At 72.2% G+C, this 114,594-nt stretch carries 100 protein-coding genes and 1 pseudogene (2 of these 101 running past the window's edge); 60 read left to right on the top strand and 41 right to left on the bottom strand.

What is annotated here, in order from left to right; genetic code table 11:
• A protein-coding gene (locus tag AMK22_RS02215; protein ID WP_242433798.1) for a hypothetical protein crosses the window boundary here: on the bottom strand, nt 1-1,319 show its 5' portion. 517 nt of this gene lie to the left of the window's left edge; only the first 1,319 of its 1,836 coding nucleotides appear in the window; it begins with the start codon at nt 1,317-1,319; the stop codon falls past the left edge of the window.
• A 261-nt stretch (nt 1,320-1,580) separates the two neighbouring features.
• On the opposite strand from AMK22_RS02215, the gene AMK22_RS02210 reads away from it, so the two are divergent.
• Together AMK22_RS02210 and AMK22_RS02205 are read left to right on the top strand one after the other, a co-directional pair.
• A complete protein-coding gene (locus AMK22_RS02210; RefSeq protein ID WP_073781450.1) occupies nt 1,581-2,894 on the top strand; it encodes a cytochrome P450 in 1,314 nt (437 codons plus the stop codon).
• Nucleotides 2,891-4,153, top strand: a complete 1,263-nt coding sequence (locus tag AMK22_RS02205; protein WP_073781449.1) for a cytochrome P450 family protein — start codon at nt 2,891-2,893, stop codon at nt 4,151-4,153. Before AMK22_RS02210 ends, AMK22_RS02205 begins: the two co-directional genes overlap by 4 nt.
• 107 nt (nt 4,154-4,260) lie before the next feature.
• Here AMK22_RS02205 and AMK22_RS02200 read toward each other — a convergent pair whose 3' ends face one another.
• From AMK22_RS02200 to xylB, 5 genes are all read right to left on the bottom strand, one after another.
• Entirely contained in the window at nt 4,261-4,806 is a 546-nt protein-coding gene (locus tag AMK22_RS02200; protein ID WP_073781448.1) for a DUF4232 domain-containing protein, read from the bottom strand.
• Nucleotides 4,807-4,966: 160 nt separating this feature from the next.
• Nucleotides 4,967-6,334: a cytochrome P450 gene (locus tag AMK22_RS02195; RefSeq protein WP_073781553.1), complete on the bottom strand. Its 1,368-nt coding sequence runs from the start codon at nt 6,332-6,334 to the stop codon at nt 4,967-4,969.
• A 336-nt stretch (nt 6,335-6,670) separates the two neighbouring features.
• On the bottom strand, nt 6,671-7,516 hold the full coding sequence (locus tag AMK22_RS02190; RefSeq protein WP_073781447.1) for a hypothetical protein: 846 nt from the start codon (nt 7,514-7,516) through the stop codon (nt 6,671-6,673).
• A complete protein-coding gene (locus AMK22_RS02185) occupies nt 7,516-8,793 on the bottom strand; it encodes a VWA domain-containing protein (protein ID WP_073781446.1) in 1,278 nt (425 codons plus the stop codon). Before AMK22_RS02185 ends, AMK22_RS02190 begins: the two co-directional genes overlap by 1 nt.
• Nucleotides 8,794-8,993: 200 nt before the next feature.
• A complete protein-coding gene (gene xylB, locus AMK22_RS02180; protein ID WP_073781445.1) occupies nt 8,994-10,484 on the bottom strand; it encodes a xylulokinase in 1,491 nt (496 codons plus the stop codon).
• A gap of 309 nt (nt 10,485-10,793) precedes the next feature.
• On the opposite strand from xylB, the gene xylA reads away from it, so the two are divergent.
• A complete protein-coding gene (gene xylA / locus AMK22_RS02175; protein WP_073781444.1) occupies nt 10,794-11,966 on the top strand; it encodes a xylose isomerase in 1,173 nt (390 codons plus the stop codon).
• 79 nt (nt 11,967-12,045) lie between these two features.
• On the opposite strand, the gene AMK22_RS02170 is transcribed toward xylA, so the two are convergent.
• From AMK22_RS02170 to AMK22_RS02150, 5 genes and pseudogenes are all read right to left on the bottom strand, one after another.
• A complete protein-coding gene (locus tag AMK22_RS02170; RefSeq protein WP_073781443.1) occupies nt 12,046-13,287 on the bottom strand; it encodes an ROK family protein in 1,242 nt (413 codons plus the stop codon).
• A gap of 293 nt (nt 13,288-13,580) precedes the next feature.
• Nucleotides 13,581-14,222, bottom strand: coding sequence for a DUF305 domain-containing protein (locus tag AMK22_RS02165; protein ID WP_073781442.1), 642 nt, complete (start codon nt 14,220-14,222; stop codon nt 13,581-13,583).
• Nucleotides 14,219-14,371, bottom strand: a pseudogene (locus AMK22_RS02160) (DUF3105 domain-containing protein); the annotation flags it as partial. The pseudogene AMK22_RS02160 and the gene AMK22_RS02165, both read right to left, overlap by 4 nt.
• Nucleotides 14,372-14,534: 163 nt before the next feature.
• Entirely contained in the window at nt 14,535-15,911 is a 1,377-nt protein-coding gene (gene pcaB / locus AMK22_RS02155; protein ID WP_073781441.1) for a 3-carboxy-cis,cis-muconate cycloisomerase, read from the bottom strand.
• 155 nt (nt 15,912-16,066) lie between these two features.
• A complete protein-coding gene (locus tag AMK22_RS02150) occupies nt 16,067-16,345 on the bottom strand; it encodes a VOC family protein (RefSeq protein WP_073781440.1) in 279 nt (92 codons plus the stop codon).
• A 404-nt stretch (nt 16,346-16,749) separates the two neighbouring features.
• On the opposite strand from AMK22_RS02150, the gene AMK22_RS02145 reads away from it, so the two are divergent.
• Together AMK22_RS02145 and AMK22_RS02140 are read left to right on the top strand one after the other, a co-directional pair.
• Entirely contained in the window at nt 16,750-18,414 is a 1,665-nt protein-coding gene (locus tag AMK22_RS02145) for an FUSC family protein (protein WP_391712416.1), read from the top strand.
• Nucleotides 18,411-18,917, top strand: coding sequence for a MarR family winged helix-turn-helix transcriptional regulator (locus AMK22_RS02140; protein WP_073781438.1), 507 nt, complete (start codon nt 18,411-18,413; stop codon nt 18,915-18,917). The genes AMK22_RS02145 and AMK22_RS02140 overlap by 4 nt, the downstream gene beginning before the upstream one ends.
• 101 nt (nt 18,918-19,018) lie before the next feature.
• Here AMK22_RS02140 and AMK22_RS02135 read toward each other — a convergent pair whose 3' ends face one another.
• Nucleotides 19,019-19,774, bottom strand: a complete 756-nt coding sequence (locus tag AMK22_RS02135; RefSeq protein WP_073781552.1) for an IclR family transcriptional regulator — start codon at nt 19,772-19,774, stop codon at nt 19,019-19,021.
• Between the two features lie 808 nt (nt 19,775-20,582).
• Here AMK22_RS02135 and AMK22_RS02130 point away from each other — a divergent pair.
• The 6 genes from AMK22_RS02130 to AMK22_RS02105 all read left to right on the top strand — a co-directional run bounded on the left by AMK22_RS02130 (nt 20,583) and on the right by AMK22_RS02105 (nt 26,783).
• The gene (locus AMK22_RS02130) at nt 20,583-22,208 is read left to right on the top strand and encodes a sensor histidine kinase (RefSeq protein WP_073781437.1); all 1,626 of its coding nucleotides are present in this window, start codon (nt 20,583-20,585) and stop codon (nt 22,206-22,208) included.
• Nucleotides 22,205-22,612 (top strand): roadblock/LC7 domain-containing protein, encoded by a 408-nt coding sequence (locus tag AMK22_RS02125; protein ID WP_073781436.1) that lies wholly within the window; start codon nt 22,205-22,207, stop codon nt 22,610-22,612. Before AMK22_RS02130 ends, AMK22_RS02125 begins: the two co-directional genes overlap by 4 nt.
• Nucleotides 22,609-22,980: a DUF742 domain-containing protein gene (locus AMK22_RS02120; RefSeq protein WP_073781435.1), complete on the top strand. Its 372-nt coding sequence runs from the start codon at nt 22,609-22,611 to the stop codon at nt 22,978-22,980. Before AMK22_RS02125 ends, AMK22_RS02120 begins: the two co-directional genes overlap by 4 nt.
• On the top strand, nt 22,961-23,575 hold the full coding sequence (locus AMK22_RS02115; protein WP_073781434.1) for a GTP-binding protein: 615 nt from the start codon (nt 22,961-22,963) through the stop codon (nt 23,573-23,575). Before AMK22_RS02120 ends, AMK22_RS02115 begins: the two co-directional genes overlap by 20 nt.
• Before the next feature lie 80 nt (nt 23,576-23,655).
• Nucleotides 23,656-25,332: a cytochrome P450 gene (locus AMK22_RS02110; protein ID WP_073781433.1), complete on the top strand. Its 1,677-nt coding sequence runs from the start codon at nt 23,656-23,658 to the stop codon at nt 25,330-25,332.
• 104 nt (nt 25,333-25,436) lie between these two features.
• Entirely contained in the window at nt 25,437-26,783 is a 1,347-nt protein-coding gene (locus AMK22_RS02105; RefSeq protein WP_073781432.1) for a 6-phospho-beta-glucosidase, read from the top strand.
• Nucleotides 26,784-26,863: 80 nt separating this feature from the next.
• Here AMK22_RS02105 and AMK22_RS02100 read toward each other — a convergent pair whose 3' ends face one another.
• The 7 genes from AMK22_RS02100 to AMK22_RS02070 all read right to left on the bottom strand — a co-directional run bounded on the left by AMK22_RS02100 (nt 26,864) and on the right by AMK22_RS02070 (nt 38,496).
• Nucleotides 26,864-28,882: a hypothetical protein gene (locus AMK22_RS02100; protein ID WP_073781431.1), complete on the bottom strand. Its 2,019-nt coding sequence runs from the start codon at nt 28,880-28,882 to the stop codon at nt 26,864-26,866.
• Nucleotides 28,879-30,210, bottom strand: coding sequence for a VWA domain-containing protein (locus AMK22_RS02095; protein ID WP_242433797.1), 1,332 nt, complete (start codon nt 30,208-30,210; stop codon nt 28,879-28,881). The genes AMK22_RS02100 and AMK22_RS02095 overlap by 4 nt, the downstream gene beginning before the upstream one ends.
• Nucleotides 30,207-32,609, bottom strand: a complete 2,403-nt coding sequence (locus tag AMK22_RS02090; protein ID WP_073781430.1) for a DUF5682 family protein — start codon at nt 32,607-32,609, stop codon at nt 30,207-30,209. The genes AMK22_RS02095 and AMK22_RS02090 overlap by 4 nt, the downstream gene beginning before the upstream one ends.
• Nucleotides 32,609-33,748 carry an ATP-binding protein gene (locus AMK22_RS02085; RefSeq protein ID WP_073781429.1) on the bottom strand — a complete coding sequence of 380 codons (1,140 nt, stop codon included), beginning with the start codon at nt 33,746-33,748 and terminating at the stop codon, nt 32,609-32,611. Before AMK22_RS02085 ends, AMK22_RS02090 begins: the two co-directional genes overlap by 1 nt.
• Nucleotides 33,745-37,368, bottom strand: a complete 3,624-nt coding sequence (locus AMK22_RS02080; protein ID WP_073781428.1) for a DUF4132 domain-containing protein — start codon at nt 37,366-37,368, stop codon at nt 33,745-33,747. Before AMK22_RS02080 ends, AMK22_RS02085 begins: the two co-directional genes overlap by 4 nt.
• 235 nt (nt 37,369-37,603) lie before the next feature.
• Nucleotides 37,604-38,044, bottom strand: coding sequence for a hypothetical protein (locus AMK22_RS02075; RefSeq protein ID WP_073781427.1), 441 nt, complete (start codon nt 38,042-38,044; stop codon nt 37,604-37,606).
• Entirely contained in the window at nt 38,038-38,496 is a 459-nt protein-coding gene (locus AMK22_RS02070; protein WP_073781426.1) for an ATP-binding protein, read from the bottom strand. Before AMK22_RS02070 ends, AMK22_RS02075 begins: the two co-directional genes overlap by 7 nt.
• A 205-nt stretch (nt 38,497-38,701) precedes the next feature.
• On the opposite strand from AMK22_RS02070, the gene AMK22_RS02065 reads away from it, so the two are divergent.
• From AMK22_RS02065 to AMK22_RS02050, 4 genes are all read left to right on the top strand, one after another.
• Nucleotides 38,702-39,562, top strand: coding sequence for a helix-turn-helix domain-containing protein (locus AMK22_RS02065; RefSeq protein ID WP_073781425.1), 861 nt, complete (start codon nt 38,702-38,704; stop codon nt 39,560-39,562).
• The gene (locus tag AMK22_RS02060; protein ID WP_073781424.1) at nt 39,562-39,798 is read left to right on the top strand and encodes a DUF397 domain-containing protein; all 237 of its coding nucleotides are present in this window, start codon (nt 39,562-39,564) and stop codon (nt 39,796-39,798) included. Before AMK22_RS02065 ends, AMK22_RS02060 begins: the two co-directional genes overlap by 1 nt.
• A gap of 113 nt (nt 39,799-39,911) precedes the next feature.
• Complete coding sequence (locus tag AMK22_RS02055; protein WP_073781423.1) at nt 39,912-40,721, top strand: SAM-dependent methyltransferase; 810 nt, start codon at nt 39,912-39,914, stop codon at nt 40,719-40,721.
• Between the two features lie 66 nt (nt 40,722-40,787).
• The gene (locus AMK22_RS02050) at nt 40,788-41,237 is read left to right on the top strand and encodes a YchJ family protein (RefSeq protein WP_073781422.1); all 450 of its coding nucleotides are present in this window, start codon (nt 40,788-40,790) and stop codon (nt 41,235-41,237) included.
• A 13-nt stretch (nt 41,238-41,250) separates the two neighbouring features.
• Here AMK22_RS02050 and AMK22_RS02045 read toward each other — a convergent pair whose 3' ends face one another.
• Together AMK22_RS02045 and AMK22_RS02040 are read right to left on the bottom strand one after the other, a co-directional pair.
• The gene (locus AMK22_RS02045) at nt 41,251-41,514 is read right to left on the bottom strand and encodes a hypothetical protein (RefSeq protein WP_073781421.1); all 264 of its coding nucleotides are present in this window, start codon (nt 41,512-41,514) and stop codon (nt 41,251-41,253) included.
• A 146-nt stretch (nt 41,515-41,660) separates the two neighbouring features.
• A complete protein-coding gene (locus tag AMK22_RS02040; RefSeq protein WP_079185864.1) occupies nt 41,661-42,953 on the bottom strand; it encodes a helix-turn-helix domain-containing protein in 1,293 nt (430 codons plus the stop codon).
• Between the two features lie 868 nt (nt 42,954-43,821).
• On the opposite strand from AMK22_RS02040, the gene AMK22_RS02035 reads away from it, so the two are divergent.
• Both AMK22_RS02035 and AMK22_RS02030 read left to right on the top strand, forming a co-directional pair.
• Complete coding sequence (locus AMK22_RS02035) at nt 43,822-44,430, top strand: hypothetical protein (RefSeq protein WP_242433796.1); 609 nt, start codon at nt 43,822-43,824, stop codon at nt 44,428-44,430.
• A 205-nt stretch (nt 44,431-44,635) separates the two neighbouring features.
• Nucleotides 44,636-46,159, top strand: coding sequence for a DUF6801 domain-containing protein (locus tag AMK22_RS02030; protein WP_073781420.1), 1,524 nt, complete (start codon nt 44,636-44,638; stop codon nt 46,157-46,159).
• Nucleotides 46,160-46,292: 133 nt separating this feature from the next.
• Here AMK22_RS02030 and AMK22_RS02025 read toward each other — a convergent pair whose 3' ends face one another.
• Nucleotides 46,293-47,225: a hypothetical protein gene (locus AMK22_RS02025; RefSeq protein ID WP_073781419.1), complete on the bottom strand. Its 933-nt coding sequence runs from the start codon at nt 47,223-47,225 to the stop codon at nt 46,293-46,295.
• A gap of 736 nt (nt 47,226-47,961) precedes the next feature.
• Here AMK22_RS02025 and AMK22_RS02020 point away from each other — a divergent pair.
• The 14 genes from AMK22_RS02020 to AMK22_RS01955 all read left to right on the top strand — a co-directional run bounded on the left by AMK22_RS02020 (nt 47,962) and on the right by AMK22_RS01955 (nt 61,617).
• The gene (locus AMK22_RS02020) at nt 47,962-48,957 is read left to right on the top strand and encodes an ABC transporter ATP-binding protein (protein WP_073781418.1); all 996 of its coding nucleotides are present in this window, start codon (nt 47,962-47,964) and stop codon (nt 48,955-48,957) included.
• A complete protein-coding gene (locus AMK22_RS02015) occupies nt 48,954-49,796 on the top strand; it encodes an MlaE family ABC transporter permease (protein WP_073781417.1) in 843 nt (280 codons plus the stop codon). The genes AMK22_RS02020 and AMK22_RS02015 overlap by 4 nt, the downstream gene beginning before the upstream one ends.
• 6 nt (nt 49,797-49,802) lie before the next feature.
• Nucleotides 49,803-50,606 (top strand): MlaE family ABC transporter permease, encoded by an 804-nt coding sequence (locus tag AMK22_RS02010; RefSeq protein ID WP_073781416.1) that lies wholly within the window; start codon nt 49,803-49,805, stop codon nt 50,604-50,606.
• A complete protein-coding gene (locus AMK22_RS02005; protein ID WP_073781415.1) occupies nt 50,606-51,910 on the top strand; it encodes an MCE family protein in 1,305 nt (434 codons plus the stop codon). Before AMK22_RS02010 ends, AMK22_RS02005 begins: the two co-directional genes overlap by 1 nt.
• Complete coding sequence (locus tag AMK22_RS02000; protein WP_073781414.1) at nt 51,907-52,938, top strand: MCE family protein; 1,032 nt, start codon at nt 51,907-51,909, stop codon at nt 52,936-52,938. The genes AMK22_RS02005 and AMK22_RS02000 overlap by 4 nt, the downstream gene beginning before the upstream one ends.
• On the top strand, nt 52,935-53,954 hold the full coding sequence (locus AMK22_RS01995) for an MCE family protein (protein WP_073781413.1): 1,020 nt from the start codon (nt 52,935-52,937) through the stop codon (nt 53,952-53,954). Before AMK22_RS02000 ends, AMK22_RS01995 begins: the two co-directional genes overlap by 4 nt.
• Nucleotide 53,955: 1 nt before the next feature.
• Entirely contained in the window at nt 53,956-55,098 is a 1,143-nt protein-coding gene (locus AMK22_RS01990) for an MCE family protein (RefSeq protein WP_073781412.1), read from the top strand.
• Nucleotides 55,095-56,399 (top strand): MCE family protein, encoded by a 1,305-nt coding sequence (locus AMK22_RS01985; protein WP_073781411.1) that lies wholly within the window; start codon nt 55,095-55,097, stop codon nt 56,397-56,399. Before AMK22_RS01990 ends, AMK22_RS01985 begins: the two co-directional genes overlap by 4 nt.
• On the top strand, nt 56,396-57,652 hold the full coding sequence (locus tag AMK22_RS01980) for an MCE family protein (protein WP_073781410.1): 1,257 nt from the start codon (nt 56,396-56,398) through the stop codon (nt 57,650-57,652). Before AMK22_RS01985 ends, AMK22_RS01980 begins: the two co-directional genes overlap by 4 nt.
• Entirely contained in the window at nt 57,649-58,167 is a 519-nt protein-coding gene (locus tag AMK22_RS01975) for a hypothetical protein (protein ID WP_073781409.1), read from the top strand. Before AMK22_RS01980 ends, AMK22_RS01975 begins: the two co-directional genes overlap by 4 nt.
• 19 nt (nt 58,168-58,186) lie before the next feature.
• The gene (locus tag AMK22_RS01970) at nt 58,187-58,906 is read left to right on the top strand and encodes a hypothetical protein (RefSeq protein ID WP_242433795.1); all 720 of its coding nucleotides are present in this window, start codon (nt 58,187-58,189) and stop codon (nt 58,904-58,906) included.
• Nucleotides 58,907-58,983: 77 nt separating this feature from the next.
• A complete protein-coding gene (locus tag AMK22_RS01965; RefSeq protein WP_073781408.1) occupies nt 58,984-59,514 on the top strand; it encodes a hypothetical protein in 531 nt (176 codons plus the stop codon).
• 41 nt (nt 59,515-59,555) lie between these two features.
• Nucleotides 59,556-60,392 (top strand): nuclear transport factor 2 family protein, encoded by an 837-nt coding sequence (locus tag AMK22_RS01960; protein WP_073781407.1) that lies wholly within the window; start codon nt 59,556-59,558, stop codon nt 60,390-60,392.
• Between the two features lie 37 nt (nt 60,393-60,429).
• Nucleotides 60,430-61,617 (top strand): lytic transglycosylase domain-containing protein, encoded by a 1,188-nt coding sequence (locus AMK22_RS01955; protein WP_073781406.1) that lies wholly within the window; start codon nt 60,430-60,432, stop codon nt 61,615-61,617.
• Nucleotides 61,618-61,683: 66 nt separating this feature from the next.
• On the opposite strand, the gene AMK22_RS01950 is transcribed toward AMK22_RS01955, so the two are convergent.
• Entirely contained in the window at nt 61,684-62,751 is a 1,068-nt protein-coding gene (locus AMK22_RS01950) for an ATP-dependent DNA ligase (protein WP_073781405.1), read from the bottom strand.
• Nucleotides 62,752-62,848: 97 nt separating this feature from the next.
• On the opposite strand from AMK22_RS01950, the gene ligD reads away from it, so the two are divergent.
• The 3 genes from ligD to AMK22_RS01935 all read left to right on the top strand — a co-directional run bounded on the left by ligD (nt 62,849) and on the right by AMK22_RS01935 (nt 66,546).
• Nucleotides 62,849-63,859 carry a non-homologous end-joining DNA ligase gene (ligD, locus tag AMK22_RS01945; RefSeq protein WP_073781548.1) on the top strand — a complete coding sequence of 337 codons (1,011 nt, stop codon included), beginning with the start codon at nt 62,849-62,851 and terminating at the stop codon, nt 63,857-63,859.
• Complete coding sequence (locus AMK22_RS01940; protein WP_073781404.1) at nt 63,856-64,935, top strand: hypothetical protein; 1,080 nt, start codon at nt 63,856-63,858, stop codon at nt 64,933-64,935. The genes ligD and AMK22_RS01940 overlap by 4 nt, the downstream gene beginning before the upstream one ends.
• Nucleotides 64,936-65,364: 429 nt before the next feature.
• On the top strand, nt 65,365-66,546 hold the full coding sequence (locus AMK22_RS01935; RefSeq protein ID WP_079185863.1) for a multicopper oxidase domain-containing protein: 1,182 nt from the start codon (nt 65,365-65,367) through the stop codon (nt 66,544-66,546).
• A gap of 32 nt (nt 66,547-66,578) precedes the next feature.
• On the opposite strand, the gene AMK22_RS01930 is transcribed toward AMK22_RS01935, so the two are convergent.
• The 3 genes from AMK22_RS01930 to AMK22_RS39910 form a co-directional block, all read right to left on the bottom strand.
• On the bottom strand, nt 66,579-68,849 hold the full coding sequence (locus AMK22_RS01930) for a DEAD/DEAH box helicase (protein ID WP_079185862.1): 2,271 nt from the start codon (nt 68,847-68,849) through the stop codon (nt 66,579-66,581).
• Nucleotides 68,850-69,079: 230 nt separating this feature from the next.
• Entirely contained in the window at nt 69,080-69,265 is a 186-nt protein-coding gene (locus AMK22_RS41965; RefSeq protein WP_338014119.1) for a hypothetical protein, read from the bottom strand.
• A gap of 13 nt (nt 69,266-69,278) precedes the next feature.
• Nucleotides 69,279-69,452, bottom strand: coding sequence for a hypothetical protein (locus tag AMK22_RS39910; protein WP_199883104.1), 174 nt, complete (start codon nt 69,450-69,452; stop codon nt 69,279-69,281).
• 416 nt (nt 69,453-69,868) lie between these two features.
• On the opposite strand from AMK22_RS39910, the gene AMK22_RS01920 reads away from it, so the two are divergent.
• A complete protein-coding gene (locus AMK22_RS01920; protein WP_073781403.1) occupies nt 69,869-70,123 on the top strand; it encodes a WhiB family transcriptional regulator in 255 nt (84 codons plus the stop codon).
• An 82-nt stretch (nt 70,124-70,205) separates the two neighbouring features.
• Nucleotides 70,206-70,712, top strand: coding sequence for a tetratricopeptide repeat protein (locus tag AMK22_RS01915; protein ID WP_073781402.1), 507 nt, complete (start codon nt 70,206-70,208; stop codon nt 70,710-70,712).
• Between the two features lie 97 nt (nt 70,713-70,809).
• Here the strand turns inward: AMK22_RS01915 and AMK22_RS01910 are convergent, their stop codons facing one another.
• From AMK22_RS01910 to AMK22_RS01895, 4 genes are all read right to left on the bottom strand, one after another.
• The gene (locus AMK22_RS01910; protein WP_073781401.1) at nt 70,810-71,784 is read right to left on the bottom strand and encodes an acyl-ACP desaturase; all 975 of its coding nucleotides are present in this window, start codon (nt 71,782-71,784) and stop codon (nt 70,810-70,812) included.
• Between the two features lie 131 nt (nt 71,785-71,915).
• Nucleotides 71,916-74,267 (bottom strand): ATP-binding cassette domain-containing protein, encoded by a 2,352-nt coding sequence (locus tag AMK22_RS01905; protein ID WP_073781400.1) that lies wholly within the window; start codon nt 74,265-74,267, stop codon nt 71,916-71,918.
• A gap of 194 nt (nt 74,268-74,461) precedes the next feature.
• Complete coding sequence (locus tag AMK22_RS01900; RefSeq protein WP_073781399.1) at nt 74,462-74,653, bottom strand: hypothetical protein; 192 nt, start codon at nt 74,651-74,653, stop codon at nt 74,462-74,464.
• Between the two features lie 25 nt (nt 74,654-74,678).
• A complete protein-coding gene (locus AMK22_RS01895) occupies nt 74,679-75,530 on the bottom strand; it encodes a helix-turn-helix domain-containing protein (protein WP_073781398.1) in 852 nt (283 codons plus the stop codon).
• Nucleotides 75,531-75,683: 153 nt separating this feature from the next.
• Here AMK22_RS01895 and AMK22_RS01890 point away from each other — a divergent pair, with 153 nt between their 5' ends.
• Entirely contained in the window at nt 75,684-76,157 is a 474-nt protein-coding gene (locus AMK22_RS01890; RefSeq protein ID WP_242433794.1) for an ATP-binding protein, read from the top strand.
• 132 nt (nt 76,158-76,289) lie between these two features.
• On the opposite strand, the gene AMK22_RS01885 is transcribed toward AMK22_RS01890, so the two are convergent.
• Complete coding sequence (locus tag AMK22_RS01885; protein WP_073781396.1) at nt 76,290-76,703, bottom strand: SsgA family sporulation/cell division regulator; 414 nt, start codon at nt 76,701-76,703, stop codon at nt 76,290-76,292.
• Nucleotides 76,704-76,918: 215 nt separating this feature from the next.
• On the opposite strand from AMK22_RS01885, the gene AMK22_RS01880 reads away from it, so the two are divergent.
• Entirely contained in the window at nt 76,919-78,058 is a 1,140-nt protein-coding gene (locus AMK22_RS01880) for a WD40/YVTN/BNR-like repeat-containing protein (RefSeq protein WP_424862476.1), read from the top strand.
• Between the two features lie 79 nt (nt 78,059-78,137).
• Here the strand turns inward: AMK22_RS01880 and AMK22_RS01875 are convergent, their stop codons facing one another.
• Entirely contained in the window at nt 78,138-78,434 is a 297-nt protein-coding gene (locus AMK22_RS01875; protein ID WP_073781394.1) for a YciI family protein, read from the bottom strand.
• Between the two features lie 74 nt (nt 78,435-78,508).
• On the opposite strand from AMK22_RS01875, the gene AMK22_RS01870 reads away from it, so the two are divergent.
• Nucleotides 78,509-79,186 (top strand): endonuclease V, encoded by a 678-nt coding sequence (locus tag AMK22_RS01870; protein WP_073781393.1) that lies wholly within the window; start codon nt 78,509-78,511, stop codon nt 79,184-79,186.
• A 102-nt stretch (nt 79,187-79,288) separates the two neighbouring features.
• Nucleotides 79,289-79,432 carry a morphogenic membrane protein MmpA gene (gene mmpA, locus AMK22_RS39905; protein WP_199883095.1) on the top strand — a complete coding sequence of 48 codons (144 nt, stop codon included), beginning with the start codon at nt 79,289-79,291 and terminating at the stop codon, nt 79,430-79,432.
• A gap of 30 nt (nt 79,433-79,462) precedes the next feature.
• Here the strand turns inward: mmpA and AMK22_RS01865 are convergent, their stop codons facing one another.
• Nucleotides 79,463-80,485, bottom strand: a complete 1,023-nt coding sequence (locus AMK22_RS01865) for a peptidoglycan-binding protein (protein ID WP_073781392.1) — start codon at nt 80,483-80,485, stop codon at nt 79,463-79,465.
• Nucleotides 80,486-80,742: 257 nt separating this feature from the next.
• On the opposite strand from AMK22_RS01865, the gene AMK22_RS01860 reads away from it, so the two are divergent.
• The 6 genes from AMK22_RS01860 (at nt 80,743) to AMK22_RS01835 (ending at nt 89,357) form a co-directional block, all read left to right on the top strand.
• On the top strand, nt 80,743-81,570 hold the full coding sequence (locus AMK22_RS01860) for a glycoside hydrolase family 25 protein (RefSeq protein ID WP_199883094.1): 828 nt from the start codon (nt 80,743-80,745) through the stop codon (nt 81,568-81,570).
• Between the two features lie 183 nt (nt 81,571-81,753).
• Nucleotides 81,754-82,800 carry a peptidoglycan-binding domain-containing protein gene (locus tag AMK22_RS01855; RefSeq protein WP_073781391.1) on the top strand — a complete coding sequence of 349 codons (1,047 nt, stop codon included), beginning with the start codon at nt 81,754-81,756 and terminating at the stop codon, nt 82,798-82,800.
• Nucleotides 82,801-83,237: 437 nt separating this feature from the next.
• The gene (locus AMK22_RS01850; protein ID WP_073781390.1) at nt 83,238-84,389 is read left to right on the top strand and encodes a CaiB/BaiF CoA transferase family protein; all 1,152 of its coding nucleotides are present in this window, start codon (nt 83,238-83,240) and stop codon (nt 84,387-84,389) included.
• 84 nt (nt 84,390-84,473) lie between these two features.
• Complete coding sequence (locus AMK22_RS01845) at nt 84,474-85,616, top strand: acyl-CoA dehydrogenase family protein (protein ID WP_073781389.1); 1,143 nt, start codon at nt 84,474-84,476, stop codon at nt 85,614-85,616.
• A gap of 80 nt (nt 85,617-85,696) precedes the next feature.
• Nucleotides 85,697-86,911: an acetyl-CoA C-acetyltransferase gene (locus AMK22_RS01840; protein ID WP_073781388.1), complete on the top strand. Its 1,215-nt coding sequence runs from the start codon at nt 85,697-85,699 to the stop codon at nt 86,909-86,911.
• 238 nt (nt 86,912-87,149) lie between these two features.
• Complete coding sequence (locus AMK22_RS01835) at nt 87,150-89,357, top strand: 3-hydroxyacyl-CoA dehydrogenase NAD-binding domain-containing protein (protein WP_073781387.1); 2,208 nt, start codon at nt 87,150-87,152, stop codon at nt 89,355-89,357.
• Nucleotides 89,358-89,393: 36 nt separating this feature from the next.
• Here AMK22_RS01835 and AMK22_RS01830 read toward each other — a convergent pair whose 3' ends face one another.
• Nucleotides 89,394-90,125 (bottom strand): MerR family transcriptional regulator, encoded by a 732-nt coding sequence (locus tag AMK22_RS01830; RefSeq protein ID WP_073781386.1) that lies wholly within the window; start codon nt 90,123-90,125, stop codon nt 89,394-89,396.
• A 183-nt stretch (nt 90,126-90,308) separates the two neighbouring features.
• On the opposite strand from AMK22_RS01830, the gene AMK22_RS01825 reads away from it, so the two are divergent.
• Nucleotides 90,309-90,785, top strand: coding sequence for a macro domain-containing protein (locus AMK22_RS01825; RefSeq protein WP_073781385.1), 477 nt, complete (start codon nt 90,309-90,311; stop codon nt 90,783-90,785).
• 441 nt (nt 90,786-91,226) lie between these two features.
• Entirely contained in the window at nt 91,227-92,168 is a 942-nt protein-coding gene (locus AMK22_RS01820; protein ID WP_073781384.1) for an oxygenase MpaB family protein, read from the top strand.
• A 101-nt stretch (nt 92,169-92,269) separates the two neighbouring features.
• Here the strand turns inward: AMK22_RS01820 and AMK22_RS01815 are convergent, their stop codons facing one another.
• Nucleotides 92,270-93,757, bottom strand: coding sequence for a M1 family metallopeptidase (locus AMK22_RS01815; RefSeq protein WP_073781383.1), 1,488 nt, complete (start codon nt 93,755-93,757; stop codon nt 92,270-92,272).
• Between the two features lie 211 nt (nt 93,758-93,968).
• Here AMK22_RS01815 and AMK22_RS01810 point away from each other — a divergent pair, with 211 nt between their 5' ends.
• A complete protein-coding gene (locus AMK22_RS01810) occupies nt 93,969-95,909 on the top strand; it encodes a Xaa-Pro dipeptidyl-peptidase (RefSeq protein ID WP_079185860.1) in 1,941 nt (646 codons plus the stop codon).
• Nucleotides 95,910-96,192: 283 nt separating this feature from the next.
• Complete coding sequence (locus AMK22_RS01805; protein ID WP_073781382.1) at nt 96,193-97,830, top strand: ABC-F family ATP-binding cassette domain-containing protein; 1,638 nt, start codon at nt 96,193-96,195, stop codon at nt 97,828-97,830.
• A gap of 111 nt (nt 97,831-97,941) precedes the next feature.
• On the opposite strand, the gene AMK22_RS01800 is transcribed toward AMK22_RS01805, so the two are convergent.
• Nucleotides 97,942-100,326, bottom strand: coding sequence for a Tex family protein (locus tag AMK22_RS01800; RefSeq protein ID WP_073781381.1), 2,385 nt, complete (start codon nt 100,324-100,326; stop codon nt 97,942-97,944).
• 297 nt (nt 100,327-100,623) lie between these two features.
• Here AMK22_RS01800 and AMK22_RS01795 point away from each other — a divergent pair, with 297 nt between their 5' ends.
• The gene (locus AMK22_RS01795; protein WP_073781380.1) at nt 100,624-101,586 is read left to right on the top strand and encodes a GlxA family transcriptional regulator; all 963 of its coding nucleotides are present in this window, start codon (nt 100,624-100,626) and stop codon (nt 101,584-101,586) included.
• A 154-nt stretch (nt 101,587-101,740) separates the two neighbouring features.
• Nucleotides 101,741-102,376: a DJ-1/PfpI family protein gene (locus tag AMK22_RS01790; RefSeq protein ID WP_073781379.1), complete on the top strand. Its 636-nt coding sequence runs from the start codon at nt 101,741-101,743 to the stop codon at nt 102,374-102,376.
• A 37-nt stretch (nt 102,377-102,413) separates the two neighbouring features.
• Here AMK22_RS01790 and AMK22_RS01785 read toward each other — a convergent pair whose 3' ends face one another.
• On the bottom strand, nt 102,414-103,226 hold the full coding sequence (locus AMK22_RS01785) for an enoyl-CoA hydratase/isomerase family protein (RefSeq protein WP_073781378.1): 813 nt from the start codon (nt 103,224-103,226) through the stop codon (nt 102,414-102,416).
• An 84-nt stretch (nt 103,227-103,310) separates the two neighbouring features.
• Here AMK22_RS01785 and AMK22_RS01780 point away from each other — a divergent pair, with 84 nt between their 5' ends.
• The gene (locus tag AMK22_RS01780; protein ID WP_242433793.1) at nt 103,311-104,018 is read left to right on the top strand and encodes an HdeD family acid-resistance protein; all 708 of its coding nucleotides are present in this window, start codon (nt 103,311-103,313) and stop codon (nt 104,016-104,018) included.
• Nucleotides 104,019-104,149: 131 nt separating this feature from the next.
• A complete protein-coding gene (locus AMK22_RS01775) occupies nt 104,150-104,605 on the top strand; it encodes an ATP-binding protein (RefSeq protein ID WP_073781377.1) in 456 nt (151 codons plus the stop codon).
• A 103-nt stretch (nt 104,606-104,708) separates the two neighbouring features.
• Here the strand turns inward: AMK22_RS01775 and idi are convergent, their stop codons facing one another.
• From idi to galE, 4 genes are all read right to left on the bottom strand, one after another.
• Entirely contained in the window at nt 104,709-105,302 is a 594-nt protein-coding gene (gene idi / locus AMK22_RS01770) for an isopentenyl-diphosphate Delta-isomerase (RefSeq protein ID WP_073781376.1), read from the bottom strand.
• 146 nt (nt 105,303-105,448) lie between these two features.
• Nucleotides 105,449-106,036 (bottom strand): GNAT family N-acetyltransferase, encoded by a 588-nt coding sequence (locus AMK22_RS01765; RefSeq protein WP_443333262.1) that lies wholly within the window; start codon nt 106,034-106,036, stop codon nt 105,449-105,451.
• A gap of 52 nt (nt 106,037-106,088) precedes the next feature.
• Nucleotides 106,089-107,030 (bottom strand): cation diffusion facilitator family transporter, encoded by a 942-nt coding sequence (locus AMK22_RS01760; RefSeq protein ID WP_073781375.1) that lies wholly within the window; start codon nt 107,028-107,030, stop codon nt 106,089-106,091.
• Between the two features lie 166 nt (nt 107,031-107,196).
• Nucleotides 107,197-108,186: a UDP-glucose 4-epimerase GalE gene (gene galE / locus AMK22_RS01755; RefSeq protein ID WP_073781374.1), complete on the bottom strand. Its 990-nt coding sequence runs from the start codon at nt 108,184-108,186 to the stop codon at nt 107,197-107,199.
• 683 nt (nt 108,187-108,869) lie between these two features.
• Here galE and AMK22_RS01750 point away from each other — a divergent pair.
• From AMK22_RS01750 to AMK22_RS01725, 6 genes are all read left to right on the top strand, one after another.
• Nucleotides 108,870-110,543, top strand: a complete 1,674-nt coding sequence (locus AMK22_RS01750) for a DUF5941 domain-containing protein (protein WP_242433809.1) — start codon at nt 108,870-108,872, stop codon at nt 110,541-110,543.
• A complete protein-coding gene (locus tag AMK22_RS01745) occupies nt 110,540-111,277 on the top strand; it encodes a phosphocholine cytidylyltransferase family protein (protein WP_073781372.1) in 738 nt (245 codons plus the stop codon). The genes AMK22_RS01750 and AMK22_RS01745 overlap by 4 nt, the downstream gene beginning before the upstream one ends.
• Nucleotides 111,265-112,326 (top strand): iron-containing alcohol dehydrogenase family protein, encoded by a 1,062-nt coding sequence (locus AMK22_RS01740; RefSeq protein WP_073781371.1) that lies wholly within the window; start codon nt 111,265-111,267, stop codon nt 112,324-112,326. Before AMK22_RS01745 ends, AMK22_RS01740 begins: the two co-directional genes overlap by 13 nt.
• Nucleotides 112,304-113,083 carry a CDP-alcohol phosphatidyltransferase family protein gene (locus tag AMK22_RS01735; RefSeq protein WP_073781370.1) on the top strand — a complete coding sequence of 260 codons (780 nt, stop codon included), beginning with the start codon at nt 112,304-112,306 and terminating at the stop codon, nt 113,081-113,083. Before AMK22_RS01740 ends, AMK22_RS01735 begins: the two co-directional genes overlap by 23 nt.
• Before the next feature lie 8 nt (nt 113,084-113,091).
• A complete protein-coding gene (locus AMK22_RS01730; protein ID WP_073781369.1) occupies nt 113,092-113,964 on the top strand; it encodes a glycosyltransferase family 2 protein in 873 nt (290 codons plus the stop codon).
• Nucleotides 113,965-114,085: 121 nt separating this feature from the next.
• Nucleotides 114,086-114,594: the 5' portion of an ABC transporter permease gene (locus AMK22_RS01725; protein ID WP_073781368.1), read on the top strand. It continues 421 nt past the right edge of the window; the window shows 509 of its 930 coding nt (coding positions 1-509); its start codon is at nt 114,086-114,088; its stop codon lies off the right edge, out of view.

Genomic DNA, 114,594 nt, shown 5'->3' with positions numbered 1-114,594 from the left:
ACCCACGTCCGTACGTGCAGCGGAACGGTCACCGTCCCCGGCTCGTGGTCCGGCAACGGCAGGGGCTTCAACGAGGCCGGGTGATCGGGCTCCGGCGCTCCCATCATCGAGTAGAACAGCCGGCGCAGCCGGGCCGCGGACTCGCCCGGGACGGACGTGGTGAATTCCGCGGGCCCGGTCAGCGGCCGGTGACCGGCGAGAAGCCCTTCGATCTGGGCGACGAGCGACGTGCCGGGATCGAGCTTCGGAGCCTCCCGCATGAACGTGGAGATCGGCGCGTCCGGATCCAGGGAGTCGAGCGGCGCCGCACCCAGCAGCACCGGGGTGCCGAGCGCGGCCGCGTAGAAGGTCACGGAACCGTGGTCCCCGATCACGGCGTCGGCGGCCAGCAGGGCCTGCCGCCACCCGTTCAGCGGGTCGATCAGCGAGAGGCCGGAACGCCGTGCGCGATCCAGCCAGGAACGGACCTGGCCGGGGCCGTGGCCGTGCCAGATGTTGGGGTGCAGTACGGCGGCGAACCGGTACTCGTCGACGGGGAACTCGGCGGCGACCCGATCCAGCAGCGCCGCGACCACATCACCTCCGTCCCCGCCGTCGCCGAACAACGACTCCGAGTTCCACGTCGAGTTGAGCAGTACGAGCCGCTGGCCCGGCCGCACCCCCAGCGCGCGGCGGAAGCGCTCGCGAAGCGGCCGTGCGGCCAGTATCCGGTCGAAGCAGGGGTCACCGGCGAGGACGGCCGTCGGCGCGGCCTCCGGGCAGGCGAGACGCAGGCGCTCGTACTGCTCGGGATGGGAGAGCACGAGGGCGTCCGCGAGCGGTGTTCCCCCGTGGAGCAGCCATTCCGGCGCGAGGCCGAAGACGGGCGCGGCCCGCCCCGGCCCGTGTCCGGTGTCCGGTGTCCGGTGTCCGGTGTCCGGTGCTGCGAGCCTTTTAGTGTAGCCGACACCGTGCGAGAGGACGGCCAACCGGCCTGAAAATACCTCCAGTTGACCACCGAAGCTGGCGGAGACGGCCAGGTCCACCCGTGTCTCGACCGCCTGCTCCCAGGGAAGGACGGGTACTCCCGTCCCGGCCAGCAGCTCCGCCGTACCGGACATGAACGCCGAGGACCCCGTACAGGTGGCCATCAGTTGGATGCGCAGGTCGTCGTCGAACAGGGGGAGCACGTCGAGCAGCCGGGTCGCGGCGGTCACGTTGTGCACGACGACGAGGACCCGCAGACACTCTCCCCGGGTGACCCATCGTTCCGCCTCGTCCCCCACCGGCACCCGCACCCGCCGGGTCCGCCCGTACTCGATCATCCGCACACCGCTCATCCACTCCGACTCGTCCGCTCCGGGCCGCTCACGCGTCGGGCCACGATAGTCAACCGGTGCGTGCGGTCCGACGGCCGACCGGCGGGCCGTCCGTCCCTTTTCGGTCAGTCATCAGTCAGTATCAGTCTCCAGCGATCGTTCATGTGGTGACAACAGTCGTGATCGACGCCGAAAGGATCACTGAATCTCCCTATAGTGAAGCCGCGTTGATCAGCCGACCACCGCAACGAGCGCAGCCCTCGTCACAGGAGAGTCCGTACGATGACGACGCCCGCATCCGCCGTGCCCGACCGTCCGACCGAGGCCGCGGCGCCCCCCGAAGGCGGCTGTCCGGCGCGCGCCGCTTCGCCGGCCGTCCCGCTCGGCGGGCCCGACTTCCACACCGATCCCCGGGTCCTGTACCGCACCATGCGGAACGAACACGGACCGGTGGTCCCCGTGGAGCTGCCCGGGGGATTCCCCGCCTGGCTGGTCATCGGGTACCGGGAACTCCACCAGGTCACCAGCGACGGCGAGCTGTTCCCGAGGGACGTCGGGCTGTGGAACCAGTGGGGGCGCGTCCCGGACGACTGGCCGCTGTTACCCATGGTCGGCCGGCCGATGCCGTCGGTCTACTTCACGGCCGGGGCCGAGCACCGTCGCCACGCCCTCATGGTCGGACGGGTCCTGGAGGAGGTCGAGCAGTTCCGACTCCGCAGGGACTGCGAGGAGCTGGCCGACCGGATCATCGACGGGTTCTGCCACCGGGGGACGGCGGACCTGATCAGCGAGTTCGCCGTGCCGCTGCCCGTGCTCGTCCTCGCCCGTCTGGTCGGCTTCCCCGACGCCGACGGCCCGCGGATCGCCGAGGTGCTGCGCGACCTCGCGGACGGCGGCCCCGGTGCCCAGGAGGCCCATCTGCGGTTCGGCGAGCACATGCGGCGACTGCTGGAGGCCCGGCGGGCCGTACCCGGACCCGACGTGACGTCCCGGATGCTGGCGTACGGGGGTGATTTCACCGACGAGGAGTACGTGCTCGACCTGATGGCCATCACCGCCGCCGGGCACCTCACCACCGCCGACTGGATCGGCAACTCGCTGCGGCTGATGCTCACCGACGACCAGTTCGCCGTGGCGCTCACCGGCGGACGGCACAGCGTCGCCGAGGCCATGAACGAGGTGTTGTGGGAGGAGTGCCCGACACAGATCCTCGCCGGCCGCTGGGCGTCCCGCGACACCTGGCTGGGCGGCCGGAACATCCGGGCCGGGGACATGGTGCTGCTCGGTCTGGGCGCCGCCAACGCCGATCCGCACATCCGTCAGCACCTCCCGACCGCGGCCGGACCGTCGGGCCGACGCGGCAACAGCGCGCATCTGGCCTTCAGCCACGGCGAATACCGCTGCCCCTTCCCCGCCCAGGAGATCGCGGAGACCATCGCCCGTACCGGCATCGAGGTGCTGCTCGACCGCCTGCCCGACCTGGCGCTGTCCGTCCCGGAGCGGGAACTCGTCCGGCGGCGGTCCGCCTTCCTGCGTGGCATGACCGCGCTGCCCGTCCGGTTCACCGCCGTACGCCCGACAGGAGACCTCGCGTGAGCTGTCCGTACACCACTGCCCATGGAGCCGCTCCGAGCGACGGGACCGTCGTCATCGACCCGATGGTCCAGGACCTCGACGGCGAGACGGCGCGGCTGCGCGCCGCCGGGCCGCTCGCCCGCATCGAGCTGCTCGGGGTGCCGGCCTGGACCGTCACCCGGTACGGCCTGGCACGTCAACTGCTCGTCGATCCGCGCCTGGTGAAGGACATCGACGCCTGGGAGCTCTGGCGCAGCGGAGCCGTCACCCGCGCCTGGCCGCTGATCGGCATGATCGACGCCGGGCGCTCCATGTTCACCGTGGACGGGGCCGAACACCGACGGCTGCGCGCCAAGACCTCCCAGGCACTCACGCCGCGTCGGCTGGAGGAGATACGTCCGCGGATCGAGCGGTTCACCGAGGAACTGCTCGACTCCCTGGCCGAGCACGCCGAACGGAGTGCGGACGGTGTCGTCGATCTCAAGGCCGTGTACGCGCAGCCGTTGCCGATGCGGGTGGTCGGCATGCTGATGGGGGTGGACGAATCGGAGCACCCCATGCTGCTGCGGCGGTACAAGGCGTTCTTCTCCATGCTCACGCCGCACGAGGAACGCCTGGCGCTGCTGGCCGAGTTGGACGAGTTCTACGCCGCCCTCGTGCGGGAGCGGACCGCCCGGCCCACCGACGATCTCACCAGCGCGTTGATCCTCGCCGACGAGGGAGGGGAGCCGCTCACCGAGGAGGAGGTGATCGGCAACCTGAAGGCGATGGTGGCCGCCGGGCACGAGACCACCATCGGGCTGATCCTGAACTCCGTACGCGCGCTGCTCACCCACCCCGACCAGCTGCGAAGGGTCCTCGACGGCGAGATCGCGTGGGAGACGGTGATCGAGGAGTCGCTGCGCTGGGACACCCCGACCACGCACCTCCTGATGCGGTTCGCCACCGAGGACATCCCGGTGGGCGACGTGGTGATCGCGAAGGGCGAGGGCGTGGTCGTCTCGTACCGTGCCGTCGGCCGCGACACCGAGCAGCACGGGCCGGACGCCGACGACTTCGACATCACCCGGCCGACCCCGATCCGTCACATGGCCTTCGGACACGGTCCCCACATCTGTCCGGGGGCGGCACTCTCCCGGGTGGAGGCGGGCATCGCGCTGCCCGCGTTGTTCGCGCGCTTCCCCGGGCTGAGGGCGGCCGTCCCGGACCACGAGATCCGCAAGCTGCCGGTGATGACGCAGAACGACATGGAGGCGTTCCCGGTCCTGCCGCTCGGGTGAAACGGGCCGAGGCGAAGGACGGCACGGGCCGGGAGGCGCGCGGGGCCGCCCCCCCCCGTACGTCGGTCCGTCGCCGTCCGTCGGGCGGGAGGGTCCGCCGCCGTGCGTCAGTCCGTCGCGTCCGCCAGAGCACGGTCGGCCGCGGCGCGCGACCGCTGCCACAGCGTGGTCTCCGGCTCCCACACGTGGATCCCGTCGGGCATGCCCACCAGGGACGCGGAGAACGTGACGCCCCGGTGGGAGGGGTCGGCCGCCACGGACAGGCTCCGGACGACGTGCCCCTCCACGGCCCCCGGATCCGCCGTGCGCATCGCCGCGTACGTCCGCTCGCCCCGGGCGAGCGCGTAGGGACCGCTCTCCGAGGGCGGAACGGGCTGGGCGGAACCGTCCAGGCCCCTGAACGTGACCGTCGGGATCCGGTCCACCACGCAGGTCCGGTCGCCGCGGTTGACGACGTCGATCCGGACGACGTTTCGGCGGCCGCCGGGCTCGGCCCGCACTTCGAGGTCCTTCTCCGGGCAGACGGCCTGCCGGTTCGTGACGCCGTCCGGTGCGGTGGCGGCCGGGGCCGGTGCGGCGGTGGCCGTCGACGCCAGGGCAGCACCGACGGCACCGACGGCGAGGGCGGAGACGAGAGCGGAGCGAAGACGCATGGTGTTTCTCCCGTGGGGTCGGTGGCCTGCGGATACGGCCGGGAGGCCCGGCGGCCTGCGCGGTCGCCAGGGCCAGTGTGGCCGGTGCGGCCCGGCCTCCGCGACAGAACGGGGGCAAATGACCTCGACGGATCCGTGTCGGGGCGGTCCGGGGCGGTTCTCAGCGCGCCCGGACCGTGGCCATCACCTCGCGGTCCGGCTGCAGGGTCAGCGACGGCACGGGGTTGATGACGCCGGGATCCACCTCCAGGTGGAAGCGGCGTGCCAGCACGGCCAGGACCAGCACCGCCTCGACCATCGCGAACCGTGTGCCCAGGCAGACCCGCGGGCCTCCGCCGAACGGGAACCAGGCGTACTCCGCGATGTCGTCACCGCTCTCCGGGTCCCAGCGCTCGGGTCGGAACTCCTCCGGCTCGGGGAACCAGCGCGGGTCGCGGTGGGTGGCCCACTGGCTGGTCCACACCCGGGTGCCCTGCGGAATCGGTATGCCGCCGATCCTCGCCCCCGCCTTGGCGACGCCCGTGACGAGCCAGATCGTCGGGTAGAGACGCAGGGTCTCCTTGACGACCGATCGGGTGTACGGCAGTCGGGCGTAGTCGTCGAACTCCGGCTCCCGGCCGCCGAGCACCCGGTCCAGCTCCTCGGCCAGCGCGGCACGGGCCCGCGGATTGCGGGACAGCAGGTACCAGGCCCACACCAGGGTCGAACTGGTGGTCTCGTGCCCTCCGATGTAGAGCGTGACCGTCTCGTCGCGCACCTCCCGGTCCGTGAGGTGCGCTCCGGTCTCGTCGACCGCCGTCAGCAGTCGGCTGAGCAGGTCGGGACGGTCGCTCCCGCCGTCGCGGTGGCGGGCGACGACCCGGCCCACCTCGGCGTCGATGACCGCGGCGGCCTTCCTGATCCTCGCCCGGCCCGGTGTCGGCACCCAGTCGGGCAGCAGCGCGCCGATCCCGGCGAATTCCCTGCCGATCTCCTGCTGGGCCACGTCCATCGCCCGGCCCATCGCTTCGGCGTCGGCCGCGGTGTCGACACCGAAGATCGTGCGGACCGCGATCCGCTGCGTGAGCGCCGCCATCTCGCGCTTGATGTCGACGCGTTGACCGTCGGTCCAGGCGTCGGCCACTTCCACCGTGCTGCCCGCCATCGTCGCCGCGTACGAACGCACCTGCTTGGGGCGCACGGACGGCTGGACCAGCGAGCGCTTGCGCCGCCAGTCGGCGCCCCGGGCGACCACCACGCCGTTGCCCATCACGGTGCGGAAGGCGATGCCGAGCGCGGGCTGGTCGAAGGAGCGTTCCGTCTCGGTCAGCAGTTCTCCGATGCATGCCGGATCGGCGACGTACAGACTGGAGTTGGGGCCGAACCGCCAGGCGACCACGTCTCCGTGGCCGCGCAGCCGCTCGAAGAAGGCGAGCGGGTTCTTGCTGAACTGCGACAGGTTTCCGAGGAACGGCAGCCCCCTCGGGCCGGGTGCGATCGTGTGGCCTCGTGGTTCGGTGCCGACGGCCGGGCCGGTCTCCGTGGACATGAAGGTCTCCGCTCCCTCGTTCCGCTCCGTGTGACGCACCTCGACCGGTGCGCGACGGCATGGCGTCAGGATTACCGCACGACACGCGCCTCGTCATCTTCCTTGGACGGAAGGGGAGTTGTCGATGCCGAGCCGTGATCCGTGAGCTGTGTGCCGTGGGCGGGGGAGCGGCGCCGGGGCATGGGGAGCGGCGCCGGTACGGGTGCCGCCGGGCGGGAGCGGTTCTCGGTCCCGCCCGGCGGGCCCCGTGCCGGTGATGCCGGGGGTACGGTCCGGTCGGCCCGGACGTGGGACCGCCCGGTGACGCGGCTCGGTTCCCCCCGGTGCGACGTCGCGTCAGATGCCCGGCGGGACCCGGGACGGGCGGCCGGTGCCGCGGGTGAGGGAGTAGCCGAAGACGGCGGCGAGCGCCCCCAGGACACCACCGCCGACGGTCCACAGCCAGCGGTTGGTCCACCAGCCGGAGGCCCAGCCGTCCTCGGGCTCGCTGCCGAGCGAGACCCTGGTCCGTCCATCGTCGTCGGTGGCCGAGGAGTCCGACACCTGCTCGACGGAGGACGCGCCGGGAACCAGCGGTTCGGCCAGCGTGCCGTCCACGTCCGCCGCGCCGCCCCGGTCGACCGAGCGGGCCTCGACCTCGGCCCGGATCGGGAGACCCAGGTCCGCCGAGGGGAGGTCGACGACCGTGAGGCGTACGTAATAGCTGCCCGGCAACGGGTCGTTGGCCCACGGCTCGGACCAGGCGCGAACGGTACGCAGCACGCAGGTCAGCTCGACCGACGACGCGTCGGCCGCCGCCTTCCCGGTCTGGCGGCCGTACATGCACGCCTGGCGGCGTCGCAGCCCGTCGTACACGTCCACCTGCCAGGTCGACGTGCCGTGCCGGGCGGCGCTCTCCGGCAGGGTGATCTTCGCCTTCACCGTGGCCCGCTGCCCGGCGTCGGCGGGGAAGACCCAGTACAGGTAGTCGCCCGTGGACGCCTCGGCGGTGGCGCGCTGGTCCTGCTGGATCGCCGTCGCCGTGCGGAAGGTGGTGCCGGCCTCCGTGGGGCCGGGAGCGCCGTCCGAGGAACTCGGGCTTGGGTCCGCCGACGGGTCGTCGGCCGTGGCGGCCCCCGCCGATGTCAGCAGGGCGAGCCCGGTCAGCAGCGCACCCGCGAGTGCACGAGTCGTACGCCTCATCAGTTGGTCCTCCAGATGGCGATGCGCCAGCGCGAGAGCCAGCCCGTCAGCAGTCCCGCGACCAGTCCGGTGAGGACCAGGACGCCCAGCAGCCACCAGCCGTGGCCGAGACCGAACGCGGCGACGTCGGACGCGTCGTCAGGGGCGTCCACCAGGTCCACGGTCAGCTCGATGGGCATGCCCGGTTCGGTCTTCACCGAGGCCGGAACCGAGAAGGAGTTGCTGACCTGGAGGCACACGGTCTCCGCGGCGGGCTTGTCGTCGCTGTCCGTGTCGTCCTGCTGCGGCTTCGGGTAGCGCAGACCGGAGGAGATCGCGTCGGTTCGGCCGGTGCCGGACTCCGAGCCCCGGACGATCTCCCGCCCGTGCACGGTCACCGCTCTCAGCAGCACGCCGTAGTCGTTGTTCACGGCACGGTCCGCCGAGACACTGACCGAGGCGCGCAGTTCCTGGCCGGGCAGGACGTCCACCCGGTACCAGCGGTGCTCGCCGATCTTCTCGCGGTCGGTGTACAGACCCGCCTTGAGCTGGGGCGCCCCGGAGCAGCTGTCCGCGCCCTCGGTCGCCACCGGAGTGACGACGGGTTCGGCCGCACGGTCCACCAACTGCTTCACGCGGCCGGACAGTTCATCGGTGTGCTGGACGGCGGTGTAGGTGCCGCCGGTGGCCTCGGCGATGCAGGTCAGCTGCTCGCGGATCTTCGCGTTCGGCACCAGGCCCAGGGTGTCGATGACCAGGTGGATGCCGCGTGCCGCGATGTCGCGCGCCACCTCGCACGGGTCCAGCGGACCGCAGGTGTCCTCGCCGTCCGTGATCAGCACGATCCGCCGGGTGGTGTCGCCGCCCTTGAGGTCGTCGGCGGCGCCCAGCAGGGCCGGGCCGATCGGGGTCCAGCCCGTGGGGGCCAGTGTGGCCACCGCGGTCTTCGCCTCGGTGCGGTCCAGCGGGCCGACCGGGTAGAGCTGCCTGGTGTCCTTGCAGCCGACCTTCCGGTCGTCGCCCGGGTAGTTGGCGCCGAGCGTCCGGATGCCGAGCTCGACCTGCTCGGGCACCGCGTCCAGGACCTCGTTGAACGCCTGCTTCGCCGCGGCCATGCGGGACTGGCCGTCGATGTCCCGGGTCCGCATCGAACCGCTGACGTCGAGTACCAGCTCGACCTTGGGGGGAGCCTTGGTTGGGGTTTCGTCGGCCGCGGCGGGGAGTGCCGAACCGAGCCCGGCGGTCAGGGTGGCGAGCAGGATGCCCACCCCGACCGTGAGCCTTCTTCTTATGATCATCGCCGGATACTATTGAAGATTGCTTCGCTTCCCCAAACCGGTGCGGAGGCGGTGGAGGCTCCCTTCTTCTGTGCTTTCGGGGACGAGTGACACGCGGTCAGTGGCCGTGCGACCTGCGGTGAACCGGTGGGTCGCACGCACTCGGCGACGGGTGACCCGTCGTCCGTCACGCGTGGTCCGTGTCCGCGCCGCCGACGGGGCTACGAGGGAAGGGACCCGCCCAGGAGGGGGCGTGCCGCCCGCTCCAGGACCGACTCCACCCGCTCCCAGGTGGCCGAGTCCCGCCGGACGGCGGGCAGTAGGGCCCCGTCGTCCGCGCCCCAGGCGGTTGCGATCGCGACCGGGTCCTCGTCCGTCGCCGCTGCCGCGGCCAGCGCAGCCGCGCCCAGCGCCACCGGTTCGCCCGGGGCGGGCACGATCAACGGCCGCCCGGAGAGCCGTCGTACCGTCTCCACCCACGTGCGCCCCCGGGCGCCGCCGCCGATCAGACGCAGCGGCCGGGCGGCCACCTCGGGGGCGGCCGGGTCGAGGCCGCAGGCCCGCAGGAGTTCGTCCAGGGCGCGCAGCACGGTGACGACCGCGCCCTCGTAGGCGGCCCCGAGGAGTTGGCCGGGGGTGGTGTCGTGCCGGAGTCCGGTGAGCAGACCCGAGGCGGTGGGCAGGTCGGGTGTGCGCTCGCCGTCGAGATAGGGGAGCAGCACCGTCTCGCCGCCCGGCGTCGCGTCCTCACGGTCCAGGCCCAGCAGGACCGCGACCTTGTCGACGGCGAGCGTGCAGTTGAGGGTGCAGGCCAGCGGAAGGTACGTGCCGTCCGTCGCGGCGAACCCCGACAGGGCCTTCGACACCGGCCGCGACCGGGAGGCGGCGAAGACCGTGCCCGAGGTGCCGAGGCTGAGCACCGGGTGGTCCAGCAGCCCGGTGCCGCCGAGGCCGAGACCCACTGCGGCACCCATGTTGTCCCCGGTGCCCGCGGCCACGGCGATCCCGGCGGGCAGACCCAGGGCGTCGGCCGCGTCGGCGGTCAGCGGGCCGATACGTGTCGCTCCGGTCCCGGCCACCTCCGGCAGCAACGCGGCTTCCAGGCCGATCAGTTGGAGAAGTTCAGAGTCGTACGCGCCGGTGGCGGTGGAGTACCAGCCGGTGCCCGAGGCGTCGCCCGGGTCGGTGGCGGCGATCCCCGTGAGGCGCTCGGTGAGGAAGTCATGGGGGAGGCGTACGGCGGCCGTCGCGTCGGCGGTGCGCGGCTCGTTCTCCCGCAGCCAGCGCCATTTCGAGGCGGTGACCGAGGCCACGGGGGCCGAGCCGGTCCGCAGCGCCCAGGCGTCGGGACCGCCCAGTGCCGCCGTGAGTGCGGCGGCCTGCGGGGCGGAGCGGGTGTCGTTCCAGAGCATCGCCGGACGCAGCGGACGCCCCGCCCGGTCGAGGACGACCAGCCCGTGCTGCTGCCCGCACACCGCGATGCCCGTCACGGCGGAGGCGGGCACACCGGACTCCTCCAGCCCCGCGGCTACGGCGTCGCGCAAGGCCCGCCACCACATCTCGGGGTCGCTCTCGCGGGCCCCGGCCTCCCCGAACACCACGTGCGGCGCGCGGCCGACGGCGAGTCGTCGGCCGGTTTCGGCGTCGACGAAGAGAGCCTTGGTCGACTGGGTGGAGCTGTCCACGCCGACGACGACGGCACGCGAATGCACGGCCCGTCTCCTTCCTGCTCCCGCGCGGTGCGCAGGCCGTGCCGCGGGGGCGGTCGATTCGTGCCATGCGGCGAGTGACGCATGCGTCGGACATTTTCGACCGTGAGGAGAACAAAACAAAGGGCCGGGTCCGCGCCGGGCCGTGAACGCCTCGCGTACGCGAGGAGATAGTGAGGGAATGCGACGGGGTTACGGCGCGGGGGCCGCGGGTGCATGATTGGTCATCGGCGTAAACAAATATCCGGGCGGGTCCCGGTATCCGGCCCCGTCCCGGGTCCGGGACCCGACGGCACCGAAGGCGGCCAGACGATGACGACGGAACGCTTCACGCCCACTCCCGCGGACAGGTTCACCTTCGGCCTCTGGACGGTGGGCTGGCAGGGACGTGACCCCTTCGGCGAGGCGACCCGCGCCGCACTCGACCCGGTCGAATCCGTCCGGCGCCTCGCGGAACTCGGCGCGTACGGTGTGACGTTCCACGACGACGATCTCGTTCCGCCCGGTGCGACGGACGGCGAGCGCGAGAGGATCGTGAAGCGGTTCCGGCAGACGCTGGACGCGGTCGGGCTCGTCGTGCCCATGGCGACGACGAACCTCTTCACCCATCCGGTGTTCAAGGACGGCGCGTTCACCGCCAACGACCGGGACGTACGCCGCTACGCGCTGCGCAAGACCCTGCGCAATATCGACCTGGCCGTCGAACTCGGCGCCACCACCTATGTGGCCTGGGGAGGTCGCGAGGGCGCGGAATCCGGCGCGGCCAAGGACGTCCGGGTCGCCCTCGACCGCATGAAGGAAGCCTTCGACCTGCTCGGCGACCACGTGACCGAGCAGGGGTACGACCTGCGATTCGCCATCGAGCCCAAGCCGAACGAACCGCGCGGCGACATCCTGCTGCCGACCGTCGGACACGCCCTCGCCTTCATCGAGCGCCTCGAACGCCCGGAGCTGGTCGGCGTGAACCCGGAGACCGGGCACGAGCAGATGGCCGGGCTGAACTTCCCGCACGGCATCGCGCAGGCCCTCTGGGCGGGCAAGCTCTTCCACATCGACCTGAACGGGCAGTCCGGCATCAAGTACGACCAGGACCTGCGGTTCGGCGCGGGCGACCTGCGTCAGGCGTTCTGGCTCGTCGACCTGCTGGAGACGGCCGGCTACGAAGGCCCGCGGCACTTCGACTTCAAGCCGCCGCGGACCGAGGACCACGAGGGGGTCTGGGCCTCGGCCGCGGGCTGCATGCGCAACTACCTGATCCTCAGGGAACGCGCCGCCGGCTTCCGCGCCGACCCCGCCGTGCGGGAAGCCCTGCGCGCGTCCCGGCTCGACGAACTGGCCCGCCCGACCGCCGCCGACGGGCTGTCCGGGCTGCTGGCCGACCGGTCGGCGTTCGAGGAGTTCGACGTCGACGCGGCGGCGGAACGCGGCATGGCCTTCGAGGCACTGGACCAGCTGGCCATGGACCACCTGCTCGGCGTCCGCTGACCGGCCGTCGCCGCGGGCGGGTCCTGCCCGGCGGTCGCACGGGGCGCGTGCGAGGTGTGCGACGCGCGCGCCGCGACGGTCAGCCGGTGGTCCGGTCCCCGGCGTACGCCACCGGGTCGGCGAGCACCTTCGCCGTCACCCGGGCCGCCGCGCCCCGCGCCGCGTCGCCCGCCACGGATGCGGCGCGCAGCCGCCCGTTCTCCGGGGACCAGAGCCCGGACACCACCCGGGCGGACAGCTCCTCGGCCACGGGCGGGGACAGCCACGGCATCAGACCCCGGTAGATTCCGCCGAGCACCACCGCGTCCGGGTCGAGCAGGTTCACCGCCCCCGACAGCACCCGCCCCAGCATCCGCCCGGCCTCCGTGACCGCGGCCACCGCCCGGCCGTCACCGGCCCGCGCGCGCCGTTCCAGTTCGGCGACCCCGGCTCCGGCGCCGGACTCCTCGATGCCCGCGGCCCGCAGCAGCGCCGCCTGCCCCGCGTACCGTTCCAGACAGCCGCGCGAGCCGCACCGGCACTCCGGGCCCGCCGCGTCCACCACCACGTGCCCGATCTCCCCGGCGAACCCGTGGGCCCCGCGCAGGAGTTCACCGTCGACGACCAGGGCGCCGCCGACGCCGATCTCGCCCGTCACATGAAGGAAACTGCGGACCGTGCCCGGTGAGCCGAACCACAACTCGGCGAGGGCGGCCAGATTGGCCTCGTTCTCCGAGCACACCGGCAGCGCCCCGTGCCCGGGCCGCCGGCCGATGAGCGAGGCGGCGAAGAGTTCCTCGGCCGGGACCCGGTTCCAGCCCAGGTTGGGTGCCTGACGCACCGTGCCGCCGGAGACCAGGCCGGGCAGGGCGAGCGTGGCCCCGACCGGGGACAGCCCTTGCTCGTGCGCCGACTCCAGGGCGCGTGCGGCGATTCCGGCCGCCCGCGCCAGCACCTGTGCGGGGGGCGCGCCGCGGTTGTCCAGGTGCTCGGTGAGGCGTACCCGGTCGGTGCCCGCCAGGTCCACGACGCACACCGACACGTAGTCGATGTTGACCTCCACCCCGAGCCCGGCCGGTCCCGTGCGGGCCACCCCGAGCGCGGTGCCGGGGCGCCCCGCCTGCCCGCTGAACGTCTTGCCGTACTCGGTCAGGAACCCGAGGCCGAGGAGCTGTTCGACGAGCGAGGACACGGCCGCGCGGGTCAGCCCCACCCGGGCGGCGACCCCGGCCCTCGTCGCCTCGCCCTCGTCACGGACGGCCCGCAGCACCAGGCTGAGGTTGCTCCGGCGCACGGTGTCCTGGTCGGCCTTCGGCCCCAGCGGTGCGAGGTTGCGCTTCATATCGGGGCCGAGCCTATGCGATCCCTTGTACGAAAAGTGGCGCCATCCTCGTGCGGCGGGACGGACGATCCGGGTCCGGGACAGAGACGCCCGCGTACGGGCGGACGGGTGCCTCGCGTACGGGGAGACGAGTGGCCCGATGGGGGAGACGGGCGACGTGCGTACGGGAAACGAGTGAACCGCGAGCGTGCGGGAACACCTGATCCGCCGCGCGCACCCCTGCGCGCCCGCACACACCGGCGCGCGCCCGCATGAGCGGCCGGGCGACCGGTGTGTGCGGCGGGATCCGGCGCTCAGGCCGTCGCGCCACGCTCCTTGAGCATGTCCGCCATGAGCCCGATCTCCGACTGCTGGCCCCGGACCATGCCCGCCGCCAGGTTCTTGATCTCCTCGGTGCCGGCCGCGTCGGCCGCCGCCCGCGCCATCTCCGCCCCCGAACGGTGATGTGCCGTCATCAGCTTCAGATACAGCACCTCGGCGTCCCGGGCTTCGGCCTTTTGCAGCGCGTCGAGTTCGGTGTCGGTGGCCATGCCCGGCATCAGCGAACCGTCACCCCTGGGAGTGAAGGTGTGTCCCATCCACGCCATGGGGGGAGCCCCGGACGACTTCGGCCGGCCCCACATCTCCAGCCAGCCGAGCATCATGCCCCGCTGATTGGCCTGGGTGTTGATGATGTCGTACGCGAGCCGGCGCACCTCCACGTCGGACGTCCGGTCCCGCACGATGAACGACATCTCGACCGCCTGCTGATGGTGGACGGACATGTCCCGGGCGAAGCCGACGTCGGCCGACGTCTCCGCGGGCGCGGCCGGTGGCGTGGCGGAGCCCCCGGAGGAGCGTCCGGCGAGCATCAGCGCGACGAGCCCCAACGCCACCAGCAGCACCGCGCCGCCCGCCACCGCCAGGGTGCGCGAGGAACGCGGCGAGGACGTCATCGGGCGACTCCGCCCGTGCACGCGGCGCCCGGCTCCGGGGTCTGCGGCCCCTGCACGTACTTGGTGAAGAACTGTTCCACCCGCGCGTCGGTGGCGCTCTTCACCGTCACCTGTTTGCCCCACGCGCTGAGGACGAGCGGGGCGGCCTGGATCCCGGGTGGGATTTCTCCGCGCGCCGAGTGCCGTATGCGTGCTTCCGGAGCGTCGGTGACCGGGCGCGAGCCGCCCGTGCGCGCCGACGACCGGGTCGTTGGCGCTCCCGTGCGCCGGGGACCGGGCGCACGCCTCCCGCGCGTCGGGGACGGGAGGTGTTCACCCCCGGTCGAGCGCCCGGTCGGTGAGCGGGCCCGCGCAGCCGGTGTACCGGGCGGGTTCCGTCAGCTCGGCCAGGTCGAGACCGGTGAGCTCCGGCTCCTCGTCCAGGACGTCGGCGAGGACATCGGCCAGATCCGTGGTCTCCGCGCGGGCCCGCGCGGCGGCGTTCACCAGTACCTCCCTGGCCCGCTCGCGGCCGATCCGGCCGGCGAACACGGCGGCCAGCCGCTCCGAGACGATCAGTCCGTCGGTGAGCTGGAGGTTCTCCCGCATGGCGTACGGGACGACGCGCAGGCCCTCGGAGAGTTCGGCGGCACCGCGCGCGGCCCCACCGACGAGCCTCAGCAGCTCGCGCAGCGGCTCCCACTCGGCGTGCCAGGCCCCGGCCGGCCGTTCGTCCCCGGCGGCCAGCGATCCGTACAGCGTCGCCGCGAGACCAGGAGCGCGTCGGGCGGCGGCCGCGATCAGCGTGGCCCGCACGGGGTTCGCCTTGTGCGGCATCGTGGACGAGTCGCCGCGGTGTCCCTCGGCCACCTCGCCGATCTCGGTGCGGGACAGGATGAGCACGTCGGCGGCCATTTTGCCGAGGGCGCCCGCGGTGAAGGCGAGCGCGCCCGCCAGATCGGCGACCGGGGTGCGCAGGCTGTGCCACGGCAGCAGCGGTTCGGCCAGACCGAGCTCGCTCGCGAACGCCTGGAGCAGCGGCATGCCGGGACCATGGCCGTCGAGAGCCGCGTCGCTCCCGTCCTCCCACGGTGCGAGGACGTCGAACGCGGCCAGCGTTCCCGCCGCGCCACCGAGTTGTACGGGCAGCGATTCCCTTACGGCCGACAGCCGGTCCCGGGCGTCCAGGATCAGCGCGCGCCATCCCGCCGCCTTCAGCCCGAAGGTGATCGGTACGGCGTGCTGGGTGAGGGTGCGTCCGGCCATCGGGGTGTTGCGGTGCGCGACGGCGAGCCGCGCCACCGCGTCCGCGGCCCGCGCCAGGTCGTCGAGCAGCCCGGCCAGGGCCCGCGCGGCGACGAGCATGGCGGCCGTGTCCAGGATGTCCTGGCTGCTCGCGCCCCGGTGCACGTACGGCCGGGCCTCCGGCTCGACCGCCGCGACCAGATCGGCGATCAGCGGGATGACCGGATTGCCGGCCGCGCGGGCGCGCAGCGCCAGGTCCCGTACGTCGAAACGGTTCGCCTCGGCCGCGGCCGTCACCGCGCGCCCGGCCTCGACGGGCGCGAGCCCGCAGACGGCCTGGGCGCGGGTGAGGGCCGCCTCCGCGTCGAGCATCGCCTGCAGGAAGGCGCCGTCGCCGGTGGCCGCCTCGACGGGGGAGCCGGCCCTTCCGGGGGCCAGCAGTCCGGCATCGTTCTCGTACGTCAACTGAACTCCAGGAAGACCGTTCGTCACCGATGCGGCGCGCCGAAGCCAATCGGACGCCGATGGAGGAGCTTCCATCGGACACCGAGGGAGGAACCGGCGCGCGGCGGTGGTGGCTCGGGACGGGGACCGCCGGACCAGGTTCCGCAGGGTGGTGCTCAGCCCTGGTCGCCCGTCCGGTGGATGCCGAGGACCGCGCCCCGAGGGTCACGGACCACCGCGATCCGCTGCCCCGCCGGAACGCTCGTGGGCGGCATCAGCAGCTCGCCGCCCGCCTCCTGGGCGGTGGCCGCTGCCGTGCCCACGTCCGCCACCGCGAAGTACGACAGCCGGTCGGCCGACAGGTGGGCGGCGAACGCGTCGTCCATGACCACCGGACCGCCGAAGTCCTCACCGGCCGGGCTCCACCGCGGATACTCCTCCGAAGCGGTGTTCACCGCCCGTCCGAGGACCTCCGGACAGAAAGCCGGTGCCGGTTCGGCCTCATGGGTGACGAGTTCGACCCAGCTGGCGCGCCGGGGGGCGTCCAGTCGCTCGAAGCCCGCGAAGGCGCGCCGACTCGGCGGCGGGGACGTCGGAGGAGATCAGCTCGACCCGGCAGGGGCCACGGGGCATCGGTCCGGTCGGCCTTCAGCGCATCCTCCCCGGCCCCGCGCGTCCGGCCCTCTCCCCGGCCCCGCGCAGTCGAACGCCATGACCCTGTCGGAAGGGCGACCATCGGCACCCGGCGTCCGTGCCCGGGCCTGGGAGACGAGCGATGAATATATTTTACGGGTGTAATACCTGGTAAAGTATTTGGGTGAGTAATGCGACCGTCCGATCCGCACGGCCTTCCGTGCGCATGTTCCCGCTGGTGGCGCCGCTGCGCCTCGTCCGCCCGTCGGACATGTGGTTCAAACCGGCGACGAGCGTGGTCTTCGCCTCGGCGGTGCCGAACCTGACGCTGTTCGCCGTCGACCGGCTGGACCTCGTGATGTACACGATGGCCGGTTCGCTCTGCGCCCTGTACGGACACAACCTGCCGTACGCCCGCCGCGCCCGGGCGGTCGCGGGCGTCGTGCTCGCGATGGTCATCGGCATGGCGGTCTCCCTGGTCGCGGCCTCGCTCACCGGGTCCACCGCCGTGCTGATCGCGGTGGGCGCACTGCTCGCGGCCGTGCAGAAGATCCTCTGCGACGCCACCCGTATCGGTCCGCCCGGGCCGGTGATCTTCACCTTCGTCACGTCGGCCGCGCTCTTCGGGCCGCAGCGCCTCGGTCAGGTGCCCGGTCATCTCGCGCTGGTGCTGGCCGCGGGGGTGGTCTCCTGGCTGGTGACGCTCGCGCCCGCGCTGATTCGCAGGGAGGGTCCGGAACGCCGGGCGACCGCCCGTGCCCTCGACGCCGCCGCGGCGTACGCCGACCACCCCGGCCACCGGACCCGGCACGCCGCTGTCGCCGCCGTGCACGGCGCCTGGCAGGCGCTCCTCGCCTCCGGACGCCCCACCTCCGCACGCCGGGCGCTCGAGTGCCTTGTCGTCCATGCCGAGGCCGCCCTCGCAGCGGGACTCCCGGGCGGCCCGGCCGCACCCGCCGCCCCCGGCCCCGACCGGCTCCGCGACTGGGCGCGCCGGACCCGGGGCCGTGGCCCGGTTCCCGTGCCGCCCCCAGCCCCCGGCACGTCCGAGGAACTGTTCGGCATCGACGCCGAGCGGGCCGCCCGCCGCGCCGGAGGGCGCCGCGAGGCCCGGCGCGCCCTGTTGCGCAGGCTCGCCCCGGGCTCCCCGCTGCTGCCCATCGGCGTCCGCGCGCTCGTGGGCTGCGCCCTGGCCGGATACGTCTCCCAGGCGGCCGGCGTCGGCCGCCCGTACTGGGCGATCGTCACCGCCGCCGCCCTCTACCAGGCCAATGTGTCGCTGTCCTGGAACCGCGCACTCCAGCGCACCCTCGGCAATCTGCTGGGCGTCCTCGTGTTCGCGGCCGTCCTGCCGCTCAGCCGGGTGTCGCCCCTCGCCCTGATCGGCTGCTGCCTGTTCTTCAGCTTCGCGGCGGAGGCCCTGATCACCCGCAACTACTGGCTGGGCTCCGTCGCCGTCACGCCGATGGCCCTGCTGGTCATGGAGTTCGGCGGAACGTATCCGGCTGGCGAACTGATCGGCGACCGGGTGCTCGACACCGTGATCGGCGCCGCCATGGGTCTGCTCGGAGCCATGGCGGTGACCAACCGCCGGGCGACCGGGCGCCTGGAGCAGGCCCTGGCCGACACGCACCGGGCCCGGGCCCACGCCGTCCACGCGCTCGCCGCCCCGCAGCCCACCCCCGCCGCACTCGACGCCGCGCGCCGCCGGCTCACCGGATCGCTCGTCGAGCTGCGCGAGGCCGACGACGCGGCGGCCGGCGAGTGGTGGCAGCGCGCCCTGCCCCAGGAGCAGGTCCTCGCGGCCGAGCAGGCGGGACACCGTACGCTCGCGGCTACAGCGACACGGCGGGGGCTGATCGCCCCGGCCCAGGAGAACGGAGCGGTGTGACCGACGACATCGTCGCCTCGGTGGTACGGCAGTGGCAGGCCGTCAACCCGGAGCTGGACACCGGACCCATGGAACTCATCGGCCGCATCAACCGCTGTGCGGCCCTGCTCCAGCAGGCGGAGGACGCCCCGCTGCGCGCCGCCGGACTGACCCGTGCCGAGTTCGACGTGCTCGGTGCCCTGCGCCGTACGGACCATGAGCTGACCCCCGGGGAGCTGGCCAGGGAGACGTTCTCCTCCGGTGCCGCCGTCACCAAGAGGTTGCGTGTCCTTCAGGAACGCGGACTGGTCGACCGGCGCGGCGACGAACGCGACCGCCGCGTCGCCCATGTCCGCCTCACCGAGGAGGGCTGTGCGCTCGTCGACCGGTTGCTGCCGCGGCAGTTGGCGTACGAGCGCTCGGTGCTGTCGGGTCTCGACGAGCAGTCCCGCGCCCGGCTCAGCGCCCAGCTCAGCGAGTTGCTGGTGCAGTTGGAGGGGCGCATCGGCGGCGGCCGACGCTGAAGCCGGGAGCCGGGAGCCGGGAGCCGGGAGCCGGGAGCCGGGAGCCGGGGAGCGGGGGAGAGGGAGTGAGGGCTGAGGGCCCGGTGCCTCGGCCGACGGCGTCAGGTCACGTCCAGCAGTACGACGGACCGGCGCAGTTCCTCGGCCCGGCGCAGCAGGACCCCGTCCTCGCCCCGGTCCGCGGGCCCCGACGCCACCAGCGCGAGCCGGTCCCGCCGACTCGACCCGGCCAGCGGGACGGCCACGGTGTGCAGACCCGGGACCGACTCCCCGCGGCTGACGGCGTATCCACGGGAACGGACGAGGGCGAGTTCCGCGAGCAGCGCGGACCGGGTGGTGAGCGTCGCGGACGTGTATCCCGGCAACTCCTCCCCGGGGTACAGGGCTCGCACCTGTTCCTCCGTCAGCGACGAGAGCAGCAGCTTGCCGCCCGCGGTGGCGTGCGCGGGGCGGGTGCGGCCCAGCTCCAGCGTCGCTCGTACCGGATGCGGCGACTCGCGCCCGTCCATGACGATGATCTGGTCCCCGACCAGTGCCGCGCTCTGCACGGTCTCGCCGGTACGCCGGGCCGCCTCGTCCAGCACGGCCCCGAGCCGTCGTCGGGCCGCCGCGCCGAAACCGGCCGGCAGGCCGAGCCGGACCAGTTCGGGCCCGGCCGCGTAGCCGCGCCCCGAGGAGTCCCGTACCGCGAATCCGCGGCCCTCCAGGGTGCTGAGCACCCGATGGGCGGTCGACCGGCCGACGGAGAGCAGCGCGGCCGCTTCCGAGACGGTCAGCCGGTCGTGGGCGAGGAACAGTTGTATGAGCCGTAGCCCGGTGTCCAGCGATTCGATCGTGTAGCGCCGTGTCCGCTCCATGGCGTCTCCGTTCTCCTGTTCGCTCTGTTCGCTCTGTTCGGCTGTCCCGTGCCGTCCTGTGCCCGGACGCGGACTCCGGTCCGGGCGTGGGTTCGTCGGCGGGTGCGGGTGCGGGTGCGGGTGCGGGTGCGGGTGCGGTGCGGCCGGCGTACCGCCTTCGTGTACGAGGCCGTCGGCGGGTTCGGCTGGCCCGTAGGGGTGAAGTTCACGTTCCACCGGGCGCTCGCGCCGCCCGGGTGCGCCCCGGTCGGGGCCGCGGTCGGTGGTGAGGACCGCGGCGGCCTGCGGGATGTCGGTCCGGCCGCCCTGACGGCCGGTGCCCGACGGGGCCTGAGTCACAGCGCGGCGCACTGTGCCGGGCTTCGCCGTTCGGTCATGAATGCGCATCTTTCGATCAGCTTCGATCGCAAGTGTTCTTGTCCCGGTGAGAAGGACGGCAACGGACGTTCCTGGCCGAATGGTTGAGCTGCCATGGTGCCATGTTCCCTGTCAATCCGGCTTGATTCGCCGGGGTGCGGGATCCGCGCGGTGCGCATCTGTCCTTCTGTGCGGTACGCAGGCCTCTGAAACGCACCGGTTTCGGCTATCCGTCACTCGTTGTGCACGCATGGAGGCGCTGCGTAGGAAAACTCGTGAGTGTATTACCGCGCGAGCGTTCGCGCAGGGGGTTGGGTGAATGTGCTGAGGCGCTGATTCGATCTGACTAAGCTCACGCGCAGCGCAGTCGAGTTGAGATGAATTCGAGTGCTTGTTCTCAACTGTCCGGGCTGGCGCTCATATCTCCCGAATCAATCGCCCGAGGTTCTAGATGGTCCGTGTCGAATCACCACCGACCGAACGGGAAGCACCCGTCGTTCGAGCCGTGTTGCTGCCCGTGGTCCTGTGCGGTGGCGCGACCGCCGCCGCGGCGGTGCTGTTGTCCGGGGCCGCGCGGATACCAGTCGTCTGGTGCGGCGCGCTCGCCACCGTCCTGATCGCCGCGCTCACCGTTCAACTCGCCCGTCGCGCACGCGACATGCGCAACCAGCGCGCGGCATACGAACGGCGCTTCGCCGACCTGGAGCGGCGCATCGCGGCCCATGACGACGAGACCGTACGGATCGGCAGGGAGCTCCTTCCCGCCGCCATCCACCGGCTGCGCGTGGGCAATTCGCCCGAGGAGGTGCTCCGGGACGTCGTCGACGCGGACGAGCGCTACCGCGATCTGCCCGACGCCCAGCGTTCCTTGGTCTACAAGGTGCTGAACATCATCGACAACGAAGAGGCGATGCGCGACTCCGCGCAGCGTGCCTTCGTCAATGTCGCCCGCCGCGTCCAGGCGATCGTCCACCGTCAGGCGAGCGAACTGCGCGAGATGGAGGAGCACCACGGACGCAACCCCGACGTCTTCGACGACCTGCTCCGCATCGACCACGGCACCGCGCTGATCGGCCGTCTCGCCGACTCCATCGCGGTGCTCGGCGGTGCCCGGCCCAGCCGTCAATGGCCCAAGCCCGTACCGCTGTTCAGCGTCCTGCGTGGTGCCATGTCCCGGATCCTGGAGTACCCGCGGGTCGATCTGCACTCCATCGCGAAGGTCGCCATCATCGGCACCGCCGTCGAACCGCTGATCCACGCCTGTGCCGAACTCCTCGACAATGCCACCCGGTACTCGCCGCCGCAGACGCGGGTCCACGTCACCGCCGTCGAGGTGCAGACCGGCATCGCCATCGAGATCGAGGACGGCGGAGTCTCGCTCAGCGAGGAGGCCCGCGCCCGCGCGGAGAACATGCTCGCCAGGGCCCAGGCGGGCTCCAGCATGAACGACCTCGGCGAGTCCCCGCGGCTCGGCATGGCCGTCGTCGGCCGTCTCTCCCGGATGTACGACCTCCAGGTCTCGCTGCGCCAGTCCGCGTACGGCGGTGTCCGGGCGGTCCTCATCGTGCCCCGCGCCATGATCACCACCGGCCCGGCTCCCGGCATCGCCCACGGCATCGGCGCCACCTCGCGGCCCACCAGCGACATCGACCAGGAGGCCATGAAGCACGTCGTACCGGCCCGGCGCAAGCCACGCCCGGTGGCCCAGCGCCCGGCCACCGGCCCGGTCGCGCCCGCCACCCGACCGGCCGTGCCCGCGGCCGCCAGGGAGGACGACGTCCCGGTGGTCACCGAGTGGACCGTCGGCGGCCTCCCGCAACGCCGCAGCCGCGGCCGCGCCCCCCTGGGCTCGCACAACCTTCCCGCGCAGCCCGTCGACCCCGCTCCGGCACAGCGCAACGGCCATGTCAACGGCCACGGTCATGGGCACGGACACGGTCCGGGAGGCGACGGCAACCGGGAACAGCCGCCCGGGCTCTGGCTGGAGGCCTTCACCAACGCCGTCAACGGCGTGCCGCAGGAGCCGAAGACCGACGAAGACTCTGACGACGCCTGGGACAAGGGAGACCTGAAGTGATCCAGCAGCGGGGAAACATGGACTGGATGCTCAAGGAACTGGCCGACGACGTGCCGGACATCCACCAGATCGTGGTGCTGTCCGCCGACGGACTGCGCATCGCCCAGCACGGCGGCGACCCCGATGTCGCCGACCGCCTCGCGGCGGCCTGCGCCGGACTGCAGAGCCTGGCCGCCGCCGTCGCCACCGAGATCCCCTACAGCGACGGCATCATGCGCCTCGTCGTCATCGAGGTCACCGGCGGCTTCTTCTACATGATGGCGGCCGGAACCGGCGCCTACCTCGCGGTCCTGGCCGGTGAGACCGTCGACGCCGGACTCGTCGGGGCGCGGATGCGCGACATGGTCGTCAGGATCGGCGCCCATCTGACGAGCCCCCCTCGCCATGACAGGCAGGGCGGATGAACCCGCCCCGACGAGAACGCAGAACGGCCGATCCGGTGCTGAGCGATCCGGAACGGCTGTACGTGCTCACCGGCGATCCCGACGGAAGCGAGCGCGCCGCGCTCGACCTGGTGACGATGATCGTGGCGATGGCCGAGCCGACGCCGACGGTCCAGCCGGAGCAGGCCGTGATCCTGCGGCTCTGCCAGGCCCCGTTATCCGTCGCCGAGATCTCGGCGTACCTGGCTCTGCCCTTCAGCGTGGTGACGTCGCTCCTCACGGAACTCCTCGTGGCCGACCTCATCGAATCGCGCGCACCCATCGTTCGCGCCACCCTCCCGGACAGGTCCCTTCTCGAAGCGGTGATGCATGGACTTCAGAAGCTCTGACACGATCGCCGGCCCCCGACGCGAGGACGTCCTTCCCACCACGGCCACGGCCGCGGTGAAGGTCGTGATCGTCGGCGGGTTCGGGGTCGGCAAGACGACCATGGTCGGATCCGTCAGCGAGATCCGGCCGCTGACCACCGAAGAGACCATGACCCAGGCCGGGGTCGGCGTGGACGACAACTACGGGGTGGAGAGCAAGACCGCCACCACCGTCGCCATGGACTTCGGGCGGATCTCCATCAGCGAGGAACTGATCCTCTACCTGTTCGGAACCCCCGGCCAGGAACGGTTCTGGTTCCTGTGGAACGGCCTGTTCGAAGGCGCCCTCGGCGCGGTGGTCCTCATCGACACCCGCCGCCTCGAGGTCAGCTTCGACGTCATCGGCCGGCTGGAGGAGCGCGGGGTGCCGTTCGTCGTCGCCGTCAACACCTTCCCCGACGCCCCGAAGCATCCCGTCGAGGCGCTGCGCAGTGCCCTGGACCTGCCCGAAGAGGTCCCGATGATCGACTGCGACGCCCGGCTGCGCGGCTCCAGCCGCGACGTGCTGATGACCCTGATGCGTTACCTGCACAGCCTGGCACTCCCGCTCGCCTGACCGCACCGAAACCCCCGCCACACACCCCCCGCGCGTCCCATCCGTCCGGATTCTCGGGAATCCTGATCCCTGGAGCGATCGTGACAACCCCCTTCCACTACGAGCCCGGAGCGGCCCAGGGGCCGGTTCCGCCCCCCGAGTGCCCGGCCCACGGCCTCGGCATCGGCCCCGGCGGAATCCGTCGGCTCTACGGCCCGGAGGCCGAGCGGGACCCCCATGGGCTGTACGACAAGCTGCGCGCCGAACACGGCACCGTGGCACCCGTGCTGCTGCACGGGGACGTACCCGCCTGGCTGGTCCTCGGACACAGCGAGAACCTGCACATGACCCGTACGCCCTCGCAGTTCTCCCGGGACTCGCGGCGCTGGCGGGCACTGCAGGACGGCACCGTCGCCGCGGACCACCCCCTGGCCCCGATCTTCACCTGGCAGCCGATCTGCGCGTTCGCCGACGGTGCCACCCATGAACGCCAGCGCGGCGCGGTCACCGACAGCATGGCGCGCATCGACACCCGCGGCGTGCGCCGCCACATCAACCGCTACAGCAACCGGCTCGTCAACGAGTTCTGCCAGGAAGGACATGTCGACCTGGTCAGCCGGTTCGCCGAGCGGCTGCCGATGATGGTCATCTGCGCGGTCCTCGGCATGCCCGAGGAGTACAACAACCGGATGGTCCAGGCCGCCCGCGACATGATCCGGGGCACGGCGACCGCCGTCGCGAGCAACGCCTACGTCTCGGACGTGCTGACCCGGCTCGTCAAGCGCCGTCGGCGCGATCCCGCGGACGACTTCGCCACGTGGCTCGTCGAGCACCCCGCCGGGCTGAACGACCAGGAGGTCAGCGAACACCTCCGACTGATCCTCATCGCCTCCTACGAGGCGACCGCCAACCTGATCGCCAACGTGCTGCGCATGGTGCTCACCGACCCCCGCTTCCGGGCCAGGCTGAGCGGCGGTCACATGACGGTGCCCGAGGCGGTCGAGCAGACGCTGTGGGACGAACCACCGTTCACCGCGGTCTTCGGCCGGTGGGCGGTCGGTGACACCGAACTGGGCGGCAAGCGGATCAGGGCGGGTGATGCCCTGATCGTCGGGATCGCGCCCGCCAACGCCGACCCGGTGGTGCGGCCCGACCTCGGCGCCGACATGGTGGGCAACCGGGCCCATCTCGCGTTCAGCGGCGGCCCCCACGAGTGCCCCGGACAGGACATCGGGCGTGCCATCGCCGACGTCGGCGTCGACGCGCTGCTGATGCGGCTTCCCGACCTCGAACTCGCCGTGGACGAGAGCGAGCTGCGGTGGATCGGGAACATCATGAGCCGGCACCTGGTGGAGCTCCCGGCGGACTTCGCCGCCCGCCCGCCCCAGGACGACAAGGAACCGCCGTCCATGGGCAAGCCGCACTCGCAGCGCCAGGACTGGGAGGTGCAGACGACCGTCCGGCACACCGGTCCCACACCCGACCGCGACGATGGCCGGGCGCCGGTGCCCGCACCGGCACCCGCCTCGTCCTCCGGACCCGGCTCCGCGCCTTCCTCCACCCCCGTCCCTTCTTCCGCTCCTGTTCCTTCGTCCGCTCCGGTCCGTTCGTCCGCTCCTGGGACGGGGGTGATGGACGCGACGGCGACGGCCGTCGCCGCGTCCCGGGACGAGCCCGCTCCCACCGGACCGGCGGCCGACCGGATCCCGCAGCAGCGCGGTGAGTCCGCCCCGACGCGGCTGTGGCGTGTCGTCTCGCGGTGGTGGAGCGGCAACTGACCATGTGGGTGCCCGGGAGGGCCGACGGGGGACACGGGGCGCGGCCGTCCCCGGGCAGCGGGCCCGGCCACGGGCCCGCTCCCGTCCCCGTACCATGCGGAAGCGTGAAGCTGACAATTCTGGGCGGCGGCGGTTTCCGGGTTCCACTCGTCTACGGGGCGCTCCTCGCCGATCACGCCGAGGGCCGCGTCTCGGCGGTCACCCTCCACGACACGGACGCCGACCGGCTCGCCGCCGTCGCCCGGGTCCTTCGCGAACAGGCCGCGGACGTCCCCGACGCCCCCGTCGTCACCGCCACCACTGAGCTCGACGACGCCCTCCGGGGCACGGACTTCGTCTTTTCCGCGATCCGCGTCGGCGGACTCGCGGGCCGGGCGGCCGACGAACGCGTCGCCCTCGACGAAGGCGTCCTCGGACAGGAGACGGTCGGCGCGGGCGGCATCGCGTACGGGCTGCGCACCGTTCCCGTCGCCATCGACCTCGCACAACGCATCGCACGGCTCGCACCGGACGCCTGGGTCATCAACTTCACCAACCCGGCCGGACTGGTCACCGAGGCCATGGCCCGCCATCTGGGCGACCGCGTCATCGGCATCTGCGACTCCCCGGTGGGCCTCGGCCGACGTCTGGCCCGGATCCTGGGCGCCGACCCCGACCGGGCCTGGATCGACTACGTCGGCCTCAACCACCTGGGCTGGGTCCGCGGCCTGCGCGTCGACGGGCGCGACGAACTTCCCCGGCTGCTGGCGGATCCCGGACTCCTCGGCTCCTTCGAGGAGGGGAGGCTCTTCGGCGCCGACTGGATCCGGTCGCTGGGCGCCGTCCCCAATGAGTACCTGCACTACTACTACTTCAACCGGGAAGCCGTACGCGCCTACCAGGCCGCCGAGCAGACCCGGGGCGCCTTCCTGCGCGAGCAGCAGGAGGGCTTCTACGCCCGTACGAAGGATCCGGGCACTTCCGCCCTGACGGCATGGAACCGCACCCGCGCCGAACGCGAGGCCACGTACATGTCGGAGAACCGGGAGGCCGCCGGGGCGGGTGACCGCGACGAGAGCGATCTGGACTCCGGCGGGTACGAGAAGGTGGCGCTGGCCCTCATGCGGGCCGTCGCCCGCAACGAACGGACCTCGCTCATCCTCAACGTCCGCAACCGCACGACGCTCTCCGTACTCGACGCGGACGCCGTCATCGAGGTGCCCTGCCTGGTCGACGCGAGCGGAGCCCACCCCGTCGCGGTCGACCCCCTCCCGTACCACGCCGTCGGCCTGGTCACCGCGGTCAAGGCCGTCGAGCGCGCCGTGCTCGACGCGGCGGACAGCGGCTCGCGCGCCGCCGCGGTGAAGGCGTTCGCGCTGCACCCGCTGGTCGACTCGGTGACCGTCGCCGAACGACTCGTCGACGGATACCTGAAGGTTCACCCCGGTCTCCGCTACCTCGACCGCCCTTAGCCCGTTCTTCGGCCTCCGGCGTCGAAATCGACCTCCGGCGTCGGAATGTGCCTCGAACCAGGTCGCTGGCCCGGCCATTCTCAGGATGCAAGGAGTTCGCTTCCGACCAGGAGATGGAGCTGTGCCTCCAGCCAGGCGTCGGCAGCGGCTCCGAGCCCCGTCCCGTCCGTCTCCGCCCCGCCCAGCGCGTCGATGAAGGCGCGCACCAGTGCCGCCGCGCGGACCAGGCCGGTGCGCGACAGCGTCGTGGCGGCGCCCTCGATATGGGAGCGGGCCGGGACCGTCAGATGGCGCAGCCCGCTGTGCGGGACCGCCGAGAGCGCGGACAACGCCTCGTCCAGCGCCGCCGTCAGCGGATCGGACGGGCAGCGGGGCGCCGCCGCCAGTGCCGTGGAGCCGTCGTCCGGTGCGAGATCCGGCACGATCACCCCGGCCGGGGTGAGCACCGCGATCGGATCGATCGTGACGCCCTCGGCAGTACGGTGCACCGCACCGCTCACATGCGTCGCGCCGTCCTCCAGGGCCGCCGCCAGGGCGTCCAGCGCCCCGGGGCATTCGGGCCGGTAGGCGGACGTCAGCAGCGCCGAGGTCCCCGAGACATCGCGCACGACGGCTTCGACACGCTGTTCGGCCGGGTCGTAGCCGACGCTCTCCACCGCCGACAGCGCGATGACACGGACCGAATCGGCCTCGACCCGGGGACGGATCAGCCGGGGCGGTCTTCCCGCCCAGCCCGCCGTGAGCGCGGACAGATCCCGTACGAGCAGAGGCTCAGGGAGCTCCGTCCAGGCCGTGCCGACCGGTGTCACGGTCGAGGTGCCGAGCCTGCCGCGGCCGACGGTCAGCGCACGGCTCGCCGTGCGTCGCACGCTCTCGCTGACCAGGCTCCCGGTGGCCAGCGCGCCGAGCCCGGTGGCGAGGACACGGCGGGCGGCGAGCAGATGACCGCTGAGCTCCTTGCCCTCGGCGGCCGTCCACGTCTTGCGCAGGACCAGCACGGCACCCGCGCCGGGATGGGCGAAGTACACCTCGGAGACGAGGGCCTGGGGCGTGCCGTGGACGCGGCAGCCGAGCGAGACGAGCCGGACCCGACGTAGCGGGGTGTCCCCGGCCTCGCGGGTGCCCAGCACACCGGGCAGCGCGGCGGCCCGCCGTCGGGCGTGCACCTCGGTGAGCAGGGCGGCCACCGACTCCGGGCGGTAGTGCGCGTCGCGGTCGGCGTACGCGGTGAGCTGGTCCACCAGATCGGCGAGCGCACCGGCCGGCCAGTGCAGCGACAGTGCCGCCAGATCGGCACCGGCCCGTGCCAGGGCCCCGCCGAGCACCGGTCCGAGATGTGCCACGCCCTCCATCAGCAACTCGTCGGCCAGTTCGGCGGCCGTGTCCATCGCCGGTCCGGCCGACGGCGGGGCGGCGGGGTCGCCACCGACCTGGACGGTCACGGACCGTTCCCCGGTCCGCGCCGCGTCGGCCGCCCGGAACGCCCATACCGCGAGGGCCAGCACCTCACCGCGCAGTGCGGGGGTCGCGTCCGTCAGCGCGTAGGCGATCTCGCCGGGGACCGGGAAACGCACCGTGCAGGTGGGAAGTTCGACCCGGGGCTCGGGGTGCTCCGGGGACGGGCGGTGCACCACGGCGGCGTAACCGCGGTCGAAGGAGCGACGGGCCGCGGCGAGCGGGCGGGCGCCGGCCGCCGCCGCGAGAGCCTCGTCGTCGGTGGCGCCCGGGGACCAGTCGGCGACCGGGGCGGAGGCCGCGCTCCCACCGTCCGTACGGTCCGTGCCGTCCGCGCCGGACGCGGCCTCGCGCTGGTACGCCAGCACCAGGCCCACGAGATGACGGCACACCCCGGGCGCGGCACAGCTGCACGTGCCGTTCTCCAGACCGGTGCCGGGCGGTAGGGCGGCGGTGGTGCCGTCCGGGAAGCGGGCCCGCAGCGTGGTGTCCGGGTCGGTCGTGAGGGCCGGTGCCGTGCCGGTGTCGAGCTCCTTCGTGGCCCGCTTGACCAGGCCGCGGTTGGCGAGCTGCGCGAGCGTGTCGGGGGTGAGGGCGAGCAGGTCGGGGCGTGCGGCCGTCGTGTCACGGGTCGATTCGCTCATCTGCCCAGCCTCTCGGCGACGAACTCCGCGAGGTGGCCGGGCGTCATCGCCCCCACGTGCGCCCCGGCCTCGGCGAGCCGCGCGGCCGTCCCCCGGTCGTAGTCGGGCTCGGCGTCCTCGTCGAGCGCGGCCAGCCCCAGGACGGTGGTGCCCTGCTCCACCAGTGACCGTACGGAACGCACCAACTGGTAGGCGTCGCCGCCCTCGTAGAAGTCGGTGACCAGCGCGACGATGGTGCGCCGGGGATTCTCCACCAGCCCCGCGGCGTAGCGGACGGCACGCGCGATGTCGGTACCGCCGCCGAGCTGCACCCGCATCAGCAGTTCCACCGGGTCGCTCACGTCGGCGGTCAGGTCCACCACCTGTGTGTCGAAGGCGACCAGGTGCGTCTTGAGTCCGGGCAGGCCCCACAGGCACGCCGCGGTCACCGCCGAGTGGATCACCGAACCGGCCATCGAGCCCGACTGGTCGACCAGCAGGATCAGCTGCCACCGCGTCATGTGGCGCCGGGTGCGGGAGTGGAAGTGGGCACGCTCGATGAGCAGGCGGCGCTCGGCCGGCTGGTAGTGGGCGAGGTTGGCCCGCACCGTCCGCCGGAAGTCGAAGTCCCGCGCCAGCGGCACCCGGCTGGGGGTGCGGGAACGGGTGCCGTGGAACGCCCGGCGGACCTCCGGCCGGAGCCTGGCCAGCAGCTGCCGCACCACCGACTCGACGATGCGCCGGGCCAGCCGCAGCACCTCCGGGTTCATCAGATGCTTGGTCCGCAGCACGGCCCGCAGCAGCGTCGGGCTCGGCTCGACCCGTTCCAGTACGGCGGGGTCGGTGACGATCTCCTGGATGTCGTACCGCTCGACGGCGTCCCGCTCCAGGCGTTCGACGGTCTCCTTCGGGAACAGCCGGTGGATGTCGTCGAGCCAGTCGGCCGTGGTCAGGGCCGAGGGGCCGTTGCCCCCGGTGCGGGAGGTGGTGCCGGAACGGCGCACACCGCGTCGGGCGAGGTCGGGGTCGCGGCCGTAGAGCCAGTCGAGCGCGGCGTCACGGCCGGCGCCACCGGGACTCAGTGGGCCGGTGTGGTGTTCGGCCGCGGAGCCGAGCAGCAGCCGCCAGCGCTCCAGGCCCGCGTCGGATGCCGTGCCGGAGGCGGCGTCCCCGCGCCGGGACCCCTCGTCGGGGCCGGGCGCGGCAGTGGGGCCGGTTTCGGGCCGGGGTGCCGCCTCGGGGTTCGCTCCGGCCGTGGGCGTGCGTCCGGCCGTGGGCGTGGGTGTCGTCGTGCCGACGACCGCTTCGACCGTGGGTGCCGGGTCGGGAGTGCGTTCGGGTGTGGTCATGGGGTGGCTCCCAGGTCGTAACGGGCCAGCAGCCGGGAAACGGACTCCTCCAGGGCGCGGGCCCGGGCTATCAGCAGCGGGTCCTCGGTGGTCCGCAGCAGGGAGCGCGACGAACCGCGCACGCCGCGCCGTTCCAGCAGGCGAGCGGCGATCCGCTCGCGTTCGCGGGGCGGGAAGAACGTGAACGCCTGACGCAGCGCGGGCAGCCCCGCCAGGAATGCGTCCTCGGGCAACGCGCAGACCAGCCCGTCCAGCACGTCGAGCAGGGACTCCGCGTCTCGACCGGTCTCCGGACCGTCCGTTGGAACCGTCGTCCCCGCAGGCTCCGTCATCTCGTCCCGGGCGAGTGCGAACAGCCCGGCCAGCCAGTCGCCGAGGGCGTCCGTGCCCGCTCCCGCCACCGCACGCACCGCCTCGGCAGGATCCCCCGACGCGTCCGGGACCGGTGCCAGGGCCCGGTGCAGGCCGAACGCGGCCCCGCGCAGATCGAACGGCGCCTGCGGATCGCCACTGATCCGCCACGCCACCGAGACCACCGCCTCCGGGCGGACCGAGAGCAGCCGATCCGCGTGCCGCACCGCGTCCCGGACGGCCGCCACGGCGCGCAGCCGCGGGAAATCCACCCCCGGTCCGCCGCGTGCCCCTTCGAGGAGCCACACCAGGCGCTCCGTCGCCCGGTCGACGATCCCGGCGAGCAGCGGCCCCCGCGCCACCCCGAACACCCGGTCGTGCCGCCACAGCCCCAGCGCCGTGGAGAGGATCTCTCCGAGCGCACCCGCGTCCCTCAACTCACCCACATGGGAGGAGAGTTCACCGAGAATCCGCGCCGAGAAGCCGTCCATTCCGCAGAGCACGGCATCGAACAGCGCCCGGGCCAGATCGTCCGCCCCGGACGCGGCGCCACGGGTCCGCTCGGCGAGCGCCACCGCCGCGGCCTCCGCCGGCGTCGCCCCGTACGCACCCGCCTCCACCAGCGCGGCCTCGCGCCCGGCGACGGACCGCGACTCCCAGCGTTCCGTGAACACCGGGTCGATCCCGTGCTCGGGACCGGAGACCCGCCCGTGCCCCGGGATCCCCAGCACCCGCAGCCGGTGCAACAGTCGGCTGCGTTCCAGATCGGTGGCGTCCGTGAGATCGAGCCGGTACGACGTCCCGGGCCCGCCGTCGAGCGACAGCGCCGCCAGCCGCGTCGCCACGTCGTGGACCAGGGGCGGCGCGGGGGTGCCGGGGTGCAGCCTGCCGATGCGGTCGCCACCGCACGCCGACACCATCTCGACGACCACGGGGTGCGCCCCCGCGCCCAGCGGGCCCCGGCTCGTCCACGGGAGCGGCCGGTCCAGATCGTCCGTGATCAGGGCGCCCGCGAGACCGTCCAGCACGTCGATCCTGGCGGGACGGGGGTGGCCGCGCAGCGTGGTGAGCCCCTGCGCCAGACTCCGCGCGGCGATCAGATCGGAGGTGGACACCGGGACCCTGCGCGCCCGCAGCCGCTCGACGACCACGCGCAGCAACCCCTCCGCAGCGGCCTCGGGGCCCGACTCCCACACCTGCTGGTAGTAGCCGGGTGACGGCATCCCCGACTGGTACCCGGCGAAGGCGTCCAGTTGCCGGAAGGAATACGGCACGAGGAAGCTCCCGGCCAGGGCCCCGTCCGGCGGGGCGGGCACCCGCGGCCACCCGTCGGAGTCGTGCTCCCAGCTCTCCGTACCGTGCTCGCACACGCCGTCGCCGGTGCCTCCGCCGCTGTCGTGGGGCCGCCCGGTCCCGGTGAGCGCCCGGAGCGCGGGCCGGTGGAAACCGCCGGTCACCACCAGCACCGGCCGGTCCCCGGCCGCGGCGACCGCCGCCCGCACCCACGCCGTCATGTACGACTCGCGCGACCGGTCGCCCGCGTCGGCCTCCGCGTCACCGCGCACCAGGGCGAAGTACGCGTCGAGCCGTTCCGCGAGACCGTCGTCCGGTTCGACCTCGAACAGCCGGTCCCACAGGGCGTCCGGCGAGTCCACCGCGAAGTGCCGGCACAACCGGTCCGTCGCCTCCGCGTACCGTGCCTCGGCGTCGGCGTAGCGGTTGGTGCGCTCGGCGAACGACGGATGCCAGGCCGGAAGGTCGATGAAGCGGACCTCCGCACCGGCCGCCCGTCCCGCCCGCAGCGCGACCCATTCCGGCGAATAGTCGCAGAGCGGGGCCCAGGACGTGGCCGCCCGGTCCTCGTCCCGGTAGTGGCTGAACACCGCGACCGGCAACTCGTGCCCGAGCAGCAGTTCGTCCAGCCGCCCGTTCATCTCCGCGGGACCCTCGACGAGCACATGGGCGGGGCGGAGCTCGTCGATGGTCCGCCCCACGAGCCGGGCGCAGGCGGGGGAGTGGTGCCGCACCCCCAGGAACACCGCGGACATCAGTCGGCCAGCAGATGACGCGCGTCGTACAGGGCCTGCCACGCCGGGCCGCGCCGGCGAGGCACCTGCTGCTCCAGGTAGCGGCGCAGCCGGGCCAGATCCTCCGGGCTGTCCTTGGCCGCCGTCCCCGCCAGGCACGCCACCACATCGGCGGCACTGCCCGGCTCGCCGCGCAGGAACCAGCCGCGCACCCCCACGGCGTGGGCGACCGACACGGCCTCCGCCGTGCTCATCACCGCCGAGGGGCGGTCCGCGCCCGCACCGGGCCCGCCCTGCCCACCGGCCCCGTTCCGCAGCTCCCGGAACGTGGCGACCAGGACCTTCAGCACGTCGTGGTCCGGCGGCGGTTCCACCCCCGACCGCCGCAGCAGAGTCGTCACCTCCGCCTCGACGAGCGCCAGTTCGGTGTCCAGGTCGGGAATCGGGAACACCGTCTCGAAGTTGAACCGCCGCTTGAGCGCGGCACTCATCTCGTTGACGCCGCGGTCCCGGGTGTTGGCGGTCGCGATGACATTGAACCCCTGCCGGGCGAAGACCATGCCGTCCGGACCCGCCAGTTCGGGGATCGCCACCACCCGTTCGGACAGCAGCGACAACAACGAGTCCTGCACCTCCAGCGGACAGCGCGTGATCTCCTCGAACCGCACCAGCCTGCCCTCGGCCATGCCGCGCAGCATCGGAGCGGGCACCAGCGACCGCGTGGAGGGCCCCTCGGCGACCAGCAGCGCGTAGTTCCAGCCGTACTTGATCTGGTCCTCCGTGGTGGCCGCGCCGCCCTGCACCGTCAGCGTGGAGTCCCCGCTGACCGCGGCCGCGATCAGCTCGGAGAGCAGGGACTTGGCCGTGCCCGGCTCCCCGACCAGCATCAGGCCGCGACTCGTCGCCAGCGTCACCAGCGCGCGGTCCACGAGCGAGGGATTGCCGACGAATTTCCGGCTGATGCCCGCGTCCGCGTCGCCGACGACGAATCGGCGCGCCGCGCGCAGGCTCAACTTCCAGCCGGGTGGCCGGGGATCGCGGTCCTTCGCCCGCAGCGCGGCGAGCTCGTCCGCGTACCGCACCTCGGCCGGGGGCCGCTGCACCCGCCCGGCCGCATCCTCAGCCGCCCCGCCGGGCCGCTGTCCGTTCCGTACGGTCATGACGCGGCGCCCTCGGTGAGTTCGGTCAGGTCGGCGAGGAGTTCCGACACGGTCACTGGGTCCAGCCCGGAGAAGCGGAGCGGGTGCTCGTGCCTGGACCAGTGGTCCTGGGGGCGGGTGTCGAGCCACACCGTTTCGAGGGTCTGGTCGGGGAACATGTCGACCACCCCGACCGCGATGCCGGTGTCGAGAGCGATCACCAGGTAGCGGTCGTCGCCCAGCCGCTTGGAGATCCAGCGTTCCACCCCGGCATCCTGCGGCACGCCCCGCTCCCAGCCGCGCCGCTCCAGTCCGAGGACCTTTCCGGTCGGCACCTTCAGGCCCTCGAAGCGGGTGAGCCGATAGCCCTCGCGCTCCTCGTCGGACAGCGCGAGCACGGCGCGGCCGAGCTGCGGGAACGGCTGGAGGATCTCGTAGTCGGCGAACAGCTCGGACCAGGCGGCCAGCTCGCCGCCCAGCCGGACCGGGTGAGCCAGCCGCACCGCCGCGTCCTCGGCCAGTTCGAAGACCTCGTCCTCCACGTCGGCGAACGTGCGGTCCTCCGCGACCCGGAACGCGGTGGACGCACCGTCGTCCGCCTCGCTCAGCCACACGAGTCGGCGCACCAGGTGCCAGAGCAGCGGATGGGCGACGAAAAGTTCCACGAACTCCTGGGCCGTCCAGGAGCGCCCGGTCACCATCGCCGCCTCCAGCCGGCGCACCTGGTCCGACGCGATCGTCCTGACGTCCTTCTTGAGCGCCATGAACCGCTTGCGCTCCGCCGGGGCGAGCTCCGCGTCGTCCCGGGCGCCCGGCTTGGGCAGGTCCTTGCGGCGCTTGCCGTCCCCGTCCAGCACGTACGGCCGCAGCTGCTCGTCGAAACCGACCGTGAACGTCCGCGATCCGTAGTCGACGACGGTCGAACCGTCCTCGTCCAGGCCGAGGTCCGGCACCAGGCGGTCGGAGAGCTGTTCCCCGGTCAGCCCCAGTCCGGCCGCGACCTCGGCGATCTTCTCCTGGGCCCGGGCCTTCAGCCCCTTGAACTTCACCCGCTGCGCGATCGCGTGCAGATGCAGCAGCGCGACGTCGCTGCCGATCGTCGCCAGGACGTCCAGGCCCTCCACGGCCCGGTGGTGGGCGCCCTCACCGGGCCAGGTCCGGATGACCGGAGTGAGCCTGCGCACCGTCTCGTCGTCGCCCAGCAGCCCCAGCGCGTGCAGCACCCACGACTCCTTCGCGGGCATGTTGGCCAGCTGCCACTGTTCGAACAGGGCCCAGGCGAACGCGGCGAGCGTCGCGGGTTCGGCCGTCTCGACGAGCCGGCCGACACTGGGGTACACGTCGCCGGACTTGGACAGCGCCAGGGTCGTCAGCGCGTGGCGCACCGACGGCCGAGGCAGCGCACCGCCGGACCGGACCAGGATCTGGGGCAGCAGCGCGGGTTCCGCCCAGGCCGGGAGCTCGGGCATCCTGGCGGGCAGCGCCCGCTCCAGCGGATCCGCGGCCAGCAGCCCCTCCACCGCGGCCAGGGCCTCGGGGCCGTACCCACGGGCGGCCTCGCGCACCGCCTCGTCGCCGTGCAGCGAGGAGATCAGCGTCAGCGCCTGCTCGGCGGCGCGCCGGGCGGGGCCGGCCTTGCCCACGGCATCGGGCACCAGCAGCGGGGCGGCGGCCGCGCCGTGCCGGGCGAACCAGGAACGTGCCGTCGCCGCCACGGACTTGAGACGCACCGCCCAGTCCGCCATCTGGCGGGCGACGCCCACGTCGACGAACGGGAGCAGCACCGGAGCGAGAGAGGCGGGCTGGCGGGGAGCGGCGCGCAGCAGCAGCGGCAGAGCGGCGAGGCCGAAACGGGCCGCGATCGGTTTGAAGGTGTCCTCGGCGTCCCACAGGTCGGTCGGATCCCAGGTGGCGAGGTACGGGGCCACCAGCTCCTCGGGGCCGTGGACGTAGAGCCAGGCCGAGGAGAGATGGTCTCCGCGCAGGTCGTGATGGACGGCGGGGTCGTTCACGTCCCATCCCGCCCGCCGTCCGCCGGTGCGCTCGGTCGTGTACCAGGACGTGGTGGCGGCCCAGGCATCCCGTTCGCCGGGCAGCCACTCGACCGAGGGCGCGGACTCGGTGGTCAGACCGGTCACGACCAGGGCCTTGGCCTTGGTGCGGGGGCGGGACCAGGGCGGCGTCGTCAGGACCTCCGGGAGCGCGTCGGCGGGGGCGTCGGGGACCAGACCCACCGGGTTCAGCAGCGGCTCCACGACCTCGACGACCTCGGCGTCCAGACCGCCGAGCGCGAGGGACACCGCCTCGCGGCAGGTCGCGAGGTGGCCCCGGATCAGCTGCCGCGTCCGGTCGGCCGCCGCGCCCGAGGCGTGCCGCGACTCGGCGGCCAACAGGCGCACGGCCCGCACCGGACAGCGGCGCATGGCTTCGAAGAGGGCCGGACGCACGTGCTTGAGGTCCGCGTGCGCCAGCAGGGCGAGGAACGCCTCGTCGGTGGGGATCTCGGCCAGGGCTTCGGCGGCGGCCTTCACCGCGTCGGCGTAGTAGACCCCGCCCTTGAGCTGATCGGCCAGCAGTGGGGCGACGGCCGTTCCGATGCCCTCGGCCAGCGTCGCGACGAGCGCCGCGTTGTAGGCGAGGGGCGGCCGGTGGGTGAATCCCGTCACCTGATCGCCGGAGTACAGCGAGGCGAACATCATCGTCAGCAGGCTGTCGTCGTGCTCGTCCAGCACCCGGGGATCGGCACAGAGCTCGTCGACCCAGTCCGTCTCGCTCGGCACCAGATAGGAGACGGAGACCTTGCGGATGACGTCGGTACGGCGCTCGGCCAGCGCCGCGACCGCCGCGCGGTAGGTCTCCTCGTCGGCCGCGGCCAGGAGTGCGCGCACCCGGTCCGTGACCGGCCGGCGGTTCCGCATCCAGTACGTGTGGTGGGGGCGGGTGAGCACCTGCAGCTTCGGCATGGTCCGCGAACCGCCGGCCTGCTGCCACGTCGCCTCGACCGAGAGCATCTCGGCGGCCGCGCACGCGGCGAACGGCAGGCCGTACCGCTCGGTCCACAGGTGCGCCCAGGCGGAGTCGGGCAGGGGCAGCGGGACGATCGAGGTGAGCAGGGCCGCGCCGGCCGGTGTCGGATCCCCCGAGACATGTGCCCGCAGCCGGTCGGCCAGCCCGCGGTCCGAGTCGGAGGAGTCGACGAACCGCTGGATCCACGACGCCTGCTCCGCGACGGCTGTGTCGATCTCCTCGAACGCTCCCGACGGGAGCCCGCCCGGCACCCGGGGCGATCCGCCGCGCCGCGGAAGGAGGATGCTCTTCCACTTGGCCGGGAGCGTGAACGTGTCCTCGTCCGGCAGGGCCGGCGGTCCCTCGGCGGGAGGCGTGTCCGGGACCGCCGGGGCGCCTCCGGCCGCCGATGCGGCGGGCACGTCCGAGGCGGCCACCTCGCGGTACCCCTTCTTCTCCTTCTCCGCGATCGACTTGCGGACCTGCTCCGCGGCGGCCTCGGCCGACGCGTACTCCTTCGTCTGTGTGCGGCCGGTGCTTCCGCATCGTCCATGACGCACCGTCACCACGGAGCCCTCGGCCCCGGTCTCCCAGAACTTCGACGCGGTGCCCTCGACGTATTCCCAGCGGCGCACGGGTCCGCCCCCCTTTCACACCTGGACGCCCCGCGCTCCGGCGGGTTTTCGATCAGTGGTGCCACAGTAGAACGGACCACTGACAACGCAGCGTGACCAGGGCATCCGCTCGATGAATCCCCAGGTCGACCGAGGTGCGGGGGTACCGGGGGAGACCGATGGGCGGGGTGGCGGGGAGTATGCCGCGGCGCCGTGCGGCGCGACGCCCGGGATCCGGGACCGTGAACCGTCCGCGTCAGGGAGCGGAGACCGTGCGTGCGCCACCGGACGGCGCCCACGACGGGGTCACGCCCATCACCTGGCAGACCATCAGGAAGAGGGGGATGGGCGGGGTGTACGGCGTGTGGTTGTCGGGCCGGTGGATCAGCCTCGGCCGGTCCGCCGGAACCCGCGCCCCGCGCACGTAGGCGACCTGCACCGGCCAGTCCAGATCCAGGTCGGAGCCCGCGGGCACGATCCACCACCACAGGTCCGTGTCCGCGAAGACGCAACCGGTGCGTGGCAGGTGGGACAGCAAACGGAAGCCGTGGCGCGCCGGCACGCCCACGGCGTCGCAGCCCAGGGTCGCCGAGAACGCGGGCGGCAGCGGCAGCCGCACCGTCTCCGTCCCGGCGGGGGGCCCGGAGTCGTGGGGCCGGCGTGCCCTGCGCAGATGCGACATCGCGTTCCTCAGCATGAGCGCTCCGAACCGTGCGGCAGCTCCGCCCACACGATGCGGCCCGAGCCGAACTCCGCGTAGCGGGAACCCCACGTACTGCACATCGCGTCGACGAGCAGCAGTCCGCGTCCGTGCTCGCCGGAGGCGGTACGGCACAGCTTCGGCCCGCCGGTCTGGTACCCCTGGTCCTGCACGGCTATGCGCAACCGTCTGCCGAGACATCGCAGCTCGCACACGACGCGGGCGCTCCGGGTGTGCACCACCGCGTTGGTGACCAGCTCCGAGACGATCAGGACCGCCGCCTCGTACGCGTCGTCGTCCAGCCGCCACTCGTCGAACCGGGCCCGTGCCAGCTGCCGCGCGCCGGCCACGGACTCCGGGTGTGCCGGCAGCGCGAAGCAGTACCGGAGCGCTTCGGTCCCGGGGCTGAGGTCCATGAGCCGGGGGATGAGCGCACTGCCAGGTGCCACAACCATTCCTCACAGTGGGGGCTACGTCACGCTCCGCGTTCGCACACGAATGACCGCGGTCGTGACTACGTGAACTGGTTCCCTCAACAACTTTCCCCCTGTCCGGAACACTTGGCAAGAGGCACTCTGAAAATTTCAGAGTGACTGTGTCACGGGGTCCCGCTCATGGCACACTGCTGCCAAACAGCGCATGGGGAGGTCTGAAGTGAGCGAACCGCGGTCCGCCCCGACCGTCGGTCAGGTCGTTCTCGGCAAGCGCCTGCAGGATCTGCGGGAGCGTGTCGGCCTGAGCCGTGACCAGGCTGCCAAGGTGCTGCGGGTCGCACCCGCGACGGTACGCAGGATGGAGACCGCCGAGGTCGCCCTGAAGATCCCCTACGTCCAGATGCTGCTGAAGGCGTACGGCATCTCCGACGACGAGGCCGACGCCTTCGTGGAGCTCGCCGAGGAGGCCAACAAGCCCGGCTGGTGGCAGCGCTACCACGACGTGCTCCCCGACTGGTTCAGCATGTACGTCAGTCTGGAGGGCGCCGCGAGCCTCCTGCGCATGTACGAGCCGCACTTCGTCCCCGGTCTGCTCCAGACCGAGGACTACGCGCGCTCGGTGCTGCGCACGGGTGCCGTCGGCCAGACCAGGCCCGAGGACATCGAACGCCATGTCGCGCTGCGCATGAGACGTCAGTCCCTGCTCCACGGGCCGGACGCCCCGAAGCTGTGGGTGGTGATGGACGAGACGGTGCTGCGCCGCCCCGTCGGCAGCGTCGACGCGATGCGCGGGCAGATCGACCGGCTGCTGGAGGCCGCCGAGATGCCGCATGTCACACTGCAGATCGCGGAGTTCTCGACCGGTCACCACCCGGGCACCTACGGCCCCTTCGTCATCTTCCGCTTCGGAGTGCCCGAACTCCCCGACATGGTTTACAGCGAGTACCTGACCGGTGCCGTCTACTTCGACGCGCGCCCCGAGGTGGCCTCCTACCTCGAAGTCATGGACCGCATGGCGGCTCAGGCCGCGACTGCACAACGCACGAAGGAGATCCTCCGGGATTTCCGCAAGGAGCTGTGATGGATCCCATATACAACGGCATGCCGGCCGCCGAACTCGGTACCGAGGGCTGGCACAAGCCGTGGAGCGGTGGGAACGGGGGCAACTGCGTCGAAGCCATGAAACTGTCCGACGGCAGGGTCGCCGTCCGCCAGTCCGCCGATCCCGACGGCCCCGCACTCATCTACTCGCACCACGAGATCGCCGCCTTCATCCAGGGAGCCAAGTCGGGTCAGGCGGACTTCCTCCTGACCTGAGCGGTGGGTCCCGATGCCGGTCCGAGGGTTCCTTCCTCAAAACCCCGGCGCCGGGACCCGCCCGCGTCCCGCACTGCTGCTGTCCGCCGACCTATGGACCCATGGAGCGCGCTATGACCGGGCACGAGCCCCGAGCCGTGGAGATCGACACCAGCCGTCCGCATCCCGCACGGATGTACGACTGGTTTCTCGGTGGCAAGGACAACTACCCGGTCGACGAACGGATGGCCCGGGAGCTGCTGGCCCTCCAGCCCCGGGGGCGGGACATGGCCCGGGTCAACCGGGCCTTCATGCACCGGGCCACCCGGTGGCTGGCGGACAACGGCATCCGTCAGTTCCTCGACATCGGCGCCGGAATCCCCACCGAGCCCAACCTCCACCAGATAGCCCAGCGCGTCGCCCCGGACGCGCGCGTCGTCTACTGCGACAACGACCCGATCGTCCTCGCGCACGCGGCGGCCCTGCTGCGCTCCACCCCCGAGGGGGCCACCGACTACATCCAGGCCGACGCGCGCGAACCGGAGGCCATTCTCGAACAGGCCGGCCGCGTCCTCGACTTCGACCGGCCGATCGCTCTGTCGATGCTGGCCCTGCTGCACTTCCTGGACGACGAGGACGGCGCGGCCGAGATCGTCGACCGCCTGGTGAGCCGGCTCCCCCCGGGAAGTTTCCTGGTGCTCTCGCAGACCACGGGGGACTACGACCCGGAGGGGGCGGCGACGGCCTCCGCCATGTACAAGGCGCGTGGGATGACGCTGCGGCTGCGGTCCCGCGCCGAGCTCACCGCGTTCTTCGACGGGCTCGAACTCGTCGAGCCGGGTGTCTCGCTCTCCGCGGACTGGCACCCGGAACTCGGCGAGGCCGTCGATGTCCCCGGGGACGAGCCGATCCCGGGCTACGCGGGGGTCGCCCGCAAGCCCTGACCGCCCCCGGCCGGGCCCCGGATCTCCCGGGCCGTCCCGCCCGGGCCCGCAGGACACAATGGACGCATGTCACGACGCACCACACGACCGAGGCGGTCCACCGCCCCCGCCGGGCGGCCCTCAGCGATCACCGACCGGTCGCCGTGCCCCTGCGGACTGCCCGGCACCTACGGCGACTGCTGCGGCCGGTTCCACGCGGGCACCGCGGCCGCTTCGACCTGCGAGGCCCTGATGCGCTCCCGGTACGCGGCGTTCGCCGTCCGGGACGAGGCGTATCTGCTCCGCACCTGGCACCCCCGCACCCGGCCGCCCGCCGTCGACTTCGATCCCGGAATGCGATGGGTGCGCCTGGAGGTCCTGGGGACGACCGACGGCAGCGCCTTCCACACCACGGGCACGGTCACCTTCCGCGCGCACTTCACCGCTGCCGGACAGCCGGACTCGCTGTACGAGAGGAGCCGCTTCGTGCGGTCCGAGGGCGCCTGGGTGTACGAGGCCGCGGACTTCGCCGAGTAGGTTCCGCGCCGGATCACCAGGCACTGCCGGGGCGCACCGGCAGCCCCGGGTGATGAGCGGCGAGGATCTTGTTGGCGCGTGCCAGTTCCCCGAGCGCCTGCTCGCGGTCCGCCTGGTCCTCGGCACAGAGCCGCGGACCGCGGAACCGGCGCACCTCCCGCGCGGCGCACGCGGCGTCGCGCTCCGCCCGCAGGATGTGCGGGGGAATGCAGGACCCGATCAGCGCGGCGACCCGGTCCGGGATCGGCACAGGGACGAGGAGGTGCGAGGCGGTCATGGGGGGTTCCCTCTCGGATGGTCGGCCAGGAGGCGCTGCCGGGTACGGCCGCCGGGTGGGCGGCCGACTCCTCCATGTCTACGGGACGCAGGTCCGGGTTTCTCCTTGAGAACGTCTCCGTGCGGCAACCGTTTGGGACTGACCGGCTATTTCGCCTTACCGCTGGGTAAGTTGACCCGTCGTGCCGTGCGTGATCCGATTCCGGCCCGCTCGCCCCGCGGTTCGCGGGCGTCGTCGCCTCCGGCGCGCAGTTGCAGCCGCAGCGCGCGCAGCACCGCCTCGGTCGAGAACCGGGCCTCGGGGTCGACGAGCTGCTCGCCGAAGATGGATTCCAGGTTGCGCATCCGGTAGCGGACGGTCTGCGGGTGCACGTCGAGCAGTTCGCCCATCTGGGCGGCGGTGCCCCGGGTGTCGAGCCAGATCCGCAGGGTCTCGATCAGCCGCTCCCGCCGGTTCGCGCTGATTTTGGCGAGCGGGGCGAGTTCGCGGCGCGCCAGCTGGTCGAGGAGGGCCGTGTCGGACAACAGCCAGAGTGTGATCAGGTGGTCCTCGCAGCGGACGACCGGCTCGTCGTCGATGACGCCCGCGTCCACGAGTTCGAGCACCCGGCGGGCCCAGCGGATCGAGTCGGAGGCCATGGCGGTGGGGACGGTCAGTCCGACCGCGGCGTGGTGCCCCGGGAGCGTTCGGTCGAGCATGCGTCTTCGCGCGTCGTCGAACGCCCCCGGGATCAGTAAGTGCGGCTGGGGATCGGTGAAGTCGACCAGCACGTCCCGGTCGGCGCCCGGTCCGCCCGGATCCGGCGAGGAGCGCACCGCCACGAGCGTCACCTCGTCGGGCATCGTCCAGCCGGTCTGCTCGCACAGTTCGGCGATGGCCGTACGGGGGACGGGACGTCCGGCGAGCAGGAGATGCAGCAGCCGTCGTCTGAGGGTGCCCGTGTGGTCGGCCGAGGCCGCGCGGACCTCCATGTAGCCCTCGCGGGAGAGCGCCTCCAGTTCGTCGACGTAGGTGAACAGGGCGTCGGCGAAGGCGAGCATCATCGTGGGGGAGAGGTTGTAGCGTCGGCCGATCTTCTTGGCCCGGCGGAGCGCGATCCGGGCGCCCAGCCGGTAGGCGCCGTGCAACTGGTCCAGGGTGCGGCCCTCGTACGCCTCGTACCGGCCGAACCTCCGGCACATCTCGTCGCGCAGGGTGGAGGGGGCGGTCGGCTCGGCGACCTGGTCCACGAAGACGGAGATGGTCTGCTCCACGCCCACCCGGATGCCCTGTCCGTACGGGCCGTCGAGCAGTCGCGCGTACACGGGGTAGGCCCGGGTGACCTCCAGCCCGATCTCCTTGATCAGGCTGGGTATCTCGGGACGAACGATCGCAGCGAACTCCTGCGGCAGCGGCCCGAGCGGCTCTCCGAGTTCCGAGGGTTGCACAACTCCCGGCATTCCTCTGTCCCTTGCTCTCCGGCGCCCGATGGGGGGTGGGCCGTGGGAGGAGCGCTCCCAAGCCGTCAGGTGCGTACCAACGTGGGCTGCTGAAGATAGTCCACGCACGCGCGTGTGGACACAGGCACGGCAGGACGAGATGTAGGGGGCACGTACCGCCGTCGCGGGCGCGACGTGCCGGGACGCACGGACTCATGTATTCCGTTTCGTCCGCCGCGCCTGCGCGTCGGACCGGTGTTCCGCGACGGGAATTCCCGGGGATGTCCCGGTGAATATGTGCCACTCTTCCGTGCGGGGGAATGCGATACGTCTGTCGTCGGACGGACAGGTCCGCTGTTTCATCGGCGCAAAGTCGAAGAGGGCGCGTCGCGGGATCGTGTGTGCGGCCTTCGCCCTGTACGGGGCCGAATTCAATCCGGCCGAATCCCCTGTTGTGCCTTCGGTCGGTGAGAAGGTCTTCCGGGTCGCCGTACGGATACGGCGTGGCATGCGAGGGCCTGGCTGATGCCCACTCAGGTACCCCTTGACCAGGGAGGGTTGGTGCAGCAGGAGGCGAGTGTGCTGCGTGCGGGCGGTCCGGGACCTTCGCGGGGGCGCCGTGACTGCTCACTTCTGGACAAGATTTCACGGCTCGGCACTCGCGTCACGACAAAATGCCGACCGGGATTCGCGCTTCGGGAGATTCTTCGTCACGAGTGTTGCGGAGCCACGTTACCCGACCGTAGCGTCTTCGCCGAACGCACGTGGTCGCGCAGTCGCTCAGGCCGGACTGCCACTTCTCTGTCCTGTGCCCCCCATCGGAGTTCCAGCCATTCCGGCGGGACGGGTTCTCCGCATGGGTCACGCCTTCTGAAAGGGAAAAGGAATCGTGAACACCCTTGCACGCAGAGCCGCATTCGTCACCGCAGCATTCGGCGCGGCCATCGGGATGACGGTGTCGTCGGCCTCGGCCACCACCGCGTCGCACTCCTGGACGGTCAGCCCGGGCGGCGCGTTCACCGCCAACGCCACGCTCCCGACGCTGGACGTCCCCCTCGTCCAGCTCGTCTGCGACTCCTCCGCCGTGACGTCCGGGACGCTCCAGACGACCAGCGCCGACGGCGTGGGGATCGGCAGCATCAACAACATCACGTTCACCGGCTGCGACGTGGGCGGCATCTCCTTCACCGTCTCCATGACGGCGACGCCCTGGAAGATCAACGTCATCCAGCCCAACGCCACGCACGCGGACTGGGTCGACGGAACCGTCAGCGACATCTCGGCGCACATCTCCGGCGTCGGCTGCAACGCGGACTTCAAGGGCAAGGTGTACGGGCACTACGACAACACCAAGGGCGCCCTCGTCATCGACGGCACGGGAAGCGACCTGAAGGCGTCCAACGCCAGCTGCCTCGGCCTCATCAGCAATGGTGACGTGGCCGGCTTCAACGCCGAGTACGTGGTGAGCCCGAAGCAGAAGATCACCGCCACGTCGTGACGTGGCGGAGCCGGGCGGAAGGCGACCCGGTCCACCTCCGGCTCGGGGTGGTGGCGGACAACGGTTCGCCACCACCCCGAGCGGCCGTTCACGGCCCGCCCGTCGCCCCTGGCGCCGGGGACCCGCGCGGCGGGACCGCACCGGGGATCCACCGGTCCGGGGCCGTACTCCAGCAGCACCCCGTACCAGGGAGGACAGCGCCAGAATGAACGTGAAGACATCGGTGACCGGCGGCAGGCGATCGGTGCGCCTGGCATCGGTCGCGACCGTCGTGCTCCTCGCGGGGCTGCTGTCCGGTTCCGGATCGGCCGCCGAGGAGGGCAGTTCGGCCGTGACCCTCGCCTACGACTGCGCCCTGCCGGGCGGCACCGGCCGGGTCACCGTCCGGGTCACCACGGCCTTCCCGTCCTCCGGGACCGTGGGGACGCCGCTGGAGAGCGGCCTTGTGACGGTCGACGTACGGCTCGCGCGGGCGGACCTGGAGGCGCTGCTGCCGGCCGGCACCGAGGTGGTGGCGAGCACCGCGACGCTCGCCGTGGGGATCAGGCAGAACGACCGGTCGGCCGAGGCCCGGTGGCTGGACCTGCCGGCGCCGGGCTCCGCCGTCCCCGCCGAGGGCGAGATGGGCCTCGTCCACACCGGGCCCGTTCCGTCGGTGACGCTGCCGGCCGCGGGCGACGCCACCTTCACCGCGGGCCGGCTCACGCTCGGGCTGCGTCCCGTCACGGACACCGCCCCGGAGGCCGGAGCGGAGAGCGGGTCGGCCGCCGCCCCGCCGCTCGGCTGCGAACCCGCCGAGCACGGCGGTACGCCGCTGGCGACCGTTGCGGTGACGGCCGGCCCGCCCGACCCCTGGCCGTCGAGGACCGAGGGGGAGGAGGGGGTCGGGGGCGCGGGCGCCGGTGACCGCATCGCGGTGGAGCCGCGGACGGCGGAGGCCGGGAGCGAGGAGCCGTGCCCCGTCGAGCCGCCCACCGGAACCGCGGACTGGAGCGACGCGCCGAAACCACCGGAGGGCGGTCCCGTCATGGAGGTCGACATCCCCGGCGGCGGAACGTTCGGCTGTGCCTACGCGGTCGGCATGGCCACCGTGTACAAGCTGAACGGGGCGATGGTCATCAACGATCCCGCCAAGAAGCCCGGTCTGATCAGCGTCCTGGCCAACGTGCACCGCGGACAGCGGGCGGCCAACGCCCCGGGCGGCTACTACCTGCGGCTCGACTCGCTCGGGAACCTGAAGCTGCCGGACGCCGACTCCACCTTCCTGACGTTCGGGTTCCAGCCGGTGTCCGCGAAGGTGGAGTTCGAGAACGGGCCGCTCACGATCTCGACCGGAAACATCGGCACGGGCAGCACCAAGACCTACTTCGCCACGGCCTCGTTCAAGCAGTCGCTGCGCCTGCGGGACGTGAAGGTCAACGGGACCCCCCTGGACGTGGGTCCGAACTGCCGCACCGCGGCACCGTTCAAGGTGGTCCTGAACGGCGACTTCCCGAAGTACGTCAATGTCTTCGGCGGAGGCCCCATGAACGGGAAGGTCGAGATCCCGCCGTTCTCCGGCTGCGGGACCGGCGGTGAGGACCTGGACAACCTGTTCACGGCGGCCATCTCGGGCCCCGGGAACGTCGTCGCGATGAACCAGGGCATGACCTGTGTCCCCTCGGACACCAGCACCTTCTGCCCGCCGACCGTGCCGGCGCTGCCCGGCAAGGAGACGCCCGCCGGCTGACCTTCGGCCACCCGTCGCCCGGCCGAGGAGCGGCCCGCGGGTGCGCGTCGGCCGGGCCACGGGCGCTGCCGGGCACGCGGGCGGGGCCACCCTCCGAGGACGGCCCCGCCCGCTGTCCGGCCGGCCGTGCCGGTTACCGTGCCGCCGAGTGCCAGTACTGCGACATCAGCTTGCCCGCGTCGGGGGCGGCGCTGCTCGGGTCGTTGATCGTGGCCACGTACGTCTGGGCGTTGTTCAGGACCACATTGTTGTCGCCCGAGGCGGAGGGGAGCCCGGTCTTCAGGTTCACCGCCCAGTCGAGCAGGCCCAGGCCGCAGCCGCTCGCGCCCGGGACCGCGTAGGTGGTGTCCGTCTGGTCGGCGCCGAGGAGACTGATGCGGCCCATCACGCCGGCCGGGTCGGGGGTGCCGTCACCGGCGAACTGCTGGGTGCCCGGGGTGGGACGGGTCAGGTTCTGCGGGCGGAGCAGGATCGGTTTCGAGGCGGAGCCGATGTAGCAGGCGTCGCCGAGGAACGGGTTCTGCAGGTGGATGCGCACCGGGAGCGTGATGATCGGCTTGCCCGTGGTGACACCCGCCAGGAGCTGGAAGTCGCTGGGGCTGCCCACCGACTCGATGGTGGCGGTGACCCGGTTCAGGGTGCTGTTCGTGATCTGGTTGCAGATGCCGCTGATCACCGGGATTTCGCTGGGGCACATGAGCCCGAGCAGCCCGCCGGGGAGCTGTGCGGAGTCGGCCACCAGGGCGCCGCCTGCGGGCGAGACCACCGTCGAGCCGCCGCCGGGGTGCGTGACCACACCGACCTGGAGATCGCTGGCGCCCACCGGCACGGTGGTGCTGCCGAGCTTGATGGAGCCGCTCGCGGAGTGCGAGGAGACGCAGACCGCAGTGTCGTTCAGCCCGTCGGCGGCCAGCATGGACGGCGCGTCCACCGGGCACCGGGTGAAGGGCGCCCAGTGGCCGTTGAGGCCCGTGGCGGCGGTGGCCGATCCCACGGACGCGAAGGCGGCGAGTGCGGTGAAGGAGGCCAGCAGCCCCAGGCGCGCCCGTCTCGAACCAGATCTCATGTCGTCCCCTTTTCGGGCAGCCGCCACCGGGCGGCCACATAAGCGGAGTTGCTCGGGTCTTTCTGTGACACACCGAACCGGCACCTTTTCGGGCCAGGTGTCACGGCTGCACAGACCATCGGTGTGCGGTACGGGTGCCGGAGTCCACGGCGAACAATGCCGAAACGGACGTCCCTTTCACCGAGCCGTGAGGTTACTGGCGGGAAACACCGCCGCACAATCCTGTTGTCCGAGATTGTTGCCCCGTGACCGGTTCCTCGTTCCCGGATGAGTGCACCACGAGGGCGACTTGTCATTCGTTGCGCACCCGCGTAATGGCGGAACCGGCCATCGAGGCGGTCTTTCGCCGGTGCGGAGAACTTGTCATCCGGTGACAGTTCCCCCCGGTTTCCTGCTCAATTCGTGCGAAGAACGCGAGGGGGTGGCGCGGGCTGTCGAAAACTTGGGGAACCGGTATTGCCCGGTCAGGTTACTCGGCCGTAACGTCGCCCCCGTAGGCAACTCGGCCACGATGTCCGACGGTTGCTCCCTCTCGGAACGCGCGGGCCCGGCCCGGGCCCGCCGCTGGGGTTGCGCATCCGTCGACAAGGCGTACGCGGGAGTTTGTCATCGCATGACAAACGGGCCGGCTCCTGAAGAAATGGCTGTTCAAGGGCTTGTCCCGGTGGTCCTGATGAACTTAACGTGCGCCCCTCGGTGCACTTCTGTCACTTCGTGAGTGCATGCAGGAGGTGGGATGGGAATCGAAGTCGTCGTCGAGGGTCTTACCAAGTCTTTCGGCAAGCAGAACATCTGGCAGGATGTGTCGCTCACACTGCCCGCCGGTGAGGTAAGCGTGATGCTCGGCCCGTCCGGCACCGGAAAGACGGTTTTCCTCAAGTCCATCATCGGACTGCTGAAACCGGAGCGGGGACGCGTCCTCATCAATGGTGTCGACATGGTGAACAGTCCCGAGCGGGACATCATGGAGACGCGTAAACTGTTCGGGCTCATGTTCCAGGACGGCGCGCTTTTCGGTTCGATGTCGCTGTTCGACAACATCGCCTTTCCGCTGCGGGAGCACACCCGCAAGAAGGAATCCGAGATCCGGCGCATCGTCATGGAACGGATCGACATCGTCGGTCTGCTGGGTGCCGAGGGGAAACTGCCCGGAGAGATCTCCGGGGGGATGCGCAAACGCGCCGGGCTGGCCCGGGCCCTCGTGCTCGACCCGCAGATCATCCTGTGCGACGAGCCGGACTCCGGACTCGACCCGGTCCGCACCGCCTATCTCTCCCAGCTCCTCATCGACCTGAACGCGCAGATCGACGCGACGATGCTGATCGTCACCCACAACCTCGACATCGCGGCCACGGTCCCCGACAACATGGGCATGCTCTTCTGCCGCAACCTCGTCACCTTCGGTCCGCGCGAGGTCCTGCTGACCAGCGACGAACCGGTCGTCTCCCAGTTCCTCGCGGGGCGCCGGGAAGGACCCATCGGCATGTCCGAGGAGAAGGACGCGGCCACCCTCGCCGCCGAACGGCGGGGCGCCGCCGGCGCCGGATCCGCGCCGGCGCCGGGACCGCGCACCGTAGTGCCGCAGCTGGAGCCCTCGCCCGGGATGCCGGTCCGCCGGGCCGTCCAGCGCCGCCGCGAGCGGGTCCTCGGCATGATGGGGCAGCTCCCCGAGGCCGCCCGCACGGCCATCATGAACAGCTACGCCCCGGCCGCCGGTGGTGCCAGGCCATGACCGCCGACCTTCCGGTGCGGCCCCCCGGGCCGCCCGCCACCGACGCCCCGCCGCCGGCGCGCAGACCGCCGACACGGCTCCTGGCGCCGCTGCGCGAGACCGGGAAACTCTTCGCGCTCGCCCTGTCCGTCACCCGGTCGGTCTTCCGAAGGCCGTTCCAGGTACGGGAGTTCGTCGAGCAGTTCTGGTTCATCGCCAGCGTCACCATCCTGCCCGCCGCCCTCGTCTCCATCCCGTTCGGTGCGGTCATCGCCCTCCAGGTCGGGTCGCTCACCCAGCAGCTCGGCGCCCAGTCCTTCACCGGCGGCGCCAGTGTCCTCGCCGTGATCCAGCAGGCCAGCCCGCTCATCGTGGCCCTGCTCATCTCCGGCGCGGGCGGCTCCGCGATCTGCGCCGACCTCGGCTCGCGGAAGATCCGCGAGGAGCTCGACGCCATGGAGGTCATGGGCGTCTCGCCCGTCCAACGCCTGGTCGTCCCGCGCGTCCTGGCCACCATGGGCGTGGCCGTCCTGCTCAACGGACTGGTCTCCGTCGTCGGCACCCTCGGCGGCTACTTCTTCAACGTGATCATGCAGCACGGCACCCCCGGCGCGTACCTCGCCAGCTTCTCCGCGCTCGCCCAGCTCCCCGACCTCTACATCAGCGAGGTCAAGGCGCTGATCTTCGGCTTCATCGCGGGCATCGTCGCCGCCCACCGCGGCCTGAACCCGCGCGGAGGACCCAAGGGCGTCGGGGACGCGGTCAACCAGTCCGTCGTCATCACCTTCATGCTGCTGTTCTTCGTGAACATGATCCTCACGGCGATCTATCTCCAGATCGTCCCCGCGAAGGGGAGCTGAGAGACGATGTCCATGCTCGGCTGGCTGGATCGCTCCGGGGACCAACTCGCCTTCTACATACGGGCGTTGATCTGGATTCCGCGCACCCTGCGGCGCTACCTCAAGGAGGTGCAGCGGCTCCTGGCCGAGGTCGCCTTCGGCAGCGGCGGACTCGGCGTCGTCGGCGGGACCATCGGCGTGATGATCGCCATGACCCTCTTCACGGGGACGGTCGTCGGCCTCCAGGGCTACGCCGCCCTCAACCAGATCGGCACGTCCGCGTTCACCGGCTTCATCTCCGCCTACTTCAACACCCGCGAGATCGCCCCGCTCGTCGCCGGACTCGCCCTCTCCGCGACCGTCGGCGCCGGGTTCACCGCCCAGCTCGGCGCGATGCGGATCAACGAGGAGGTGGACGCCCTCGAAGCGATGGGGGTGCGCTCCATGCCGTACCTCGTCACGACCCGGGTCATCGCCGGAGTGGTCGCGATCATCCCGCTCTACGCCATCGGACTGCTCTCGTCGTACGTGGCGTCCCGCTACGTCACCGTCCTGTTCAACGGGCAGTCGGAAGGCACCTACGACCACTACTTCAACCTCTTCCTCTCCCCGGACGACGTGCTGCTGTCCGTGCTCAAGGTGCTCGTCTTCAGCGTGATGGTGATCCTCGCCCACTGCTACTACGGCTTCCGCGCCGAGGGCGGACCCGCGGGGGTCGGCATCGCCGTGGGCCGGTCGGTGCGCAACGCCATCGTGCTGATCAGCGTCACCGACTTCTTCCTCTCGCTCGCCATCTGGGGCGCCACGACGACCGTGAAGGTGGCCGGATGATGCGGACGACGAAGACAGGGACGACCCGCCGCCGGATCGCCGGGGTCGGCTTCCTCCTCGTGCCCGTCGCGCTCGTGTGGACCTCGGTCGCGGTGTACAACAAGGACTTCACCCACGACGCCACCGTGACCGTGCGCACCGGCACCGTCGGCAACGAGATGCACCGGAACGCGGACGTGAAACTGCGCGGCGTCGTCGTCGGACAGGTCCGCGCCATCGACGCGGACGGCGAGGGGGCCCGGCTCACCCTCGCCATCCGGCCCGACGAGCTGGACCGGATCCCGGCGGACGTCACCGCCCAGATGTTGCCCACCACCCTCTTCGGCGAACGGTTCGTGGCCCTCGTACCGCCCGAGACCCCCTCCGCGCGGACCCTGAAGGCGGGCGACACCATCCCGCAGGACCGCTCCGGCAACGCCATCGAACTGGAACAGGTCCTCGACAACGTCCTGCCGCTGCTCACCGCCGTGCAGCCGCAGAAGCTCTCCGCCACCCTCACCGCCGTCTCCCAGGCGCTCCAGGGCCGGGGCGAGAAGCTGGGCGAGACCCTGGTCACGCTCGACGCCCACCTGAAGAGGCTCAACCCCCAACTGCCCACGCTCAACGCCGACATCAAGGAGCTCGTCAGAGTGAGCGCCGTGTACGCGGATGCCGCCCCGGACGTCCTCGACGCGCTCACCGACTTCACCACGACGAGCGGCACCCTCGCCGAACAAGAGGCCGGACTCGCCGACCTGTACGGATCGACGACCACCTCGGCCCAGGACGTCACCGCCTTCCTGAACAAGAACAAGGACAACCTCATCCGGCTCTCCGCGACGAGCCGGCCGACACTGGAGACCCTCGCCACGTACTCCTCCGAGTTCCCCTGCACCCTGCGCACCCTCGCCACCTTCGTCCCGGCCATGGACAAGGCCCTCGGCAAGGGAACGAACCAGCCCGGACTGCACGTCACGCTCAAGACCGTGCCCTCCAAGGGGAAGTACGTGGCGGGCAGGGACACCCCCGTCTACGACGCGACCGGCGGACCGCACTGCTACTCCCTGCCCTACATCGGCGACACCGCGCCGACCGCGGACGTCCGCGCCGCACACCGGGGCCCGACGGCCCGCTCCGGCCCCCGCGCACCGGAAGAGGTCCCGGCGGCCGACGCGTCGCTCGGCATGCCCAACTCCCGGCAGGAGAGCCTGCTCGTCAACGAACTGGTCGCTCCCACACTGAAGGTCCAGCCGCGGGATCTGCCCGAGTGGAGCAGCGTGCTCATCGGCCCGGCCTTCCGCGGTGCGGAGGTGAAGCTCAAGTGAAGCGCCGCTCCCTCGCGGGACCGCTCGCGAAGTCGATCGTCTTCGTCCTGGTGACGACGCTGGCGACCACCGTGCTGGCCCTGTCCGTCGCCAACACCGGCGTCGGCGGCACCAGTTCGTACAAGGCCAGGTTCACCGACGTCACCGGGCTGGTCGTCGGCGACAGCGTCCGGATCGCCGGGGTCAAGGTCGGGCAGGTCGAGTCCATCGAGGTCGCCGACCGCAGGCTCGCCGAGGTCGGTTTCACCGTACGGAAGGGGCGCGGGCTCCCGGCGTCGGCGACCGCGTCGATCAAGTACCTCAACATGGTCGGCCAGCGGTACATCGACCTCGACCGGGGCGCCGGGCCGGTGGGCGAGAGCCTCGCCGCCGGCTCCACCATTCCGGTCTCCCGCACCACACCGGCACTCGACCTCACCCAGCTCTTCAACGGCTTCCAGCCGCTGTTCGAAGGGCTCTCCCCGCCCGACGTCAACGAACTGGCCGGCTCCATCGTCCAGGTGCTCCAGGGCGAGGGCGGCACCGTCGACAGCATCCTCCAGCACGTCGGGTCGCTGACCGGCACCATCGCCGCCAAGGACAAGGTGATCGGCGAGGTGATCGAGAACCTCAACACGGTCCTGAAGACTGTCAACGACCGGGAGGCGGGCTTCGACGACCTCGTCGTCACCCTCCGTAAGCTCGTCAGCGGATTCGCCGGGGACCGCGAACCGCTCGGCCGCGCGGTCACCGCCATGGGCGCCCTGACCACCGTCACCGCCGACCTGCTCGACGACGGCCGGGGGCCCCTCAAGGACGACATCCGGCAGCTCGGCCGCCTCTCCGAACGGCTCGCCGACAACACCCCGCAGATCGAGAACTTCCTGCGCAGGACGCCCGCCAAGATGACGGCCATCACCCGCACCGCCTCGTACGGCTCCTGGCTCAACCTCTACCTCTGCGAGGCGAGGGTCACCGGTGTGACGACCAGCGACGGCAGCGCACCGCCCACCGGCATCGCCATCACCCAGCCGAGGTGCCTGTCATGAGGATCAAGCCCGTGCGCGAACGCAACCCCGTCCTCGTCGGCGTCGTCGGCCTGCTCGTCCTGGCCCTCGTCGGACTCGCCGCCTACCGGGCCGACTCGCTGCCGTTCATCGGCGGCGGCACGACGTACACCGCCGCCTTCACCGAGTCCGCAGGTCTCACCGAGGGCGACGAGGTCCGGATCGCCGGGGTCAAGGTCGGCGAAGTCACCGGAGTCGCCCTCGACGGCGCCGAGGTGAAGGTGACCTTCCGGGTGCGGGACGCCTGGATCGGCGACTCCAGCACCGTGGGCATCGCCATCAAGACGCTCCTCGGCGAGAAGTACCTCGCGGTCGACCCGCTCGGCGACGGGCCGCAGGACCCGCACGAACGCATCACGACCGGCCGCACCACCTCCCCGTACGACGTCACCCAGGCGTTCGACGGCCTGGGCGAGACCATCGGGGAGATCGACACCCGGCAGCTCGCCAAGAGCTTCGAGACGATCTCGGCCACGTTCAGGAACTCCCCGCCGAACGTCAAGAGCGCCGCGAACGGACTCTCCGCGCTCTCCAGGACCGTCTCCGAACGCGACGCGCAGCTCGCCACCCTCCTCAGGAGCAGCAAAAGGCTGACGAAGACCCTCGACGGCAAGAAGAGCAGCTTCGAGACCCTGCTGGAGGACGGCAACCTGCTCCTCGGCGAGATCCAGGCCCGCCGCGACTCCATCCACCTGCTGCTCACCGGCACCCGCGACCTGGGCACCCAGCTCACCGGTCTCGTCGCCGACAACAAGAAGCAGCTCGGGCCGACGCTCGACGCGCTCGGCCGGGTCACCGCCGTCCTGCAGAAGAACCGCAAGAGCCTCGACAAGGTGCTCGCGCTCGCCGGTTCGTACAACCGGCTCGTCGGCAACACCCTCGGGAACGGCCGCTGGTTCGACAACTACGTCTGCGGCGTCGTCCCGAAGAACTACCTGCCCGCCGGTACCCCGCCGGCCACCGGATGCATGCCTCCCCGGCAGGAAGGCGGCCACTGACATGAGACCGACCCGCATCGTCGGCATCGGCGCCGGGCTCGCCGTCATGGCCGTCGCCGCCACGACCGGGGTGATGGCCCTGGACGACCGGGGCGGCACCACCGTCACCGCGTACTTCGACCGGGCGACCGGCGTCTACGCCGGATCCGATCTGCGGATCCTCGGCGTGAAGGTCGGACGGGTCCAGTCGGTGCGGCCACGCGGCAAGGAGGTCGAGGTCGTGCTGCGCGTCGACAAGGGCGTCGAGGTCCCGAAGGGCGCCCATGCCGTCGTCGTCGCCCCCAGCATCGTCGCCGACCGGTACGTCCAGCTCGCCCCCGCCTACACCGGCGGACCGCTGCTCGCCGACGGCGCCGAACTCCCCGCCGCGCACAACGCCACCCCAGTCGAGGTCGACCAGCTCTACGCGTCCATCACCGAACTGGCCGACGCGCTCGGCCCGGACGGCGCCAACGCGCAGGGCGCGTTCGCCGGACTCCTCGACACCGGGGCCAAGAACCTCAAGGGCAACGGCAAGGACATCGGGAACTCCATCGAGCAGTTCGGCAAGGCGACGAAGACCCTCGACAGGAGCAGCGGGGACCTCTTCGAGACACTGTCCTACCTCCAGACGTTCACCACCATGCTGAAGGACAACGACGGCGAGGTGCGCGACGCCGAACGCCAACTGAACTCCGTGACGGGCTTCCTGGCCGACGACAAGAAGAACCTCGGCGCCGCGCTCAAGGAACTCGGCACGGCGCTCGCCCAGGTCAAGACCTTCATCCGGGACAACCGCTCCGCGCTCAAGAAGAACGTGGACGCGCTGGTGCCGCTCACCCGGACCCTCGTCGACCAGCGCGCCTCGCTGGCCGAGTCCCTCGACACCCTTCCCCTCTCGGCGGGCAACGTGCTGAACGCGTACGACCCGAAGAACCGCACACTCAACGGCCGCACCGACCTCAACGAACTCAGCATGGGCGGCCCCCTCACCCAGCAGGCCACCGGTCTGCGGGGGCTCACCCCGGTGGGCACCGAACGGCAGCGGGCACTGCCCTCGCTGCCGCTGCCCGCGGTGGGCACGGTCTACGGCACGCCCGGGAAGAACGGGAGCGCCGATGCGTCCGTTCACGACGCGGGGAAGCGGAAGGGGACGGGCCGATGAGCGGAGGACCCCGCGGATCCCGGGCCCCCGCGGCGGCCCGGGCCACCACCCTGGGGGTGCTCGGCGCCGTCTGCGCCCTCGTCCTCACCGGCTGCGCGGCCCCTCATTTCTCGGGCATCGAACAACTGCCCCTGCCCGGCGGTGCGGACCTCGGCGACCACCCGTACGAGGTCACCGCCGACTTCGGGGACGTTCTCAGCCTCGCTCCGCAGTCCTCGGTGAAGGTCAACGACGTCTCCGTGGGCCGCGTCACCAGGATCTCGCTCGTCCCGGGCAGCTGGCACGCGAGGGTCACCATGCGGGTCGACGGGGACGTCGAACTCCCCGCCAACGCCTACGCGCACCTCGAACAGTCCAGCCTCCTCGGCGAGAAGTACATCCAGCTCTCGCCGCCCGCGCGAGGCACCGCGCGCGGCACCCTCGCCGACGGCGGCCGGATCCCGCTCACCCGCACCAACCGCAACCCCGAGGTCGAGGAGGTGTTCGGCGCCCTGTCGATGCTCCTGAACGGCGGGGGCATCAACCAGCTGAAGACCATCACCACCGAACTCAACAAGGCGATGGCCGGGAACGAGCCCAGGATCCGCTCGATGCTCCACCGGGTCGACACACTCGTCACCGACCTCGACGCGCACCGCGAGGACATCACCGAGGCCCTCGACGGCGTCAACCGGCTGTCCACCACCCTCGCCACCCGCAAACAACAGGTGGGCAAGGTCCTCACCGACCTCAGCCCCGGCATGAAGGTCCTGGAGAAGCAGCGCGGTTCCCTGCTGACCATGCTCCGGGCCCTCGACACCCTCTCCACCGTCGCCGTCGACACCATCGACAGGAGCAAGGACGACACGATCGCCGACCTGAAGGCCATCGCACCCACCCTCAAGGCGCTCGCGGACTCCGGGAACGACCTGCCCGACTCCCTCCAGGTCCTGCTCACCTACCCGTTCACGGACGAGGTGCTGCGCGGGGTGAAGGGGGACTACCTCAACGTGTACCTGGACCTGACCGCCGTGCCCGGCACACAGATCATCCCGGCGTTCGACCCGGACGCGGTGACGGCGCCCGCGGCGAGGGCGGCCGTGCCGTCGGCCGGCGCGGCACTGCCGCTGCCGCTCCCCTCGGTCACGGCGCCGGCCACGGCCTCCGGGACACCGGCCCGGGGCAGGCCCGGCACGACCGCCCCGACCGCGACGGCCCCGGGCACGCCCCGGACAACGGCGCCCGGCACACGTCCGTCGGCGTCGCCGGACGGACCGTCGGCCTCGGACGAGGCGTCGCCCTCGGAGGGAAGCAACCGATGATCACCCTCGCCATCAGGCTGAAGAACATCGCGTTCCTGATCATCGCGGTGCTGGTGCTCGGCTACCTCGGGGTCCGGTACGCCGGCCTCGGCCACTACGTCGGCCTGCGCGACTACTACACCGTCACGGTCCAACTCCCCAGGACAGGCGGACTGTTCACCCACTCCAACGTCACCTACCGAGGAGTCTCCGTCGGACGGGTCGGCCCCATCGAACTCACCGACGACGGCGTCGCGGCCGAACTGCGCATCGACAACTCCGCACCGCCCATCCCCGACGGCCTGAAAGCCGTCGTGGCCAACCTGTCGGCGGTCGGGGAGCAGTACGTCGACCTGCGGCCGACCCGTTCCGGCGGCCCCTACCTGGCGAACGGCTCGGTCATCCTGCAGGCCGACACCACCGTCCCGGCCCCCGTGACGAACGTCCTCACCAGCGTCGACGACCTCGCCGGATCGGTCGACCTGGAGTCGCTGCGCACCGTGGTCGACGAGTTCGGCGCCGCGTTCACCGGCCGGGGCGACGACCTCCAGGTCCTCCTGGACACCGGCAGCGATTTCGTACGGGCGGCCGACGACGCGCTGCCCACCAACACGAAGCTGATGGCCGACGGACAGGTGGTACTACGCACACAGGCCGAACAGGGCGAGGCGCTCAAGGGGTTCGCCTCGGGTGCCGAGGAACTGGCGGCCCAGCTCAAGGGGTCGGACACGGACCTGCGGAAGCTGATCGCCGCCGCCCCCGACGCCACCGGGCAGATCAGCGGCCTGCTGCGCGATCTCGACCCCGCCTTCGGCGTCGTCGTCGCGAACCTCCTGACCACGTCCGAGGTGGCGGTGACCCGGCAGCGCGGCATGGAGGAACTGCTGGTGAAACTGCCCGCGGTGGTGGCGGCCGGGGCCAGCGCGATCGACGAGGACGGCGCCAGGTTCGGCATGTCCGTCACCTTCTTCGAACCGCTTCCGTGCACCGCCGGATACGGCGGCACCACCTACCGCAACGGTCTCGACACGTCGAAGGGCCCGGCGGTCAACACCAAGGCGCGCTGCACCGCCTCGCCGGGCACCGGCGTCAACGTGCGTGGCAGTGCGAACGCGCCGAAGGGCGGTCCGCTGCCGAAGCCCGCCGAACCCGGCTCGCTGCTCCGCGGGGCCGATACCGCAGGAGCGCTCCCCGGAGCGCTCGGGTCCGTCGGGGACCCGGCGCCCGCCCCGAGGGGCATGGCCGGGCTGCTCGGGCTGGAGGCCGGCCGATGAGCACGCGCGCAAGGACCATGACCGCCTGGGCGGCCGTGTTCGTCGCCGCGCTGGTCTGCGCGCTCGGCGGCTGGTCGTACGCACGGGCGCGGGGCGACGACACACTCGCGTACGCGAAGAGCCGCGATGCCGCCCTGGCGGCGGGCAGACACCATCTCGCCCGGCTGAACAGCCTGGACGGCAAGGACGCCCGGAGCGTGGACGAGGGATTGCGGCAGTGGCTCGACGCCACCACCGGACCCCTGCACGACCAGCTCGCCCGCACCCGGAAGAAGGACGCGAGCGATCTGCGCGGGAGCGGTGGCACTGCGCGCGGCACCGTCACCGACGCGGCGCTCACCGCCCTCGACGAACGGGCCGGCACCGCCGAGCTGATCGCGACCGTGGACGTCCGGATCACTCCGCGCACCGGTCGGCCGGGCACCGAACGCAAGCGCTTCGAGGCCACGCTCGCCCGGACCGGGGACGGCTGGAAGGTCAAGGCGCTGACGGCGATCGCGGCCGGTGGCGCATGAGGAGCGGGGGAGGACGGCGATGGTGAGCACGGACGAACGGGTCGGGACGCCGGACGAGCGGATCGGGAACCGGGACGCGGACGTGGACGACGGGAATGCGGCGGGTGCGGGCGCGGTGCCGGGGAACGATTCGGACGAGACGGTCGGGGCGGGCGAGGCGGACGAGGCGAAGGGATCGGAGGAGGCGGACGGGACGAACGGCGCGAAGGGACCGGACGGGGCGGCGCCCCGGACCGTCCGCCGCCGGGTCCTCGCGGGCACGGCGGTGCTGCTGACCGTCGCCCTGCTCGCCGCGGGCGCCGGGTTTCTCGTCGAGGCCCGGCAATTGCGGGACACTCCGGCCACCGACAACCTCGCGCTGACCGACAGCGCGGCGACCACCAGGGTCGTCGGTGACGTCAGCAACGCGCTCGGCACGGTGTTCTCCTACGGTCCGCGGGAGACCGACGCCACCAAGGAGTCCGCGAAGCGGTACCTCGGTGGGAAGGCACTCCAGCAGTACGCGGCGCTGTTCGGCCAGGTCGAGAAGCAGGCCCGGGACCAGGAACTGACCCTCACCACCCATGTCGTACGGGCCGGCGTCACCCGGCTGACCGGCACAGGTGCCCATCTGCTGGTCTTCCTCGACCAGGTCTACGAGCGCCGGGGGAGGGCCGCCACCACGGCCGCCGCCCAGCTGTCCGTCACCGCCGAACTGCGGGGCGGGCACTGGCGGATCGTCGACATCGACGCCAGATAGCCGCAGGACGGCCACCGGGACGGCACGGCGTGGCATCCACCGCTCAGCTCAGTTCAGCCGGCAGGGGAGAGACAGCAATGGCACGGGTACGGACGAGGAAGAACCCGCTGGTGATGGCGGCGCTCGCGCTCACGGTCGTGGCGGCCGGGGGCGCGGTCCGGGGCGGCTGGTCCTGGTACGGGGCAGCGCACGAGGAGTCGGTGGCGTACGCGAGGACCCGCGACGACGCCCTGGCCGCGGGCGAGCAGGCCGTGCAGAACATGAACACCCTCGACCACCGGAAGCTGAACGAGGGGCTGGACGGCTGGGAGGACTCCACCACCGGCGATCTGCACAAGCAACTCGTCGACGGGCGGAGCGGGTTCGAGAAGCAGATCCGGGCGGCGGAGACCGTGAGCACCGCGAAGGTGCTGTCCGGCGCGGTCACCGAACTCGACGAGCGGGCCGGCAAGGCGTCGGTGATGGTCGCGTTGCGGATCACCGTGACCGCCCCGAAGGCCGAGCCCGCGGTGAAGGAGAGCCGGATGCTCGGGCAGCTCACCCGCACGCCCGAGGGGTGGAAGCTCAGCGCCCTCGGCCAGGCACCGGTCGGCAACACGGCCGGCTGACGCCCCGGCTCCCCACCCCCGTCACCGAGAGGACTCCGGACATGTCGACCACCCGTCACCTCGTCAACCGCCGACGCCGTCTGGCCGCCGTCGCCGCGGAACGCCGGGGAGCCGCCGCGCCGCCGCGCGGGCCCGCGGGCCCGGACGCGCCACGCGCCGATCCCGACCGCCTTCCGGCCACGGAGGACACCGGCGCCCACGGCGTCCCGGACGACACCGATCCGGACGGCACCACAACGGACACCACCACCACGGACGACACCTCTCCGGACGACACCGGCGCGGACGGCACGGGGACGAGTGAAGCGCGCCGGGGAAGAACGAGCCGGGAGAACAGAGGACCGGGATCCGGCCGGATGCCCCGCCTCCGGGTCGGTCTCCCCGCCGCCCTCTGCACCCTCACCGTGCTCCTCGGAGCCTTCGCCGCCTGGGCCTTCGGCCAGGCCGCGAGCCTGCGCGACGAACCCGCACGGCAGAACACCGCCCTCACCGACATCGGCCGCACCAGCCAGGTGAAGGGCCAGATCGCCGAGGCGGTCGGGGCGGTCTTCTCGTACAACTACGCCGCCACCGCCAAGTCCGAGCAGGCGGCGCGGACCCACCTGGTCGGCAAGGCGGTCCAGCAGCAACGCGACATGCTCGCCCAGGTCCGCGCACAGGGGCCGAAGCAGAAGCTCGTCCTGACCACCACCGTCACCGACAGCGGTGTGGAAGTCCTCGACGGCGACCGGGCCAGGCTGCTCATCTACGCCGACCAGAGCAACACCCGTACCGGCACGTCGCAGGAGAGGACCTACGCGGCGGCGATGTTCGCCGTGGACGCCGTCCGCCGCGACGGCACCTGGCGGATCTCCGCCATCGACACCTTCGCGCAGTGACTCGGCGGCTCGTCGACCCGGGGAGAGGGGAGCACACATGAGGTTCACCGGCACCACCCGCCGCAGGATCGGCGGCACCGCGGCCGCGGTCGCCGCCATGGCCGCGCTCACCGCGTCCCAGGCGCCGACGGGCGTCCGTCACGAACACACCGCGAAGGAGCGTCAGGAGACCACCGAGGAGGTCAGATGGTCCCAGGCGCCGAACGACGACTCCTACCACACCGAAATCCCGCCGCTCGCGACGCCGCAGCCGCCGGTGCCCGGTGCGAAACGGAGCCCGGCCGCCGCACGGACCTGGGCCGAGGCGGGCATTCCCACCACGGTCCTCGCCGCCTACCGCAAGGCGGAGGGCACGCTGCGCCGCACCGACCCCGGATGCCGTCTGCCGTGGCAGCTGCTCGCGGCGATCGGCAGGGTCGAGTCCGGGCACGCGGGCGGCGGGCGGGTCGATGTGCACGGTACGACCCTCGCCCCGATCCTCGGACCGGTGCTCGACGGCGCGGGCTTCGCCGAGATCCGGGACACCGACGACGGCGTGTACGACGGCGACCGCAGGTACGACCGCGCGGTGGGCCCGATGCAGTTCATCCCGTCCACATGGGCCCACTGGGGCAGGGACGGCAACGGCGACGGCCGCCGCGATCCGAACAACGTGTACGACGCCGCCCTCGCCGCCGGGGCCTACCTGTGCGCCGGTGCGCGCGACCTGTCCGTGAAGGCCGACCTGGACCGCGCGGTCCTCGCCTACAACCACTCGGACACCTATCTGCGCACCGTGCTGTCCTGGCTGGAGTTCTACCGCAAGGGCGTCCACCCGGTGGCCGACGGCAAGGGCGTCGTCCCCCGGAGCCCTGGCGCGGGCGGCCCCGGGAAGCCGAAGCGGCCGGTCGGCGGCATCGTCGTGGGCCCACAGCCCGGCCCCTCGTCGTCCGTGTCCCCGGGACCGTCCGTCACCCCGACCGGCTCACCCGGACCGACCGGGAGCCCGGACCCCACCGGTCCGACCGCATCGCCCCGCCCCACCGACGGCGGACCGTCCTCCCCGGACCCCGGCACCACCCCCGGCCCCGGCACGACGGACCCCGGCCCCGGCTGCCCCACCCGCTCCGCCTCACCGGACCCGGGCGAATCGCCGGAGGCGACGCGGAGCCCGTCACCGGATCCCGGGTCCGGCCCCGGCGATGAACCGTGCCCCACCCCGTCGGACTCGCCCTCCACCGACTGACGGCACCTCGTGCCCCTCCCGGGAGCGTTCGCTCCGTCGCGAGCACGGCCGGGAGGGGCACCGGGCTCACCGGCCACCGGCCGACAGCACCTCGGCCAGGTCGTACCGCACCACCTCCTCCAGCTGCGCGTACGTGCAGCTCTCCGGAGCACGGTCCGGCCGCCACCGGCGGAACCGGGTGGTGTGCCGGAAACGGTCGCGCTCCATGTGGTCGTACGCCACCTCGCAGACCCGTTCCGGGCGCAGCGCCACCCAGGTCCGGTCCTTCTTCCCCGACCAGCGGCTCGGCGCCCCGGGCAGCCGGGCGGCCTCGTGCGCCTCGGCGTCCGCCCACGCCGCCCACGGGTGTCCGGCGAAGTCGACGCGCAGCGGCTCCAGCTCCTCGACCAGTTCGGCGCGGCGTCTCGCCGAGAACGCCGCGCAGACCCCGACGTGCTGCAGGACGCCGCCGGAGTCGTACAGACCGAGCAGCAGCGAGCCCACGACCGGGCCGCTCCGGTGGAGGCGGTACCCCGCCACCACGCAGTCGGCGGTGCGCTCGTGCTTGATCTTGTACATCACGCGGGTGTCGGGGCGGTACGGCAGGTCGAGCGGTTTGGCGACCACGCCGTCGAGCCCCGCGCCCTCGTACCGCTCGAACCACACCTCGGCGACCGCGGGGTCCCTGGTCACCGGGGCCAGGTGGACGGGCGGTTCGGCGGCGGACAGCGCGGCCTCCAGCACGGTGCGCCGGTCGGACTGGGGCAGGGAGAGCAGCGAGTCGTCGCCCGCCGCCAGGATGTCGAAGGCGACGAGGCTGGCCGGGGTCCGCTCGGCGAGCAGCCGCACCCGGGAATCGGCCGGATGGATCCGTTCACCGAGCCGGTCGAAGTCCAGCCGGCCCTCGTACGCGACCACGATCTCGCCGTCGACGACGCAGCGCGGCGGCAGATTGTCCCGGACGGCCGTGACCAGCTCGGGGAAGTAGCGGGTGAGCGGCTTCCCGGTGCGGCTGCCGAGCACCACCTCGTCGCCGTCACGGAACACGATCGCCCGGAAGCCGTCCCACTTGGCCTCGTACTGCATGCCCGGCGGGATCTTCGCGACGGACTTGGCGAGCATCGGCTTCACGGGCGGCATCACCGGCAGGTCCATGGTCCGATTCTCACCCGGGGGCGGTATTACTTCTCCCGATATGCGGCACAAGTGACCCCGGCCTACCGTGATCGTCATGGGCGCAGCGGGCAGAGCGGTGGAACTGGAAGCCGGGGGACGGACCGTACGGCTGTCCAGTCCGGACAAGATCTACTTTCCGGAGCCGGGCTACACCAAGAGGGACGTGGCGGAGTACTTCCGCGCCGTGGGCCCGGGCATCACCCGTGCCCTGCGGGACCGCCCGACCACGCTCCAGCGCTTCGTGGACGGCGTCCAGGGCGAGTTCTTCTACCAGAAACGGGCCCCGAAGAACCTTCCCGACTGGATCCCCACCGCCCGGATCACGTTCCCCAGCGGTCGCCACGCCGACGAGATCTGCCCGGCCGAACCCGCCGCCGTCCTCTGGGCGGCCAATCTCGGCACGCTCACCTTCCACCCGTGGCCGGTCCGGAGCGCGGACACCGACCACCCGGACGAACTGCGCATCGACCTCGACCCGCAGCCCGGAACGGACTACGCCGACGCGGTGCGGGCCGCCCACGAACTGCGCTCCGTCCTCGACGACCACGGCCTGCGCGGCTGGCCCAAGACCTCCGGCGGCCGGGGCATCCACGTCTTCGTCCCCATCGAGCCGCGCTGGACCTTCACCGAGGTCCGGCGCGCCGCCATCGCCACCGGCCGCGAACTGGAGCGCCGGATGCCGGACCGGGTGACCACCGCCTGGTGGAAGGAGGAACGCGGGGAGCGGATCTTCCTGGACTTCAACCAGACCGCCCGCGACCGCACCATCGCCTCCGCGTACTCCGTGCGCCCCCACCCGCACGCCCCGGTCTCCGCCCCACTGCGCTGGGACGAGATCGACGACGCCGAACCGCGCGACTTCGACATCCGGACCATGCCGAAGCGCTACGCGGAGGTCGGTGACGTGCACGCGGACATGGACGAGCACGCCTTCCGGCTCGACGCCCTGCTGGAACTGGCCGACCGGGACGAGCGCGAGCGCGGCCTGGGCGACCTGCCGTACCCGCCGGAGTACCCGAAGATGCCCGGCGAGCCGAAACGCGTCCGGCCGAGCCGGGCCCGGAGCGACGAGGACGGCGCCGCATGAGCGCACCCGACCTGGAGCCCTCCGCACCGCACGGGGCACATGGCCGGCCGCTGAGCGCCCGTCAGAAATGGGCCGTGTACAAGAAGTCCCCGTACCTTCCGGCCACCGTGCTGCTGTTCATCCTCGCGGCCGCCGCCGGGTTCTTCGCGGGTTCCTACAGCTACGCGATGGCCAACCCGACCCCGCACCGGATCCCGACCGCGGTGGTCACCCGCCCCGAGTCGGCGCGGGGCGAGGCGTTCGTGGCCGCCTTGGACAAGGCGCTCGACGCCTCGCTCGTCATCCACACCTACCCGACTCGGGCACGGGCCGGGCAGGCGCTGGAGCGCCAGGAGGTCTTCGCGATCATTCGCGCGGGCGGCCGGGGAGTCGTCGTGGACGTGGCCGGTGCCGCAGGAGCCTCCGTCGCCGAGCTGCTCACCGAGGCCGCGGCGAAGGCCGGCGCCGAGACCGGGGTGCCGGTCACGGTCCGGGACGTCAAACCGTTGCAGAGGGGCGATCCGCGCGGTCTCGCCCTCTTCTACATCTCGCTCGCCGCGGTGATCGTCGGCTTCGTCGGCGCGATCCAGCTGAGCGTGCACGCGAAGGAGCTGGTGCCGCTGGAGCGGATCGCCTTCACCGCCGCGTACTCGCTGCTCGGCGCCTTCGCGATCGCTGCGGTCGTCGACTGGCTGATCGGCGCCCTGGACCTGCCGTTCCTCCACTCCTGGCTGATCCTGGCGTTCACCATGTTCGCCTCGGGCATGGTCTTCAACATGTTCAACACCCTGATGGGGCGTTGGGCGATGCTGCCCACCTGGGGCGTGATGGTCCTGCTGGGCAATCCGTCCTCCGGCGGTGCGGTCTCCTGGCCGCTGCTGCCGTCGGTCCTCGGGCACATCGGCCGCTGGCTGCCTCCCGGGGCCTCGGTCAACGCCCAGCACACCGCCGTCTACTACCGGGGGCACCAGTTCCTCTTCCCGTATCTGGTGCTCGGCGGCTGGACACTGGTGTCCTGCACGGTGTTCTGGGTGTGGCGCCACCGGCATCCGGGTGGCCGCGACCACATGCCCCGGCACGCGGCCACGGGCGGCTGAACCCGTCCGGCCGAGCCCGCCCGGCGACGCGTCCCGCGGCTCTCGGCCCGGCGCCGCCGTCCGGCCCGGCCCGGGACCCGGCGCGCCGCGCGGGGCCGTCCGCCCGTGCCGGGCGTCGTGCCGGCGGACCAGGCCGGGAGTGTCGAAGGCCGCGGTGGCGGACGGTGCGCGCTCTGTCCGGGTGCGTACGAGCGGGAGATCCCCGTGAATCGGTGTGGGCCGTCCGAGGGGCAGCCGCGCCCCGCCTACCACGGCAGCATGGGAAGCCGCCGCACGCCCCGTAACCTCCGTTGTCTCCGCACTTTCCGCGGTTCCCCGATCCGGGCCGGTTCCGGCCCGGGGCCGTTCCCCTGAGATCCGGGGCGGCCCCGCGATCCGGCCACGTTTGCACACACTCCGTAAATTCCGTAACGCAGTGGGGAGTTCGGCATGGACAGAAGGAGTTTCAACCGGAGGTTCCTGGTGGGCGGCGGGGTGGCGGCCGCAGCCGGGGCGGCATCGTTGTCCCTCGGCGCGATCGAGGCGAGCCCTGCGCATGCCGCGCCGCGGACCGCCCCGCCCGGCGGCGCCACACGCCGCCTGCGGATGTACGCGGAGAAGCTCCCGGACGGACGGATGGGGTTCGGCCTGCGGAAGGGCGGGGCCACGGTCCCCGGACCGCTCGTCGAACTCAACGAGGGCGACACCCTGCGGATCGAGCTGCACAACACCACGGACGTGCCGGTCAGCCTCCACCCGCACGGCGTGGACTACGACGTCGCCAGCGACGGCACCCGGCTGAACGGAAGCATGACCGAACCGGGCGGCACCCGTACCTACATCTGGCACACCCACGCCCCGGGCAGGCGTCGGGACGGCACCTGGTGGGAAGGCAGCGCGGGCTACTGGCACTACCACGACCACGTCGTCGGCACGGACCACGGCACCGAGGGAATCCGGAAGGGACTGTACGGTCCCCTGGTCGTCCGCCGCAGGGGCGACGTCCTGCCGGACAGGACCATCACCATCGTCTTCAACGGCACGACGGTCAACAACAGTCCGGCCCGTCGGGCCCCCGACTTCCGCGCCACGTTGGGGGAGCGGCTCGAAGTCGTGATGATCACCCACGGCGACTTCTTCCACACCTTCCACCTGCACGGACACCGCTGGGCGGACAACCGGACCGGTCTGCTCACCGGCCCGGACGACCCGAGCCGCGTCATCGACACGAGGACCGTCGGCCCGGCGGACTCCTTCGGCTTCCAGGTCATCGCGGGCGAACGGGTGGGAGCGGGGGCCTGGATGTACCACTGCCACGTGCAGAGCCACTCCGACCTGGGCATGGCCGGACTGCTGCTGGTCGCCGAGCCGGGCGGCACGGTTCCGGGCTACGATCCGCACGACCCGGGGCTCCACAGTACGCCCGCACCGGAGAAGACCCCGTCGGGCGCCGCGACGGGCAAGGGCGCACCGGACACGGCCACGCCCGGCAAGACCGCCGCCCCCGGCACGCCGGACACCGGCGCGGCGGGATCCGCCACGGCCACCCCCGGCGCGGCCTCCGGCACTGCGGTCCCCGGTGGGCCGGCCGCGGGCGGGGCCGCCCACGCCCCTGCTGCGCACGGCTCCTGACCAGACGTCGTACGGCCCCTGACCCGGCCCGGTCAGCCGGCTCCCGTCGCGGGGCCGGTGGTGTCGACGGCGTCGGCCGTCCCGGCCGGTGAGGAGGCTTCGGCGCTGTTCGCCGGGTCGGCCGCCCGTGACGCCAGACGCCGCTGTTCCTCCTCGACGATGCGACGGGCGAGCGACCCGTCCGACACGTCCACGGCGTCCGGCGTCGTCTCGGCGATGTCACTGCGCCGCGCGTACAGGTCGAACAGCCGCTCCTTTCGGGCCAGGATGTCCAGCATCCGCTCGTCGACGCTGTCGGTGGCGAGGAGCCGGTGCACCCGGACGGTCCGTATCTGCCCCATCCGGTGTGCGCGAGCCACCGCCTGATGCTCCATCGTCGGTTTGATCTGCGGTTCGCAGAGGATGACGACCGACGCGGCCTGGAGGTTGAGGCCCGTGCCACCGGCCTGGATCTGGCTCAGCAGGACCGCGTGGCCGTCGGCGGCGGCGAACCCGTCGACGATGTCCTGCCGCCGGGCCGCCGGGACACTTCCCGCCAACGGTCCGAACACCTCCCCTTCCAGGGCCTGGCCGACCGTGCGGAGCACCTCGCCGAAGTACGAGAACACCACGACCTTGAGCCCGTTCTCCGCCGTCTCGGCGACCAGCTCGCGCAGCCGGTCCAGCTTCGCGGAGGTGCCGGGCCGGGCGTACGCGGCGCGGCGCATCCGCATGAACTGCCCCGCGTCCACCGCCTCGCGGTAGGCGGCGAGGTCCTCCTCGCTGAACTGCTCCCACTCGTCGACCTGCACCAGGGCGGGCAGTTCCGTGAGCACGTCCTCCTGGTTGCGTCGCAGGTAGGCGGGGGCGACGGCCCTGCGGAACGCCTGCGAGCCCGCGGCCCCGTGCGTGGTGTGGACCGAAGGGGCCAGTTCGGGCTGGAGATGGCGGACCAGGCTGCGGAACTCCTCGACCCGGTTCTCCATCGGGGTACCGGTCAGGAACAGCACCCGTTCCGTGCGTCCCGTCCAGCCGGACACGGCCCGGGAGCGGCGGGTCTCCGGATTCTTGACGTAGTGGGCCTCGTCGACCACCAGCATGCCGGGACGCACACCGCAGTCCCGGGGATCCGGCAGGGTGTGGAGGGCGTCGAACGTGGTGACGGCGACGCCGCCGCTCTCCCGCCACTCGGCGAAGGCGCCGTGCCGCTCGGGGCCGTGCACCGGCAGGGTCCGCAGGGTGGAGCGGGCCCTGACCTCGCGCGCCCAGTTGATCAGCACGCTCGCCGGGCACACCACCAGGAAGTGCGTCTCGCCGTGCGCCGCGAGATGCGCGAGCGCGGCGATGGCCTGCACGGTCTTGCCCAGCCCCATCTCGTCACCGAGGATCACCCGTTTCTGCGCCAGCGCGAACCGGGCCCCGAACGACTGGTAGCCGCGCAGCGAGACCCGCAGATGGGCGTCGTCCAGCCGCAGACCGCGCACCCGGTCGGCGATCCCCGCCGGGATGAAACCCTCCGCCGCGTCCCGGTCGGGGCCGCTGCCCGACAGCTCGGCGATCAGGCTGTAGTACTCGGCGGACCGCAGCTCGAAGTCGACCCAGGCCGCGAGGCCCGTGTCCGCCTCCCGCAGCAGATCGGCCGACACCTGCCCGAACAGCAGGGGCAGTCCGCGTGCCGCAGCCTCGTCGACCTCGTCCCGCACCGAGACGGCGGCCGTCAACGCGCGGGCACGGGCCTCCCGTCCGCCGAACAGCAGGCGCAGCCGCCCCCGCGCGGGCCCCGCCGCGACCGCCAGAGGCTCCAGACGCGCGATGAGCCGCCCCGCCGCGTCCACCGCCCGACGGACGTCGGGACCGGCCTCGACCAGCCGGTGCAACGCGTTGACCAGTGCGGTCGTGGCCTCGTCCGGGGCGTCTACATCGATCCGCACCGCGACGGTGTCCCGTACGGCGTGGGCGATCTGGCCGGCCGCGGCCAGCGCCTGATCGGCCGTCTGCGCGCCTACGCCGGAGATCTGGCGCAGTTCGTAGCGGTTCGCCTCGTGGACCTGGCCGACGGTGGTGAAACCGGCCTGCTCCACGGCGCCGAGCCGCAACCGCCCCTCGGTGACGTCCTTCAGCCGGGAGACCGGGATGGCGGACAGCTCGCGACGGACGAGGCCGTCGAGCAGCGGGTTCAGCGCCGCGCGGACGGCGTCGACGGCGCCCGCGTGATCGGTCAGCACCGCGCGCGCCGTGCCCAGCAATCGTTCGGCCCGCTCCAGCAGTTCCCGGGCGGACCGCCCCGTGGGTGCCCCGGCCTGTGCCGGTCCGGCCTCTGTCATCTGCGTCGTTCCTCTGTCCGCGCGGCCGGGCCGCCGTCCCGCCCGGCACCTGCCCCGGCGCCTCATATCGTGCCACGCGCCGCCGACAGGGCCCCGGCCCCGGTGGGCACGAGGCCCAGGCACTCAGGAGGCGGGCGGGCGCCGTTCCGCCGGGGACGACAGCAACACCTCCAGCGCCCGCGCGCAGGACCGCGCCCGCGACGGGAACCACTCGATGCGCACGTCCGTGATCAGCGATCAGCGACAAAGTGGCCCCGGACCGCGAGCGCGAAGCGCGCGTACCCGGCACCGTCCAGCACCGGGACCGCCGACGTCCGGACCCCGTACGCCGACTCGCCGTCGTCGAGCGCGTGGGCCGCCGCCCGCACCTTCGCCGACTCGGCCTCCGGGGCCGCCGGTTCGACGACCGTCGGCATCTGCCGCCGGGAGTCACTCGGCGACGACGACCACGGCGTCGTACGGATCGTCGGTTCCCCTCCCCGGCGCGCGTTCGCCCAGCAGCCAATGGACATGGCCACGGGCGTCGACGGTGCCGTGGAAGAGGTGGAGACGTGCGTACGCGCGGGGCAATCGGGCATACGGGATCAGGCGGACGGAATCCATGGCGCTCCTCGGCGAATGGCGCGAACAGGTCGGCAGTGGGGATCAGCCGGGACCGGTGGCGCGTTGGCCGGGGGCCGTGACGAGGGGCGCCTACGCGGCATGAGCCTTTCTGATGGTCATGCGCAGATCATCCACGGGACGGCGCACCCGAGCAACGCGGTGGCTCATACGTGCCGTTCGTGCGTCGTCGCCGCAGGCTGTCGGCCCGGGTGCGTCGTGTCGGGGGTTTCCCGGGCCCGGGCCGGGCTGTAACCTCCGGAGGGCCCGACGGGCAGCTGCGCGACCGACGCGGGTGTGGCCGGGGGCTCGGTGAGGGCGCTGTTCGCGAAGACCGGAAGGTCGGCCGGAAAGCACCGGCGCGCCGCATTGATGGCGCGTTGATCGGTTGTTTATCGGGGCCGGGCACTGTGGGTGCCATGCTGATCAACACCGCTTCCGACCCCGCACTCGCCTGGCAGGAGACAGCGTTGTGCGCGCAGGCGGGACCCGAGTTCTTCTTTCCCGCCCCCGGCAGCTCCACCCGAGAGGCCAAGCAGCTCTGCAACGCCTGCGAGGGGCGTGTGGCGTGCCTGGAGTACGCCCTGGCCAACGACGAGCGTTTCGGCGTGTGGGGCGGTCTCTCCGAGAAGGAGCGGGAACGGCTGCGCAGAAGCGAACGCAGGCGGGCCTGAGCACGCTCTGCCCCGGCTGCGGGGCGGGGCGCGCGCCCGGGCCGGTGGGCCGCTTTCCCGAGCCGCCTGCGAAGGTGGGCGCATGAACGGGAACGAACACGACCGGGAGACCCTGCTCGCCACGGCCGTACGGCTGCGCGTCGAAGGCCGCCCCGAGGAGGCCCGCAGGCTGCTGCTGGCCCTCTGCACCGCCCACCCCGCCGACGCGGAGGTGGCCTATCAGACGGCGTGGGTCCACGACGTGCTCGGTCTGGAGGCCGAGGCCGTGCCCTTCTACGAACGCTCCCTGCGCGGCACCGGGTTGTCCGAGGAGGACCGCCGGGGCGCGCTGCTCGGGCTGGGCAGCACCTACCGGGTGCTCGGCCGGTACGACAGGGCCGTGGAGGTGCTGAGCGGCGGCGTCGAGGAGTTCCCCGACGATGGGGCGCTGCGGACCTTCCTCGCCATGGCCCTGTTCAACACCGGCGCGCACGACGCGTCCGCGCGCCTGCTGCTGGAGCTGCTGGCCGCCACCAGTGAGGACCCGTCCGTGCGGCAGTACCGGAGCGCGATCCAGCACTACGCGCGCGATCTGCGCGCGACGGTGTGAGCCCGGTGCCGGGGACCGGCCCCGGCCGCCGGGGGACGACCGGGGCGGCACACCGTCTCCCGGGGAGGCCGGGACGGGCGGAAGGGCCGGCCGGGGATCAGGCCCCGGCGCGCGCGGCCATCCGCGCCTTGCGGATGGCGAGCTTCTCGTCGAACTTCGCCGCCTCGTCGTTCAGGCCGCCCATGTACAGGCCCAGTTCCTCCTGCGCCCGCAGGCCCTCGGGGCCCAGACCGTCGATCTGGAGCACCTTCAGGTAGCGCAGTACCGGCTGAAGCACGTCGTCGTGGTGGATGCGCAGGTTGTAGATCTCGCCGATCGCCATCCGCGCGGCGGCCCGTTCGAAGCCCGGGATCCCGTGGCCCGGCATCCGGAAGTCGACGACGACGTCGCGCACGGCCCGCATCGTCTGGTCCGGGGCGATCTCGAACGCGGCGGCGAGCAGGTTGCGGTAGAAGACCATGTGGAGGTTCTCGTCGGTCGCGATGCGCGCCAGCATCCGGTCGCAGACCGGATCGCCCGACTGATGGCCCGTGTTGCGGTGCGAGACGCGGGTGGCCAGCTCCTGGAAGGCGACGTACGCCACGGAGCGCAGCATCGAATGGCGGTTGTCGGACTCGAAGCCCTCCGACATGTGCGCCATCCGGAACCGCTCCAGCTCGTCCGGGTCCACGGCCCGCGAGGTGAGCAGGTAGTCGCGCATCACGATCCCGTGCCGGCCCTCCTCGGCGGTCCAGCGGTGCACCCAGGTGCCCCAGGCGCCGTCACGGCCGAAGAGGGTGGCGATCTCGTGGTGGTAGCTCGGGAGGTTGTCCTCCGTCAGCAGATTGACGACGAGGGCGGTCCTGCCGATGTCGGTCACCTTGGACTGGTCGGCCCGCCACTCCTCGCCGTCCTCGAAGACACCCGGGAAGTTCCGCCCGTCGGAGAACGGCACGTACTCGTGCGGCATCCAGTCCTTGGCGACCTTGAGGTGGCGGTTGAGCTCCTTCTCGACCACCTCTTCCAGGGCGTACAGCAGCCGGGCGTCGGTCCACGCCTTGGAACTGCCGAGGTGGGGAGCGGTGATCGTCACGGGGGACTCCTGGGGACGGGAGGTTTACCTACGGATACGTAGGTTACGAGACCGTAGGTTAAAGCGGCGGTAAGGCTGTCGCCAAACCCGCCCCCGCGAAGCCCCTCCTCGAACCCCCTTCCGACCGCTGGTCAGGAGGCGGGCGTCCCCGTCGCGTCGGCCGGTGCGGGGCCCGGGAGCGGCCCCGCACCGCGGCCCGGATCCAGGCCCAGGTCCCGGCGCAGATGGGCGGCGGTGAACGAGGTGGGGTGGTCGAGCAGTCCCGCGGGCGTTCCCCGGAAGAGGATCTCGCCCCCGCTCCGTCCGCCGTCGGGCCCGAGGTCGATCACCCAATCCGCGCGCTTGAGCACGTCCAGGTCGTGTTCCACGCAGATCACGCTGTTGCCCGCGTCCACCAGCCGGTCCAGCAGGTCGACGAGAGTGCCGGTGTCCGCCATGTGCAGTCCGGTGGTCGGCTCGTCGAGCACGTACACGACGCCGGTCCGGTGCAGTCGGGTGGCGAGTTTGATGCGCTGGCGCTCGCCGCCGGAGAGCGTGCTGAGCGAACGGCCCAGGGGCAGGTACGCCAGACCGACGTCGTCGAGCGCGCCCAGTCTGCGCGTCAGGACCGGGTCGTCGAAGAGGCGGGCGGCCGGTGCGGCCGTCATCTCCAGCACGTCGACGATGGACGCGCCGCCGACCCGGTACCGCAGCACCTCGTAGTCGAAGCGCCGGCCCTCGCACACCGCGCAGGTGGTGGTCACCGGGTCCATGAAAGCGAGATCGGTGGTGATCACCCCCCTGCCCGAGCAATTCCCGCACGCTCCCGACGAGTTGAAGCTGAACAGGCCCGGATCGACGCCGTTCTCCCGGGCGAAGATCCTGCGGATGGGGTCCAGTGCGCCGAGGTACGACACCGGGGTCGAACGCGACGACGCGGTGATCGCGCCCTGGTCGACGACGACCGCGTCCGGGTACGCCCGCGTGAACACCTGCGAGACCAGTGTCGACTTGCCGGATCCGGCCACTCCCGTCACCACCGTCAGTACACCTCGCGGGAATGCCACGTCCACGCCCTTGAGGTTGTGTAGCCTGGCCCCGGTCACCGGCATCCATCCGGTGGGGGACCGGAACGTGTCCTTGATCCGTGCCCGGCGGCGCAGGCAGCGTCCGGTGAGTGTGTCCGCTCGGCGCAGCCTTTCCACCGGACCCTCGAAGACGACGCGTCCGCCGTCGGCGCCGGCCCGCGGGCCCATGTCCACGACGTGGTCCGCGACGGCCAGCACGTCCGGGTCGTGCTCGACGACGAGGACGGTGTTGCCCCGGTCGCGCAGCCGGACGAGGAGGTCGCACAGTCGGCCGACGTCGCGCGGGTGCAGGCCCACGCTCGGCTCGTCGAGGACGAAGGTCAGTCCGGTCAGCGAACTGCCCAGGTGCCGGACCAGCTTGAGCCGCTGCCCCTCGCCGCCGGACAGCGTGGAGGTCTCGCGGTCCAGGCTGAGGTAACCGAGACCGATGTCCACCAGGCGCTCCAGCCGTTCGCGGGCGGCCGAGGCCACCGGGCCGGCCACCGGATCGTCGATCGCGGCCAGTACCTTCACCAGATCGGCGACCTCCATCCGGCCGTAGTCGGCGATGGAGAGGCCGTCGATCCGGGTGGCGAGCGCCGCCGCACTCAGCCGGGCGCCGCCGCAGGAGGCACAGACCGACTCCGTGGTGAAGCGCGCGGCGGCCGCGCGCCGCCGCTCCGAGAGCCCCTCGGTGTCCCGGTTCAGGTGGAGCCGGGTGAAGCGTTCGACGATGCCCTCGAACCGCACCTCGGCCTCGGAGGACTTCACCTTCACCCGCACGGTGAACCCTCCGCCGTGCAGCAGGAGCCGCATCTCCTCCTCGGTGAAGTCGCGGAGCGGTTTGTCGTTGTCGAAGGCTCCCGACCTCGCGTACAGCTGCCACTCCCAGCCTCCCACCGAAAGTCCGGGCAGCAACAACGCGCCCTCGTTGAGCGACTTGCCGGGATCGATCGCCCGGTCGATGTCGAGACGCACCGTGCGTCCGACGCCGTCGCACTCCGGGCACATGCCGTCCGGTTCGTTGAAGGAGTACGCGGTCGCCGGGCCCGCGCTCGGTGTCCCGTGCCGGGAGAACAGCACCCGGATCACCGACCAGATGTCGCTCGCCGTGCCGACGGTCGAGCGGACGTTGCCGCCGATCGGCCTCTGGTCCACCACGATCGCCACGGACAGGTCGTCGATCGAGTCCACCCGGGGCCGCTCGTACTTCGGCAACCGGTTGCGGATGAACGAACCGAAGGTGGCGTTGAGCTGGCGTTGGGACTCCACGGCGATCGTGCCGAAGACGAGCGACGACTTGCCCGACCCGGAGACTCCGGTGAAGACGGTGATGCGCTCCTTGGGAATGGCGAGGGAGACATCGCGCAGATTGTTCGCGCGTGCTCCGGTGACGACGATGTGCCGGTCCGTGTTCCGGCGGGCGGGGTGATCCATGCGGCCGAAGCTAACCGTGATACCGGACATCTTCTGTCTGGTTTCCGGTGCGATTGGCGCCTTCGCCCTCCCGGAGGCCCGGCCGGCCCCGCGGGAGGGTCGCTCAGAGCTGTCGGCGTACTCGGAGCGATCGTGCGCGCCGCGGGGGGTGCCGCGTGGTGCCGCGGTGCGGGCGGGGCGGACGGGCCGGAGGGTCAGAGCAGGTGGTCCGCCGCCCCCGACTTGACCGCTGCGATCAGCGCCCGCAGTGCCTCCACGGAGTCGGTGACATGGGCGTCGGTGTCCGTCGTGGAGCCGATGTACGCGCGGCCCCGGTCGTCGAGCCCGAAGCGGAAGCAGTTGGCGCCCTCGCTGCAGAAGGGGTCGTCCCAGTGGATCTCGGTCATGGTCTGTCCTCTCGACGGTGCCGGGTCAGAGGTCCCGGGCTATGGTTCGGATGAGGTCGCGTGATTCCCCGACCGGGAGCGCGAGTGCTCGCAGGCGCCCCAACAGGCCGCGATATCGGCGTAGTTGCATGTCGGAGTCCAACAGCGTCGAGCCGTGCGAGGAATCGAGCTGCACAGTATCGAGCTGGGGCACCCGGGCGCCCGCGTAAGTGAACGACTGTCCCGCGCCGGGCAGTCCGCCGGCGGTGAACGGGATGACCCGGACCGTGATCAGGTCGCGCTCCGACTGGTCGAGGATGTGGTCCAGTTGTGCGCGGGCCACCTTCGGGCCGCCGAACTGCATGCGCAGGGCCGCCTCGTGGATCACCGACTCGTACGACGGGGGCCGGTCCCGGTTCAGCACATCCTGACGGCGCAGCCGCAGGGCGAGCCGGGCGTTCAGATCCGGTCCGGGCAGTGGGGGGTCGGCCAGGGCGAAGAGTGCCCGTGCGTGCTCCTCGGTCTGCAGCAGGCCGGGGATGTGGGTGGTGGTCGAGGTGGTCAGCTCGGCCGCGTGGTGTTCGAGCTCGGCGATGTCGAGCAGCCCCGGGAGCAGCAGCCCGCGATGCTCCTCCCACCAGCCCCTGGCCCGTTCCTGGGCCATCTCGGCGAGCAGGTCGACCAGAGAGGTGTCGGGGCAGCCGTAGTTGAACGCCAGGGTGCGGACCCGTTCGGGGCTGATGCCGAAGCGGCCCGATTCGATGTTCGGGATGCGCGTGCGGTCGACGCCCAGCAGGGCGGCGGCCTGCTGCACCGACATTCCCGACTGCTCGCGCAGTTTGCGCAGTTCGGCCCCTAGGCGTTGCTGCCGCGCGGTCGGGGTGCTTCTGGGAGGCACGGTGGAAGTTCCTTTCCGGGGGAACGGTTGAACGAAACGACTGGAACCGGGCAAGTGGTAGCACTGTGCTCCAGCGTGCGCTACCGTCGGTAGCGCAAGTCTCACACGGGGCAACTGACCCCGGTTGTGATCGTCAGCACAATTACCGGAAATGTGAGCATCTTGATGAAGGGCGCATTGCGTTGCCTCCCGGCTCCCGTACCGGTCGGCCCTCGACCGCCGATGGTGGACAACCTCAGTTACTCGTTCGCATTGCCGGGTGGCGCGTTCTGCGCCGGCGTCGCACGCGGAGCCGTGGGTGAGCTCCTCGAACGGCACGGCCTCGCGGAACTCCGTGAGACGGCCGTGCTCGCCGCCTCCGAGCTGGTCGCCTCCGCCTACCGGTTCACCCCGGACCGGGAGATGCTGCTGCGGGTCCACTGGCAGTTCGACGCGCTGCGCGTGATCCTCTACGACCAGCATCCGCCCCACGGCTCGGTCGAGAAGTCCGAGAAGTGCCGCGAGCGCCGCAGCGAGAGCATGTGGTTGCTGGCGGCGGCGGTCGACTCGCACGGAGGTGACTGGGGGCTCGCTCCCGCGCTGACCTCTTCCGGCGGCTGCAAGGCGTGGGCGTTACTCCATCGCTGACGGCACGTCGACCGCCCCCGCTCCCGCCGTCCGGATCCGGTCCGGACTCCGGAGGGCCGGTGGGACCATGCGCGACGGGACGGCCGGGCGACACGGTGGAACGAGGCGCCCGGACGGCGAGGGCCGAACCGGTCAGGTTCCGTCGAACAGATCGGTCAGGTCCCGGTCGAGGTCCAGGAACCGGTGCTCGTCGCCGGCCGGCACCAGCTCCTGCGCGCGTTCGAGGAACAGTCGCAGCTCCGCGGTGCGGACGTGGACCATCGCGATCCCCTCGACGGCGTGGAACTCCAGCACCGTGCGATCGTATCCGTACGGTCTGATGCGCACGTCCCCGAGCCCGGCGGCCCCGTCCATGCCCGCGGCGAGCAACTCCCGGGAGAACTCCCAGGAGACGTCGGCGCCCTCCAGGGTCGCCTTCGCCGGGAACGCCATGCTTACGGCGAACGGATCTCTCCGGTCGTACCGCAGAGTGGCCGGAAGGGTCTCCATCCGCGGAGCGGAAGCGACCATGCGGGCCTGCACGGACTGTTCGATGACGGTGGACAAGACCTTGCTCCCTTTCTCGGCCAGATGAACGGTTCCCGGCACAGACAGAGACGGCGGATCACACGACCGCGTGCACAGAACGGCGGGGTGAGTTGTGTCACTGGATGCCCAGGCACCGGTCGGGTACCCGATTCGCGGCCCGGCACCCTGGACGGGGCGCGGCCCGTGGGTTAGCTTCCGGCGCCATGGGAGCCGAGGGAACGACGAGACGACTGATGTCATGGGGACTGTGCGCGGCGGCGCTGGCCGCCGCTCTGGCCGCACCGGAGGCAGCCGCCGCACCGGAGGCGGCCGCACGGAACGCCGGGGTCGTGCGGGGAACCGCGGCCACGCCGGATCCCGAGGCGTCGCCCGGGGAGCGTCACCGGCCCGGTGTACGGCCCGTCTGGACGCTCACCGCCACCGGAACCGATGCCCGCTTCCGCGGCCTCGCCGCCGTGAGCCGGCGTACCGCCTGGGTCGCCGGATCCCGGGGGACGGTGCTGCGGACCACCGACGGCGGGCGCCACTGGCGCGACGTGTCACCGCCCGGCGCGGCGGGGGAGGACCTGGAGTTCCGCGACATCGAGGCATTCGACGCCCGGCGTGCGGTGGCCCTGTCCATCGGGGAGGGAGAGGCGTCCAGGGTGCTGCGCACGGACGACGGGGGAGCGACCTGGACGGAGTCGTTCCGCAACACCGACGCCCGCGCCTTCTACGACTGCCTCACCTTCTTCGACAGCCGGCACGGACTGGCGATGAGCGATCCCGTCGACGGGAAGTACCGCATCCTGTCGACCGAGGACGGCGGCCGGAACTGGCGGGTGCTGCCCACCGAGGGCATGCCGCGGGCCCAGGAGGGCGAGGCGGCGTTCGCCGCCAGTGGCCAGTGCCTGGCCGCGTCCGGCCCCGAGGACGTCTGGCTGGCGACCGGGGGCGCCGCCACCGCGCGCGTGCTGCACTCCGCCGACCGGGGCCGGACCTGGACCGCGACCGGGGCGACGATCCCGGCGGGCGATCCGGCGCGCGGCGTGTTCGGGCTGGCGTTCCGGGATCGCCACCACGGCATCGCGGTCGGCGGCGACTACCGCGCGGGACAGCCGTCGCCCGACGCCGCGGCCGCGACCGGCGACGGGGGGCGCAGCTGGCGGCGGGCCGTCCTGCCGCCGGCGGAATACCGCTCGGGCGTCGCCTGGCTGCCGCACAGCAGATCGCGCGCCCTGGCGGTCGGGCCGACCGGAACAGATCTCACCCGGGACGGCGGACGGACCTGGCGCACGGTCGACACGGGCTCGTACGACACCGTCGACTGCACACCGGACGGCGGCTGTTGGGCCGCGGGCGAGCAGGGCCGCGTGGCGCGCTCGGGGACGTAGGCCCCGTCCTCGCACCGCCGCCCGCCACCCTCCGCGCGGGCGTCCGGCATCCGGCCGGCGGGCGGCGGACGGTCCTGCGCTACGGCAGCTCCTGCCGGTACGGGGCGAGTTCCTCCGAGGTCTTCGTCGCGATGAACTCGGTGATCCGGTACGCGCACACGTCCCCCGCCACGAACGGGTCCTCCGCCGCGATCTCCTCGATCCGGGCGACGTCGTCCCCGACCGCCAGGATCACGCCGCCGTCGCGCGGGTTCTTGCGTCCCGAGGCGATGAACACCCCGGCCGCGTACTGCCGCTCCAGCCAGGCGACGTGGTCCGCCAGCAGCGCGTCCACGTGCTCCAGCGGGGCGGTGTAGGTCAATTCGAGTATGAACATGATCGTCAGGCTACGGGACGGTCGCCGACGGGCCCCGGCCGTGCGCCGGGGCGGCTCGTACACTCGACAGCACCATGACAATGATCCCGACACCCGTCGACGAGACCGAGGCCCGAGCCGTCCAGGACGCACTGCGTGCCCGGGTGGTGCTCGACGAACCCGGACCCCGGCCCGGGACGGGCCACGTCACCGGAGTCGACGTCGCCTACGACGACGAGCGCGATGTCGTCGTGGCGGCGGCGGTGGTGCTCGACGGCGCGACGCTCGACGTGGTCGCCGAGACCACCGCCGTCGGCCGGGTCGCCTTCCCCTACGTCCCCGGGCTCCTGGCCTTCCGCGAGATCCCGACCGTGCTCGCCGCACTGGAATCGCTGACCGTCGATCCCGGGCTCGTGATCTGCGACGGGTACGGCCTGGCCCACCCGCGCCGCTTCGGCCTCGCCAGCCACCTCGGTGTGCTCACCGGACTCCCCGTGATCGGTGTCGCCAAGAACCCGTTCACCTTCACGTACGAGCAGCCCGGGCCCCGCCGGGGCGACTGGTCGCCGCTCCTCGACGGCGAGGAGGAGGTGGGCCGGGCGCTGCGCACCCAGGACGGTGTCAAACCGGTCTTCGTCTCGGTCGGACACCGCACCGGCCTGGACAACGCCTGCGCCCACACCCTGCTCCTCGCCCGTGACTTCCGCCAGCCGGAGACGACGCGCCGTGCCGACTCCCTGTGCCGTCGGGCGCTGCGGGAGGCAACTTCCTGAGGCACCGTCATGCGGCCGGGGTGGTGCACCGATCGCACGTGGACGCCGGTTGAGTACGCGTACGGATGTCGCCCGGCGATCATGACGGGCAGACTGGTACGCATGACCGAACATCGAACGTCTACGCGACCAGGAACCGTGTACCTCGCCCAGCGCCGGGTCGCGGTGGGAATGACCCTCGGGATCGTCGCGGGGGTGGTCTGGGCCGTCTCGATGATCTGCACGCTGGTGACCTGGGCGCTGTGAGTCGCGCGACGTCCACCCGTTCCGGCGCGGCTACTTGTGCAGATCCGGGCCCTGGGCGTTGAGCAGGGCGCGCCAGGTGGCCTCGTCGCCGACGCCCGTCACGGACAGATTCCGCGATGCCTGGAACTCCTTGAGCGACCGCATCGTCGACGGGGTGTACGTGCCGGTGCTGTCGGTCGCCACCCCTGCCCGGTGGAGCAGGTACTGCACCGCCATGACGGCCTCGGGCTCCCGCGTGCGGGAATCGACCGTGGTGATCAGCAGCGGCCAGGTGTCCTTCCCGACCTTGCCGTCCGCCGTCAGGGCGTGGGCCGTCTGGAACCCCTTGACCGCCTCCGCGGTGGCCGGTCCGTAGTCGGCGTCGACCTTCACGTCGTAGCCGTGCGCGCGGAGCAGCAACTGCACCGTACGGGCCTTCCACAGCACGTTCCCCTTGCGCGCCAGCGGCCAGTCCGTGCCCTTCGACGGCTGGTCGGACACCTCCGCGACCGCCTTGGCGTCGCCGCTCCCCGCCGTCGGCCCCGGCCACCACGCGGCCCAGCCGACGACCAGCAGCAGCAGGAATGCCGAGGCCGCCGCGACCGTCCACGCGACGCGGGAGCGGCCCCACCGGCCGGTCCCCGTACCGCGCCCGGGGGCCGGTGGGGTGCCCGGGCCGTCGGACGCGGGCTCCGCGTCGTTCCTCGCCGCCGGTGTGTTCCCGCCCGCGTCGGTGGTCGCCGGGGCGGGCCGGCTCCCGTCCCTCGGACGTCTCCTCGGCGACGCGGACCCGGCCGCCGCTTCGGCCAGGGCGCGGGCCCGGACCAGTTCGTCGGAGGGTGCCCCAAGCGCCGTGTGCAACTGCTCGACGATCCGGCACGGGGCGTTGGAGGCGTGTGCGGGATTCAGATACCGCGACAGGGTGGTCTGATCGATTCCCAACCGCTTGGCGAGCGACTGCTGGGTGGGCTTCTCGCGGCCGTCGCGCGCGGAGGACTCCCACCAACTCCTCAGTAACTCCGCGAGATCCCGCCCCGGATGTTCGGCGTCGTTCGTCACGGTGCTGTCCGTCATCGGCACTTCCCGACTCTCTGTGTGCATAACCGCAGTTCAGCGGCGTGCATGGTGGCTCTGCATAGGCGCATCGATTCGCGGGACGCAGATCGTAGTGAAACGCCGGGGCACTGCTGCACAGTTGAGGAGCGGCCGGCCCGACGGGCGCCGCGACCCCACCCCGTCATCGGCCCCTCGAAGGGCCGCTCCCACCTGTGCGTTCGTGGTCGACGGGGGTGTCCGAGGTCTTCTCATCCGACGAACATGAAGGTCTGAATATGCCTCAGTCATCACCCGTTCGAGTGCGCCTCGCGCTGACCGGAACCCTGGTGGGAGCGGCTCTCGTCGCGCTGGGGGTGATCACCCCGGCCGTTGGTGCCGCACCACCGTCCGCCTATCCGGTCGACGGGGTGGACACCAGTCACCACAACCACGAGTGGAAGGGGCGGGGCGGGCCGACGGAGATCGACTGGCGTCAGGTGGCAGCCGCGAACGACTTCGCCTTCCTCAAGGCCACTCAAGGGGTGTCGGGCAAGGACTCGTGGTTCGCCCGCGACTACGCCTCGGCCTCCGGGACCTCGTTGTTCCGTGCCCCGTACCACTTCTTCCACCCGAGGAGCACGGCCGACGGGGCGGCCCAGGCGAGGCACTTCGTCGCGACCGTCCGGGCGGCCGGCTACCGGGGGGACCGGGCGGGCGAACTGCCGCCGGTGCTGGACGTCGAGAAGCTGCCCGCGGGGGGCGGCACGGAGGTGTGCCCGCAGCACCTCCGTACCCAACAGGTGCGGATCTTCCTCCGGGAGGTGCGGAAGGCATTCGGCGTCACCCCGATCGTCTACACCCGGGCGTCCTTCGTGAAGGAGTGCATGGGCGGCAAGGGGGAGGTGTTCGCCGGTCATCCGCTGTGGCTCGCCCGTTACGGCAGCGGCTCCGACGAACCGCGGCAGGTGCCGGGTGCCGGGCGTTCGTGGTCCTTCTGGCAGCACACGCGGACGGGAACCGTTCCCGGGATCGAGGGGCCGGTGGACCGTGACGTCTTCCGCGGCGGCCGGTCCCAACTGGCGGCGCTGGCGAAGGGCGGCGCGCCACGGACGGAAGGCCGCTGATCCCGGCGCGAGCGGCTCGTGGACCGCCAATCATCCTCGCATGTCCAGTATTTGACGGAGCGTCACCTCTGTCGACCGCAGTCCTCGCGCCACTGTCCGCCGTGCGGCACAACAGGCTCGTCCACCCGCACGACACCCGTCTGCGGCCCGTTTCGGGCCGCCTCGTCATCCAAGGAGTGACGCATGAACGCATCGTCCACCCGCACCCGTCGCACCGCCGTCCGACTCGTCGTCGGCATCGCGACCCTGGCCGTCCTCACCGGACCGGCCGCCTCCCTCGCCACCGCGGGCGACCGCCCGGCTCCGGCCCCGGGCGGCGCCGCAGCAACGGCCGCGCAACCGGCCGCGGCCGACTGGCCGACCCTGAAGGCCGGGAGCAAGGGCGCGGGCGTGACCGCCCTCCAGCACCTGCTCACCTTCCGGGGCCAGGCCGTGGCCGCCGACGGGGGCTTCGGACCTGCCACCACGGCCAAGGTGAAGGCCTTCCAGAAGGCGCAGCGGCTCACCGCGGACGGCGTCGTCGGGCCCGCCACCTGGACCAGGCTCGTCACCACCCTGCGCGGCGGTGCGAAGGGCGCGGCCGTGAAGGCGGCCCAGACCCTGCTGAAGGCGCGCGGTCAGGCGGTGGCCGTCGACGGCACCTTCAGTGCGACGACGACGGCGAAGGTGAAGGCGTTCCAGAAGGCGGCCGGTCTCACGGCCGACGGCGTCGTCGGCCCCCGGACCTGGGCGTCCCTGCTGAACGGCGGAGCACCGGCCGGTGACCGGGCGGGCCTCGCCAAGCAGATCCTGGCCCAGAAGCAGATCACGCTGGCCACCGTCCACCCGGGCGGCAGGCACGCCGGCTCGACGGCGCGGCAGAACATCGTCGACACCGCCGACGGCAAGGGCGCGCTCACCAGCCCGTGGGGCGACAAGCCCAACCGGCGGGTCGCCCTCGACCCCCGGATGCTGGGCGGGCTGCTGAAGCTGCGCACCCAGTACGGCTACCGGCTGTCGGTCTCCGAGATCGTCGGCGGCGACCACAGCGGCAACTCCCGGCACTACGCCGGGATCGCCTTCGACATCACGCACATCAACGGCCGCCACGTCGGCAGCGGCGCCCCGCACAAGCAGTTCATGGCCACGTGCAGGAAGCTCGGCGCACAGGAGGTCCTCGGCCCGGGCGACCCCGGGCACGGCCGCCATGTGCACTGCGCCTGGTCCCGCCAGGGCGCGTTGCGAAAGTAGCGTCGTCCGCCCGAAGGGTGGGGCCCGCGGCGTCCGGTGCGGTGCATCGCGAGGCGATCCTCTGCCTCGCGATCAATGAGGTCTCCCCTGTTCGAGCAGAACCGAGAACTCGGGGAAGCGCCGGACGCCGCACGGCCCGGCCCGCGGCCGAACGACGGCACTTCGAGGGCACGGCCCAGGAGGAAGCCCGGTCCCGCCGGGACGGAGGCCGGGGCCCATGGGGAGTGAACGGTGTCCGGCAGCCCGCCGAGGGGTTGCCGGACACCGGCATGCCGTCGGGGTGGCGGTGGTCGTGGCGATGTGCGGCCGGGCGGTGTCCATGGGGGAGGATCCCGGGGAGGACCAAGCGCTTGCTCGGCCGGAGGGCTTGTGCGCGGAGCGGTGCGTTCTTAGCATCATCGCTGTTACATCAGTTGTGTCATACCGCTGGGGGCCCGATGGCGACGACCGGGTACGGATCACACGGCCCATTGACGGGCGTGCGCGTCCTGGAGCTCGCGGGCATCGGGCCCGGGCCGTTCGCCGCGATGCTCCTGGCCGATCTGGGGGCCGACGTCGTCCGCGTGGACCGGCCCGGCGGCCCGGGGCTCGGCATCGACCCCGCGTACGACCTGACCAACCGCAACAAGCGGTCCGTCATCGTCGATCTCAAGGCCCCGGACGGGCCAGGGACAGTGCTCGACCTGGCCGCGCGCGCCGACATCCTGATCGAGGGGTACCGGCCGGGCGTCGCCGAACGCCTCGGGGTCGGCCCGGACGCCGCGCTCGCCCGCAATCCGAGACTCGTCTACGGACGGATGACGGGCTGGGGGCAGGAGGGTCCGCTCGCCGAACGGGCCGGGCACGACATCGCCTACATCGCTCTCACCGGCACCCTCTCCCTGATCGGCAGGCCCGGCGAGCCGCCCGCCGTCCCGGCCAACCTGGTCGGCGACTACGCGGGCGGCTCGCTCTATCTCGTCGTCGGCGTCCTCGCCGCGCTCCAGCACGCCCGCACCCCCGACGGCCGGGGTCAGGTCGTGGACGCGGCGATCGTGGACGGCGCCGCCCACCTCGCCACGATGATCCACGGCATGCTGGCGGCGGGCGGCTGGCAGGACCGGCGCGGCTCCAACCTCCTGGACGGCGGCTGCCCCTTCTACGGCGCGTACGAGACCGCTGATGGCGAGTACATGGCGGTCGGCCCCCTGGAGCAGCGGTTCTACGACGAGTTCAGCACGCTGCTCGGCATCGACGGGGAGGCCCCGGACCGGTCGGACGTCACGCGCTGGGACGAACTGCACGCCCTCGTCGCCGATCGGTTCCGGGCCCGCACCCGCGCGGAATGGACCGAGGTGTTCGCGGGCACCGACGCCTGCGTCGCACCCGTCCTCTCGCTCCGCGAGGCCCCGCACCACCCGCACCTGGCGGCCCGCTCCACCTTCGTCGAGCACGAGGGCCTCACCCAGCCGGCCCCCGCGCCCCGCTTCTCCGCCACCCCCGTCGCCGTACGCCGCGGGCCCGCGCGGCCCGGCGCGGACACCGAGGCCGTCGCCGCCGACTGGGACGTCCCCGGGCTCGGCGGGGGCGGGGGCGCGCCCCCGGCCTGACGGGACCGACGACACCGCGACCCCGGCGGAGCCGGACGGCCCGGCCGAACCACGACGACCACCACCGGCCCCAGGAGGCCCGCAGTGCAGCGGCAGATCTTCACCGAAGAGCACGACGCGTTCCGCGAGACCGTCCGCACCTTCCTCGACAAGGAGGTGCTCCCGCACTACGAGCAGTGGGAGAAGGACGGCATCGTCTCCCGCGAGGTGTGGCGGGCGGCCGGACGGCAGGGGCTGCTCGGCCTCGCCGTGCCCGAGGAGTACGGAGGCGGCGGCACCACCGACTACCGCTACAGCGCCGTCCTTGCCGAGGAGTTCACCCGGGCCGACGCCCCCGGCCTCGCCCTCGGACTGCACAACGACATCGTCGGCCCCTACCTCACCGGCCTCGCCACCGACGAACAGAAGCGGCGCTGGCTGCCCGGCTTCTGCAGCGGCGAGACCGTCACGGCGATCGCCATGACCGAACCCGGGGCGGGTTCCGACCTCCAGGGCATCCGCACCACCGCCGAGGACAAGGGCGACCACTGGCTGCTCAACGGATCGAAGACGTTCATCTCCAACGGCATCCTCGCCGACCTCGTGGTCGTCGTCGCCAAGACCACCCCCGAAGGCGGTGCGAAGGGCCTCTCGCTGATCGTCGTCGAGCGCGGCGCCGAGGGCTTCGAACGGGGGCGCAACCTCGACAAGATCGGGCAGAAGTCCCAGGACACCGCCGAACTCTTCTTCAACGACGTCCGCGTTCCCAAGGAGAACCTGCTCGGTGAACGCGACGGCGCGTTCATCCACCTGATGACCAACCTGGCCCAGGAACGGCTGGGCATAGCGGTCGCCGGGATCGCCGCCGCCGAACATCTGCTGGAGATCACGACCCGGTACGTCAAGGAGCGCGAGGCGTTCGGCCGGCCGCTCTCCAAGCTCCAGCACATCCGGTTCGAGATCGCCGAGATGGCCACCGAATGCGCCGTCACCCGCACCTTCGTCGACCGGTGCGTCGTCGACCACTCCGACGGCGGGCTCGACGCCGTGCACGCCTCGATGGCCAAGTGGTGGGCCACCGAACTCCAGAAGCGCGTCGCCGACCGCTGCCTCCAACTCCACGGCGGATACGGCTACATGGCCGAGTATCCGGTCGCCAGGGCGTTCACCGACGGCCGCATCCAGACCATCTACGGCGGCACCACCGAGATCATGAAGGAGATCATCGGCCGGTCGCTGCTCGCCTGACCCGCCCCGTTCGACCTCCCGACGGCCTCCCGGCCGCCCCTCGGTCCCCGTCGACCGACCACCCTCGAAAGGCTGCTGACTTGAGCACCGAAGCGTACGTCTACGACGCGATCCGCACCCCGCGCGGCCGCGGCAAGGCCGATGGAGCCCTGCACGGCACCAAGCCGATCGACCTCGTCGTCGGCCTCATCCACGAGATCCGCGCCCGCTTCCCCGGCCTGGACCCGGCGGCCGTCGACGACATCGTCCTCGGCGTGGTCAGCCCGCTCGGCGACCAGGGCTCCGACATCGCCCGTATCGCCGCCATCGCCGCCGGACTCCCGGACACCGTCGCGGGCGTCCAGGAGAACCGGTTCTGCGCCTCGGGCCTGGAAGCCGTCAACCTGGCCGCCGCCAAGGTCCGCTCCGGCTGGGAGGACCTCGTCCTCGCGGGCGGTGTCGAGTCGATGTCCCGCGTCCCGATGGGCTCCGACGGCGGTGCCTGGGCCATGGACCCGATGACCAGCTTCCAGACCGGCTTCGCCCCGCAGGGCATCGGAGCCGACCTCATCGCCACCATCGAGGGCTTCTCCCGGCGCGACGTCGACGAGTTCGCCGCGCTCTCCCAGGAACGCGCCGCCGAGGCGTGGAAGGAGGGCCGGTTCGCGCGCTCCGTCGTCCCCGTCAAGGACCGCAACGGTCTCGTCGTCCTCGACCACGACGAGCACATGCGGCCCGGCACCACCGCCGACACGCTCGCCGGTCTCAAGCCGTCCTTCGCCACGATCGGCGAGGCGGGAGGATTCGACGCGGTCGCGCTGCAGAAGTACCACTGGGTCGAGAAGATCGACCACGTCCACCACGCGGGCAACTCCTCCGGCATCGTCGACGGCGCCGCGCTCGTCGCGATCGGCAACAAGGAGGTCGGCGAACGGTACGGGCTCACGCCACGCGCCCGGATCGTCTCCGCCGCCGTCTCCGGCTCCGAACCCACCATCATGCTGACCGGTCCCGCGCCCGCCACCCGCAAGGCCCTCGCCAAGGCCGGACTCACCATCGACGACATCGACCTCGTCGAGATCAACGAGGCGTTCGCCGGTGTCGTCCTGCGCTTCGCCCGAGACATGGACCTCTCCCTCGACCGGATCAACGTCAACGGCGGGGCCATCGCGATGGGCCACCCGCTCGGCGCCACCGGCGCGATGATCCTCGGCACCCTCATCGACGAACTGGAGCGCCGCGACCAGCGGTACGGGCTCGCCACCCTGTGCGTCGGCGGCGGCATGGGCATCGCCACCGTCGTCGAACGTCTCTGACCGTCCCCCGGCCACCGGTGAGGGGCCGGCAGTGGGCGGCGTGGCGTCGCGGGGGCGGGGCACGCGTCTCACGGCCTTGTCGTCCCTCAGCATGTTCCCCGAGCTCTCGGCTTCGCTCGAGCAGGGGAGGCCCCATTCACCATGGACCGGTCCTCCGCCTCGCGATCCACGCACCCCGACCCCGCTCCTTCGCCCGCGCCGCCCACTGCCGCCCCCTCTCTTACGGAGAAGAACCGCAATGACCGAGAGCACGACCATCCGCTGGGAACAGGACGAGACCGGCGTCGTCACCCTGGTGCTGGACGACCCCGACCAGTCGGCCAACACGATGAACCAGGCGTTCAAGGACTCCATCGCCGCCGTCGCGGACCGCGCCGAGGCCGAGAAGGACTCCATCCGCGGCATCATCTACACCTCCGCGAAGAAGACCTTCTTCGCGGGCGGCGACCTCAAGGACATGATCAAGGTCCGCCCCGAGGACGCCCAGCGGGCGTTCGACACCGGCACCGCCATCAAGAACGCGCTGCGCCGCATCGAGACCCTCGGCAAGCCCGTCGTCGCCGCCATCAACGGCGCGGCGCTCGGCGGCGGCTACGAGATCGCGCTCGCCGCCCACCACCGCGTCGCCCTCGACGCCCCCGGCTCCCGGATCGGCCTGCCCGAGGTCACCCTCGGTCTGCTGCCCGCGGGCGGCGGCGTCACCCGCACCGTGCGCCTCATGGGCATCACCGACGCGCTGCTGAAGGTCCTCCTCCAGGGCACCCAGTACACCCCGCGGCGCGCCCTGGAGAACGGTCTCGTCCACGAGGTCGCCACCACCCGCGAGGAGATGCTCGACAAGGCCCGCGCCTTCATCGACGCCCATCCCGAGTCCCAGCAGCCCTGGGACGTCAAGGGGTACAGGATCCCCGGCGGCACCCCGTCGCACCCGAAGTTCGCCGCGAACCTCCCCGCCTTCCCGGCCAACCTGAAGAAGCAACTCGCGGGCGCCCCGATGCCCGCGCCCCGCAACATCCTGGCCGCCGCGGTCGAGGGCGCGCAGGTCGACTTCGAGACCGCGCTGACCATCGAGGCCCGCTACTTCACCGAACTGGTCACCGGCCAGGTCGCCAAGAACATGATCCAGGCGTTCTTCTTCGACCTCCAGGCCGTCAACTCCGGCGCCAGCCGCCCCAAGGACGTCGAGGGTCGAAAGGTCCGCAGGGTCGCCGTCCTCGGCGCCGGGATGATGGGCGCCGGCATCGCCTACTCCTGCGCCCGCGCGGGCATCGACGTCGTCCTCAAGGACGTCTCCGCCGAGGCCGCCGCCAAGGGCAAGGCGTACAGCGAGAAGCTCCTCGACAAGGCGCTCTCCCGGGGCCGCACCACCGAGGCGAAGCGCGACGAGCTGCTGGCCCGCATCACCCCGACCGCCGACCCGGCCGACCTGGCGGGCTGCGACGCCGTCATCGAGGCCGTCTTCGAGGACACCGCGCTCAAGCACCGGGTGTTCCAGGAGATCCAGGACGTCGTCGCACCGGACGCCCTGCTCTGCTCCAACACCTCGACCCTGCCCATCACCGTCCTCGCCGACGGCGTCGAGCGCCCCGCCGACTTCGTCGGGCTGCACTTCTTCTCGCCCGTGGACAAGATGCCGCTGGTCGAGATCATCAGGGGCGAGAAGACCGGCGACGAGGCCCTGGCCCGCGCCTTCGACCTGGTCCGGCAGATCAGGAAGACCCCGATCGTCGTCAACGACTCCCGCGGCTTCTTCACCTCGCGCGTCATCGGACAGTTCATCAACGAGGGCGTCGCCATGGTCGGCGAGGGCGTCGAACCGGCGTCGATCGAGCAGGCCGCCGCGCAGTCCGGCTACCCGGCGAAGGTCCTGTCCCTGATGGACGAGCTGACCCTCACCCTGCCCCGCAGGATCCGTGACGAGACGAGGCGGGCCGTCGAGGAGGCCGGTGGCACCTGGGACGCGCACCCGGCGGACACCGTGATCGACCGTATGGTCGACGAGTTCGGCCGCCCCGGGCGCAGCGGCGGCGCGGGCTTCTACGAGTACGACGAGAACGGCGGGCGCATCCGCCTGTGGCCCGGGCTGCGGGAGCACTTCGGCCGCCGTGCGGACCCGGCCGCGGGCGGGTCCGACGCCCGTCCCGGCACCGACGTCCCCTTCGTCGACATGCAGGAGCGGATGCTGTTCTCCGAGGCGCTGGACAGCGTCCGCTGCCTGGAGGAGAACGTCCTCACCTCCGTCGCCGACGCCAACATCGGCTCCATCATGGGCATCGGCTTCCCGCCGTGGACCGGTGGCGTGCTCCAGTACATCAACGGGTACGAGGGCGGCCTGCCCGGCTTCGTGGCCCGCGCCCGGGAACTCGCCGAGCGCTACGGCGACCGCTTCCTGCCGCCCGCGCTGCTGGTGGAGAAGGCGCAGAAGGGCGAGACCTTCCACGACTGACGGGCCAACCGGACGGCCCGCGGGCCGCGTTCACCGTCACTCGGCGGTGAACGCGGCCCGCAGCTCCTCCTTCAACGACCGCTGGAACGCGGTCACCAGTGCCTGGATCACCATCGGCTGCATATGGGCGGACAGCGACTTCATCGCCGCCACGTGCTCCGGATCCGACTCCCGCTCCCGGTACGGGTCCCACACCTCGTCCCGGAACAGCCGGGTCAGCTCCTGCGCGGCGGACCGGGAGTGCTCCAGCAGCACCGTCCGCGCGGCCAGGATCGTCTCGTGCGCGATCGGCACCCCGAGCAGTTCGACCCCGAGCCTCAGCAGCCCCGGGTCCACCCGGTAGCCGCCGTCGACCGGCTCCGCGCGCTCCAGCACCCCCATCGCCGCCAGCCGCGCGATGTCCTGCTCGCCCAGCGCCCGGCCCGCCCGGCGCTCCAGCTCCGCGCGCGTCGCGTCCTCCGCCGAGTCCGGCGCCCAGGACGCCACCAGAGCCCGGTGGATCGCCAGGTCCTGGGCACTGAGGTCGGGCGGCAGCTGTTCCAGGTAGCGCTCGATCGCGGCCAGCGTCATGCCCTGGTGCTGGAGCTCCTCGATGAGCGCGAGCCGGGACAGATGCTCGGCCCCGTAGTGCCCGACCCGGCGCGGCCCGATCACCGGGGGCGGCAACAGCCCCCGGGTGCTGTAGAAACGTACGGTGCGCACGGTGACACCGGCGCGGGCCGCCAGCTCGTCGACGGTGAGCGTCGTCGGATCCTCGGTCCCGGTCACCCTGTCTGCTCCTCGCACTCCGGCCCGGCGGTGAACGGCCGAACTCGCTCGCAACGGTTCAACAGTATTGCTGTCTCACCATCCTTGTGAAAGTGCCCGGCGGCCGTGTGGCGGGTGGTGCGCGGCTCTGTGGCGCTCCCGCCGCCCGCGTGCGATGTCGGTGCCGGCCCGTATGGTGCCCCCATGTCGGAGATCACGTACATCCGGGGCGACGCCACCGCGCCGCAGGGCAGCGGCGTCAAACTGATCGCGCACGTCTGCAACGACCTCGGCGGCTGGGGCAAGGGCTTCGTCCTGGCGCTCTCGCGTCGCTGGCCCGAACCGGAGGCGGCCTACCGCCGCTGGCACCGGGAGCGGGCGGGCAACGACTTCGCGCTCGGCGCCGCGCAGTTCGTCCAGGTGAGCCCGTACATATGGGTGGCGAACATGGTGGGTCAGCGGGGGATGCGCAGGGGCAGCAAGGGAGTTCCGGTGCGCTACGAGGCGATCGACACGGCGCTGGGGGCGGTGGCCGACCGGGCGGTCGAACTGGGGGCGTCGGTCCACATGCCCCGGATCGGCTGCGGGCTGGCGGGCGGCACATGGTCCAGGATCGAACCGCTGCTGGAGAACCGCCTGCTGAGCCGGGGCACAGCGGTCACGGTGTACGACCACGACTGAGCCACCGGGCCCCGGCCGGTTCGGCGCTCGAGGCGCGGACCGAGGACGATCGGCCAGTCGTCCCCGTCGGCGGCCACGTCGTCGGGCGCGCGGTCCGGGCCCGCGGGGAACACCGCGGTCGGCGGAGGCGTCAGCGCGTACCGCTCGGGATCCACCGCGCACTCCGCGCGCAGGACCACCGCCGCCTCGGGGCCGACCGCCGAGCGGTCGGGAAAGGCCGACGCGTCCACGTCGACCTGGTCGGCGTGGATCCCCGAGCCGTGCGCACCGTCGTCGCCGTCGCGGACGCGGGGCGGTTCCGGCGCGCCGTACGCGTCGACGGCCCGTGCCCGTAGCGTGTGCGCCCGGGAGCGGTCCACCCCCGGGCGTGGGACCGCATACTGGTTCGTACCGGGACCGGGCGCCCCAGCCGTACGTCCGGCCGAACGCCGGGAGCACCGTATGAGCACTTCGCCGGCACGCGGCGCCGACCCCGCCCCCGCGCCGCACGACCCCGTTCCTCCGCCGCCCGGGGGCGTGCTCTGGAGCATCTCCGGGGACGTCCGTGCCCTGCTGATGCTGCCCGCCGCCCTCACTCTCCAGGTCGCCCATACGGCGGTCGGCGCGGGCGTCGACGAGTACTCCGTCTTCCGCACGGACCCGTGGGGGCGCGGTGAGAGGTCCCTGCGCTCGCTCCAGCTCTGGGTGTACGGGGGAGAGGAGGCCGCCGAGGAGGGGCGCAGGCTCCGCCGGCTGCACCGGACCATCCAGGGAATCGACAGCCGGGGCCGCCGCTACCACGCGCTGTCGCCCGCCACCTACGCGTGGGTGCACGCCACCGGCTTCCCCGTCTACCGGCATGCCGCGCGCTACCTGCTGCGTCCGTTCACCGAGGAGCAGGAACGGGCCCTGTACCGGGAGTGGCTCCAGGTGGGCAGGGTCCTGGGCATCCACGACCGGGACATGCCACAGACGATCGAGGAGTTCTGGCCGTACTTCCGCAAGACGCTCGACGAGGAGATCGAGCGGACCGTCGTCGTCGACGACCTGCTCGCGACCGACCGGCCCGTACCGCCGCCGGACCGGGGGCCGTTGCCGCTGCGGCCGGCGCTCCGGGCGCTGTGGCCGGTGCTGTTCCCGCCACTGGCCAGGTTCCGCCGCTTCGTCACCATCGGCCTGATGCCGCCGGAGGCGCGGGAGGCGATCGGGCTGGAGTGGACGGACGTCCAGGAGCGGAGGCTGCGGCGGCTGGGCGCGGTGGTGCGGCGCGTCGTGCCCGTACTCCCCGAGAGGCTGCGCTATCTGCCGTACGCGCGCCGGGCGCGGGCGGCGCACCGGGCGACCGCGCGCGGTGACCGGGCGCATCTCGGACAGCGGGCCGGCGCGCCGCATCGGCCGGTCTGATCACGGGCCGGTCCGGTCCGTTCCGTGCGCGGGTTCCGTCGCCCACCGGGAGGAAGAGGGCGACGGAACCCGGAGCACGGTTCGGGTGGCCGGACGGACCGTCAGCGGTGGTCGTGGACCGTGTTCGTCGCGGCGATCTTCTTCCACGACGCGGGCCGCTCGGCCTTCGTGGGAGCCTGCGCCAGGCGCGTCCCGGACGGGGCCCCGGGCCGCGACGGCTGGTAGAGCCAGGTGTCGAAGAAGCCGGCGAGGGGCGTGCCCGAGACCCGCTCGGCATAGGCCACGAAGTCGCCCACGGACGCGTTCCCGTACGCGTGCTCGGCGGGCCAGCCCTTGAGCAGTTCGAAGAACGTCTCGTCGCCCAGCTTGTCGCGCAGCGCCTGGAGGGCCAGCGCCCCGCGGTCGTAGACGGCTCCGTGGAACTGGTCGTCGGGGCCCGGGTCGCCCGGCTTCACGGTCCAGAAGGGGTCGTCCGCGGGGTGCAGGGCGTAGGTGTGGTCGGCCAGTTCCCGCGCGGTGCCCTCGCCCTCCTTCTCCGACCACAGCCACTGGCTGTACCGGGCGAAGCCCTCGTTGATCCAGATATCCTTCCAGCCCTTGACGGACACGCTGTCGCCGTACCACTGGTGCGCCAGTTCGTGGACGACCACCGAGACGTTGGAACCGTTCGCGAACTGCTTCGGGCTGTAGAACGGCCTGGTCTGCGTCTCCAGCGCGAATCCGCTCGTCACGTTGGGGGAGTAGCCGCCGAGCGCGTCGAACGGGTACGGACCGAACAACTCCGTCAGCCACTCGGCGACCTCGGCGGTCCGCTCGATGCTGGCGCGCGCCGCACCGGCGTTGGCGCCGAGGTCCTTGCTGTACGCGTTGACGACCGGCAGCCCGTCCGCCGTGGTGTCCGTGGTGATGTCGAACTTCCCGATCGCCAGCGTCGTCAGGTAGGTGGCCTGCGGCTTGGTGGAGCGCCAGTTGAAGCGGGTCCAGCCGAGCTTCGAACTCTGCGACTGGAGCGTGCCGTTGCTGATCGCCTGGGTGCCGTCCGGCACCGAGACCGAGATGTCGTACGTCGCCTTGTCCAGCGGGTGGTCGTTGCTGGGGTACCACCAGACGGCCGACTCCGGCTCCTGCGCGGCCACCGCGCCGTCCGGCGTACGGACCCAGGACGTCCAGCCGTTGACCTTCGCTTCGGACGGCTTCCCGGCGTACCGCACGACCACCGAGACGGCCCTGTCCTTCGCCAGCGGTGACGCCGGGGTGATCTCCAGCTCCTGTTCGCCGCTCCTGGCGAATGCGGCCTTCTTGCCGTTCACCCGCACCTCGGACACGTCCAGCGCGAAGTCCAGGTTGAAGCGGGACAGCGCCTGCGTGGTCGTGGCGAGGATCGTCGCCGTGCCCTCCAACAGGTCGGTGGCGGGCTGGTACTTCAGCCGCAGGTCGTAGTGGGACACGTCGTAGCCGCCGTTGCCGCTGGCCGGGTAGTAGGGGTCGCCGATGCCCGGGGCGCCCACGGTTCCCCCGGCGGCCGAGGCCGGGATCGCCAGCAACAGGGAGGCCGCGAGGGCGCCGGGGACGATGAGTCTGCGGTGCACGAATGCTCCAAGTCGTCGGTCGGACGGGTTTCTGAGCCCTTGCCAGGACCCTATGCAGGGACCTTCCTGTTAGTCATGTCCATGGTCGCCGTTGTCACACGTTCGCCATTCCGCCGACATGGCGGCCCGGAGGCGTCCCGGCCCGGTCACGCCGCGCCGATCGCCGATCGCCCTCTGTCGCGAGGGAGTTGACCGGCGGTACCTTCCGCCCATGCCGATTCGTGCGCGGGGCAGCCGCTTGACGTACCGATCGCTGATGGTGGCGGCCCTCGCCGCCCTGACGACCACGCTGCTCGCACCGGCGGGCGCACAGGGCGCCGAGGCCGGCGCCGCCACGAGCCGGGAGGCCGGGCCGTCTGCCGACGGACACCCGCGGAGCGGACCGCCGGTGAGCAGGCCCGTCCACTCGTACGAGAACGCCGTCCGCGAGTCCGTCTGGGTCGACACCGGACTCGACGGCGACGGGGACGGAAGGAACGACCGTGTCGCCGTCGACATCGTCCGGCCCCGCGAACCCGCCCGGCAGGGCCGCAGGATCCCCGTCATCATGGACGCCAGCCCCTACTACTCCTGCTGCGGCCGGGGCAACGAGAGCCAGCTCAAGACGTACGACGCCGACGGCAGACCCGTGCAGTTCCCGCTGTACTACGACAACTACTTCGTGCCGCGCGGTTACGCCTTCGTCGCCGTCGACCTGGCCGGCACCAACCGCTCCGACGGCTGCGTCGACGTGGGCGGCCCCTCCGACGTCACCTCCGCCAAGGCCGTCATCGACTGGCTGAACGGCCGCGCCCGCGGCTACACCACCCGCACCGGCCAGCGGCGCGCCACGGCCGACTGGTCCAACGGCCGCACCGGGATGATCGGCAAGAGCTACGACGGCACCGTCGCCAACGCCGTCGCGGCGACCGGGGTGGACGGACTGCGGACCATCGTCCCGATCGGCGCCATCTCCTCCTGGTACGACTACTACTTCTCCCAGGGCGCGCCGCTGTACGACGGCGGACCGGACCGGCTCTCCGACGGGGTGGAGAGCCCCGAGGCGCGTGGCCGCTGCACCGCCGTCCAGCGCCGGCTCGTCGAAGGGGCGCCCCGCAGCGGAGACTGGACCCGGCTGTGGACCGAGCGCGACTACGTGAAGGACGCCCGCAAGGTACGGGCCAGCGTCTTCGCGGTGCACGGCATGCAGGACCTCAACGTCCGCACCAAGCACCTCGGCCAGTGGTGGGACGCGCTCGCGGCCCGGGGCGTGGAACGCAGGATCTGGTTGTCGCAGGCCGGACACGTCGACCCCTTCGACTTCCGGCGGGCCGAGTGGGTCGACACGCTGCACCGCTGGTTCGACCACTACCTCCTCGGTTACGACAACGGCATCGAACGCGAACCGATGGCCGACATCGAACGCAGTCCCGGCCAGTGGTCCACCGACCGGTTCTGGCCGCCGCGCACCACCCACGCCGTCACCGTGCGCCCCGGTCCCGGAGCGGCGCCCGGCGTCGGCACCCTGGGGCTGCGCCCCGCCCGCCCCGGCGCCACCGAGACGTTCACCGACGACCCCGCGCTGAACGAGCTGGAATGGGCCGCCGACGCGGACCGCCCCACGGCCGCCAAGGCCGCCTTCCGTACCCCGCCGCTCTCCCGGGACCTGCGGCTGTCCGGATCGTCCACGGTGACCGTCACCGCCACCCCGACCACGTCGAGTGCCCATCTCTCCGCCGTCCTCGTGGACCTCGGCCCCGACACCATCCGCGACTACGGTGCGTCCGGAGAAGGCATCACCACGCTCCCCGGACGCACCTGCTGGGGTGCGAGCACCACCGGGGACAGTGCCTGCTTCAAGGAGACCCGGGCCGACACGGCCACCGTCGACCGGACCGTGTTCAGCCGGGGCTGGGCCGACCTCGGCACCCACGCCTCCGCGGGGCACGGCCGCCCGCTCACCCCGGGCCGGGCCCACACGATCACCCTCCGCCTCGCCGCCACCGACCACGTCGTCCAGGCCGGACACCGCCTCGCCCTGATCGTGGCCGGGACCGACCGGGGCCTCATCGAGCCGCCGGACTCCACCCCCACGCTCACTCTCGACCTGGCCCGTACGTCCGCGACGCTCCCGCTCGCCGGCGGCACCGCCGGCCTCGGGGCCGTTCCGTAGTGCTGTGACCGGGAAGGTTTGCCGGGCGTCGCGAGCCGGTGGACCTTCCCGGTCACAGCACTGGCCCGCCGATCCATCACGGAGCGTACGTACCGCTGAGGCAGTCCGCCCGCAACCTGATCCCCCTCCTCCTGGACGAGCGGGCGGCCCACCACCTCACGGACGGACGGCCCGACACCAGCTGCTGACCCGGCCCCGGGGGCGCGCCTCGTCCCCCGGGCCCGCCCCGGCCTGCGGCCGGACGACGGCAGTGCCGAGGACAGGCCCTAGGATCGGCATCCTGATGACTGCCACACTCGTCGCCAAGGACCTCACCGCCGCGCACGGCGACCGCACCCTCTTCGCCGGGCTCGACCTCGTCGTCGCGCCCGGTGACGTGATCGGTCTCGTCGGAGTCAACGGCGCCGGCAAATCGACCCTGCTCCGACTGCTCGCGGGGCTCGACCGGCCGGAGCGGGGGGAGCTGCGGCTCTCGCCGCCCACCGCCACCATCGGCCACCTCCCGCAGGAGCCGGAGCGGCGTCCGGGCGAGACCGTGCGGGAGTTCCTGGCCCGCCGCACCGGCGTCGCCGACGCCCAGCGGGCGATGGACGAGGCGACCCAGGGCCTCGTCGACGGGACGCCCGGCGCCGACGACGCGTACGCCGAGACGCTCGAACGCTGGCTGGCGCTCGGCGGCGCCGACCTCGACGAGCGCGCCGAGGAGGTCGCCGCCGAACTCGGTCTCGCCGTCGGCCTCGACCTGCCGATGACCGCGCTCTCCGGCGGCCAGGCGGCCCGCGCCGGCCTGGCATCCCTGCTGCTCTCCCGCTACGACGTCTTCCTGCTCGACGAACCCACCAACGACCTCGACCTCGACGGTCTGCAACGGCTCGAACGCTACGTCTCCGGTCTGCGCGCGGGCACGGTCGTCATCAGCCACGACCGCGAGTTCCTGACGCGCACGGTCACCAAGGTCCTCGAACTCGACCTCGCCCAGCAGGAGATCAACCTGTACGGCGGCGGATACGCGGCCTACCTGGATGAGCGCGAACGGGCCCGCAGGCACGCCCGTGAGGAGTACGAGGAGTACGCCGACAAGCGCGCCGCCCTGGAGGACCGTGCCCACACACAGCGCACCTGGATGGACAAGGGCGTGAAGAACGCCCGGCGCAAGGCCGGCGACAACGACAAGATCGGCCGCAAGTTCCGCAGCGAGGCGAGCGAGAAACAGGCGGCGAAGGCCCGGCAGACCCAGCGCATGATCGAACGGCTCGATGCCGTCGAGGAGCCGCGCAAGGAATGGGAACTGCGGATGGAGATCGCCGCCGCGCCCCGGTCCGGCTCGGTCGTCGCGACCCTGCGCGAAGCACGCGTGGCACGGGGCGACTTCGTCCTCGGCCCGGTGTCCCTCCAGATCGACTGGGCGGACCGGGTCGCGATCAACGGCGCCAACGGGGCGGGCAAGTCCAGCCTCCTCGCCGCCCTTCTCGGACGCCTCCCGCTGGACTCCGGGCACGCGACGCTCGGCTCGGGCGTGGTGGTCGGCGAGGTCGACCAGGCGCGCAAGCTGTTCCACGGTACGGAGTCGTTGCTGGACGCGTTCTGCGCCGCCGTGCCCGACAGCGAACCGGCCGAGGTCCGCACGCTGCTCGCCAAGTTCGGTCTGCGCGCGGACCATGTGCTGCGCCCCGCGACGACGCTCTCGCCGGGGGAGCGCACCAGGGCCGCGCTCGCCCTCCTCCAGGGCCGGGGCGTCAACCTCCTCGTGCTCGACGAGCCGACGAACCACCTCGACCTGCCCGCCATCGAACAGCTGGAATCGGCGCTGGACTCCTACCCGGGCACGCTGCTCCTCGTCACGCACGACCGGCGGATGCTGGAGGCGGTGCGGACGACACGGCGCATCCAGGTGGTGGACGGCAGGGCGAAGGAAATCTGACCCTCCGGCCCCGTGGCCGCCGCCCGGGCCCCGCTCCTACGGGGCCCGGGCGGCGGGCCGGGGCGGCGGCGGGAGCACGCAGGACCGTGCGCCCCGCCCCCGCCCGGGGTGTCAGCGCTTGCGGCCGCCGTCCCGGTCCGGACCGGTCAGCCCGGCGCGCCGCAGGGCGTCCGCCATCGCGCTGTTCACCGGCGCCGGCCGGGCGGAGCCGCCACCGCGCCGGTCGCGGTCCTGACCGCCCTGACGCGGGCGCGGCGGCCGGGCACCCTGGCCACCCCGCTCACCGCGCTCCCGCCGGGGCCCGCCGCCCTGGCCGGACGCCCCCGCCTCGTCGTCGAGCCGCAGCGTCAACGAGATCCGCTTCCGCGGAATGTCGACGTCCATGACCTTGACCTTGACGATGTCGCCCGGCTTCACGACGTCCCGCGGGTCCTTCACGAACGTCCGCGACATCGCCGACACGTGCACCAGACCGTCCTGGTGCACCCCGATGTCCACGAATGCGCCGAACGCCGCGACATTGGTGACGACACCCTCCAGCACCATGCCGGACGCCAGGTCGCCGATCTTCTCGACACCCTCCTTGAAGGTGGCCGTCCTGAACGCGGGCCGCGGGTCGCGCCCCGGCTTCTCCAGCTCCTTCAGGATGTCGGTGACCGTCGGCAGACCGAACTTCTCGTCCACGAATTCGTCGGCACGCAACGACCGCAGCACCCCCGTGTTGCCGATCAGCGAGGCCACCTCACCACCCGTCCGCTTCGCCATCGCCCGCACCACCGGGTACGCCTCCGGGTGCACGCTCGACGCGTCCAACGGGTCGTCGCCCCGGATGCGCAGGAAGCCCGCGCACTGCTCGTACGCCTTCGGGCCCAGCCGCGACACGTCCTTGAGCGCCCTGCGCGACCGGAAGGGCCCGTTCGCGTCACGGTGCGCGACGATGTTCTCCGCCAGCCCCGCACCGATCCCCGAGACCCGCGAAAGCAGCGGCGCCGACGCGGTGTTGACGTCCACACCGACACCGTTCACACAGTCCTCGACGACCGCGTCCAGCGACCGCGACAGCTTCACCTCGGACAGGTCGTGCTGGTACTGGCCGACCCCGATCGACTTCGGGTCGATCTTCACCAGCTCCGCGAGCGGGTCCTGGAGGCGCCGCGCGATCGACACCGCGCCGCGCAACGACACGTCCATGTCGGGGAGTTCCTGCGAGGCGAAGGCCGAGGCCGAGTACACCGACGCGCCCGCCTCCGACACCATCACCTTCGTGAGCTTCAACTCCGGGTGCTTCTCGATCAGTTCACCGGCGAGCTTGTCGGTCTCGCGGGACGCCGTGCCGTTGCCGATCGCGATCAGCTCGACGTCGTGCGTCCGCGCCAGCTGCTCCAGCCGCGCCAGCGCCTGGTCCCACCTGTTCGCGGGGACGTGCGGGTGGATGACGTCCGTGGCGACGACCTTGCCGGTCGCGTCGACGACCGCGACCTTCACGCCCGTACGGAAACCGGGGTCGAGCCCCAGCGTGGCGCGCGTCCCGGCCGGTGCGGCGAGCAGCAGGTCACGCAGGTTCGACGCGAAGACCCGTACCGCCTCGTCCTCCGCCGCCGTGCGCAGCCGCAGCCGCAGGTCGATGCCGAGGTGCACCAGGATCCTGGTCCGCCAGGCCCAGCGCACGGTCTCGCCCAGCCACTTGTCGCCCGGACGGCCCTGGTCGCTCACTTTGAAGCGCCGGGCGACGACGCCCTCGTACGACGACGGTCCGGGCGTGTCCGAGGGCTCCTCCGGCTCCATGACCAGATCGAGCATGTCCTCCTTCTCGCCCCGCAGCATCGCCAGCACCCGGTGCGAGGGCAGTTCGGTGAACGGCTCGGCGAAGTCGAAGTAGTCGGCGAACTTCGCGCCCGCCTCCTCCTTGCCCTCGCGCACCTTCGCCGCCAGCCGGCCACGCGTCCACATCCGCTCGCGCAGCTCACCGATCAGGTCGGCGTCCTCCGAGAACCGCTCGGTGAGAATGGCGCGGGCACCCTCCAGCGCGGCGGCCGGGTCCGCGACGCCCTTGTCCGCGTCGACGAAGGCGGCGGCAGCGGCGAGCGGCTGCACCGACGGGTCACCGAGCAGCCCGTCGGCGAGCGGTTCGAGTCCCGCTTCGCGGGCGATCTGCGCCTTGGTGCGCCGCTTGGGCTTGAACGGCAGGTAGATGTCCTCGAGGCGCGCCTTGGTGTCGGCGGCCCTGATCCGGGCCTCCAGCTCCTCGTCCAGCCTGCCCTGCTCGCGCACGGAGTCGAGGATCGCCGTCCGGCGGTCCTCCAGCTCCCGCAGGTACCGCAGCCGCTCCTCAAGAGTGCGCAGCTGCGCGTCGTCGAGCATCTCGGTCGCTTCCTTGCGGTAGCGCGCGATGAACGGCACGGTCGATCCGCCGTCGAGCAGCTCGACGGCCGCCTTCACCTGCCGCTCGCGTACGCCGAGCTCCTCGGCGATCCTGCCTTCGATGGACGTCGTCACGGTTCTACCGACTCGCCTTCTCGTACGGGCTGTACTGGTCGCACGGACTGTGCTCACGGGGCCGGGGCCCCTTCGTCTGCATTGTGCCGGGTGGCCGGGCGCCGTGTCGCCCGGCCACCCCCGCCGCGCGTCGGCCGGTCGTGCCCGGCGCCCGCCGATGAGAGCGGGGAGACAGGGAGGACGGGAGAACCGTGCGGCCGAGGAGGACCGGGGAGAACCGGGGACGTCCGGGCGATGGCAGGAAAGGTGGGGCATGCGTCATTGCAGCCATCGGAGTGGCCGCGAAGGATGGTGGACATGACGCAGCGATCCGTACTCGTCGTCCTCTTCGACGGCGTCCAGAGCCTCGATGTGACCGGCCCGGTGGAGGTCTTCGCCGGGGCCTCCCGCTTCCTCGGGGCCACGTACGACCTGCGCACCGCGTCCGTCGACGGTTCCCCGGTCCGTACGAGCAGCGGCCTCGTCCTCGTCCCGGACACCGCCCTCGCCGACGCGGAGCCGCCGCACACCCTGCTCGTCCCCGGGGGCGAGGGCACCCGCGTCCCCGCCCCGGCTCTCGTGGACTGGCTTCGGGAGCACGCCCCGCGCGCCGAACGCCTCGTCTCCGTCTGCACCGGCGCGCTGCTGCTGGCCGAGGCCGGACAGCTCGACGGGCACCGGGTCACCACCCACTGGACCGTCTGCGAGCACCTGGCGCGCACCCACCCGGCCGTGGAGGTCGACCCGGACCCGATCTTCGTCCGGGACGGCAGGCTGGCCACCTCCGCCGGGGTCACCGCGGGTATCGACCTCGCCCTCGCACTCGTCGAGGAGGACCACGGCCGGGAGGTCGCCCTCACGGTCGCCCGCCATCTCGTGGTCTTCCTGCGCAGACCCGGCAACCAGGCCCAGTTCAGCGCGCAGCTCACCGCCCAGACCGCCCGGCGCGAGCCGCTGCGCGAGGTCCAGCACTGGATCACCGAACACCCGTCCGCCGACCTCACCGTCGAGGCCCTGGCCGCCCGCGCCCGCCTCTCGCCCCGTCACTTCGCCCGCGCCTTCCGGGCCGAGACGGGCCTCACGCCGGGCCGATACGTCGACCGGGTACGTCTCGAACACGCCCGCCGACTGCTGGAGGACACCAGCGACGGCGTCGCGGGCATCGCGCACGCCTGCGGATACGGCACCCCGGAGGCCATGCGCCGAGCCTTCGTCAAGGCGCTCGGCACGGCACCCGCCGAGTACCGCCGCCGCTTCCGGCCCGGGCCCGACACGGACTGACCGACTTCCCGCACACGACCGCGAGGGCCCGGCGGATGCTTTGCCGGCGGCCCGACGCGCACCGAGCCGCGTGCGAGCGGCGGCGTGCTCCCGGGCCACCGCCGCCCGCCCGACCGACGACACCGACCGACGACACCGAAGTCAAGGAGCACCCGTGCAGATCGCCATCGTCCTCTTCGACCGCTTCACCTCGCTCGACGCCGTGGGCCCCTACGAGATGCTCCAGCACCTCCCCGGAGCCGAGACCGTGTTCGTCGCCGAACGGACCGGCCCCGTGCGCAACGAGAGCGGCAGCATCGCGCTCGTAGCCGACCGGACGCTCGCCGATGTGCCGACGCCGGACGTGGTGGTCGTCCCCGGCGGTCCCGGCCAGACCGGCCAGATGGACAACGAGGCGCTGCTGGGCTGGCTGCGCGCGGCCGACGCCACCAGCACCTGGACGACCTCCGTCTGCACCGGGTCGCTGCTGCTCGCCGCGGCCGGACTGCTGAGCGGCCGCCGCGCCACCTCGCACTGGCTCGCGCTGGACACCCTGAAGGAGTTCGGTGCCGAACCGACCGGCGAGCGCGTGGTCTTCGACGGCAAGTACGTCACGGCGGCGGGCGTCTCCTCCGGCATCGACATGGGGCTCGCCCTGCTCGGCCGGATCGCGGGCGACGAGCACGCCATGTCCGTACAGCTGCTGACCGAGTACGACCCCCGGCCGCCGTACGACGCGGGCTCGCCGGCGAAGGCCCCGGCGGCACTGGCCGACCAGTTCCGTGCCCGGCGCGCCACCCTCCTCCGGTAGCCCCCTCTCCGGTGGCCCGTCCCGGCGGCCCGCCGGGTCAGTTCGCGCCCTCGGGCGGTCCGAAGCGCGGCGCGCGCCGTTCCAGGAACGCGGCGACACCCTCCTCGGTGTCGCCGCTGCGCCGTACCCGCTCCGCCCAGTACGCGTCCCGGTCCCGGCGCCCGTCGGCGAACTCCTTCGCCGCGGCCTGCGTGATCCACGAGCGCGCCGCCAGCGTTCGCGTGTACGTGCCGACCCGCGCGTCCAGCCCGCCGGCCGGGAGCACCTCGTCCACCAGCCCGCACCGCAGCGCCCGCGTGGTGTCGATCAGTTCGCCGGAGAAGAGCAGGTGCTTCGCCGTGGCGGGCCCCGTCAGCGCCACCAGCCGCCGGGTCGACGACGCGGGGTAGACGATCCCGAGCCTGGCCGGCGTGACCCCGAACGCGGCGCCCTCCTCGGCGAACCGCAGATCGCAGGCGGCCGCGAGCTGACTGCCGCCGCCCACGCAGTAGCCGCGGATCGCCGCCAGCGTCGGCCGGGGAAACGCGGCCAGCGCCTCCTCGGCCTCCACGGTGAGCGGCTGCGGATCCGACGGCCGACCGCCGGGCGAGGAAGGGTCCCCGGGCGAGGACGGCTCCCGGGGCGGTACGGCCCTGAGCGAGGCGATGTCCGCCCCGGCGCAGAAGGTGTCCCCGGCGCCCGTCAGCACCAGGGCCCGCACCGAGGGATCGGCCGCCAGCCGTGCCAGCAGCGGGGGCAGCGCGATCCACATCGAGACCGTCATCGCGTTGCGTTTGGCCGGGTTGTCGATGACGACGGTGGCGACACCGTCCGCGACGGTGTGCGTCAGCCGGGGTTCCGTACGGTCCATGCGCCGGATGCTATCCGCACGGTTCGAACTTATGATCAAAAAGGGGTGGGTGGCCGTGCACGTACGCACCGTGAGGAGCTTTCCGTGGCCGATCCCGCAGTCGAGGGCAGAAGGCTGAGCCGGAGTTTCGGCCGGCTGGCCCTGCTGGGCATTCTTCTCGTCGTGGCCGGTCTGGTCGGCCTCGTCTACACCGGGGTCGCGACGCTGACCTCGATGCTGCTCTTCGGCTGGCTGCTGCTGGTCGGCGGGCTCGTCGGTCTGCTCCACGCCATCGAGTCCCGGGGCAGCAACTACTTCTGGCTGGCGGTCGTGGTGGCCGCGCTGAACATCGCCGCCGGGGTCGTCGTCATCCGGCATCCGCACGGCACGGCCGAGGCGCTGACCATGTTCGCCGCGCTGCTCTTCCTGACCGGCGGGGTGTTCCGGCTGGTCGGCAGCGTCGTCGTGCGCGGCCCGCAGTTCGGCTGGACGCTGTTCCAAGGGGCCTTCGGGCTGCTCCTCGGGCTGCTGGTCCTCTTCGACTGGCCGCACAGCAGCCTCTACGTCCTCGGTCTCTTCTTCTCCCTGGCACTGCTCTTCGACGGCCTCGGCCTGATCTCGATCGGGGTCGGCGGCCGACGCATCGTCTCCCTCGTCTCGGACGTCTCGGACCAGGGAGTGGACCCCGGGCGCCGTCACCCGGACCCGGACCGGGACCGGCACCTGCACCGGTACACGGAGCCCGATGGCCCGAAGCCCGGGCAGCAGCCCGACACGTCCACCGGAGAGAACCAGAGTCAGTCAAAGAGTTGATCGGATCGTGCGGTTTCGATCAAAATTCGTCGATAGAGGTCGACTTTTATTCACTCGTTCGGTGCGGCGGCCACGCCCCGCACTCTGTACTCGACGTGCAGTCACCGACGAGTCGAGGGCGGTACCGGACTATGGAGAGCCGCGGGAGTGTCCCCGCTCGGCCCATGTCGTACGAAGGAGTCTGGCGGTTCACCGCCCCGGCCGTGGACGTCTCCGTCCCACGGGCCAGGCGCGCCGTACGCGACCTGCTGGACCGCCAGGGCGTGCCGATCGGCACCGACATCACCGAAGGACTGCTGCTCATCGTCTCCGAGCTGGTCACCAACGCGGTGAAGCACGCCGCGCTGCTCTCGCCGGAGCTGGCCGTCGAGGTGGCCGTCGGCGCGGACTGGGTCAGGGTGTCCGTGGAGGACAACCACCCCTACCGGCCCACGGCCCTGGAGACGGACCACGGACAGACCGGCGGCCGCGGGCTGCTCCTGGTCCGGGAGATCACCCGGGAGACGGGCGGCGCCTGCGACGTGGAGCACACCGCGGGCGGCGGGAAGATCATCTGGGCCGCGCTGCCGCTGAGCGCGGGATTCTGAACCGGCCCGCGCCGGCACCGGGCGGGCGGTCCCGCGGGCATCCGGGCCGACCGGCGCGGGCACCCGGTGACACGGCTCGCGCGAACACCGGGTGCCCCGCCCGCTACCAGCCGGCGGACGGCCCGGTCAGTTCCCTGACGGCAGGGCGGGCGGCGTCCAGCACCGTCATGAACCAGGCCGAGAACGGTGCCTCGGAATGCCGTTCGGCCAGCTCCTCGGCCGTGACGAACGCGGTCTCGCCGACCTCCTCCGGGTCCGGCCGCAGCCGGTCCTGCACCATGCCGACGAAGAGATGGTTGAACTCCTGCTCCACCAGTCCGGAAGCCGGGTCAGGGTGGTTGTAGCGGACCGTGCCGGCCTCGGCCAGCAGCGAGGGCGAGATGCCGAGTTCCTCGTGCGTACGCCGGGCGGCGGCGGCGAAGGGCGCCTCACCGGGGTACGGGTGGCCGCAGCAGGTGTTCGACCAGACGCCGGGGGAGTGGTACTTGCCGAGTGCGCGCCGCTGGAGCAGCAGCCGGCCCCGCTCGTCGAAGAGGAACACCGAGAAGGCCCGGTGCAGCCGACCCGGCGGCTGGTGGGCGGAGAGCTTCTCCGCCGTGCCGATGGTGGTGCCGTTCTCGTCGACCAGTTCGAGCATGATCGCTTCTGCTGTGCCGTTCGACGAGCTGTGCGCCGCGGTGGCTGGTGTGGTCGGCATACCCATCCTTCGCTATGGTCCCGGCCCGGTGCGCCGGTCCCGTCGAGTCCGCTCAAGTCTGCCGTACAAAAGCCGCTTGTCCGCACTGCGGGTCCGACATGTCCGGACCCGGTGCCGCCCCGGCCGCGGGCGGCGCCGGAAGGCCCTCAGACGCCGAACGCGGCCGGGTAGTGGATCGTGCCCCGCGGCACCGGCGCGGACGGGGCGAGGACCAGGGCCATCATCGCCTCGTCCGGGACGTCGAAGGCCGGCCGGATTCCGTACCGGGACGCCGGTACGAAGCCGAAGCGCGGGTAGTAGGCGGGGTGGCCGAGCACCAGGACGACGGACTCGGCCCGCAGCCGGGCGGCGTCGAGCGCGGCCCGCACCGCGGCCTGCCCGGCGCCCCGCCGCTGTTGTTCCGGGGCGGTCGCCACCGGCGCCAGGGCGAGGACCGGGGCGTCCCCGACCCGGCACCGGGTCAGCAGCGCGTACGCCGCGACGGCACCGTCCCCGCCGAGGGCGACATGTCCGAGACCGGGCAGCCAGGCCGACGGATCGGCGCGCAGCGCGTCGACGAGAGCCGCCTCGGCCGGCGTCGGGAAGGCGGCGGTGACGACCGCGCGCACGGCCCCGGCGTCCTCCGGGTTCTCCGGCCGGGTCGTCCAGAGGGGAGCGCCCCGCCCCTCGCGCCCCGCCGTGCCGGGGGCGGGGGAGCGTTGCTCGGAACGGGCGGCGTGGTCGTGGTCGTTCACCTGGTGTCCCTTCGCGTTCGACGGCTCCGGTCGGCTGTCGGCCGTCCGTTCCTCAGTGACACAGTCCCGCCTCGTGTTCGGCGTGGCCGCTCGGTTCCAGCTGGAACGTGCAGTGCTCGACGTCGAAGTGGTCACCGAGGCATCCCTGGAGCTCGTGGAGGAGCTTCTCGTGGCCGACCGAGTCCAGCACGTCCTGGCTCACCACCACATGGGCCGAGAGTACCGGCATCCCCGAGGTGATCGTCCAGGCGTGCAGGTCATGGACGTCCAGGACGCCGGGCAGCGCCGTGATGTGGGCCCGTACCTCACCCATGTCCACGCCCTTCGGAGCCGCCTCCAGCAGCACGTTGAGCGTCTCCCGGAGGAGTTTCACGGTACGCGGGACGATCATCAGGCCGATCACCAGCGAGGCGACCGGGTCGGCGGCCTGCCAGCCGGTGGCCAGGATGACACCCGCCGAGATCAGTACGGCGACCGAGCCGAGCGTGTCCGCGAGCACCTCCAGATACGCGCCGCGCACATTGAGGCTCTCCTTCTGCCCGCGCAGCAGCAGCGAGAGGGAGACGATGTTGGCGGCCATGCCGATCAGCGCGAAGACGATCGTCAGCCCGCCCCTGGTCTCGGCGGGGGTGATGAAGCGCTGGATCGCCTCGAAGAGCAGGAAACCGCCCACCCCGAGCAGTAGCAGACAGTTGGCCAGGGCCGCCAGGATCTCGGCGCGGGCGAAGCCGAAGGTGCGGTTGAGCCCGGCGGGCCGGTTGGCGAAGTGGATCGCCAGCAGGGCCATGCCCAGTCCCAGGGCGTCGGTCGCCATATGGGCCGCGTCGGCGATCAGGGCGAGCGAGTCGGCGAGCAGCCCCCCGACGATCTCCACGGTCATCACCGTGAGCGTGATGCCCAGCGCGATCCGCAGCCTCCCCCGGTACGCGGCGGCGGCCGTGCCGGTGGGCGGCGGCCCGCCGTGAGTGTGTCCGTGATCGTGCCCTGCCCCCATGGGGACGCCTCCCGATCGTCTCGTGGACTCGGGCGCGGTCGGCCCGAGCACTGTCAGTGAACTACGGGTGGGGGGTATCGGGCAACACGGCACTGAACACCGTTGTCATGTGCCCTGACCTGCGGAAATGCTTGCAGGTCAGGGCAGCGGAGTGATCACCGGAAGGTCAGTTCGCGCGCGCCTCGGGATGCTGGAGGCACCAGCCGGCCCAGGCGGATTCGATCATTTCGCGCACGTCGTGCCGGGCCGTCCACCCGAGGTCCCCGGACATCCGGGCGGCGGACGCGACGGCCTTCGCGCCGTCGCCGGGGCGGCGCGCCTCCACCACGGCCGGCGTGTGCCGCCCGGTGACCTCGCTCACGAGATCGGCGATCTCCCGCACCGACACCCCCTCGCCGCGGCCGATGTTCACGGTCAGGTCACCGGCGTCGCCTCCGGCCCGTGCGGCCAGGCTCCGGGCGACGGCCAGATGCGCCTCGGCGAGGTCGGCGACGTGGATGTAGTCGCGGACGCCGGTGCCGTCGGGGGTGGCGTAGTCGTCACCGAAGATCCGGGGGGCCTCGCCCCGGGTCAGCCGTTCGAAGAACATCGGGATCACGTTGTAGGCGCCCGTGTCCGCCAGTTCCGGCGTCGCCGCCCCGGCCACGTTGAAGTAGCGCAGACAGGCGGTGGACAGCCCGTGCGCCCGCCCGGTCGCGCGGACCAGCCACTCCCCGGCGAGCTTCGTCTCGCCGTACGGGCTGATCGGGGCGCAGGGTGTCTCCTCGGTGATCAGTTCCACATCCGGCACGCCGTAGACGGAGGCGGAGGAGGAGAACAGGAAGCTCCGCACCCCGGCCGCGACGACCGCCTCCAGCAGCGTGGTCAGCCCGGCCAGGTTCTCCCGGTAGTACAGCAGCGGCCGCTCGACGGACTCCCCGACCTGCTTCTTCCCCGCGAGATGCACCACACCCGTCACCGCGTGCCGCTCCAGCACCTCGTCGAGCAGCGCACGGTCGGCCACCGAGCCCTCGACCAGCGGCACAGCGGCCGGGAGCCGTCGGGCGACGCCGGTCGACAGGTCGTCGAGGACGACGACCCGCTCACCGGCTCCCGCCATGGACCGCACCACATGTGCGCCGATGTACCCCGCCCCGCCTGTGATCAGCCAAGTCATACGGACCAGCCTAGTGCTGTGGCCGGAAGGGTTTGCCGGGAAGCTCGCGGCGTCCGGTGCGGTGCATCGCAAGGCGGAGGATTGCCCGCGTACTGGACGTACTCGGGTGATGAGACAACGCGGCGAGGTGCCGTGCCGGACGCCGCGAGCCGGTGAACCTTTCCGGCCACAGCACTGGGGTGTGCCCCGGCGGCGGCTGCCGTCCCCGGAGCGGCCGGGCGGTCCCGCGTACACCGCGGCGGGCGAGGCCCGGGACGTCGTGGCCGGGCTGCTTCGTCCCCGGTGGGAGCGTTCCCGCCCGATCCGGGCGGGAAGGCCCGGATCCGTGCCACCGCGTTTTGTCAGTCGAGGCGGGGATCGACGATGATGATCGCGGGCAGTGCCGGATGATGCCGGTCCGCCCCGAACGGAGCACGAACGGGCGGTGAACTCCCGCTTCCGTTCATCCGATAGCCTCTGCCGACGTGCCGTCGGCCCGCTTCCGGGCCGCGTCGCAGCGCGCCGACCCCGTCAGCACCAAGGAGTGAGTTCGTCTGTCGACCGCCATCCTCACCGGTGCTCCGGTACCCGGATCCTCGCTCGCGGACGATCTGCGGTCACTGGGCTTCGACGTACAGGCCGCCGCCGACGCGAGCGAGGCCGCACGGCTCCTCGCGGCCGTTCCCGCCGATCGCCGCGTCGCTCTGGTCGACCCGCGCCTCGTCGGCCACGTCCACGCCCTCCGGCTCGGACTGACCGACCCGCGCTTCCCCGCGGCCGCGGTCCCCGGAGCGCTCACCGCGCAGCCGGAGGCCCGCCCCGTGCTCGTCCGGGCCCTGGGGACCGCCGCCGACTCCGGCGGCGCCGCGGCCCCCGGCACGACCGTGACGACGGTCACCGACCACACCCTGCCGGGCCGCGTCGCCGGCCTCCTGGACGCCGAGGGCATACCCGTGCAGCGCCCCGAGCTGGGCTCGCTGGTCGCCGCCGTACCGTCCGACGCGTCAGCGCGCGCCGAGGCCGAGAGCGCCGTCGCGGCCGTCGACGACGAGGCGGTGCGGCTGCGCAGCGCCGTGAAGTCCCGCGACGGCTTCTTCACCACGTTCTTCATCAGCCCCTACTCCCGCTACATCGCCCGCTGGTGCGCGCGGCGCGGGCTCACCCCCAACCAGGTCACCACGGCGTCCCTGCTGACCGCCCTGATCGCGGCCGGCAGTGCGGCCACCGGCACCCGCGCGGGCTTCGTCGCGGCCGGGGTGCTGCTGCTCCTCTCCTTCGTCCTGGACTGCACCGACGGGCAGCTCGCCCGCTACTCGCTCCAGTACTCGACGCTGGGCGCCTGGCTGGACGCCACCTTCGACCGGGCCAAGGAGTACGCGTACTACGCGGGGCTCGCCCTCGGAGCCGCCCGGGGCGGGGACGACGTCTGGGCGCTGGCACTCGGCGCCATGGTCCTCCAGACCTGCCGGCACGTCGTCGACTTCTCGTTCAACGAGGCCAACCACGACGCGGTGGGCAATTCAAGCCCCACGGCCGCCCTCTCCGACCGGCTCGACAGCGTCGGCTGGACGGTGTGGCTGCGCCGGATGATAGTGCTGCCGATCGGGGAGCGCTGGGCCATGATCGCGGTGCTCACCGCGGCGACCACCCCCCGGATCGTCTTCTACGCCCTGCTCGTCGGCTGCGCCTTCGCCGCCTGCTACACCACCGCGGGCCGGCTGCTGCGCTCGTTGACCCGCAGGGCCGGGCGCACCGACCGGGCCGCCCGGGCCCTGGCCGACCTCGCCGACTCCGGCCCGCTCGCCCAGGCCGTCGCGGCGTTCGGTCCCAGGCTCGGCGGCAGCTGGAACGCCCCCGTCGCGGCCCTGCTCGCCGGAGCGCTCATGATCGCCTCCGCGCTCTCCCAGCCGTTCGGGAGCTGGCACACCATCCTCGCGGCCGTCGTGTACGCGATGTTCTCCGGCATGGCCGTCTCCCGCCCCCTCAAGGGCACCCTGGACTGGCTCGTACCCCCGATATTCAGGGCGGCCGAGTACTGCACGATCCTGATCCTCGCCGCCCGCAGCGACGTCCCCGGGGCCCTTCCGGCGGCGTTCGGGCTGGTCTCGGCCGTCGCCTACCATCACTACGACACCGTCTACCGCATTCGCGGAGGCACTGGCGCGCCGCCCCGGTGGCTGGTGCGCACGATCGGCGGGCACGAGGGCCGCACCCTGGTGGTGGCCGTACTCGCCGCCGTACTGACCCGGCATTCGGCGTTCACCACGGCACTCGCCGTGTGCGCGGCGGCCGTGGCGCTGGTGGTGCTCGTGGAGTCGATCCGCTTCTGGGTGTCCTCCGGAGCACCCGCCGTTCACGACGAAGGAGAACCCGCATGATCGGCCTCGTACTGGCAGCCGGTGCCGGACGGCGACTGCGCCCCTACACCGACACGCTCCCGAAGGCCCTCGTGCCGGTGGACGGCGAGAAGACGGTCCTGGACCTCACGCTCGCCAACTTCGCGGAGATCGGTCTCACCGAGGCGGCCATCGTCGTCGGCTACCGCAAGGAGGCCGTGTACGCGCGCAAGGCCGAGTTCGAGGAGAAGTACGGCCTCGCCCTCACCCTGATCGACAACGACAAGGCCGAGGAGTGGAACAACGCCTACTCCCTGTGGTGCGCCCGCGACGTCCTCGCCCGCGGCGTCATCCTGGCCAACGGCGACACCGTCCACCCGGTCTCCGTCGAGAAGACCCTGCTCGCCGCCCGCGGCAACGGGCAGAGGATCATCCTGGCGCTCGACACCGTGAAGCGCCTCGCCGACGAGGAGATGAAGGTCGTCACCGAGGACGGCAGGGGTGTGCGCTCCATCACCAAGCTGATGGACCCGGCCACCGCGACCGGCGAGTACATCGGCGTCACCCTCATCGAGCCGGAGGCCGCCGCCGACCTCGCCGACGCCCTGAAGGCGACGTATCTGCGCGACCCGGACCTCTACTACGAGGACGGCTACCAGGAACTCGTCAACCGCGGCTTCACCGTCGACGTGGCCCCCATCGGCGAAGTGACGTGGGTCGAGATCGACAACCACGACGACCTCGCGAAGGGCCGTGAGATCGCGTGCCAGTACTGACCCGGCTCATTCCGTCCCCGGTCGTCGTCGACATCAGCTGCGGCGCCCTGGACGATCTGGCCGGCCTCCTCGCCGACCAGCGGATCTCCACCTCAGGCAAGCTCGCCGTCGCGATAAGCGACGGGTCGGGGCGCGCGCTGCGCGAGCGGCTGGCGCCCGCACTGCCCGGTGCCCACTGGTACCCGGTCACCGACGGCACCCTCGACTCGGCGGTCAAGCTCGCCGACGACATCAAGGGCAACCGGTACGACGCCGTGGTCGGCCTCGGCGGCGGCAAGATCATCGACGTGGCGAAGTACGCCGCGGCGCGCGTGGGGCTGCCCCTGGTCGCAGTGGCCACGAACCTCGCCCACGACGGGCTCTGCTCGCCGGTCGCCACCCTCGACAACGACAACGGACGGGGCTCCTACGGGGTCCCCACCCCGATCGCCGTCGTCATCGACCTCGACATCGTCCGTGAGGCACCGGCCCGTTTCGTGCGCTCCGGCATCGGCGACGCGGTCTCCAACATCTCCTGCGTGGCCGACTGGGAGCTCGCCCACGACGTGCGGGGAGAGGAGATCGACGGCCTCGCCGCGGCCATGGCCCGGCAGGCCGGCGAGGCCGTGCTGCGCCACCCCGGCGGGATCGGCGACGACGGCTTCCTCAAGGTGCTGGCCGAGGGCCTCGTGCTGACCGGCATCTCCATGTCGGTGGCAGGAGACTCCCGGCCCGCCTCGGGCGCCTGCCACGAGATCAACCACGCCTTCGACCTGCTGTACCCCAGGCGTGCGGCCAGCCATGGGGAGCAGGTCGGCATCGGCGCCTGCTTCGCCATGCACCTGCGCGGCGCGCGCGAGGAGTCGCGGCACATGGTGGCCACCCTGCGTCGTCACGGCCTGCCCGTGCGGCCCGAGGAGATCGGTTTCACCGCCGACGAGTTCGTCCGGGCCGTCGAGTACGCCCCGCAGACCCGTCCGGGGCGCTTCACCATCCTCGAACACCTCAACCTGTCCACCGACCAGATCAGGGACGCGTACGCCGACTATGCAAAAGCCATCGATAGCTGAACTCCGCCCGGTCGTGCACCCCCCGGGCGTGAAGGACCGGCGCAGCGGTGAGCACTGGGCAGGTCGGCTCTACATGCGCGAGATCTCCCTGCGCGTGGACCGGCACCTGGTGAACACCCGGGTCACGCCCAACCAGCTGACCTACGTGATGACCGTCGCGGGCGTGCTGGCCGCGCCCGCCCTGCTCGTCCCGGGCATCCCCGGGGCGCTGCTCGGCGTGCTGATGGTCCAGCTCTACCTGCTGCTCGACTGCGTCGACGGCGAGGTGGCCCGCTGGAAGAAGCAGTTCTCGCTGGGCGGGGTCTACCTGGACCGGGTCGGCGCCTACCTCTGCGACGCGGCCGTCCTCGTCGGCTTCGGTCTGCGTGCCGCGGACCCGTGGGGCCACGGACGGATCGACTGGCTGTGGGCCTTCCTGGGCACCCTCGCGGCCCTCGGCGCCATCCTGATCAAGGCCGAGACCGACCTCGTCGGCGTCGCGCGCCACCAGGGCGGACTGCCGCCGGTCAAGGAGGCCGCCTCCGAGCCGCGCTCGTCCGGCATGGCGCTCGCCCGCCGGGCCGCCGCCGCGCTCAAGTTCCACCGGCTGATCCTCGGCGTGGAAGCCTCCCTGGTGGTCCTGGTGGCGGCGGTGTTCGACGCGGTCAGGGACGACCTGTTCGTCAGCCGCCTTCTGGTCGCGGTCCTGGCCGGCATCGCGCTGCTGCAGACCCTCCTGCATCTCGTGTCGATCCTCGCGTCGAGCAGGTTGAAGTGAGCACATCCATGAAACTCGGCGCGGTCATCATCACGATGGGCAACCGCCCCGAGGAACTGCGGGCCCTCCTGGATTCGGTCGCCGAGCAGGAGGGCGACCGGATCGAGATCGTGGTCGTCGGCAACGGCGCCCCCGTGCCCGACGTCCCCGCGGGCGTACGCACCGTTGAGCTGCCCGAGAACCTGGGCATCCCCGGTGGTCGGAACGTCGGGATCGAGGCGTTCGGCCCGTCCGGTGCCGATGTGGACGCACTGCTCTTCCTCGACGACGACGGGCTGCTGCCGCTCACCGACACCGCCGAGCTGTGCCGGCAGGCGTTCGAGGCCGACCCCCGGCTGGGGATCATCAGCTTCCGCATCGCCGACCCGGACACCGGCGTCACCCAGCGGCGCCACGTGCCGCGCCTGCGCGCGTCCGACCCGATGCGCTCCTCGCGGGTGACGACCTTCCTCGGCGGCGCCAACGCCGTGCGCACCAAGGTCTTCGCCGAGGTCGGACCGCTGCCCGGGCAGTTCTTCTACGCGCACGAGGAGACCGACCTCGCCTGGCGGGCGCTGGACGCCGGCTGGATGATCGACTACCGCGCGGACATGGTCCTCGACCACCCGACGACGGCCCCCTCGCGGCACGCCGTGTACCACCGGATGGTGGCCCGCAACCGGGTCTGGCTGGCGCGCCGCAATCTGCCCGCGCCCCTGGTTCCCGTCTACCTCGGCGTGTGGCTGCTGCTGACCCTGGTGCGCAAGCCCTCCGGCCCGGCCCTGAAGGCGTGGTTCGGCGGCTTCAAGGAGGGCTGGTCCACTCCGTGCGGCACCCGTCGTCCGATGAAGTGGCGCACGGTATGGCGGCTGACCAGGCTCGGCCGACCTCCCGTGATCTGAGAGTCTCCTTCTCTGAGAGCATGGGGGGCGACTCCTCTGTACCTCCGTCTCCACGGGACCTGTCCGCTCCGAGCCGCGCCCGCGACCGGCCGCGCATGTTGAATACGAGAGTTTCATTCTGGTGAGTGACACAACCCACGATGGTGCGGTCGCCCTGGGCGCCGCACCATCCGCCGACGACGGCCTGAGCGCGGCCGAGAGGGCCGCCAAGCACGGCCTGACGGTGAGCGGCGCCCGGCCAGGGCTCATCGAGTACATCCGCCAGCTCTGGGGGCGGCGCCACTTCATCGTGGCGTTCTCCCGGGCCAAGCTGACCGCCCAGTACAGCCAGGCGAAGCTGGGCCAGCTGTGGCAGGTGGCCACGCCGCTGCTCAACGCCCTCGTCTACTACCTGATCTTCGGGCTGATCCTGGGGACCAGAAGGGGAATGACCCAGGAGGTCTTCATCCCGTTCCTGGTGACCGGCGTCTTCGTCTTCACCTTCACCCAGAATTCGGTGATGGCCGGTGTGCGGGCGATCTCCGGCAACCTGGGGCTGGTCCGGGCCCTGCACTTCCCCCGGGCCTCGCTCCCGGTCTCGTTCTCGCTCCAGCAGCTCCAGCAGCTGCTGTACTCGATGATCGTGCTGGC

This window comes from Streptomyces sp. CB01580 (genome assembly GCF_001905795.1).
Lineage (GTDB): Bacteria > Actinomycetota > Actinomycetes > Streptomycetales > Streptomycetaceae > Streptomyces.
This window is presented reverse-complemented; position numbering and strand designations above follow the sequence as displayed.

Excerpts from the sequence above, each read along its gene's own strand:
- AMK22_RS01745 (WP_073781372.1), top strand. The coding sequence starts at position 110,540 with ATGATCGGCCTCGTACTGGCAGCCGGTGCCGGACGGCGACTGCGCCCC.
- AMK22_RS41965 (WP_338014119.1), bottom strand. The coding sequence starts at position 69,265 with ATGCCGACGGTCGTCGAACCGGCGGCCCCGGAGGCCGAGTCGGCGAAG.
- AMK22_RS01915 (WP_073781402.1), top strand. The coding sequence starts at position 70,206 with ATGAACGGGAACGAACACGACCGGGAGACCCTGCTCGCCACGGCCGTA.
- AMK22_RS02135 (WP_073781552.1), bottom strand. The coding sequence starts at position 19,774 with ATGGAGCGGACACGGCGCTACACGATCGAATCGCTGGACACCGGGCTA.
- AMK22_RS01735 (WP_073781370.1), top strand. The coding sequence starts at position 112,304 with ATGCAAAAGCCATCGATAGCTGAACTCCGCCCGGTCGTGCACCCCCCG.
- AMK22_RS01850 (WP_073781390.1), top strand. The coding sequence starts at position 83,238 with ATGGCGACGACCGGGTACGGATCACACGGCCCATTGACGGGCGTGCGC.
- AMK22_RS02005 (WP_073781415.1), top strand. The coding sequence starts at position 50,606 with ATGCGGACGACGAAGACAGGGACGACCCGCCGCCGGATCGCCGGGGTC.
- AMK22_RS02075 (WP_073781427.1), bottom strand. The coding sequence starts at position 38,044 with ATGCTGAGGAACGCGATGTCGCATCTGCGCAGGGCACGCCGGCCCCAC.
- AMK22_RS01975 (WP_073781409.1), top strand. The coding sequence starts at position 57,649 with ATGAGCACGCGCGCAAGGACCATGACCGCCTGGGCGGCCGTGTTCGTC.
- AMK22_RS01870 (WP_073781393.1), top strand. The coding sequence starts at position 78,509 with ATGACAATGATCCCGACACCCGTCGACGAGACCGAGGCCCGAGCCGTC.
- AMK22_RS01875 (WP_073781394.1), bottom strand. The coding sequence starts at position 78,434 with ATGTTCATACTCGAATTGACCTACACCGCCCCGCTGGAGCACGTGGAC.
- AMK22_RS01835 (WP_073781387.1), top strand. The coding sequence starts at position 87,150 with ATGACCGAGAGCACGACCATCCGCTGGGAACAGGACGAGACCGGCGTC.
- AMK22_RS01995 (WP_073781413.1), top strand. The coding sequence starts at position 52,935 with ATGAGGATCAAGCCCGTGCGCGAACGCAACCCCGTCCTCGTCGGCGTC.
- AMK22_RS02190 (WP_073781447.1), bottom strand. The coding sequence starts at position 7,516 with ATGAGGCGTACGACTCGTGCACTCGCGGGTGCGCTGCTGACCGGGCTC.
- AMK22_RS01950 (WP_073781405.1), bottom strand. The coding sequence starts at position 62,751 with ATGGACCTGCCGGTGATGCCGCCCGTGAAGCCGATGCTCGCCAAGTCC.
- AMK22_RS01990 (WP_073781412.1), top strand. The coding sequence starts at position 53,956 with ATGAGACCGACCCGCATCGTCGGCATCGGCGCCGGGCTCGCCGTCATG.
- AMK22_RS39910 (WP_199883104.1), bottom strand. The coding sequence starts at position 69,452 with ATGGATTCCGTCCGCCTGATCCCGTATGCCCGATTGCCCCGCGCGTAC.
- idi (WP_073781376.1), bottom strand. The coding sequence starts at position 105,302 with ATGCCGACCACACCAGCCACCGCGGCGCACAGCTCGTCGAACGGCACA.
- AMK22_RS02195 (WP_073781553.1), bottom strand. The coding sequence starts at position 6,334 with ATGTCCACGGAGACCGGCCCGGCCGTCGGCACCGAACCACGAGGCCAC.
- AMK22_RS02085 (WP_073781429.1), bottom strand. The coding sequence starts at position 33,748 with ATGACCGTACGGAACGGACAGCGGCCCGGCGGGGCGGCTGAGGATGCG.
- AMK22_RS01935 (WP_079185863.1), top strand. The coding sequence starts at position 65,365 with ATGGACAGAAGGAGTTTCAACCGGAGGTTCCTGGTGGGCGGCGGGGTG.
- AMK22_RS02145 (WP_391712416.1), top strand. The coding sequence starts at position 16,750 with ATGTTCCCGCTGGTGGCGCCGCTGCGCCTCGTCCGCCCGTCGGACATG.
- AMK22_RS01905 (WP_073781400.1), bottom strand. The coding sequence starts at position 74,267 with ATGGATCACCCCGCCCGCCGGAACACGGACCGGCACATCGTCGTCACC.
- AMK22_RS02185 (WP_073781446.1), bottom strand. The coding sequence starts at position 8,793 with ATGATCATAAGAAGAAGGCTCACGGTCGGGGTGGGCATCCTGCTCGCC.
- galE (WP_073781374.1), bottom strand. The coding sequence starts at position 108,186 with ATGACTTGGCTGATCACAGGCGGGGCGGGGTACATCGGCGCACATGTG.
- AMK22_RS02130 (WP_073781437.1), top strand. The coding sequence starts at position 20,583 with ATGGTCCGTGTCGAATCACCACCGACCGAACGGGAAGCACCCGTCGTT.
- AMK22_RS01810 (WP_079185860.1), top strand. The coding sequence starts at position 93,969 with ATGCCGATTCGTGCGCGGGGCAGCCGCTTGACGTACCGATCGCTGATG.
- AMK22_RS01970 (WP_242433795.1), top strand. The coding sequence starts at position 58,187 with ATGGTGAGCACGGACGAACGGGTCGGGACGCCGGACGAGCGGATCGGG.
- AMK22_RS01805 (WP_073781382.1), top strand. The coding sequence starts at position 96,193 with ATGACTGCCACACTCGTCGCCAAGGACCTCACCGCCGCGCACGGCGAC.
- AMK22_RS02115 (WP_073781434.1), top strand. The coding sequence starts at position 22,961 with ATGGACTTCAGAAGCTCTGACACGATCGCCGGCCCCCGACGCGAGGAC.
- AMK22_RS01820 (WP_073781384.1), top strand. The coding sequence starts at position 91,227 with ATGAGCACTTCGCCGGCACGCGGCGCCGACCCCGCCCCCGCGCCGCAC.
- AMK22_RS01730 (WP_073781369.1), top strand. The coding sequence starts at position 113,092 with ATGAAACTCGGCGCGGTCATCATCACGATGGGCAACCGCCCCGAGGAA.
- AMK22_RS01930 (WP_079185862.1), bottom strand. The coding sequence starts at position 68,849 with ATGACAGAGGCCGGACCGGCACAGGCCGGGGCACCCACGGGGCGGTCC.
- AMK22_RS01775 (WP_073781377.1), top strand. The coding sequence starts at position 104,150 with ATGGAGAGCCGCGGGAGTGTCCCCGCTCGGCCCATGTCGTACGAAGGA.
- AMK22_RS01880 (WP_424862476.1), top strand. The coding sequence starts at position 76,919 with ATGTCATGGGGACTGTGCGCGGCGGCGCTGGCCGCCGCTCTGGCCGCA.
- AMK22_RS02200 (WP_073781448.1), bottom strand. The coding sequence starts at position 4,806 with ATGCGTCTTCGCTCCGCTCTCGTCTCCGCCCTCGCCGTCGGTGCCGTC.
- AMK22_RS02060 (WP_073781424.1), top strand. The coding sequence starts at position 39,562 with ATGGATCCCATATACAACGGCATGCCGGCCGCCGAACTCGGTACCGAG.
- AMK22_RS01795 (WP_073781380.1), top strand. The coding sequence starts at position 100,624 with ATGACGCAGCGATCCGTACTCGTCGTCCTCTTCGACGGCGTCCAGAGC.
- AMK22_RS01865 (WP_073781392.1), bottom strand. The coding sequence starts at position 80,485 with ATGACGGACAGCACCGTGACGAACGACGCCGAACATCCGGGGCGGGAT.
- AMK22_RS02025 (WP_073781419.1), bottom strand. The coding sequence starts at position 47,225 with ATGAGATCTGGTTCGAGACGGGCGCGCCTGGGGCTGCTGGCCTCCTTC.
- AMK22_RS01825 (WP_073781385.1), top strand. The coding sequence starts at position 90,309 with ATGTCGGAGATCACGTACATCCGGGGCGACGCCACCGCGCCGCAGGGC.
- AMK22_RS02120 (WP_073781435.1), top strand. The coding sequence starts at position 22,609 with ATGAACCCGCCCCGACGAGAACGCAGAACGGCCGATCCGGTGCTGAGC.
- AMK22_RS02045 (WP_073781421.1), bottom strand. The coding sequence starts at position 41,514 with ATGACCGCCTCGCACCTCCTCGTCCCTGTGCCGATCCCGGACCGGGTC.
- AMK22_RS01760 (WP_073781375.1), bottom strand. The coding sequence starts at position 107,030 with ATGGGGGCAGGGCACGATCACGGACACACTCACGGCGGGCCGCCGCCC.
- AMK22_RS02090 (WP_073781430.1), bottom strand. The coding sequence starts at position 32,609 with ATGTCCGCGGTGTTCCTGGGGGTGCGGCACCACTCCCCCGCCTGCGCC.
- AMK22_RS01940 (WP_073781404.1), top strand. The coding sequence starts at position 63,856 with ATGAGCGCACCCGACCTGGAGCCCTCCGCACCGCACGGGGCACATGGC.
- AMK22_RS01960 (WP_073781407.1), top strand. The coding sequence starts at position 59,556 with ATGTCGACCACCCGTCACCTCGTCAACCGCCGACGCCGTCTGGCCGCC.
- AMK22_RS02015 (WP_073781417.1), top strand. The coding sequence starts at position 48,954 with ATGACCGCCGACCTTCCGGTGCGGCCCCCCGGGCCGCCCGCCACCGAC.
- AMK22_RS02030 (WP_073781420.1), top strand. The coding sequence starts at position 44,636 with ATGAACGTGAAGACATCGGTGACCGGCGGCAGGCGATCGGTGCGCCTG.
- AMK22_RS02170 (WP_073781443.1), bottom strand. The coding sequence starts at position 13,287 with ATGAAGCGCAACCTCGCACCGCTGGGGCCGAAGGCCGACCAGGACACC.
- mmpA (WP_199883095.1), top strand. The coding sequence starts at position 79,289 with ATGACCGAACATCGAACGTCTACGCGACCAGGAACCGTGTACCTCGCC.
- AMK22_RS02020 (WP_073781418.1), top strand. The coding sequence starts at position 47,962 with ATGGGAATCGAAGTCGTCGTCGAGGGTCTTACCAAGTCTTTCGGCAAG.
- AMK22_RS01900 (WP_073781399.1), bottom strand. The coding sequence starts at position 74,653 with ATGACCGAGATCCACTGGGACGACCCCTTCTGCAGCGAGGGCGCCAAC.
- AMK22_RS01955 (WP_073781406.1), top strand. The coding sequence starts at position 60,430 with ATGAGGTTCACCGGCACCACCCGCCGCAGGATCGGCGGCACCGCGGCC.
- xylA (WP_073781444.1), top strand. The coding sequence starts at position 10,794 with ATGACGACGGAACGCTTCACGCCCACTCCCGCGGACAGGTTCACCTTC.
- AMK22_RS02040 (WP_079185864.1), bottom strand. The coding sequence starts at position 42,953 with ATGCCGGGAGTTGTGCAACCCTCGGAACTCGGAGAGCCGCTCGGGCCG.
- AMK22_RS01985 (WP_073781411.1), top strand. The coding sequence starts at position 55,095 with ATGAGCGGAGGACCCCGCGGATCCCGGGCCCCCGCGGCGGCCCGGGCC.
- AMK22_RS01980 (WP_073781410.1), top strand. The coding sequence starts at position 56,396 with ATGATCACCCTCGCCATCAGGCTGAAGAACATCGCGTTCCTGATCATC.
- AMK22_RS01965 (WP_073781408.1), top strand. The coding sequence starts at position 58,984 with ATGGCACGGGTACGGACGAGGAAGAACCCGCTGGTGATGGCGGCGCTC.
- AMK22_RS02165 (WP_073781442.1), bottom strand. The coding sequence starts at position 14,222 with ATGACGTCCTCGCCGCGTTCCTCGCGCACCCTGGCGGTGGCGGGCGGC.
- AMK22_RS01860 (WP_199883094.1), top strand. The coding sequence starts at position 80,743 with ATGCCTCAGTCATCACCCGTTCGAGTGCGCCTCGCGCTGACCGGAACC.
- AMK22_RS02210 (WP_073781450.1), top strand. The coding sequence starts at position 1,581 with ATGACGACGCCCGCATCCGCCGTGCCCGACCGTCCGACCGAGGCCGCG.
- AMK22_RS01855 (WP_073781391.1), top strand. The coding sequence starts at position 81,754 with ATGAACGCATCGTCCACCCGCACCCGTCGCACCGCCGTCCGACTCGTC.
- AMK22_RS02055 (WP_073781423.1), top strand. The coding sequence starts at position 39,912 with ATGACCGGGCACGAGCCCCGAGCCGTGGAGATCGACACCAGCCGTCCG.
- AMK22_RS02100 (WP_073781431.1), bottom strand. The coding sequence starts at position 28,882 with ATGAGCGAATCGACCCGTGACACGACGGCCGCACGCCCCGACCTGCTC.
- AMK22_RS02095 (WP_242433797.1), bottom strand. The coding sequence starts at position 30,210 with ATGACCACACCCGAACGCACTCCCGACCCGGCACCCACGGTCGAAGCG.
- AMK22_RS02010 (WP_073781416.1), top strand. The coding sequence starts at position 49,803 with ATGTCCATGCTCGGCTGGCTGGATCGCTCCGGGGACCAACTCGCCTTC.
- AMK22_RS02050 (WP_073781422.1), top strand. The coding sequence starts at position 40,788 with ATGTCACGACGCACCACACGACCGAGGCGGTCCACCGCCCCCGCCGGG.
- AMK22_RS01785 (WP_073781378.1), bottom strand. The coding sequence starts at position 103,226 with ATGGACCGTACGGAACCCCGGCTGACGCACACCGTCGCGGACGGTGTC.
- AMK22_RS01920 (WP_073781403.1), top strand. The coding sequence starts at position 69,869 with ATGCTGATCAACACCGCTTCCGACCCCGCACTCGCCTGGCAGGAGACA.